The sequence below is a fragment of the Tepidamorphus gemmatus genome (assembly GCF_004346195.1).
In the GTDB taxonomy this organism is placed as follows: domain Bacteria; phylum Pseudomonadota; class Alphaproteobacteria; order Rhizobiales; family Tepidamorphaceae; genus Tepidamorphus; species Tepidamorphus gemmatus.
The window spans coordinates 169,460-284,802 of the sequence record NZ_SMAK01000002.1; the positions used below are offsets into that span (position 1 = coordinate 169,460).

Consider the following 115,343-nt stretch of genomic DNA (forward strand, 5'->3'; position numbering starts at 1 on the left):
CGTCGAGCGTTTCCCGCTGCAGGAGATCGCGCGCCGATCGTTCAAGCAGAGCCCTATTGGCTTCGAGCAGCGCGAGCGTGCGCTTGAACACGCCATCCACGACCTCGCGCACCTTCTGATCCATCCGCTCGGCGGTTGCCTCGCTGTAGCGCCGGTTGAGCCAGGAGGACGGATCGCCGGTGCCGAGAAAGCCGGGCCGCTCGCTGTCATAGCTGACATTGCCGAGATCGGGGTCCATGCCGTAGCGCGCGACCATTGCCCGCGCGATGTCGGTCGCCTTGACCAGATCGTCCGCGGCTCCGGTCGAAAGGTGGTCGTAGATGATCTTCTCGGCCGCCCGACCACCCAGCAGGACCGCGATCTTGTTCTCGAGTTCCTCGCGTGTCATCAGGAAGCGGTCTTCCGTCGGCCGCTGGATCGTGTAGCCGAGCGCGCCGATGCCGCGCGGGATGATCGAGACCTTGTGCACCGGGTCCGTACCGGGCAGCGCCATCGCCACCAGCGCGTGACCCATTTCGTGATGCGCCACGATCTCGCGCTCGCGCGGGTTCAGCACGCGGTTCTTCTTCTCGAGCCCCGCGACGATGCGCTCGACGGCATTGCTGAAGTCTTCCATCGTCACGGCATCTGCCTTGCGGCGGGTGGCGAGCAGCGCCGCCTCGTTGACCAGATTGGCGAGATCGGCGCCGGAGAAGCCCGGCGTGAGCGCGGCGACCTTCTCGGCATCCACGTCCGGGGCGAGCTTCACCTTCTTCATGTGGACGCCGAGGATCTGGATGCGGCCCTTCTTGTCTGGCCGGTCCACCAGCACCTGCCGGTCGAAGCGGCCGGCGCGCAGGAGCGCCGGATCGAGAATCTCGGGGCGGTTGGTGGCAGCCAGAAGCACGATGCCGACCGACGGATCGAACCCGTCGAGCTCGGTCAGAAGCTGGTTCAGCGTCTGCTCGCGCTCGTCATGCCCGCCGGCGATCTGTCCGGACGACCGCGCCCGCCCGAGAGCATCGAGCTCGTCGATGAAGATGATCGCGGGTGCGGCCTTGCGCGCCTGCTCGAACAGGTCGCGCACCCGGGCCGCGCCGACACCCACGAACATCTCGACGAATTCCGACCCGGAGATCGAGAAGAACGTGACCCCGGCCTCGCCGGCAACGGCACGCGCCAGCAGCGTCTTGCCGGTGCCCGGCGGGCCGACGAGCAGGATCCCCTTGGGAATGCGGGCGCCCAACCTGCCGTACTCGGCCGGATTGCGAAGGAATTCGACGACTTCCTCGAGTTCGGCCTTGGCCTCGTCGACACCGGCGACATCGGCGAAGCTGACGCCGGTTTCCCGTTCCATGTAGACCCTGGCCTTGCTGCGGCCGACCTGCATGAAGCCGCCGAAGCCCTGCTTCTCGGCAAACTTGCGGAACACAAGCATCCACAGCCCGAAGAACACCAGCGCCGGCGCCACCCAGGAGATCAGCGTGCCGATAAACGTGTTCCGGGGGATACCGGTGATCTCGACGCCGGAGCGACCGATCCGCTCGAGGATCGCGGGATCGACGAGAGTCGTTACGAACTGGCTCTTGCCGTCGATCGGCTCGGAGAAGGTGCCGGAGATCGTATCCGACCCGACCGCGACAGAGGAAATTTTCCCGTCATCGAGATACTTCTCGAACTGGCTGTAGCTGATCGGGGCGACGGTCTGCCACCCGGCGATGAGGTCCTGGATGAAGATGACGGCCAGAAACGCCAGAACCCAGTACCAGATATTGTATTCGGTCTTCTTCTGCATATCGTTCCCGACGTCGTCCACCTTTCGTCTCGGCCGGACCTTGCGAGGCGTGCTCGGGCGATCCGGAGAGTCGGCGACTGTCCCGGCCCGCCGAACCGTCAGCCGGACAGTCGGACGCGGATCCGTTCCAGAAGCATCAGCAGGACCTGCCGCTCCTGACTCGACAGATCCTGAAGGATGAGTTCCTCCAGTGCCCTCTGCCGCCCATCGAGTTCCTGCAAGGCTGACCGCGCCTTGTCCGTGGGCGTGACGATCTGTGCCCGCCGGTTGCCGGGGGCCGTGGAGCGTTCGACCCAGCCGTCCCTCACCATCCGGTCGACCAGCTGACCGGCGCTGGCGTTGCCGACTTTGAGCCGCCGCGCGAGTTCGCTGATCGTCAGTCCCGGCGCGTCATCGACATGTGCGGCGGCGATCCAGGTCACACGCGTCAGACCGGTATCGCGGATCTCGTCATCTATTCGCCGCTGGATCAGCTGGGCGACGCGATGGATCGTCGTTCCAATCAGCGCATGGTCGGATCTGATCATCCCTGTCTTCCTGCCTCCCAGACATTCCCGCGCGGAACCGCTCGGTGCCGCACCGCGTGGCCGGGCATCATCCCGGCCTACCGAGGGCGGCCTGCCGGCCCCTTGAATGCCATTATGGCTACATATATTATGGATGCATAGCATTTTCCAATCGGCAACCTGTCGGCGTCCGGGAAGAGGCCTGTGATGCGTCGGGGCCCCGTCCGCGACGCGGCAGGCTCGAGCCCACGGAGGATGGCAATGCTCGGTCCGACCTGTCCGCACGGCGGCGACGCGCCCCTGCCGATGCACGCGGCCATGCGGGCAGCCGACCGCCACGGTGGGCCAGCCCTCGCGTGCGCAGCCCTTGCGGCCGGCGATATCCGGCAGGGCCCGGAAGCCTTCGCTGTCGCTGCGGCACTGCCCGGCGTCCGCCCGGACGACATCGAGGTCACGTGCGACAGCCGCTTGCCGAGGATCGGCGGCAGGGGGCAGCGGATGCGGCCCGACGGCTCGACCCTTCTGATGCCGAGCCTGGCGAGGGCGATCCCGGGCGCACCTTCAGGCTTGCCAGAGACGTCGAACCTGACGGGATCGACGTCGAGATGCGTAACGGTGTCCTTGCCGTGACCCTTTCCCGTCGTCGCGAGGCGCGGACGAAGGGCTGGCGGTCAGGGGCGACTGACAGGCGAAGGAGACGACACCATGCAGATCAAGGACCTCATTCCCTGGGCGCGCAGGGACAGCGCGCCGGCCACCGAACGGGACTCCGACAATCCGATCGCGACGCTGCAGCGCGAGATGAACAACGTCTTCGAGCGGTTCTGGAACCGCGTCGGCCATCTCGACTGGCCTTGGGGCAGCGGCGAGGCCAAGTCGGACATGGTCGAGACCGACAATGCGATCGAGGTTTCGATCGAGCTGCCCGGCATGGAGATAAAGGACATCGAGGTGACGGTCAACGATGACATGCTGACCGTGAAGGGCGAGAAACGCATCGAACGCCAGGAGGAGAAGAAGGGCTACTATCTCTCCGAGCGCAGCTATGGTGCGATCTATCGGACGATCCCGCTGCCGCCGGGCGTCGATGGCGCGAAAGCCGAGGCCACCTTCAGGAACGGGGTGCTGACGATCCGGTTGCCGCAGACCCCAGAAGCGAAGGCGAAGGTCAAGCGGATCGAGGTCAAGGGCGGCTGAGACCGCCTGCCGCCGGCGCCCAACCCGGCCGTCCGGGCGGCCACCGGAGCGCCGGCCCAGTTTCCGTTGCCAATCGACATCGAGCCCCGGAGACTGAGCGTCTCCGGGGACGATTCGTTTGGAAGCGGGATGGACTCATGACGAGACATGGCCTGACCCGTGAACAATGGTCGGCGATGACGCTCTACGAGAAGTTCGAGCAGATCGTCGTCTTCGCGCTGAGCCTCATCATCGCGGTAATCGTCGTCGCCTCGCTCTGGGCGCTGCTGCGCGAGGTGGTGACCCGGCTCGTGCTTGGCGCCTTCGACCGACTTGATTACTCGACCTTCCAGGTGGTCTTCGGCATGATCTTCACCGTGGTGATCGCGCTTGAGTTCAAGCGATCGCTGCTGGTGGCCACCGAGCGAAGCTTCGGCATCCTGCAGGTGCGCACGATCGTGCTGATCGCGCTGCTGGCGATTGCGCGCAAGTTCATCATCCTCGATCTGGGCGAGGCGGAGCCCGCAAAGGTCGCGGCACTGGCCGGTGCGGCGTTGGCGCTTGGCATCGTCCATTGGCTTGTGCGCGATCAGGATCGGCGCGAGCGGCCGGAACGCCGGATGTCATGACATCAGTCTCAACCCGCCATCGCTTGCTCAATCTGGCGCAATCGGTGCTGCTGCTCGGGGCGATGGCGGCGATCGCCTGGATTTCGGTGACGGCGATCGTCGGACCCGAGATCGGCCTCATCATGGCGCTCGGAATGGTCGCCGGTCTCCTGCTGACGCCGGCATTGCCGGGCCGGCTGCTGCTCTCCGCTTACCAAGCACAACGTCTCACCGGACGCGACGGTTACGGTCTTGTCGCGGCCGTCGCCGAACTCGCCCGTCGCGCCGGTCTGCCGCGCGTGCCGGCGCTCTATCGTGTACCGAGCCGGCTCCCGAATGCCTTTGCCACAGGTAACCCGGAAGACAGTGCCATCTGCATCACGGACGGCTTGCTCGACCTGCTCGATGGCCGCGAGCTCGCCGGAGTACTGGCCCATGAGGTTGGCCACATCGCCAATCATGATCTCTGGATCATGGGTCTGGCCGACGTGATGACGCGGCTCGTGTCGCTGGCGAGCTGGATCGGGCAGCTGCTGCTCATCATGAACCTGCCCCTCGTTCTCGCAGGCATGGTCCATGTCCCGTGGCATGTCGTGATTCTGCTGATCTTCGCGCCGACCCTCATGGCGCTGGTGCAGCTCGGTCTGTCGCGCACGCGCGAATATGACGCCGACCGCGTGGCGGCCGAACTGACCGGCGACCCGGAGGGCTTGATCCGGGCACTCAGCAAGCTCGAACGCAAGGTTGGCCGCTTCTGGGAGGAGATCCTTCTGCCGGGCCGCCGCATTCCGGACCCCTCGTTGCTAAGGACGCACCCCCCGACCGAGAGCCGGATCCGCCGTCTCAGGGAACTGACCCTGAACCGCCCTTCCCTCGTTCCCGCGATTGCCCGACACCCGGTCGGAATGCTGCCGCCAACGACCTTGCCGCCAAGATTCCGGCGCTTCGGGGTCTACTGGTAGGGCGGCAGGGGCGCAGTAGCGTGCCTTTCGGCGATCAGGCGGCGGCAACCAGCTGCCGCTCAGACAAAGGCTGGATCAGCGGCAAGGCCCATCGGTTCGGGACGGAACAGGCGGGCATCCATCAGGCGCAGCGGCTGTGGAATCTCGGGCCTGAAATCCATGTGAGCGAGAATGTCGCGTCCGAGGTCGATGCCTGGCGCGATCTCGACCAGCACCAGCTTGCCATCCTGCAACCGGAACACGGCCCGCTCGGTGACGAACAGCGCCCCCCTGCCCTCGGCGGCGGCGAAGGCTCCGCTGTAGGAAATCTGCTCGATTCGATTGCGGAACTTGCGGTGCCGACCTTCCTGGACGATGCGCAGCCGCCCGTCCTCGCAGGCGATGTCGAGGCCTCCCGCCGTGAAGGTTCCGCTGAAGACCGTCTCGCGCGCATTCTGCGAGATGTTCACGAAGCCGCCAATGCCGACGATGGTGCCATTGAACCGGCTGATGTTGACATCCCCCGAGGCGTTGACCTCCACGAAGGACAGGAAGGCCCGATCGATACCTCCGCCATCGTAGAAGTCGAACTGATAGGGTTGATCGACCATTGCCGACCAGTTCTGCGCGGCACCCGAATCCGGCCCGGTCAGCGGTGCACCGCCGATGAAACCCTGCTCATTGGTCAGGATGATCCTGTCGAGGATCCGCTCCTCGGCTGCGACCGACGATATGCCGGTCGAGATCCCGGCGCCGATGTTGCATATCACCCCGGGACGCAGCTCCATTGCCGCACGACGAGCGATGATCTTGCGCGGACCGAAGGGCAACGGTGGAATGGCTCCCAGCGGCACGCGCAATTCTCCCGAATAGCTGGCGTCGTAGAATGTGGCGTAGGTCTGGCTCTGGTCGGGCACGATGACGACGTGATCGACGAGGATGCCCGGAATCCTGACCTCCCGGTAGCGCAGCGTGCCCGACTTGGCGAGGCGCTTCACCTGGACGACGACCTTGCCGCCCATCCGACGGACTGCCTGCGCCGTCGACAGCATCTCGCCGGGGATCGCCTCGTGCTCCATCGTGATATTTCCGTCCTCGTCGGCCGTCGTGCCGCGCAGGAAGGCAATGTCGATCCTGAAGGGCAGGAACCGCAGCCATTCCTGGCCGTCGAGTTCTATCAGTTCGACGCGGGGTTCCGTCATCCTGCCACCCTGAAGGCCGCCGCGCTGCCGCGGATCGACAAACGTATGCAGACCGGTCCGGGTGATCAGACCCGGCCGTCCGGCTGCCATCTCGCGCATCAGCTGCGACAGCACGCCCTGCGGGAGCGTGTAGGCCTCGATCTCGTCGTTCAGTGCCATCGGGATGAAGGCCGGCGAGTCGACCAGCGCGCTGGTGATGAGCCGCCGCACCATCCCGGGCCTGGCTAGGTGTGCGGCGCCGCGTGTCCGCCGGTCACCGATCCCCACGACATGCGAGAAGGTCAGCCCTGCGGGCCTGCCGGTTTCCGCGAAGCGTTTCCCCAACGCGGCCAGCAGCGCTTCGGGAACGCAGTGCCCTCCGCCAGATCCGCTTGCGATCAGCGACATGCCGTCCTCGACGAGGTTCGCGGCATCTTCAACAGTCAGGATCTCCACCTCGGCTCCCCATTCCTGCAAGGTTGACGGCCGACAATCTCGATTGTAACCGTTTACAGGACTGGTAGCAGCACGCGCTCCGAGGCGCAAGACCCGGGTCCGAGCGCGCAAAACCGGAGGTAGGCGCCGTGAGCAGATCTGGTTTGGATTTCGTTAAGGTCGGTGAGGTTTTCAGGTTCGCAAAGACAGTCGGTGAGGTTGACGTAACGCTTTTTGCCGGTCTCACCGGCGACTTCAGCGACACGCATATCAATGAGCAGTACATGCAGGAGCGGTCCAACCTCGGCCGCCGGATCGCCCATGGAGCGCTGATCGTCGGTTACATGTCTACTGTCTCGACGATCAGCATCCAGCACATCATCCACAAGCCCGACCTGATCGATTTTCCGGTTTCGGCCGGATACGACAGGATCCGGTTCCTGCGCCCGACCTTCTTCGGCGACACCGTCACCGTGAGCTACGAGATCACGGAAGTCGATCACGAAGCCGGCAAGAGCTTCGCGAAGATGGAGGCAGTCAACCAGAAGGGCGAACTGCTGGCTGTCGGCGTGCACATCATGCGATGGGCACGCAAGCTCAAGGAGGCATGATGCCCGGCGTGCCGCTGCTCGGGTCCGGCCTGCTGGCGATCTGGAACGGTATCGAACCGGGCTTCGACGCCGATTTTCTCCGCTGGCATGTCGGCGAGCACATCCCCGAGCGACTGGCCGTGCCAGGCTTCCAGCGGGCGCGGCGGTATCGTGCCGTCGAGGCGACGCCGGCCTACTTCAACTTCTATGAGGTCACCCATCCGGACGTGTTCGACTCGCCCGCCTATCTGGAACGGCTCAACAACCCGTCCGACCGGACACGCCTCGTTGTCCCGCACTTCACCGACACCATCCGCATCCCCTGCCGTGTGGTGTCCAGTCGGGGTGCCGGCATCGGCGGCTTCGTGGCGACGATCCGCAGCGATGGTGAGCCCGATGCATTGCCGGTCCTGATGGAGGCGCTGGCTTCATCGCCGGATGTGACCGGTGTGCATCTGCTCGCACGCCATTCAAGGCCGTCGGTCGCAACGGCCGAATCCGCCATGCGGGCGGGTCCGGACGGTACCGCGCGGGCCGTATTGCTTGTCGAGGGGGTGTCGCCCGAGCTGCTGATGGCGGCCGTCCTTGCGCACGCCTCGGACGCTGCGTTCCACCGCGCGTGCGGTGCGGTTGCGACGGCGCGTGGGCTGTATCAGCTCGATTTCGTGATGACCCGCCCGGGCGTGGACGGACCGGAGGAGACGACATGAAGCTGGTCAGATACGGACAGCCGGGCGCCGAAAGACCCGGGATCATCGACACCGACGGGACGCTGCGTGACCTGAGCGGTCACGTCGCGGACATCACTGGCGCGGCCTTTGAGGCCGGCCTTCTCGATACCCTTAGGGGCATCGGGTCTGCGAGTCTGCCGGCAGTTGCGGGCGCCCCACGGCTCGGCCCCTGTGTCGGCGACGTCAGGACATTCTGGGCGATCGGCCTTAACTACACCGATCATGCCGAGGAAACCGGTGCGCCGATCCCGAAGGAGCCAATCCTGTTCAATAAGGCCCGCAGCTGCATCGTCGGTCCGAACGACACGGTCGTCCTGCCCCCTGGATCGCGCGAGACAGACTGGGAGGTCGAACTGGCCTTGCTGATCGGCAGGAGCTGCTACCGGATCGACCGTACCGAGGCTGCCGCGGTCATCGCCGGCTACTTCATCTGCAACGACATTTCCGAGCGCGATTTCCAGCTTAAGCGCGAAGGACTGTGGACGAAGGGCAAGTGTTGCCCAACCTTTGGCCCGATCGGGCCGTGGCTGGTGACGCCGGACGAATTCGGCGATCCGCAGGACAAGCACCTGTGGCTCGACCTCAACGGCGAGCGGATGCAGACGGGGCACACCGCGCGCATGATCTTCCCGGTCACCGAAATCGTCTCCTATCTCAGCCATTTCGTGAGGCTCGAGGCAGGCGACATCATCACCACAGGTACCCCACCGGGCGTTGGCCTGGGCATGAAGCCGAACCGGTTCCTGCGTCCGGGCGACGAGATGCGGCTCGGCATCGACGGTCTCGGCGAGCAGCGGCAGTCGGTCGTCGCCTATCACGGCTGAGCTCGGATCGTCCTGTCCGGTTGACATCGTGGCGCATGGCGGCGTCGACTTGGCCGGTGCCGTCAGCCGGAGGTGGGTCGATGAAGGAGCGGGCGAAGCGCGAAAGGAGCCGCGTCGGACTGAGAGAGGTCGCCGCGATCGCCGGTGTTTCCACGGCGACAGTCTCGCGCGTCATCAACCGCCCGGAAAGCGTTTCCGACGATCTGCGCAGACGCGTGACAATGGTCATCGACCAACTCGGCTGGGTGCCGAATGCGGCGGCACGCGCCTTGTCCTCGCAGCGAACCGGGGCGATCGGTGCAATCTTCCCCGCTCTCGCGCTCGGCGACTTTGCCCGCGCGATCGACGCCATGCAGGATGCCTTGGCCGAGCGCAATTTCCTTCTGCTGCTCGCACGCTCCCGGTATGACGCCGATCTCGAATACCGGCTCGTACGCAAGCTGGCCGAGCGCGGCGTCGATGGGCTGATCCTTGTCGGCAGCACCCGTTCCCACGATTACGAGGATTTCCTGAGCAAGCTGGAAATTCCCTATGTCAATTCCTTCGTCTATCACGAGGGCAGCGAGGTGCCGTGCGTCGGTCCCGACAACCGGGCCGCAATGGCCGAGATGGCCGATTACCTCGTGTCGCTCGGCCACCGTCGATTCGGGATGATTGCTCAGACCACGCGCAACAACGACCGGGCCGCCGCACGCCGCGACGGCGTTCAGGAAGCTCTCGCGCGCTATGGCATCGCCATCCCGCCATCGGCCATGCGGGAGGGAGAGTGGAGCATCGGCGAGGGCCGGCGTCTGTTCCGGCAGATCCTCGACTCTCCGTTGCGTCCCACGGCTGTGATCTGCGGCAACTCGCTGCTTGCCATTGGCGCGGTGCTCGAGGCCACCGCGCTCGGCATCCGGATTCCCGACGAGATGTCCATCGTCGGATATGACGACATTGAACCGATGTCCGAGCTGCCGGTTCCGATCACGACCGTGCGGGTCGCTTCCGACGAGGTCGGCCGGGTTGCCGCCAACACCATCGTTGACATGGTGGAAGGCGTCCCCGGAGTGGTCAGCCGCCGCATCCCGAGCGAGATCGTCGTGCGCGCCTCGTCGGGGCCAGCACCGTCCGAACAGCCCCTGTCATCCGCCGCCAGAACGGGTGCGCTGACTTGACTTGCACGCCTGCGCACGGCAGTATGTAAGCGTTTACATATTGCCATGCTTCAGGCAACGGGAGGAAAATACCGTGGTGCGGATAGGATCTTTCATCAGAGCGGTCTCGCTTTGCGCCGTCACAATCGGCTTTGGCAGCCAAGCGGTTACAGCAGAGGAGGCATGGCCATCGAAGCCGATCCAGATCGTTGTTCCCTGGGCCGCCGGTGGTGCGACTGACTCCGTCATGAGGATCCTTGCCGGAGAGGTTTCGGACGCCCTGGGGGTTCCGGTGTCCGTGGTCAACCAGACCGGTGCCCGGGGCACCGTCGGCACCAATGCGGTCATCAATGCCCCCCCATGACGGCTATACCTGGGCTTCGGGGGGCGTTCAGGATCTTGGCACCTACCAGGTCCAGGGCCTGCTCGACACGAAGCTGGACGATTGGCACCTGTTCCTCATCGTTCGCAACGCACCGGTGCTGTCGGTGAATCTCGACACGCCATTCAGGTCACCCCAGGACGTGGCCGCCTTCATGAACGAGAAGCCCGGCGAACTGACCGTCGGGACGTCCGGTATTCCTTCGACGGCCTATTCTGCGATGCAGGCGTTTCAGGCCCATGTCGGCGGCGATTTCCGCGCCGTGGCTTATGACGGCGATGCTCCGACGATGGTTGCCGTCGTCTCGGGCGAGGTGATGGCGACGACTCAGTCCGGCCCGGGACAGGCTGCGATGATCGCCGGCGGTCGGGTCCGTCCTCTGGCCGTGCTCGGGGATTCGCCATTGACGATCGAGGGTGCCGAGACGATCCCTGCCGTCACCGACTTCTATCCTGAATTCAAAGCGCCGGGTGTCACGATCCTCGTCGGCGTATTCCTGCCGAGCGATGTGCCGCAGGCGGTCGTGGACCGGCTCGGCGAGATCTGGGAGAATGAGATCGCCAACTCCGCCGCGCTGAAGGCCTATGCGGCGAAAAACGGCTCGATCTTCAGCCCGATCTGGGGAGAGGAGGCAATGGCGCTGGGGCGTGCCGCCGTCGCGGAGACGGCATGGCGGATGTTCGATTCCGGTGCCGCTGCGGTCTCGCCGGACACGGTCGGCATTCCGCGCCCCTAGCTCCTCGCGGTATTTCCCGGCGCCGCGAACGAACGCAGCCGCAACACGTCGGGCCCGACCGGTCCGACGCAGCTTCACCCGCAACGAGAGACGTCCCATTCGCGAAAAGACCTCGATCCGCGGCGATCTGCTGATGGGCCTGTTCTGGATCGCCTTCGGAGCCATCATCGTCGTTCATTCGACGCGGATGCCGATCCCTCACCACCTCGGCGCAACCGCCTTGACCGGACCCGGGCTGGTGCCCACGCTCCTTGGCGGTGCGCTCATCGTCCTGGGTGCCGTCCTGACCCTGCGTGCTGCGAGAGGCCATACGGTCCTCTCGCCGGAAGAGGCGGTGGAAGACCCGAACCAGCTGTCTGCACGTGGTCCGCTGCTGGCACTGGCACTGATGGTCGTCTATGCCGCGGCCCTGATGCTCCGGCAGCCCTTCGTGCCCTGGACGATCGGCTTCATCGCCCTGTTCGTCGTCACGTTCAACTGGTCAGCGGCCGCAACCGCGCCACAGAAGGGGCGACTGATCGCAGGCGCCTTGCTGCTGGGCCTCTGCACGGCGCTGGCGGTGCGCTTCGTCTTCGAGGACCTCTTCTACATCCGTCTGCCATAGAGGACGGGAGCCGTGCTGGACTTCCTGCCACACCTCACCGCGGCGTTCGCCAAGCTGCTCGATCTGCAATCGCTGTCATTGGCTGCTGCCGCCTGCTTCGGTGGTCTCATCATCGGTGCGCTGCCGGGCCTGACCGCGACGATGGGGCTGGCGCTCCTGACAACGCTGACCCTGCACATGGACTCCAGCGATGCAATCCTCGTATTGGTCTGCACCTATGTCCTGGCGATCTACGGCGGCAGCCGCAGCGCCATACTCCTGAACATCCCCGGCACACCCTCGTCGGCGGCGACCGCCCTCGACGGCTTTCCCCTCGCCCGCGCCGGACGTGCGGGCGAGGCGATGGGCATGGCGACGGTCGGCTCTGCACTGGGCACGTTGCTCGGCATCGTCCTGCTGGCTGCGATAACGCCGCCTCTCGGCGAGTTTGCGCTCTCCTTCGGAGCCTATGAGTTCTTCTGGCTCGCCTTGGCCGGAGTCATGCTTTCGGGCGGCCTGTCGGGCAATGATCCGATCAAGGGCTGGATCGCAGGCGTGCTGGGGCTGCTGGTCGCGATGATCGGCCAGGACCCGTCCTATGGCTATGCGCGCTTCACCTTCGGTCAGCCGGAAATGACGGGCGGGATCGCCCTGCTGCCGGCGATGGTCGGTGTCTTCGGATTCGCCGAGGTGCTTTACGTCATGCGTCGCCGTGCCAATGCATCGATCTCGGATGCCTCCGATCGGGTGCTGCCGCGTCTGACCGAGATCATACGGATGCGGTGGATCATCGTGCGTTCCGGCATTCTCGGAACCATCACCGGCCTGTTGCCGGGCGTCGGAGAGGACGTCGGCGCCTGGACCTCCTATGCCCTGGCGAAGCGGACCAGCAAGACGCCGGAACAGTTCGGCAAGGGATCCGTCGAGGGGTTGACGGCGGCCGAGACCGGTAACAATGCCGCAGTTCCGGGCGCGCTCATTCCGGTCCTGACTCTCGGCATTCCCGGTTCGGGCGTGGCGGCGGTGCTGATGGCGGCGTTGATCATCCATGGCGCCCAGCCCGGTCCGCTGCTGATGACGACCAATCCGCAGCTGGTCTACGACATCGTCGCGATGCTGATCGTGGCGACGGCCGGCGTGCTGATCCTCGGCCTCGGCCTGACCCGGGTCATGATCCTCGTTCTGAAGGTGCGTGATACCTGGCTGATGCCGGTCATCGCCGTGCTCTGCCTCGTCGGGCCCTTCGCCATCCAGTCGCGGTTCTTCGACATCGGGGTCGTGGTCTTCTTCGGGATCGCCGGCTTTGTCCTGCGCATGTTCAACTACCCGATGGCGCCCCTGGTTCTCGGGATCGTGCTCGGGCCTATCCTCGACCACAACCTGCGGCGCGCCTTCACGCTTGCCAACGGCGATTACTCGAACTTCTTCACGCGCCCGATCTCGGCGGTTCTGTTCACGCTGGTGATGGTCATGGTCCTTGCCCAGATTCCGCCGGTTCGGCGCGCGGCCGGCCGCCTTCTCAGGGGCCGCTTCACGCAGCAGGATCAACGGTCGTGATCTCGGGGACGACCGCGTTCGTGGCGATGCTCGGCCATCCCGTACACCAGGTGCGCACCCCCGCCGCCTTCAACGCCTGGGCGCAGCAACGGAACGTCGATGCGGTCATGATCGCCATCGACGTCGCGCCGGCATCGCTGGCGACGACGCTCACCGCGCTGCGCGGCTGGCAGAATTGTCTGGGTGCGGTCGTCACCTATCCCCACAAGCAGGCGGTCGTTGCGGAGCTGGACAGCCTGACCGATGCGGTGCGCATCGTCGGTGCGGCCAATGTGATCCGGCGTATGGCCGACGGCCATCTGCATGGGGGGATGACCGATGGGCTCGGGATGGTGACAGCCCTCCGCAACAACGGCTTCGATCCGACGGGCCGGGCGGTTCGGCTGATCGGCGCGGGAGGCGCAGGCTCCGCGATCGCGCTGGCGCTTCTCGATGCAGGTGTCGCGCGGCTCGTCGTCGACGACATTGATGCCGACCGCCGGTCGCAACTCCTCGCACGGCTGCATGCGGCCCGTCCCGAGGCCGTCGTCGCGGGGGCGGCCGACAAGGATTTCGCCCCGGCGCTCGTCGTCAATGCGACCCCGGTCGGCATGAACGGAGACCCGGCCTACCCCATTCCGCTCGACGCTCTGCCGCCCTCCTGCCTCGTTGCCGACATCGTGCCAACCCCGGCGGTCACCGACTGGCTCGCAGCGGCCCGCCAGCGCGGCCACCCCATTCAGACCGGTCCCGAGATGATTGCAGGCCAATTGCCGGCGCTGATCACCCATCTGCTGCCGGATGCGGCCGACGACGTCGCCTGCCGAGGGTGATCCCGTTCGGATCAGCTTGCGTTGTGGCCGTAACCGATCGACGGATGGACGTGCCGGACATGGCGCAGCCTGACGCTCGCGCTTGCTTGACTCGGCATCCGGCGCCTTCTTATATCCGGCGCGGCCGGCAGAGGCTCGGGAGGCGAGGCCCGATCCGGGCGCGAACGTGAGGTGGTTGCGGGCGCGATCGCTCGCACTGCCTGAGGAAGCGAGGTCGCAAGCCGCCACGTCGTTGGCGCGGCGGCCGGCAATGACATCCGGAGACCCAAGCCAGACCATGCCTCGGCTTCCGAACCCAGATTTCTGGCGGGATCGGCGTGTGCTGTTGACCGGCCATACCGGCTTCAAGGGCAGCTGGGCGGCGCTGTGGCTGGAGCAGCTCGGGGCCGAGGTGACCGGCCTCGCCCTCGAGCCGGACTCCGACCCAAGCCTGTACACGCTTGCCCGCGTGGAAGGCGGTCTCCGCTCGCTGATCGTCGACATGCGCGACCGTCATGGCGTGGAGGCGGCGGTGCGCGCGGCGCGGCCGCAGATCGTACTGCATCTGGCGGCGCAAGCCCTTGTGCGCCGCAGCATCCGCGAGCCGGTCGAGACGATCGCCACCAACGTGATGGGAACGACCCATCTGCTCGACGCATTGCGCCGGCAGACGGGCCTCGAGGCCGTGCTGGTCGTCACCTCCGACAAGGTCTACGCCAATGCGGAGCGCGGTCTTCCGTTCGCTGAAACCGATGCGCTCGGCGGCAAGGACCCCTACTCCGCTTCGAAGGCGGCGGTCGAACTGGTGACCGCGGCCTTCGCGACCAGCTATTTCGATGCGCTCGACATCCCGCTGGCGACTGGCCGTGCCGGAAATGTCGTCGGCGGCGGCGATTTCTCCGAGAACCGCATCGTGCCCGACCTGGTCAGGGCGGCGCTCACAGGCGAGACGCTGGTGCTGCGGCATCCGGAGGCGGTGCGTCCCTGGCAGCATGTGCTCGATTGCGTGGCCGGCTATTTCATCTATGCCGAGGCACTCGCCAACCGCGAAGGCGTGCCGCAGACGCTCAATTTCGGGCCCGAGCCGTCTGAACCGGTGACTGTGGCCGAATTCGCCGACGCGTTGCAGGCCGCCCTCGGCGTGGCGGGCGGCTGGCGCCACGAGCCTGTCGAGGGATCTGTCGAGGCCAGACACCTGACGCTCGCGTCCGACACGGCACGCCGTCTGCTCGACTGGCGCGACCGGCTGCCGGGCCGCGCCTGCGTCAACGCGGTCGCCGACTGGTACCGGTCGTGGATGCAGGGCAAGGACATGCGCGAGGCCACCCTTGCGCAGCTCGCCGCCTACCAGTCGGGCCGCTGACGCGGGCATACCGGCGATTGCCGCCCTCACCTGCGGACAGTCCTCCGGGACAGGTCTGTCCCGGGAACGTGCCTGACACACCCGCCTCGAACAGGTTCCGACGCCGCTGGCGCCAGCGCCAGGAAGGTGGCGGCGATGGTGAAGTGGATCAGCACGCCGGTGCCATCTGCGATCGAGGCGATCAGCGGCGCGCTCGCTGCGGCCGGATCGAGCTTCGGCCGCGACAGCAGGAACGGCAATCTGGAGGCCCTCCGACACGTCGCGCCATTCGGGGCGCCCCGTACACGGCGCGATGAGGACCGCGTCCGGCCATCAGCCCTGCGGAGGGCCGATGCGCCATCCGAATTCGATGGCCGCCTCGCTGACCCAGTCCCACAGCGAACCGGCGAAGCTCGACGCCACGTAGACGTCGAACGTCGACGGATCGAGTCGGAGCACCGTGACGCCCATGTGGTGGATGCCACTCTGGGCGACCGACATCGGCACGAAGGCCGATGGGGCGATGTCGAAGGACAGCCCCTTCTGGAGGAGTGGTTCGGCAGATGGTCCTGCCAGGCGAAGGCCGACCCGGGCATGCGTGATGTCGGTCACCGCGCCTTCGTCGGCCGGGATTGCCGTCCGGAGCCGCTCCGCCAGTCCGTTGTCCTGCGCGATGGCGAGCCAGCGGCCAGGCGCGAGCGACCCGAACAGCCGCCCCGGCGCAGCCGCCAACCGCCCTGACGGCGGCAGCTCCGCCAGTCCGGCTGCCGCCGCGAGCGTCGGAATCGACCGATGCCAGGTAGCGATCTCCACGATGGCGCCGGGACGCCGTTCGCTCAGCGTCACCCCAATCGCGCCGGCGGCGGGCGAGTCCCGGCCGGGCCGCATCAGTGCCGCAAGGGGAAACCATTCCTCAGCCATGCATCCGGCTCCCGTCCGGGTCATAGAAGTGCGGGTCGCGGATCTCGACGGTGCCGTGCGTGCCGCGCACGGGATCGGCCGCATATGCGGTCTGGCCATGCAGGGCGGGCCCGTTCTCGACGAGTGCCAGCGCGATGTTGCGGCCGAGCGCGGGGCTGTAGGTCGTCGAGGTGACATGACCGATGCTGGGCCCCGGGCGCCGGGGATCGGCACTTCTCACGATGTGCGCCCCGATACGGATGGGTCTGCCGTCGCGCGAGACGAGCCCGACCAGCCTGAGGCGGTTCGGGTCGACGAGGGCCGGCCGGCCGGCCATCGCGCTGCCGATGAACGGCTTCTTCCTCGACAGCAGTCCGGCCAGGCCGAGGTCGGCCGCCGTCGTGCGCCCGTCCAGTTCGGCCCCGGCGACATGGCCCTTCTCGATGCGCAGCGTGCCGAGTGCCTCGAGCCCGTAGGGGGCGATCCCGAATTCCTGACCTGCCCCGATCAGGGCCTCCCAGACAGAGGTGCCGAAGCGCCAGGGAACGTAAACCTCGTAGGCGCGCTCGCCGGAGAAGGACAGACGGGCGACGATCGCCGGAACTCCGGCGACGGTGCCGGTCCGCACGCCGAGATGCGGCAGGCCCTCGTCGGAGACGTCAAAACCGTCGGACAGCTTCGCCAGGGTGGCGCGGGACTGCGGGCCGGCGACAGCGATTCCGGCCCAGGCATCGGTGACCGACGATACGGCGACGCGCAGCTCCAGCCAATCCGTTGCCAGCAGGAACTCGAGCCGCTGCAGCACCGCAGCCGCATTGGCTGTGGTCGTCGTCATCAGGAAATGCGTTTCAGAGAGCCGCCAGCTCGTGCCGTCGTCGAACAGGATGCCATCGTCGCGCAGCATCAGCCCGTAACGAGCCTTGCCGACGGGAAGCGTCGAGAACAGATTGGTGTAGACCCGATCCAGGAATTCGGCGGCATCCGGACCCTGGACGTCGATCTTGCCGAGCGTGGAGACATCGCAGATGCCGACGCGCTCGCGCACGGTGCGTGCCTCGCGAATGTAGGCGTCGCGCAGATTCTCGCCCGCCCGGTAGTAGACCCGGGGGCGCAACCACGCCCCGGCCGGCATCATCTCCGCTCCGTTCGCCAGATGCCAGGCGTGCATCGGCGTATGACGGACGGGTCGGACGTGGCGACCGGTCTCGGCACCGGCGATGGCGCCGAGCGTCACCGGCGCATAGGGGGCGCGGAAGGTGGTCGTTCCCACCTCGGCGACGGTCTGGCCGCGGAGTTCGGCCATCAGCGACAGCCCGGCGACGTTGGAGGTCTTGCCCTGGTCGATCGCCATGCCGAGCGTGGTATAGCGCTTCAGGTGCTCGACCGAGCGGAAGCCCTCACGATGGGCGAGCACGACGTCCGCAACGGTGACGTCGTGCTGCTGGTCGACGAAGATCTTCGCCTTCTCGCCGCGCGGGCTCGGTGTCGAAATGAGCCGCAGGGGGGGCGAAGGCTCCGCCTGCGTCGCGGCCCGAGGTGCTTCTGTCCGCGACGCGGCGAAGCCGGCCGCGACGGCTGCTGCGCGGCCGGCGGCATCGCCACCTTGAAGCGCGGCCGCAATACCGAAATCCCCCGCACAGGCCCCTGCGGCCCGCCAGCGTTCGCGCGGCGTGCCGGGCAGGAAGATGCCCCTACCCGCGTCGTAGACCGGGCGGGAGCCCGCCTGACTCGCCAGATGCACGGCGGGCATCCAGCCCGATGACGTGGCACAGACATCCGCCTCGATGCGTTCGACACGACCGTCCGCGCCCGCAACATCAACCGACCGCACGGACTTGCCACCATGCACGCGCACCACGGACGCGCCCGGCCGAACGGCGATTCCGGTGTCGCGGCAGGCATCGGCGAGGGCTGAGGGCGGTTCGGGCCGGGGATCGACGATCGCCGCGACGTTGACGCCCGATGCGGCGGCAGCCAGCGCCGTCTGCCAGACACCGTCATGTCCGCCGAAGAACACGACGTGACGGCCGGCGGCGACGCCGTAAGCCAGGGCATAGCGCGCCACGGCGCCGGCGAGCATGACACCCGGAAGGTCGTTGCCATCGACGAGCACGGGCTGCTCGATGGCGCCGGTCGCAAGCACGACCTCCGTGGCGTGGATGGACCAATGACGGTGGCGGGGCAGATGCGCGGGCTTCTCGGCGAGGTGATCCGTCACCCGTTCCAGGGCCGCGAGCTGGTTGTGGTCGTAATAGCCCCAGACCGTCGTCCGCGGCATGACCCGGACATTCGGGAACGCCGAAAGCGCTCGAACCGTCGCCCGAGCCCAGTCGGCCGGTGCATTGCCGTTGACCGGCGTCGTCTCGGCCAACAGCCAGCCGCCGGGTTCGGCGCCCTCGTCGGCAAGGACGACGCGCGCGCCGGTGCGCGCGGCAGCGAGCGCGGCAGCGAGGCCTGCCGCCCCTCCACCGACCACCAGCACGTCGCAGAACAGGTTGGCGCGCTCGTAGCGATCGGGATCGGCAAGCCCGCTCGCCCGGCCCATGCCGGCGGCACGGCGGATGAAGCGCTCGTAGACGTGCCAAGCGCCGCGGGTCGGCCCCATGAAGGTCTTGTAGTAGAATCCGGCTCCGATCAGCGGCGCTATGAGGCCATTCACCGCCATCAGATCGAAGTCGAGGCTGGGCCAGCGGTTCTGACTGGTGGCGACGAGGCCGTCATGCAGTTCGGCAACGGTTGCCCGCACGTTCGGGTCCGCCCGAGCGCCGGTGCCAATGGTCACCAGTGCATTGGGTTCCTCGGCGCCGGCCGTGACGATGCCGCGCGGACGGTGGTACTTGAAGCTGCGGGCGACGATGCGGATCCCTGAAGCGAGAAGCGCCGATGCGAGCGTATCGCCCGCAAAGCCGCGCAGCGCCCGGCCGTCAAAGCTGAAGCGGATCGGACGATTGCGGTCGATGGCGGTGCCGCCGGTTGCGAGACGGTAACCGCTCATGCTGGCTCCCTGCCAGCGAACCGGCCGACGAGCGCGACCGGACCGATCCTGTGGGTCGCGGTATCGCGTTCGACCTTCAGCCACGATCGACAGCCAAGGACATGCTGCCAGAACTCCGAGTGCGCGCCACGCGGATTGGCACGGTCGTATACGGCGCTGGTCCAGGCCTCGACGGGAGCGTCGAGCGCCGGGCGCACCACCGTTGCGTCGCCGCCATAGGCGAACTCCGCGACGCTACGTTCTCCGCAGACGGGACAGACGATGCGCATGGGAGGCTCTCAGTGATGCCAGGGCACGGGACCGGCACCGCGCTCGTCGATGACTGCACCCGCGTGGAACCGGTCGAGTGTGAAGGCTGCGTTGAGCGGGTGCGGCTCGTCCTTTGCGATCGTCCAGGCGAAGCACCAGCCGGAGCCGGGCGTCGCCTTGAAGCCGCCGTAGCACCAGCCGGCATTGAGATAGAGACCGGGCAGCGGGCCCTTGGTAATGATCGGACTGCCGTCCATGGACATGTCCATGATGCCTCCCCAGCTTCTCAGCAGCCGCAGGCGGCCGTACGAGGGAAACATGGTCAGCAACAGACTGGCGACATCCTCGACCACCGGCAGGTTGCCGCGCTGGGCCCACGAGTTATAGCCGTCAATGTCGCCGCCGAATACGAGCCCGCCCTTGTCGGACTGGGAAACGTAGAGATGGCCAGCGCCGAAGGTCACGACGGTATCGAGTATCGGCTTCAGCGGTTCGGAAACGAAGGCCTGCAGCACGTGGCTTTCGATCGGCAGCCGGTCGATTCCGGCACGGCGGATAACCTCGCTGGTCGAACCTGCGACAGCGATGCCGACCTTGGCCGCACGAACTGTGCCGCGGGTCGTCTCGACGCCGACGATCCGGCCGCCGGAATCGCGCAGGAAGCCCGTGACCTCGCAGTTCTCGACGATGTCGACACCCCGTCGGTCGGCTGCGCGCGCGAAGCCCCAGGCGACCGCGTCGTGACGCGCCGTGCCGCCGCGCCGTTGCAACAGCCCGCCGAGCACCGGAAAGCGCGCATCGGGTGACACGTCGAGACCGGGCACGAAGGCCGCCACATCGTTCCTGTCGAGCAGTTCACAATCGATCCCCTCAAGGCGCATCGCATTGCCGCGCCGGGCGTAGGCGTCGAGCTGCGCGGGCGAATGGGCGAGGTTGAGGACACCGCGCTGCGAGAACATGACATTGTAGTTGAGCTCGGCCGACAGGCCTTCCCAGAGCTTGAGCGACCATTCGTAGAAGCGGGAGTTCGCCGGCAGAAGGTAGTTCGAGCGAACGATCGTCGTGTTGCGGCCGACATTGCCCCCACCGATCCAGCCCTTCTCGAGCACGGCGACATCGCGGATGCCGTGCTCCTTGGCCAGATAGTAGGCGGTGGCGAGGCCGTGACCTCCGCCGCCAACGATGATGACATCATAGGACGGCTTCGGCTCGGCGGCGCGCCATGCCGGCCTCCAGGCGCGGTTGCCGGTGAAGGCATTGCGCACCAGCGAGAAGAGGGAATACTCGGCCAATGTCGCCCCGATGCTGCGCGCCAAGCGCGGTGTGCGTTGAGACTGCGGCAAAGTCTGGCAGACCGGCAGCGGACTGTCCTGCGGATTTCCGACAGGCAGCAACTGCCGGCGCGACGTCGATCCGCTTGATCGCCGCTGCGGGACGAACTATCCGAATGAGACGTCGGGAACACGGGCGTCGGTCATCGTGGCGAACGAGCCTCCGCGCATATTCGCATTCGGGATGGTCGAGCGCTGCTCCCTGATGAGTCAGGTCGCCGCGATCGACACCTTGCGCATCGCCAATCGGCTGCTTGGCCGGGAAGCCTACCGCTGGCGCATTCTGGCGCTGAACGGCGGGCCGGTCACCGCCAGCAACGGCATCACCATCGAGACCGAAGGCGGCTTCGACCTGGCATGCGAGGCGGGGATCTTCTTCATCTGCGCCGGCCTCGTCCCACTGCCCTCGCCGCTCGGCGCCTATCACGCGGCGCTGCAACGTGTCGCAAGGGCTGGCGTCGCCCTCGGCGGGCTGTCGACCGGCACCTTCCTGCTGGCGAGCGCGGGCCTGCTGGACGGCTACCGCTGCACAGTTCACTGGGAAAACCGTCCCGCCTTCATGGAGATGTTTCCGGGGATAGATTGCACGGCGAAGGTGTACGAGATCGACCGTGACCGCTACACCACGTCGGGTGGTGCGGCCTCGGTCGACCTGATGCTGCAGATCGTAGGCGCCGATCACGGCTTCGAACTTGCCGCCGCGATCGCCAATCAGCTTCAGCATGACCGCATCCGCCCCGCCGGCGAGGAACAGCGGTTCGGCGCGCAAACCTTTCTCAATCCACTGCCCGGCAATCTCAGGCGGGCGATCGAGGTTATGTCGGCGCATGTCGAGGCGCCGATCGCCACCGCCACCATCGCCTACCGGATTGGCGTATCGGCGCGCCAGCTTGAACGGCTGTTCCAGCGGTATCTGAAGGTCAGTCCGGCACGCTACTACATGCGGCTGCGGCTCGAGCGGGCGCGTGACCTGCTGCTCCACACCAACGTTCCCGTGCTCGACGTGGCGGTGGCGACCGGCTTCACGTCGAGCTCCTACTTCTCGCAGTGCTATCGCCAGGCCTTCGACCAGACGCCCTCGGAGACGCGTCGCATCGCGGTGATGGCCGGCGAGCGCGCCCAGGTCCGGCGCATCGTCACCCGGACAAGAGCGTCCTGAGCGCGGCCGCGACGACATTCGTTGCGGCCGCGAGGTCCGACAGCCGCAGGTGCTCGTCGGCTGCGTGAGCATTGGCTTCGATGATCGAACGCGGGCCGGCGCCATACAGCACCGTCGGGATGCCGGCATCGGCATAGTGGCGCGCGTCGGTATAGAGCGGCACGCCGGTCGGATTGATCTCGATCCCCAGAATCCGCGCCGCCGGTCCGCGGATCGCCTCGACGAGGCGTGCCGAGCCCGGCAGCGGCCGCAGCGGCTCGGCCAGCATGATCCGCCGGCATTCCGCCGAAGCGCCGGGATGACGCGCGGCGGTGGCTTCGATCAATCCGACGAGATCGCGCTCCACTGCCTCGCCATCCTCTTCCGGGATGAGGCGGCGGTCGATCCTGAGCCGCACCCGGTCCGGCACAACGTTGGTGTTGATGCCGCCCGAGATCAGACCGACCGTCAGTTTGGGCGAGCCGATCCCGGCAATCCCGCTCGTTCGCGCGGCGAGGCGGCGACGCTCCTCGTAAAGCGCGGCAAGCACACCGGTCGCCGCCTCGAGTGCATCGACGCCGGTCTCCGGCATTGCCGCATGCGCCTGCCGTCCGCGGATCGTCGCTTCCAGATGAAGACAGCCGTTGTGGGCCGTGACGACCGCATAGGAGAAGCCGGCGGAAATCGCCAGATCCGGATGCGTCAGGCCCTCGTCGAGCAGCCATTTCGGTCCGAGGAAGCCGCCGGCTTCCTCATCGTAGGTGAGATGCAGTTCGACCGTGCCGTTCAGGCCGGCCGGGTCGGCCTCCAGCGCCTTGAGCGCGAAGACATAGGTGGCGAAGTCGGATTTGGAGACGGCGACGCCGCGGCCGAACATCGCCCCGTTGCGGATCTCGCCGCCATAGGGATCGCACGTCCACCCCTCCCCCGGTGGCACCACGTCGCCGTGAGCGTTGAGGGCGACGACGGGGCCGGCCCTGCCGAAACTGCGCCGCACGACGAGATTGGTGACACTGACCATCCCGTGGCGGGCCACCAGATCGGCCGGGACGCGGTGACGCTCGACGGAAAATCCCAATGCCTCGATGAGGTCGGCCGCCCGTTCGGCATGCGGCCCACAATCTCCCGGCGGATTGTCGCTCGGCATGCGGACAAGTTCGCGCAGGAAACCAATCTCGGCATCCAGGTCAGCGGCGGTCGGGTCGTTCATTCCGTGTTTCCTCGGCTGGTGCCGGTTGCCGGCCTCGCTCATTCCCCGACCCGATCCTCGAGCCGGAACCGCATGATGCGGCAGACCTGCTCGATGGCGGTGGCGAATTCGGCATCGGGGTCGTTGTCGATGCGCCTCTCGAACGCGGCGAGGATGTCATGCTTCGTCGCGCCGCGCACGGCGAGGATGAAGGGAAAGCCGAAGCGCTCGCGATAGCGGGCATTCAGATCGGTGAACCGGTCGAATTCTGCGGCCGTCAGCGAATCGAGGCCCGCTCCGGCCTGTTCGCTGCGCGAGTCCGCGCCGATGTCGCCAGCGATCGCAGCGCGGCCGGCAAGGTCGGGATGCGCGTTGAGGAGGTCGAGCTGCGTTTCGCGGTCGGCGACGCGTACTGCCTGCTCGAAGGCGGCGACCATGTCGTCGCGGTCTGCGTACGGGCGGCGGCGCTCGGCGATTGTGGCGACCCAGTCCGAGTGTTCGGCAATGCCGCCGAACGCAGCCACGAAGGCTTCTCCCGGCATCGTGTTCACCTCGCTGATGGGGAGCCTGCGCATGGCGCTCACCTGTTGGCCGCAATCCAGGCACCGAGGGCCGCCCGTTCCTCGGCGGTCATGCCCGTCTCGTTGCCGAGCGGCATCGCCTCGGCACGTACCGCCTGCGCCACGACGCGATCGGCATAACGGCGCAACTCGGCCAGGGTCTCGAGCCTGATGTCGGCCGGCGGCGCCTCGAAACCCTCGTGGGTCGGGCGAGCGGCATGGCACATCACGCAATGCGCATCGAGGATCGCCAGCACGCGGTCGTCGGCAGGAACCGGTCGGGCATCCGCATGGCGCTCCTGCGGGCGGGTCAGGTAGATCGCGCCGACCAGCGCCACCGCGGCCACCAGCAGTGTCCAGGAATAGGTGGCGAAGGCATCGCCCGCATCGGCCCGGTTGATGAAGTGGCGGACCATCGCGCCCATGACCAGGATCAGACCGACGACGAGCCACGTCTGCGGATGCGAATGCAGCATCGGGTAATGGCCGCTGACCATCATCAGCAGCACCGGCAGCGTCAGGTAGTTGTTGTGGGTCGAGCGCTGCTTGCCGATGAAGCCGAGCCGCGGGTCCGGCCGTTCGCCGGCAATCAGTGCCGCCGTCATCTTGCGCTGGTTGGGAATGATGACCATGAACACGTTGGCGGCCATCATCGTGCCGACAAAGGCGCCGACATGGATAAGCGCGCCGCGTCCGGAGAAGACGTGGCTGAACAGCCAGGCGGCGGCCAGGATCAACGCGAATACCGCGACCGCCAGCAATGCCGGCCGCCGCCCGACCGGCGAGCGACACAGCCCGTCATAGGCGAGCCATCCGGCGGCGAGACTGGCCAAAGAAATGCCGACGGCCTGCCAAGGCGTCAGCGACAGGACGGACGGATCGATCAGGTATGAGGAGGCGTTGACATAGTACTGGATGACGAGCAGCGCAAAGCCGGTCAGCCAGGTCAGATAGGCTTCCCAGACGAACCAGTGGAGGTCCTCGGGAAGGCGGTCGGGCGCGACCGTGTACTTCTCGACATGATAGAAGCCACCGCCGTGCACGAGCCAGGATGTGCCGTAGACACCCGGGTTCATCCGCTCGCGCTGTCTCAGGCTGAGATCGAGCCAGATGAAATAGAACGAGGCGCCGATCCAGCCGACGCCGAGGACGAAGTGGCTCCATCTGAGCAGCAGATTGAGCCAGTCGAGCAGGAACGCCTGCATGGGACGGTCCGGAGGGAAGGTCGCCGGGACACGAGGCCCCGGCGGAGCGGGCGGCCGGAACTTACTGCGGCAGCGTGTCGGTGATGCCCTTCACGTACCAATTCATGCCGAGCAGAACCTCGTCGGAGAGCACTTCGCCTTCCTTGGCCGCTTGCTCGCCGTTCTGCTTGAAGATCGGGCCGGTGAACGGGTGGAACCGGCCGGAGCGGATCGCTTCCTCGGTTTCACGGGCCATCTGGGCCACGTCCTCGGGCATGTTGGTATAGGGCGCCATCACCACCATGTTGTCGGCCAGACCGCCCCAGACGTCGCCGCTCGTCCAAGTGCCGTCGAGCACCTGCCGGGTGCGCTTGATGTAGTAGGCCGACCAGTCGTCGATGATCGAGGTCAGCTGGGCATTCGGGCCGAACTGGATCATGTCCGAGGCCTGGCCGAAAGCCTTCACGCCGCGCTGCTCGGCGACCTGCATCGCGGCCGGCGAGTCGGTGTGCTGGGTGATGATGTCGGCGCCCTGGTCGATCAGCGCCTTGGCGGCGTCGGCCTCCTTGCCCGGATCGAACCAGGAGTTCACCCAGACGATCTTGAGCTGGGCATCGGGGCGCACCGACTGCATGCCGAGCATGAAGGCGTTGATGCCCTGGACAACCTCCGGGATCGGGAAGGAGGCGATGTAGCCGACGATCCCGCTCATCGACATGCGGCCGGCGATCTGGCCGATGATGTAGCGGCCCTCGTAGAAGCGCGAGGAATAGGTCGCCAGATTGTCGAGCCGCTTGTAGCCGGTGGCATGTTCGAACTTCACGTCGGGAAAGCGCTCCGCCACCTTTACCGTCGGGTTCATGAAGCCGAACGAGGTGGTGAAGATGAGCTTGTTGCCGTCGGCGGCGAGCTGGCGGATGACGCGCTCGGCGTCCGGGCCTTCCGAAACATTCTCGACATAGGTCGTCTCGACCTTGTCGCCGAATTCCTTCTCGATGGCGAGCCGGCCCTGGTCATGCTGGTAGGTCCAGCCGAAATCGCCGACCGGCCCGACATAGACGAAGCCGATCTTCAGCTTGTCCTCGGCCTGGGCGAGGCCCGTGAGCATAGCCATCGCTGCTGCTGCGGCCAGTAATGTCCTCATCATCCTGCTTCCCCTGCTTTCACCTGACAGTCCAGTCGTTATCGTTCGGGCACGAATGGCGTTCCGAGGCACAGCGGCGTGTTCGCCCGCGCCCGTGTCCGTTCCCGCGAGATTATCACCAGCACGACGATCGTCGCCACGTAGGGCAGCGCCGTCATGAATTGCGACGGAATGCCGAGACCCGCCCCCTGCGCATGGAACTGCAGGATCGTGATCGCGCCGAACAGATAGGCACCGATCAGCGCCCGCCCTGGCATCCAGGAGGCGAAGACGACCAGCGCCAGCGCGATCCAGCCCCGCCCTGCCGTCATCTCCTTCATCCACATCGGCGTGTAGGACAGCGACAGGTAGGCACCTGCCATTCCTGCACACAGGCCGCCGAACAGCACCGCCAGATAGCGCACCCGGACGACCGGCAGCCCCAGAGAATGGGCCGAATGGTGGTTGTCGCCAACCGCCCGCAACGTCAGCCCGGCCCGCGTCCTGTTGAGGAACCACGTCACGCCGACCACGAGCGCGAACGACAGGTAGACGAGCCCATCCTGACCGAATACCACCTGTCCGACCAGCGGCAGATCGCTCAGCACGGGCACGTGGAGCTGCGGCAGCGGATTGCGGGCGACGCCGACATAGTTTTCCCCGATCATGCCGCTCACGCCGATGCCGAACAGTGTCAGCGCCAGTCCGGTCGCCACCTGGTTGGTGGCGAGCGACACTGCGAGCACTGCGAAGACGAACGCCATCACAAGGCCGGCAGTCGCGCCGGCGACGACACCGACGAGCCCGTTGCCGGTGATGACGGCGGCGGTGAAGGCGCAGACGGCCCCCATGATCATCATTCCCTCGACGCCGAGGTTGAGGACACCGGACCGCTCGGCCACCAGTTCGCCGATGGCGGCCAGCAGCAACGGGGTGGAGGCGGTGATGACGGTCAGCAGGACGGCCTCGAGAATGGTCATCTTCGGCCTCCGGAGGCGGCAGGCGCGCGGACGCGAAGCCGATAGAGGATGAAGGTGTCGCAGGCCAGCAGGAAGAACAGCAGTATTCCCTGGAAGACCATGGCGACATCGGTGGGAAGGTCGAGGCGGATCTGGGCTGTCTCGCCGCCGATGTAGGACACCGACATGACGATCGCGGCCAGAACGATGCCGATCGGATTGAGGCGTCCGAGGAAGGCGACGATGATGGCGGTGAACCCATAGCCCGGCGAGATCGTCGGCAGCAGCTGGCCGATGGTGCCGGACACTTCCGCGATACCGGCGAGGCCGGCCATGGCGCCGCTCGTCAGGAACACGAACAGCACCAGGGAGCGCGTTCCGAATCCGGCGAAGCGGGCAGCCTTGGGAGCCTGGCCGAAGGTACGGATCTCGAACCCCTTGAGCGTTGTTGGCAGCAGCAGCGCCATGGCCCCCGCCAGCAGGAAGGCGAACACCACGCCGAGGTGCAGCCGGCCGTCCGAGGTCAATCCGGGCAGGCTCGCGGCGCGGGAGAACAGCGCCGTTTCGGGGAAATTGAAGCCGGCCGGATCGCGCCACGGGCCGCGGACCAGATAGTCGAGCAGCAGCAGGGCGACATAGGTCAGCATCCGGCTGGTCAGGATCTCGTTGGCACGGAAGACCGTCTTCAGCAGCGCGGGGATCGCTGCCCACAGCAAGCCGCCGAGGATGCCGGCCGCCAGCATCGTCACGAGCAGCAGCGGCGAGTCCCAGCCGCCGAGACGCAACGCCACCCACGTTCCGAAGATCGCGCCGAGCGTGTACTGCCCCTCCGCCCCGATGTTCCAGACATTCGCCTGGAAGCACAGCGACAGGCCAAGCGCGATCATGATCAGCGGCGAGGCCTTGACCAGCAGTTCCTGCGCCGAATAGGCGGATGTGAAGGGAGAAAGGAAGTATATGTAAAGGCCTTGCACGGGATCCTTGCCGGCAAGAGTGAACAGGATCGCACCGGCAAGCACCGTCAACGCGATCGCGATGACCGGCGACAGCAGCGCCATCTGGCGCGACGGCGCAGGGCGGCGTTCCAGCTCAAGCCGCATCGCTGGCCTGCCCTGCCGCGTCGTCGCCGTGGACCCCGGCCATCAGGAGCCCGATACGTTCCATCGTCATCTCGGCGGCCGGATGGACGGCGGACAGACGGCCGCGCGAGATCGCCGCGATGCGGTCGGCGATCTGAAACAGTTCATCGAGATCCTGGGTGATGACGACGACCGTACTGCCAGCGGCGGCAAGGTCCAGGATCGCCTGGCGGATCGCCGCGGTCGCGCCGGCATCGACGCCCCAGGTCGGCTGGCTGAGAACCAGCACACCGGGCTTGCGGAGCATCTCCCGCCCGACCACGAACTTCTGGAGGTTGCCCCCGGACAGGCTGCCGGCGAGTGGATCCGGCGCACCGACGCGCACATCGAACCGGCGGATCACCTCCCCTGAGATGGCCCGTGCCCGGCCGCGATCCACAAGCCCGTGCCGCACCACGGGCTGGGTCGCGTGACCTGACAGGACGACATTGTCTGACAGCGCGAAGCGGGCGACGGCTGCCTCGCCGATGCGCTCCTCGGGCGAGAAGGCCGCCCCGAGACGCCGACGCGCGCTGATTCCGCGATGTCCGACCGGCGTTCCGTCGATGGTGACGCTATCCGGCCGGTCCACCGTCACGATCCCGGCGAGCGCCCGGAACAGCTCCTCCTGTCCGTTACCGGCGACTCCGGCGATCCCGAGAACCTCGCCGCCGCGCACCGAGAAGGAGATTCCGTGCAGGGTGGTGCCGAGCGGGTCTTCGGGCTCGACCGTGAGATCTCGAACCTCGAGACGGACGGGACCGAGCGGATGCTCCCGAGCCGGCTTCACCTCCCTGACGTCGCTGCCGACCATCATGCGGGCGAGGCTCGCCGCGGTCTCACGACGCGGATCGCAGGTGGCGACGACGGAGCCGCGTCTGAGGATGGTCGCCGTCGAGCAGATCCGCTTCACCTCCTCGAGCCGGTGGCTGATGTAGAGGATCGCTCGGCCCTCGCCGGCCAGTCGCTCGAGCGTCTCGAACAGCCGGTCCGCCTCCTGGGGCGTCAGCACGGCCGTCGGCTCGTCCATGATCAGCAGACGGGGATCCTGCATCAGGCATCGAACGATCTCGATGCGTTGCCGTTCACCCACCGAAAGGGAATGAACGTAGCGGTTCGGATCGAGCGGCAGACCATAATCCTGCGAGATCGAGCGGACCTGGCGGGCAACGGCCCGCACCGATGAGCCGCTCGGCAGGGCCAGCGCGATGTTCTCCGCGACGGTGAGCGCCTCGAACAGCGAGAAGTGCTGGAACACCATGCCGATGCCGAGGGCCTGGGCATCGGCCGGAGCCCTCAGGGCAACCTCGCGGCCGCGCCATAGGATCGTGCCGGCGTTCGGTTCGAGAAGTCCGTAGAGAATTTTCACCAGCGTCGACTTGCCGGCGCCGTTCTCCCCGAGCAGGGCATGGATCTCGCCCTCGACGACGGTCAGGTCGACATTGCTGTTGGCAGTGACCACGCCGAACGACTTCGACAGCCCGCGCACCTCGAGCAGCGCCGGGCGGCCGGCCAGCGTGGCGATGGTGTCAGCCTTGGTCACGCCGCACTGTCCCCCCCAGTCGCGGTCCGGCGCCTGAACCGCCATGGTTACGTCAAGGCTCCGCGCCTTGCCAGACCCACCAATGCAATCACGATGCCACCATCCGCCTGCCAGAGTGCATGAATTGAATTCATAACATCCAATATCTATATGATATTGAAGGGATTTTCTGGATTTTATCACAAGGTAAAATTATCCACCGCTTCCTGCGCGCCGGTCGTTCCGGCGCGGTGTCGAGTTCGCATGATGAGCAATTCGGCGGCGACTGCCGCGGCAATGATCGGCGGCTCCTTGCCAGAAATGCCGGGCACGCCGATCGGGCAGCGCAGCCTGTCGATGGCAGACTGGCCAAGCCCGGCGGCGGCAAGCTGTGAGGCGAAGCGTGCCCGCTTGGTGGCGCTGCCGATCACGCCGACATAGGGAAACGTGTTCCTGGCGAGCGCTGCGGCGCAGATGTCGAGGTCGAGCGCATGGCTGTGCGTCATGATCACCACCAGCGCCTCGGCGGGCGCATCGGCGACAAGGCCGGCCGGCCTCGATTCGAGAACGGCGGTCACGTTCTCGGGCATGAGCTCGGGAAAGGCGTCCGCCCGCGAATCGGCCCACGTCACGGCGAAAGGCAGCGGCGCAAGCGCCAGTATCAGCGCCCGCCCGACATGGCCCGCGCCGAACAGCAGCACCGGATGGCGCCGGTCGCCGAACGTCTCCACCAGATCGCAATCCTCCGGCGGGCTCGTCAGGCGTCCTGTTGCGATCCGCCGCTCGGTGGGCCGCGTGGAATCCCCGAACCGGGTCGCGGCCGCAAAGCCACCCGAGGCTTCGAGCAAGGCATATTGCCCGACCCGGTCGAGGTCGGCTGCACCGAACCGTTCGATGGCGATCTCCGCCCGTCCGCCGCAGCACTGGCCGAGGTCAGGACCGAGCGCGAAGCTGCGCCGGAGTGTTGCCGCCGAGCCCCCATCGGCGAGAATCGTGCGCGCGATGTCGATTGCCCGCCATTCCAACGTACCGCCGCCGATCGAACCGGCGATCGCACCGCCGGGTGCGACGACCATGCGGGCGCCGGCCTCGCGTGGTGCGGAACCGCGCGTCGATACGACCGTCACCAGTGCCGCCGCCCCCTGCTGGCGGATCAGCCGCTCGATGATGGTCCAGACCGTAGCCATCGCGTTGCCTGCCGCAGGGTCAGGTCCAGCCGTCGCCGGTTACCGCGGCGATCGCCCGCAGGATCGCCTCGGGTGTTGCCGGTGCCTGTAGCGGCACCATCACATCGTGCGGTGCCAGGCTCGCAATGGCGTCGAAGATGGCTGAGTGGACGGACGTCGCCAGCATCAGGGGCGGCTCGCCGACCGCCTTCGAGGCGTAGATCGCGGCCTCGCGGTTGGCGCCGTCGAACAGATGTACATTGAATGTGGCCGGAATGTCGGAGGCTGTCGGGATCTTGTAGGTCGAGGGCGCATGGGTCCGGAGCCGACCCTCGCGGTCGAAGACGAGTTCCTCCATCGTCAGCCAGCCCATGCCCTGCACGAATCCGCCTTCGATCTGGCCGATATCGATCGCCGGATTGATGGAACGGCCGACGTCATGGACGATGTCCACCCGATCGAGACGGAACTCGCCGGTGACCGTATCCACGGTGACCTCCGAGCAGGCGGCGCCGTAGGCAAAATAGAAGAACGGCCGCCCCTCTGCCGTCGCCCGGTTCCAGCCGATCCTTGGGGTCCGGTAATAGCCGGTCGCCGACAGCGATATGCGCGCCAGGAAGGCCTGTCGGGCAAGGTCGCCGAAGCCGACCGAATGGTTGCCGACGATGACCCGGTTATCGCGGAAGCGGACGTTCGAGGACTGACCGCCATAGGTCGCAGCCGCGAATTCGGCCAGCCGCTCGCGGATCTGCGCCGCCGCGATCCTCGCCGCCATGGCGTTCAAGTCGGTGCCCGACGAGGCGGCGGTCGGCGCGGTGTTCGGGACCTTCGCAGTTGACGTGGCGGTGATCTTCACACGGTCGAGGTCGATTCCGAATTCGTCGGCAACGACCTGCGCGACCTTGACGAACAGGCCCTGCCCCATCTCGGTGCCACCGTGGTTCAGGTGCACGCTGCCGTCGGTATAGACATGCACCAGGGCGCCGGCCTGGTTGAGGAATGTGGTTGTGAAGGAGATGCCGAACTTCACCGGCGTGATCGCGATGCCCTTCCGCAGGAAGCTGTTCGCGGCGTTGAAGTCGTCGACAGCCGCCCGGCGGGCGCGATAGTCCGACAGCGTCTCGACGGCTTCGACGACATCCGGCGCGATATTGTCGAAGACCGTCATGCCGTAGGGCGTCACGTCGCGGCCAGGCCCGTAGAGATTGCGCTTGCGCACGTCGAGCGGATCGATTCCGAGGCGATGGGCGACCTGATCAATGGCATGTTCGATCGCCAGCATGCCTTGCGGGCCGCCGAACCCTCGGAACGCCGTGTTGGAGACGGTGTTGGTACGCCATCGCTTCGACCGGATGGCGATGTCGGGAACGAAATAGGCGTTGTCGGCATGGAAGACGGTCCGGTCGACGACGGCGTTCGACAGGTCCCGGGAATGGCCGCAGCGAGCATGGAAGTCGAAGGAGGCCGCGAGGATCGTGCCGTCATCCGCAAACCCCAGTTCCCAGTCCACGAGGAAATCGTGGCGCTTGCCGGTCATCACCATGTCATCGTCGCGATCGAGGCGCAGCTTGCAGGGACGGCCGGTCAGGCGTGCGGCGAGGGCGGCGAGCGCTGCCCACTGTGCCGCCTGGGATTCCTTTCCGCCGAAGGCGCCGCCCATGCGCCGCACCTCGCAAACCACCGCATTGATCGGCAGACCGAGGACGTCCGCGACCGCCTTCTGGACCTCGCTCGGATGCTGAGTGGAGGACAGGACGTAGATGTCGCCGTCCTCCTGGGGGGCGGCAAAGGCGACCTGGCCCTCCAGGTAGAAATGCTCCTGCCCGCCGATTGCGAGAGTCGCGGCGAGGCGATGCGGTGCTGCGGCCAGCGCGCTGGCCGCGTCACCGCGCAGGATGTCGAAATCCGGATCGAGCCGCATGCCCGCGGCCCGCGCCGCCTCCACCGTGACGACTGGCGGCTCGGCGGCGATCTCAACGCGGGCGAGACGCACGGCGCGGCGGGCCTGGTCCCGCGTCGCTGCCACCGCGATGAAGAGCGGCTGGCCATGGAAGGCGACTCGGCCTTCGGCCAGCAGGGGGTCGTCACCTGCACCGACCGGGCTGATCTCGTTGTGGCCGGGAATGTCCGCAGCGGTCGCGACGCAGACCACCCCGGGTGCCGTACGTACCGGCTCGAGATCCAAGCGGACGATGCGGCCGCAGGCGACGGGAGAGCCTCCTACCGCGACATGCAGCGTACCGGCCGGCTGCGGCACGTCGTCCACATAGAGCGCGGTTCCGCGCACATGCTTGCCGGCGCTGTCGTGGGACAGCGGTTGCCGGACCGCACGCAGTTCCCCGGACGGATTGGCGTGCGGGTCAAGCATCTTGCGTCTCCCGCACGCCGACGAGGCGGGTCGCCGTCGTCGGTGTTCCGGCGATCTCGGTCAACGCCTTGCGCAGCAGACCCTGCGCGACCCTGAGCCGGTAGCTGGCGCTGGCGCGATGGTCGCTGAGCGGCGTGAAGTCGTCGGCGAGCGCGGCAACGGCATCCTTCCAGCTGTCGGGCCGATCGAGGCTTGCGCCGGAGAGCGCGGTCTCGGCGATTCCGGCGCGCCGGGGCGTGCCGGCCATGCCGCCAAAGGCGAGTCGGGCGGACGCGATCCGGCGGCCATCGAGCTCAAGCGCAAATGCCGCCAGCACGGCCGAGATGTCCTGGTCGAACCGCTTGGAGATCTTGAAGGCGCGGAACGCCGTATCCTTGCCGGGTTTCGGCAGGCGTATCGCAACCAGGAATTCGCCGGGGCGGCGATCCTGGCGGCCATATTCGAGGAAGAACCTCTCGAGTGGCAGGAGCCGCGTCTCGTTCTCCCGGCGCAGCGTGATCTCCGCGCCGAGCGCGATCAGCAACGGCGGCATGTCGCCGATCGGCGAGCCATTGGCGATGTTGCCGCCGATGGTCCCGACCGCGCGGACCTGGGGCGATCCCAGCCGGCGCAGCACCTCGCCGATGTCCGGGTCGAGTGCGGCGAGCGCGGCAGCGGCCTCGTTATAGGTCGTGGCGGCACCGATCCTCAAGGCATCGCCCTCGTCCGCAATCCCGGCGAGACCGGCGACCCTGCCCAGGTGGATCACCTTGTCGATCGGCCTGAACTGCTTGGTGATCCAAAGCCCGACGTCGGTGGCTCCTGCAACGAGTGTGGCGTCAGGATGGCGTGCATGGAGCTCGGCGAGCGCGTCGAGGTTCGTCGGCGCGGCAAAGAATGCGGTGTCGTCACCTGCAAACAACGGGGCGCCATCGGTCAGCCCGACCAGCGCGGCACCGGTCCGCTTCCCGCCGAAGCCGTCCGCGCCGTCATCGGCACAGGCGTCGAGCGCTGCGTCGATGATCGGCCGGTAGCCGGTGCAGCGGCACAGATTGCCTGCGATGGCGTCGGTGACGTTGCGGCGTGAGACCGGCTGCCCGGCCAGGCCCTTCCGGAAGGCGAACAGCGCCATCACGAAACCCGGTGTACAATATCCGCACTGGCTGGCGTGGCGGTCCATGAACGCCTGCTGGATCGGATGCAGGCCGTCGGCGCCGATGTCCTCGACAGTGACGATCTCGGCGCCGTCGGCCATGCCGAGCAGGTGGATGCAGGCATTCACCGGGCGGTACACCGTGCCGCCGTCGGGACCGGGCCGACCGATCGCGACCGTGCACGCGCCGCAATCGCCCTCGGCGCAGCCCTCCTTGGTACCGGTTGCCCGCTCGCGCAGCCGCAGATGGTCGAGCAGCGTCTCGATCGGGGCAAATCCCGATATCTCGACGACCCGACCGCGTCGCAGGATGCGGACCGCGTCGCGCGCCGGCGCCATCTCAGCTTCCCCGGTAGGTCGAGTAGCCATAGGGCGAAACGAGCAGCGGCACGTGATAGTGCGCCTCGGGCTCGGCAATGCCGAAGCGGATCGGGATAACGTCGAGAAATGGCGGATCCGGTAGCTCGACGCCCGTGGCGCGAAGGTAGTCGCCGACATGGAAAGACAGCTCGTAAACGCCAGGTCGCAGCGCCGCCCCCTCGAGCAGCGGCCGGTCGACCCGACCGTCCTGATTGGTGTCCATGTCGGCGAGGACGTCCCCGTCGCGCCGCAGCACGATCCTCATTCCCGCGGCAGGCCGGCCCGCGGCTGTATCGAGAACATGCGTCGTAAGTCGTCCCATACGGATCTGCTGCACAGCGGCTGGGCGTGACCGATTCACGCGCACAACCCAAGCATAATGAGGCCCGGATCGCTCGCGGGCAATGCGGGACAGGGCTGCGAACGCTACGCCACCGGCCTCCTACTGCATGTAGGGGTCGGGCGGCGCCAGACAGGCGTAGAACCTGGCCTCGTCGAGAGCCGAATCGCCGCAGCGAAGGAAACGCTCCAGTTCCCCGACATGCTCGTAGTTGACGTAGGGATTGACGAGGAATCGTCCGTCCTGCGAGCGGAACCCGCCTAGCCGGTCGATCTCGCCGTCAAGCTCCGGATGCTTGGCGATGATCGCCTCGCGCAATTCCTCGCCCGCGATGAAGTTGTCCGGGAGCTGGTCGAAGGGGCCGTCGAGATAGTTGTTGGCACGGACATTCGCGGCGTAGACGCCGACGAGGATGCGTCGCGGGGCGAATCGGTCCGCATAGAAGGCGAAGCCGGTCCGGGTGCCGATCGTGAGGGCCGGATGGTCCTGATGGAACGGCACCAGCATGTCGTTCAGCGGCTCGCGCTCGTCGAGTACGAACAGGAAGTCCTTCCGCTCCTCATTGAACAGGACGTAGAACGGAATTCCGGACTCATCAAACGTGGCGCCGATGTAGCGGTCGCCCGCGGCGATGACGCCGTCCGGTGGAACTACGCCGCCGCGGTCGTTCAAGTGGAACACGACGGTCTTGTCGGCGAAGGTCACCGCGTAGGTGAGTGGTGCCCGCCGCTCCACCGTCACGCCCTCGGCCTTGGTGAGCGGGCGGTACTCCATCACCAGTTCGACGTTCCAGGGCTCGCTCTTGGAGAAATAGGCGAAGTGCAGGACGCCGTCGTCGCGATCCCCGACATCGAGCCGGAGGTTGCCGCCGAACTCGATCCCACTCCAGTAGAACGAGAAATAGTAGTAATTCTCGGTCGGGTAGACCTTAACCTCGGCCGGCAGTGCGGCGAAGACATGCGCGAACACCGCCATCGGGTCGCCGATGTCGAGAGTCGGCGCCCCGGCGATGCGGTCGATCAGTTGCTCGTTGAACACGACGCCATAGCCCGGCTCGCCGGGGCGCGGCTCGGCGGCGGCGAGCGATGGTGGGGCCGACGAGGCAAACACCAGGGACAACGCCCCGGCCGCCGCCGTCAGAACCGCCTGCCGAAATGTCGTCGCCACGATCAGTTCCGCTCGTTCTGCTGGCCCCGCTGCTGCTGTTGTTGCTGCATCTGCAACAGCCGCTGGGCCTGCGAGATCTGCGGATTGTGCGCCTGGGCCGGCGGTCGTTGCTGCTGCTGAGGCGGCTGGGCAGGCGTCCGCGGCGCCTGAACGGCCGGCGGTCGCTGCTGCGCGGCCGACACGTTGGGAGTGTGGGCGGGTTGCTGCGGCGGTCGCGGCTGGATGGCAGCCCTCGACAGGTTTGGGCTGTGGGCGGGTTGCTGAGGCATCGTGGCCGCCCGCGAGGCCGCCTGGTTGTGCGCAGGCTGCGGTGGCGTCTGCGGCGGTCGCGGCTGGGTTGCGGCGCGCGAAGAACTCTGGCTGTGCGCGGGCTGCGGCGGGGTCGTGGCCGCCCGCGAGGCCGCCTGGCTGTGAGCAGGCTGTGGTGGCGTCTGCGGCGGTCGCGGCTGGGTTGTGGCGCGCGAAGCACTCTGGCTGTGTGCGGGCCGCGGCGGGGTCGTGATGGCGCGCGAGGCCGCCTGGCTGTGCACGGGTTGTTGTGGTGTTCCCGGTGTAGCCGCGCCGCGCGAAACCGTTTCATTGTGCGCCGGCGGCTGCGGGGTCGTCGCCCGCGACTGCTGGGCGCTGTGCGAGGGCACCGTCGTGGCGCGCGAAGCAGTCGGGTTGTGAGCGGGAAGTCCCGGCGACGGTTGCCCGGGCGATGGCTGACCTGGCGAGGGCACCGTCGTGGCGCGTGAGGCCGCGGGCTTGTGCGATGGTTGCGTCGCGCCCGCCGAGATGCCGGCATCATGCGCCGGTGTTCCGGGTCTCGGGATGCCGGGCGCCTGGCCACCGCCGGCCGACACTACCTGGTTGTGCGCCGGTGTGCCGGGCTGGCCCGGCGATACTGGTGGCCGCGGCTGGGTGATGATCCCCTGCGAGGTCTGGGCGTTGTGCTGCCCCGAGCGGGACTGGCGGTGGAAATTCGACACCGCCGGCTGGTGCACGGGTGGCCGTGCCTGCGAGTTGGCCGGATCGTGCAGCGACGATTCGCCGTTGCGATGGAAGTTCGAGATCGACAGCTGATGCGACGGCGGCTGGGCGTCCGATGTGCCGCGATTGTGCATCCCGGACTGATTGCGGCCGTGGAAGTTCGACACCTGTGGCGCATGCACGGGGCTGGCGCGCGATGTGTTGGGGTCGTGCAGTCCGGACGCGCCGGTGCGGTGGAATGACGTCACACCCGGATCGTGCACGGGACGCGCCGTCGAGGTGCCCGGGTTGTGCATGGCCGACTGTCCGGTCCGGTGGAACGAGGAGATCTGCACCGTATGGATGCCGATCGGGTTCGAGCGCCGCGCATCGTGAGCTCCCGACGCATAGGTGCGGTGGAAGTCGGACAGCGACGGCTCATGGATCGGCCGCATACGGGTGGTCAGCGGATCGTGCTGGCCGGACGTGAACGAGCGGTGGAAATAGGAGATGTTGTCGCGGTGTATCGGCTGGCTGCGAGTCGTCGTCAGGTCGTGGATCGACGAGGGCGAGCGGTCATGGAATCGCGACAGGGCCGGACTGTGGATCGGACGATGGCGGGTCGTCAACCGGTCGTGCACGTCTGACGTGTAGCGGCTGTGAAAGCTCGATACTGCCGGCGTGTGCACCGGACGCATCCGCGTCACCGCGCCGTCATGCGAGGATGAATTGAACCGGCGATGGAAGGCCGACAGCTGCACCCAGTGGGCCGGAGCGAGCCGGGTGACATAGCCATCGTGGCGCGACGAACTCCACGTCCTGTGGAATCTCGAAAAGTCGTAGCGGTGCGACGGCAGCAGCGACGACGTCCGGTAGTCGTGCAGGACCGACCGGTAGCTGGAATGGAATCCCGACAGCCCCGGCGAGTGGACCGGCAGCAGCTGGGTGTAGACGCTGTCGTGGTAGGCCGAGCCCCAGGTCAGATGGAACTGCGAGAGCGCGACGCGGTGCAGCGGCACCGGCTGACTGAGCACGCTGTCGTGCAGCGAGGACTGCCAGGTACGGTGGAAATAGGAGATTTCCGGATCGTGGTAGACGATCGGGCCGCTGGTCCGCGGGTCGTGACTGACGGAGTCGAACTTTCGGTGATAGGTCGAGATCTGCACCAGATGGGCGGGCGGCGGCGGCACGTCGACCGGCACCAGCGCGCAGTCCTGGTCGTTGGCCGCGCTCGCGTCACCGTCCTGGTTGGCGTTCTGACCGAACAGCGTCTCGACCAGCCCGGGGCCGATATTGCCGGTGGTCGGGAGGCCCAACGCACTTTCGGCGGCGCGGATCGCCGCGGCGGTATTCGGACCCATCAGGCCGTCGACAGTACCGGGGTTGAAGCCGCGCTTCTTCAGTTCCGCCTGCACGGCACGGATGCGGTCGCGGCCCTGGCGTCCGAGCCATGTCACCGCCGCGCAGTTGTTGAGCCGCGGTTCGCGGTGGTTCGGCCCCGGCCTCAGTGCGATCGAGAAGGTGAGCTGCTGGCCCGGCTGCAGCGTCGTCGTCGGGTGTTGGCAGTAGACGTTGCCATCCGCCGGATAGCAGATCCACGGCTCCGGTCCCGCGCTGGTGAACGAGACGCCCGGCGCACCGATCGTGTCGGTCAGCAGGATAGGACCCAAGAAATCGACCGGACCCCGGTTCGTCACCGAAATCTCGTAAATGCAGTCCCCGCCGGGACGGCAGGTGCCGAACCCGGTCTTGGCAACGGCGAGATCCGGGAGCGGCGCAGGGAGGTTCTGCCTAGCCTCGGGCGGCAGATCCACCGCCGAGCCCTCGTCGCTCGGCAGCTCGACGGTCTGGATCGGTGGCTCGCCACGGTAGATCGCCAGACTGCCCATTGCGCCGACCAGTGGGCCGCTGCCCGCGGCCGGAACGATGTAGGAGGACAGCGGTCCCTCCGGCGGGGTAACGGGGCCGCCGGCGGCCGGATAGGGCTGGATCGTTACCGGCGCGACAAGATCGACCATCGCTGCGGCGGGCGTTCCCTGGAGGCCGCCGATCGGTCCCTCGATGCTCGCCCGACCCGTCGCGCGGTCGATGCAGGGGGCGGTGACGTCGCACAGCGGGTCGCCGGACATCCAGACGGTTCCGTCCGGCGCGTCCGGGTCGATGGCGCCTTCCTCGGTGAAGCCGTGGCCATAGGCGACGCCGCCTGAAGCGTTGGCGCGGATGAAAGGTGGCGCATCGGCGCCACGCTCGGGAAATCCGACGTCGTAGCGACCATCCGGTTCCCAGACGCCGTCCTCGCCGCGCACGAAATGCAGGACACGGGCGCCGCCCGGACGGACGAGCCGTGCCTCGCTGGCAGTGAATACCGGAGCCGGACGGGCCCGCTCGGCGATTACCATTCCGCCATCCGAAGAGAAGGCAATCTGGGTGATCGCAGGCGATTCGACCTGAGCCGCAGCCTCGCCGATATCCTCGATCGGCGGCACGATGAATTCGCGGCGGACATCGGTCAGATCGAAACCGCCATTGCCGTCCAGCCGGATCGACCAGACGCTGGTGCGCGCATCGTCGCCGGCTGTATCCCATTCCGGATTGCCGAACCCGGCACCGCCCCACACTGCATAGTAGAGGCGCACGGTATCGGTGATCGGGTCGCGCTGGATGCCGAGGCCCCAGACCCGTCGGCGGAAGTCCGCATAGTTCCAGCAGTCGGGCGTTCGCGAGAACGCGGCGGCGTTGCCGTCGGCATCGACACAGTTGTCGAAGCGCGGCGCAGCCTCGATGTCCTGCGGCACCACGTCGAGGACCAGATACTGGCCGGACGGCACGTCGAGGAAATAGGATCGCCCGTCGAGCCCGTGATCGAAGACCTGCACGGTCTCACCGGAGGCCAGGTCGACGCGGTGGATCAGGCCGCTCTCGAGGTCTGAGACGAACAGCTGGCGGTTCCAGGGATCGAAGGTGACGCCGCCCAGCGCCGCTCCGCCGTTGCCGTTCGCATCGCCGATCTCGGCGAAGGGCACCGGCCGGTAGCCATTCGCCGCATCGAGCTTCCAAAGCGTGCCCGGGCCTCCACCTTCGCCCCACATGCCCGGCGCCCAGTCCCGACCGGCAGGATCCAGATAGAGGCCGAATGCAGACGTTGCGGCGAGATAGGCATTGGCCGGTTCCGCATCGTCGAAGGCAACCCCGAATACCTGACCGATCGTGCCGGCGGTCAGCGCGAAGGTTTGCGGTGCATTGTCCCAGACGCTGCCGTTTGCGGCGAAGCCGGGTGCGGTCAGGCCGAAGGCCCGCACCGTCACACCGTCGGGATCGGGCAGCGGCGTGTTGCCAGCCTCCCTGCGCAGACCCGAAAACTGCGTGACGACGCCGTCCCCCGGCGCAAGGATGCCGGACTGGGCGGACGCATTCCCATCGGGCGTTGCCGCCGACAGGCCGAACAGCATCACCCCTGCTGCGAGCGACCGGATGCTGGAAAGCATGCAATGGCGTGGGGGCATCGTCACCTCGGAATGCCGGGAACAGGGAGTTCCGGCCGAATCATTGGCGTGTTGTCCGAGCCCCCGGACACGCTCGACTCTATCAGGGATCGGGGCCGTTTCAAGGCAAACGCCGCGGCGGCCGGCAGATCAGGGCAGCAGGACCGTCGCGCCGGTGGTCCTGCGGCCTTCGAGATCGCGGTGGGCAGCCGCTGCGTCCTTGAGGGGGTAGGTCTGATGAATCTCGATCTTCACCGCACCGCTGGCAACCACGTCGAACAGCTCATTGGCGGTTGCAACGAGGTCTTCCCGCCGTGCGACGTAGACGAACAGCGTCGGCCGGGTCACGTACAGGCATCCCTTCTGCGCGAGAATGCCGAGATCCATCGGCGGTACCGGCCCGGACGACTGGCCGAACAGCGCCCACAGGCCGAGCGGCCGCAGGCAGTCCATCGAGCCGGGATAGGCGTCCTTGCCGACGGAATCATAGACGACATCGACCCCTTTGCCGCCGGTCAGCTCCCGGACCCGCTCGACGAAGTTCTCGGTGCGGTAGTTGATGGTGTGGTCGCAGCCGTGGGCCCTGGCGAGTTCGGCCTTCTCGTCGGAGCCGACGGTACCGATGACGGTTGCGCCGAGATGCTTTGCCCACTGGCAGGCGATCAGCCCGACGCCGCCGGCGGCGGCATGAAACAGGATCGTGGTGCCGGGCTCCACCTTGTAGGTTCTGCGCAGCAGATACTGGGCGGTCATGCCCTTCAGCATCATCGCCGCGCCGGTTTCGTAGGAGATCGCGTCCGGCAGCTTCACCACCTTGTCGGCGGCGATCACCCGCTCCTCGGCATAGGAGCCGATGGTGGCGGCATAGGCGATCCGGTCGCCGACCTTCAGGTCGGTGACGCCGTCACCGACGGCCACCACGTCGCCGGCCCCCTCGTTGCCCGGCGTGAAGGGCATGGTCGGTGCCTTGTAGAGGCCGGTGCGGAAATAGACGTCTATGTAGTTGAGCCCGACCGCCCTGTGGCGAACGACGATCTCGCCCGGCCCGGGTTGCGGCGTATCGACCGCCTCCCATTTCATCACGTCGGGACCGCCCGTCTCGTACACCCGGATCGCGTGGACCATGAGCCCTCTCCTGCCGATTCCTCGCTTCTTGGCGTCGGACCGTATCAGCGCCGCCGGCCTCGCGGAAGTGTCGCCAGTCCCGCCTCCACGATTGCCGTCTGGTCGATCCGGTGGTGATGATAGAGGTCGGGGATCGTACCGGTCTGGCCGAAATGCTCGACACCGAGCGCCTCGACGCGATGCCCGGCGACGGAACCGATCCAGGCAAGCGTCGCCGGGTGGCCGTCGATGACCGTGACGATACGGGCATCGCGGGCGAGTGGCGCCAGCAATCGCTCGACGTGGGAGAGTGCCGCGCCGCGGCCGATCTGGCGGGCCCGCTGTGCCGCCTGCCAGCCAGCGTTCAGCCGGTCGGCCGATGTCACCGCCAGCAATCCTGCGCCCGGCTCGATCTGAAGCAGTTCGCCGAGCGCGGAGGCGGCCTCCGGTGCGACCGCCCCTGAATAGGCGACGACGAGGCTCGCGCCCTCGGCCGGTGGTCGCTGCCAGTAGGCGCCCTTGAGGATTCCCTCGCGCATGTCCTCGTCGATGTCCCGGAGCGGCTGGTCGAGCGGACGCGTCGACAGCCGCAGATAGACTGAACCGCCCTCCTTCTCGTGCAGCCACTCGCCGGCCGCGGCCTTGCCGCCACGCTGGATGTAGTCGAACGCCCATTCCAGGATGACCGCGAGTTCATCGACATAGGCAGGCTCGAAATAGGCGAGCCCATCCTGCGCCATGCCGATCAGCGGCGTGCCGATCGACTGGTGCGCTCCGCCCTCCGGCGCCAGCGTCACGCCGGAGGGTGTCGCGACCAAGATGAAGCGGGCATCCTGATAGCAGGCATAGTTCAGCGCATCGAGGCCACGGGCGATGAACGGATCGTACAGCGTGCCGATCGGCAGCAGCCGCTCGCCGAACAGCGAATGCGCCAGGCCGAGCGCCCCGAGCGCCAGGAAGAGGTTGTTCTCGGCGATCCCGAGTTCGATGTGCTGCCCCTTCGGTCCCATGTCCCAGCGCTGCGCCGACATCAGCTTGCGCTCCTGGAACACGTCCGGTCGCACCTCGCGGGCGAAGATGCCGCGCCGGTTCACCCAGGGGCCGAGATTGGTCGACACGGTGACATCCGGCGAGGTCGTGACGATGCGGTCGGCGAGCGGTCCGCCTGCCCTGGCGATGCCGTCGAGAATCTTGCCGAAGCCCTCCTGCGTCGACATCGCGCCGCGCAGCGGCGGCAGCGGCAAGCTCGGCACGGGAACGCGACCGGCTTCGAGCCGCCGCCTGCCCCGGGCGTTGAACGGGGCCCTCGCAAGGATCGAAGCAAGCTCCGCCGGCGAGATGCCGAGCCCTGCGGTCGGGTCCCATTCCTCGCCTTCGCCGATGCCGTTTGCCGCCCGGAAGCCGGCCATCTGCTCCCTCGTCATCAGGCCGGCATGGTTGTCCTTGTGGCCCTGGAAGGGCAGTCCGTGGCCCTTGATCGTGTAGGCGATGAAGCAGACAGGCCGATCCTCGGGTGCCGACTCGAAGGCCTCGACGACGCTTTCCATGCAATGGCCGCCGAGATCCGTCATCAGCCGGGCAAGGGCGTCGTCGTCGAGGCCGTCGATGAGACGCAGCACGTCCGGCTCATGGGCGAGGTCGGCGCGCAGCTGGTTGCGCCAGGCGGCGCCGCCCTGGAATACCAGCGCCGAATAGAGCGCATTGGGGCATTCGTCGATCCAGCGCCGCAGTGCATCGCCGCCGGGCCTGGCGAAGGCGGCCTCGAGGCGCTTGCCGTACTTGATCGTGACCACCGCCCAGCCCAACGCCCTGAACACGTCCGCATGCTTCTGGAACAGGGCGTCGGAGACGACGGAATCGAGGCTCTGGCGATTGTAGTCGATCACCCACCAGCAGTTCCTCAGACCGTGCTTCCAGCCCTCCAGCAGACATTCGAAGATGTTGCCCTCGTCGAGCTCGGCGTCGCCGAGCAGCGCCACCATGCGGCCCTCCGGCCAGTCCTTCATGCCGCCATGGGCGAGGACATAGTCCTGTGCGAGACTGGCGAACGCGGTGATCGCGACGCCGAGACCGACAGAGCCGGTCGAGAAGTCAACGTCGTCGACATCCTTGGTGCGCGAGGGATAGGACTGGGCGCCGCCATAGCCCCGGAAATTCTCGAGCTTCTTGCGAGTCTGGTTGCCGAACAGGTACTGGATGGCATGGAAGGCGGGACTGGCATGCGGCTTCACCGCGACCCGGTCCTGCGGCCGCAGGATGCGGAAGTACAGGGCGGTCATCACCGTTGAAAGAGATGCCGACGAAGCCTGGTGCCCGCCGACCTTGAGCCCATCGACGTTCGGACGCACATGGTTGGCGTTGTGAATGATCCACGAGGACAGCCACAGCACCTTCTTCTCGAGCATCTCCAGGGTGGCGATGTCCGGCGCGTTCGATGCATCGTCGACGGCGTGCAGCCGGGTCGTGCGGGCCATTGCGGGGCTCCCTGCTTGCTTCGGCGCGGAGTCTAGCACGCCCGCGCAGATTGGCAGCTTGGCCGATCCGCACGGGTCGGGTATTGCGAAGTGAGCCACTGCAGGCGCACCCGGTGACAGGAAATTGCGCTCACGGACAGGACGGCGCAAGAAGATGATCGACGCGATCGACCGGCGGATCATCCGCGAATTGCAGGCGGACGGCCGCATCACCAACCAGGCGCTGGCCGAAAGGGTCGGCCTGTCGCCCTCGCCCTGTCTCAGGCGGCTGCGGCGGCTGGAGGAGGCAGGCGTAATCCGCGGCTATACAGCGCTCATCGACCAGGAGGCGTACGGCCTGCCGATCAACGTGTTCGCCTCGGTCAAGCTGACCCGCCAGACCGAGGACGCGCTCGCCGAGTTCGACGCGGCGGTCAAGCGCTGGGACGAGGTGCTCGACTGCTTCCTGATGACCGGCACGCGCGACTATCTGCTGCGCATCGCGGTCGACAGCCTTGAAGCCTACGAGCGGTTCCTCAGGACAAGGCTGACACGGCTCGCCTGCGTCGGCTCGATCGAGTCGAGCTTCGCGCTCGGCATCGTCAAGACGACGCCGGTGCTGCCGCTGGTGGCGGACTAGCGAGTCCGTTTCGCTCCATCCGTAGCGTCATCCCGGACGCGGAAGCCGACCCGGGACCGGGAGGGCGGACCCGAACGGCGCCGCATCACGAGGCCGATCGCCTCAGGGCGGCAGGTCCGGTCGGGGGGCGGCCCCGGTCCCGGCCGTGCGGCTGCGCCGTCGGCCAGGACGACTGATCTTTCAGCTTCCCTGTTCAGTACCGCTGTTCGCGTGCGAGTTGCCGGCGCCGGGCCATGACGTTGACGAACTCGACCGCCGCCGAGAAGGCCATCGCGAAGTAGATGTAGCCGCGCGGGATGTGGAATCCGGCCCCGTCGGCAATCAGCGCCACGCCGATCAGCAGCAGGAAGGCGAGCGCCAGCATCTTGGTGGTCGGATGGTGCTTGATGAACTCGCTGACCGGCCCGGAGGCCAGATACATGACTGCGACAGCGATGACGACGGCGGTGATCATGATCTCGATGTGCTGGGCCATGCCGATCGCGGTGATGATCGAATCGACCGAGAAGATCAGGTCGATGACGATGATCTGCGCGACGATGACCGCGAAGGCCGCGTTCACCGCCGTCGCGGCGCCGTGATCGTCGCCCTCGATGCCGCGATGGATCTCCATCGTGCCTTTCACCAGCAGGAACAGGCCGCCGCCGAGCAGGATCAGGTCGCGCCACGTGACCGGCTCGCCCAGCACGTCGAACAGGGTTGCCGTCAGGCCCATCAGCCAGGTCAGCCCGAACAGAAAGGCGATCCGGAATGCAAGCGCCAAGCCGAGGCCGATCTGGCGGGCGATCCTCGCCCGGCTGGCCGGCAGGCGGCTGACCAGGATCGAGATGAAGACGACGTTGTCGATGCCGAGGACGATCTCCATGACCGTGAGCGTGGCAAGGGCCGCCCAGGCATTGGGATCGGTCAACAGGTCGAACATGGCGGACTCCGCAATTGGCGAGAAACCGGCGAGATATCGGGAGCCAGACCGCGATCGGCAAGCCGCTGGCGGCCCCGATCACTCCCGCTCGCCGATCAGTGTCCGCCAAAGGCTCACGCCGAGCAGGTAGGCCAGCGCAGCCGCCAGCCCCGCCTTAACCCAGCCGTCGGGATTCAGTTCCTCAAGGATCGCGACGAGCGCCAGCACGAAGGCCGACATGGTGACCGCCAGCGACAGATTGCGGAAGCGGACCACGCGCACCGGATGGATGAAGTGCATGGGGAAGAAGGTCAGCAGCCCGAAGGCGATTGTGGAGGCGAGCACGACTTCGGGTCCCGTATCGAAGATCATCCAGTAGAATAGGACGAGATTCCAGACGGCCGGAAAGCCGATGAAGAAATTGTCCTTGCTCTTCTGGTTGCGCTTGGCGAAGAAGGCCGCCGACGACAGGCATATGATCGCCGCGCCGACCACGCCGAAGTTCGGCGGGAACAGACCGGCGGCGACAGCCGCATAGGCGGGAATGAACACGTAGGTCAGGTAGTCGACGACGAGATCCAGCGTCTCGCCGTTCCAGTCGGGCAGGACGCGGGTGATGCCGACCTTGCGCGCCAGCGGACCGTCGATCCCATCGACGAACAGCGCGACCCCCAGCCAGGCGAACATCACCGGCCAGTCGCCGCGCACGGCCGCAACCAGTGCCAGGAACGCCCAGACGACGCCGGACGCGGTCAGCGCATGAACCGCCGCCGCCGCAAGCCTGCGCTCCTGGGTTGCCACGCCGCTGCTCATGGGCCGCGCCATTCGATGCGGCACAATTCGGCGCTGCGCCCGGCGAAGTCCCAATTCCTGCCGAAACCGCGCATTCGGCTGCGATCCGCCTGGCAGACCGTGATGTCGGGCGCGATCCAGTACTGGCTGTTCGTTATCACGACGTCGCCGCCGCCATTGCTCCCGGAGACGGGGGTGATCGCCCCGTCGATGATTTTCGGTACCTTCACGATACGTGTTTTCCCGTCGACCGTATAGCTCACCGGTGTCTGCTGCACGCCAAGGAATCGCCCGACAAGGATCGACAGCAATCCGGTGGAGCCGCCGGCGCGCCCGGTGAAGATGCGGGTCAATGCCCGAACGGCCTGAATGTCGGCGCGGTCATCGACAAACAGGCCAGCCGTCCAGTTGCCACGCGACATCAGACCCGGAATCTCCATGACCAGCGCCACGTTGATGCCGCCGAGATCGACATCGCCGAAACGGCCCTGGTCGATACGGATGCCGGCCCAGGTCTGGCAGTAGCCCTCGGTCGGCGGATGCTTGCCGAGCGACAGCACGCAGGGGCAGAAGACCGTGCAGTTGCAGCTCAGCGCGAGCTCGCCGTTGATCGCCCACTTCTCCGACACCTGAGCCTACTCCCTGACTGTTCCCACCGACCGGTCAGGCGGTGGCCAGCGCAAGCGCTGCCGCCGCCGCCCAGCCGAGCAGCACCACGCCAACGAGACCGCTGAACCAGCGGGTCGCGACGACCTTCTCGGCCGTCATCACCACGGCCAGCCCGGCGATCCAGACGATGTTCATCATCCCGACGGCGAACATTACCAGCATCAGCGCCCAGCAGCAGCCCAGACAATGGATGCCCTGGCGGATGCCCAGCCGGAAGACGCCTGCGGGGTCCTCGGTCCAGTTCGCGAACAGCACCGGAAAGGGGCGCGCGCAGCGGACGAGACAGGCCGTCTTGATGGCGGTGAACTGGTAGGCGCCGGCACCCGCCATCACCGCCACGGCCAGCCAGCCGGGAAGCGCCGCCATCGGCGCCTCCACCAGCCCGGCAAGTCCGATTGCCCATTCGAGACCGGTCGCCGCGACGGCAAAAGCTGACCAGATGGTCAGGTAGCCGGCGGCCAGGACCAGCGGCGACACCACCCGCCTGCCCTGTCCGGCCGCCGTGTCGGCGATCTCGGCATAGGTCCGGATCATCGGCGCAGCGGTCGGCAGCATCATCGCCACGCCCATCGCCAGCCACATCGAGGCGTGCAGGACGAGGTCGGCGATCGACCAGTCGGCTGGCGAGACCGCGCAGACCGCGATCAGTGCCGAGAGCCAGGCGTTGCCGGAAATCGCGGCGAACAGCCGATCCTGGTGGGCGAAGTCTCCGATCAGGCGGTCGAAGGTCGCCATCCCCGGCCCGAGCGCCCCGAACGTGCCGCCGAGCCCGACAGCCGTGGCCGCGAGCGCCAGATAGGCCCAGGCGAGCAGGACGAGGGCGCCCAGCGCAGCCCATGTCGCAAGGTGTGGTCGTCCGAGCGCGCCTGCAAGGCGCGCCTCGAACGCTCCCAGATGGGGGAACCCGCCTCCGGGGGTAATGGTCATCGCCCTTCCCTGGTGTGATGCGGCCCGGCCGTCTCGCCCATGAGGATGGTCAATCATGCTGGCGCGGCAAATGCAATGGCCCGGGCATCGGGCGATGTGGCAGCCGAGGCGGATGTGACACGCGGTCAAGGTGACGACGCTCCGGTGCCGCGCTATGTCCTGCACGTTCACGGCACAAGGACAGTCAGCGATGGTCGCAGCGGAGAACCGTTTCGATGTCGTGGTCGCCGGCGGGGGGCCGGCCGGACTGTCCGCGGCGCTGGCGATCGCCGCAGCCGGATTGACGGTGGCCGTCGTCGATCCGCTGGCGGATCCGGCCCGTGATCGGCGCACCTCCGCTCTGATGGTCGCCTCCGTCCGGATGTTGCGGCGGCTCGGGGTGTGGAGCGATTGTGCCGCGGAGGCCGCGCCGCTCGAAAGACTGCGGATCATAGACGATACCGGCCGATTGGTGCGCGCACCGAGCGTCGAGTTCGCCGCCAGCGAGATCGGCGAAGCGGCATTCGGCTGGAACATCCACAACCGGGTTCTGGTCGCGACGCTGCGCCGCCGGATCGGCGAGATGCCGTCGGCGCATCTGATCGTCGCGACGGTGACGGGGATCGAGCTCGACGCCGACGGGGCAGTCGTCCGTCTTGCCGACGGCAGCCGTCTCGCGGCCGCGCTGGTGGTCGCCGCGGATGGGCGTCGCTCGCTGTGCCGACGGGCAGCGGGCATCGCGGTCGATGAATGGAGCTATGACCAGGCGGCCCTCGTCACCGACCTCGAGCATGAACGCCCGCATTGCGGCGTGTCGACGGAATTCCACGGCTGCAACGGCCCGTTCACCCTCGTGCCACTGCCCGGCGACCGGTCCAGCCTCGTCTGGGTCGATCGGCCGCGCGCCGTCGAGACGTTCGCCGCGCTTTCGCCGGAAGGGCTTGCCGGAGAGATCGAACGGCGGTCGCATCGCCTGCTCGGCCGGGTGCGCGCAGCCGCGCGCTGCGCAACCTACCGTCTGTCCGGACTGAACGCCCGCCGCTATGCCGCCAGACGCGTCGCGCTGGTCGGCGAGGCCGCCCACGTCATTCCGCCGATCGGTGCCCAGGGGCTCAATCTCGGTCTGAGGGACGCCGCGATGATCGCCGAAATCGTCGCGGACGCCTTCGAGGCCGGTCGCGACATCGGCGGCGAGGAGGTCTGTACGGCCTATGACGCGGCTCGACGTATCGACATCGTGTCGCGGGCGGGCGCGGTGGACCTCCTCAATCGCACCCTGCTGTCGGATTTCGTCCCGCTTCAGGCTTTGCGCGCCGCAGGTCTCCGCGTGCTGTCGGGGATCGGGCCGATCCGGCGGCTGATCGTGCGTGAAGGTATCGCTCCGACCCACGGGCTGCCGCGAATCATGCGTCCGGCCGACGGTGACGGCATGACGGCCGGCTCATTGCCTTACGCTGCCGTCGAGTAGATCATTGTCGGCGCCGAGCGTCGGAGCGCGCCCGGGCGTTGCGGCGGGGCCGCGGAACTGCGGCGCCACGGGTACGACAAGCGCAGGAATGCGCTGGCCGGCCTGGTTCTCCAGCACGTGATCGAACAGCCCGCGTTCGAGGAAGTGCGGATCCTTCGCCGCTTCGGCTAGCGTGCGCACCACGTTCGTCGCACAGTCCCTGCCCTCGAACACCGCTGCCCAGTCTTCGGACGAGCGGTTGCCGAAGATCGCGCGCATCGCCGCGATGGTGGCGGCCGGATCGACGCTGTCGTCGCGCAGGCGCCGTTCCAGCCCGATGAGGTCGCACAGCTCGTCCCAGAACTTCTGTTCCAGCGCGGCCACCGCCACGAAGCGGCCGTCCCGTGTCGGGTAGATCTGGTAGCGGGGCGATCCGCCCGACAGCAGCGAGTCGCCGTTGCCCGGCCAGTCGCCGAAGGCGTGGCCCATTCCGTAGGCCCACCAGGCGTAGGTGAACATCGCATCGCTCATCGCGATGTCGATATAGGCACCCTCCCCGGTGCGCTGGCGCCCTATCAGCGCGAGCAGGATGTTGAGCACGGTGGGCATGGTGCCGCCGCCGATGTCGGCGACGAGCGCTGGCGGGATCACCTGGTGCGCGGCGCTGCCGTGCGACAGCGCCAGCAGTCCGGTTTCGGCGATGTAGTTGAGATCGTGGCCGGCGACCTGGGATTTCGGCCCGGACTGTCCGTAGCCGGTGATCGAGCAATAGACGATATCCGGCCGGATTGCCCTGACGCGCTCGTAGTCGAGGCCGAGCCGACTCATGACGCCCGGTCGGAACTGCTCGATGAGCACGTCGCAGTCGCGGATCAGCGGCTCGAGGCGTGCCGCCGCACCCGGATCCTTGAGATCGACGGTGACGCTGCGCTTGCCCCGATTGAGAAGCGCGAAATGAATCGAATCATCGCCCCAGCGTGGCACGAACCGGCGGATCTCTTCCCCCTCCGGCCGCTCCACCTTGATGACCTCGGCGCCAGCCTCGGCGAGGATCAGCCCCGCAAGGGGCCCGGGCAGCAACGTCGAGAAATCGAGAACCCTGATGCCGGATAGCGGTCGATTGACCAAGTGTCCCTCCTCCGGATCGCGCCGTGTTTCCACGCCTGTCACGGGAACAGGTCGGACGGCACCAGCGCGTTGGATATCAGATACAGCACGCTTGTCAGAGTGAAGATCGAAACCACGGTTCCGATCAGGATGCTGCTCGACGCCCGCTCGACATAGGTCTGATACTGCTGCGCCAGGACGAACACGTTCAGCGCCGGCGGCAGTGCCGACATCAGGATGGCCGTGTAGACCCATACGGGATCGAACGCGCCGACGAAGCTGAGCAGGACCAGTACCAGCGCCGGATGCAGGATCAGCTTGATCAGGATCAGCGCCGGCAGCTCCGCTGGAACCCGTTTGATCGGTCGCAGGGCGACGGTGACGCCCATGGCGAACAGCGCGCAGGGCGCAGCCGCCGAACGCAGGTAGGTCAGGAGCCGGTCGACCGCCTCGGGGGGGCGGAACTCGAAGTATGCGGCCAGGACCCCGGCGATCGTCGCCAGGATGAAGGGATGCAGGAGGACCCGCTTCACGATGCCCAGGGCCATCTGCACGCCGTTGACCTGATCGTTGCGCCCCAGCGCCATCAGGAGCGGCACGAGGGTGAACAGCATTGCGTTGTCGAAGCAGAAGATGAGCGCCGTGGGGACGGTCGCGGCGGGGCCGAGGGCGGCAAGGGTGAGACCAGGGCCCATGTAGCCGATGTTCGAATAGCTGCCGATCAGTGCCTGTACCGTCGACTCGCGGATGTTGCCTCGCGTCACCACGAAACCGATGAGGAAGGCCAGGGTGAACATGCAGTAGGTCGCGAAGGTCGTGGTCAGCACGAACGACCATTGCGCGAGCTGCTCGAAGGGGGTTTCCGACAGGAGCTGGAAGAACAGCGCGGGCAGCGCGAAGTAGACGATGAAGGTGTTGAGCCAGGCGAGCCCGTCCTGCGGATGGCGGACCAGCTTGCCGCCCACATAGCCCAGGAAGATCAGCCCGAAGAAGGGCATCGACAGTGTTAGGACCTGCTGCACTGACGGGATCCGGAGCTGGCGGTGTGGCCCCCTCGCCTAACCCCTTTCGCGAGCATCGGTCAACGCCGCCCGTCCTGCTGCGCTGCAAAAAGGCCTTGAACCGGCAGCGCCGCGCGGACATGGTGTCGCCGGTCACCACGCGGACGGACAAGATGAAGCTGCCGAGGAATTTCTATCGACCGCTGGCCGTGGGAGCGCCGGCGCCCTACACTGAGCTGCCGATCCGGGCGGAGCGGATGATCCACTTCGTGCCGCCGCACATCGAGAAGGTTCGCGCCAAGGTGCCGGAGCTCATCCGTCAGGTCGATGTGGTGCTCGGCAATCTCGAGGATGCGATTCCCGCCGACGCCAAGCAGGCGGCGCGGGCAGGCTTCATCGAGATCGGGCTTGGCAACGACTTCGGGGACACCGGCCTGTGGGTCCGGATCAATGCGCTGAACAGTCCCTGGGCACTGGATGACGTGACCGAGATCGTCGCGGCCCTGGGCGACCGGCTCGACGTGATCATGCTGCCGAAGGTCGAGGGCCCCTGGGACATCCACTATCTCGACCAGCTGCTGGCGCAGCTCGAGGCCCGACACGGTCTCACCAAGCCCGTGCTGATCCACGCCATCCTGGAGACGGCGGAAGGCGTCAACAATGTCGCCGAGATCGCTGCGGCGAGTCCGCGAATGCACGGGATGAGCCTGGGACCCGCCGATCTCGCCGCCTCGCGGGCGATGAAGACGACGCGGGTGGGCGGCGGACACCCGGGCTACCTCGTCCTCGAGGACGCTGACGGCGACAGGCCGCGCCAACGCTTCCAGCAGGATCTGTGGCATTACACCATCGCACGCATGGTAGACGCCTGCGCGGCGAACGGCATCAAGGCATTCTACGGCCCGTTCGGCGACTTCTCGGATCCGGCGGCCTGCGAAGCGCAGTTCCGCAATGCCTTCCTGATGGGGTGCACCGGCGCTTGGACGCTGCATCCCAGTCAGATCGACATCGCCAAGCGGGTATTCAGTCCCGATCCTGAGGAGGTGCGTCTCGCCCGTCGCATCATCGCGGCGATGCCGGACGGCACCGGTGCCGTGATGATCGACGGCAAGATGCAGGACGACGCGACCTGGAAGCAGGCGAAGGTGATCGTTGATCTGGCCGAGCTGGTCGCCCGCAAGGACCCGGACCTTGCTGCGGGCTACGGCGTGATCTGATTCCGGCGCCGCCTGGGCGCAGACATTCTTGACAAGCGCCTCACATTGCGACGAGTAGCTGCCGGATGTGACAGGGGCCGGCAGCCGCCGCGGGTGGCAGCGGTGCCGGCGCAACCGGGAATGCAATGAAGGCGAGAAGCGCGAAGTTCAAGATCGGTCAGGTCGTGCGGCACCGCATCTATCCGTTCCGCGGCGTGATCTTCGACGTCGACCCCGTCTTCGCCAACACCGAGGAATGGTGGCTGTCGATTCCGGAGGACGTGCGGCCGCGCAAGGACCAGCCATTCTACCATCTGCTGGCCGAGAACAGCGAGACCGAGTACATCGCCTATGTGTCGGAACAGAACCTTCTGCCCGACGAGACCGGCGAACCGGTACGCCATCCGCAGGTCGCGGAGATGTTCGACGTGCTGGAGGCCGGCGTCTATCAGAGTCGCGTCCACCGCACTCACTGAGGCGCACTCACTGAGGCCCGGGCGCCGCCGACCGCGGTCCGTGCTCCGGACCGGCCGGTGCGAAGGCCGGCCGCCAATGGCACCGTCGGTTTGCCGGCGCCGCCTGCGAGAGGATCATCGTTTCGCGGACCGGATGATCCTTTCCAACGCTGCGTTGGTCGCAATTCCCGACGCGGAAGGGGTATCCTCGCCGGGAATTTCCTTTCGACAGTCGCTACCGTCCGGAGTCGCTACCCTGCGGGGCTACGGCGGCTATTGGGCAGCCGGCTGCTGGCCCGCCGGCTTGCCCGCCTGCTGCTGCTCCAGCAGCTTCTTGCGCGCTTCCTCGGCCCGCTTCTGAAGCTCCTCCTGCAGCTTCTGGCGCTGTTGGGCGAGCTGCTCGACCGGCACCGGCGGACCGTCCCAGGCCTTGGTGAATCCGGTCAGAGTCAGGCCGATTCCGACCGGCTTGCCCTGGTTGTTGATCACCAGGACGACCAGGTTGTTGCCCTTCTTCAGGTTGTTGATGAAAGCGTCCTCGATCTCCAGTTCGGCGTAGCAGGCGTTCGGCAAGCAGATGACATACTTTCCGGGAACCTGGGTGCCCTCGTCGACCTGGACGCGAATGCCGGGCTGGATCAGCGTGCCGAGCGGGACGGCGGCGCGGATCAGGCGCTTGCCGTCAGGGGTCTTGGTCTCCTGGACGGAAATCGAGGCGAGGAATTCGCCGGAGTCGGTGCGCACCTCCTGGGTCACCAGGCAGATTTCCTTGGTCGCGTCGCCCTCGGTGGTGTCGGGCGCGCAGAGCTTGATCCAGCTTCCCAGCCCGCCTTCGGCCGGCGCGGCCTGCGGCTGCTGCGTCTGCTGCGTCTGGGCCGATGCGGGGGCGACCATCGCGAACGCCGCGAGGGCGCCCGCCAGAACCGCGCCCTTCAGCAGTCGGCGGTGAGTCGTACCTTCCACTACGGGCAACATGGATGCTCCTTGCAAGCGTTGATCGCGTCGGGTGCGTCGCTCGCCCCGCTCGCGGCCGGCGCGACCGCGATACGCGTGACAGGTTGCGGCGGCGCCGTTGACAGCGCTTGGTCGCGGGCAATTGCGGCGACACGGTGTCCCGTTCGCGCGCCAACCTGTCCGTCTCCGGTGCCGGCCCTCGAATAACGCGGATTGGCCACGATTTCCAGCGACGATCTGCAGCCGGCCGGGCATGAAGCCTATGGTACAGTTGAGCGCCGATTCGCATCTCACGGCCCGCCGCCGGTTCGAAGGGAGTCGACAATTCCGCGAAGTTCGTTCCGCATGTGCCTTGTCTCGGCGCTGCTGGCATCCGGTCTGGCCGCGGTGTCCGACCGGAGTGCAGCCGAGCCGTCGCATGCCATCGCCATGCACGGCGAACCGGCGTTGCCTGCCGATTTCTCCCATTTCGGCTATGTCAATCCCGACGCTCCCAAGGGCGGCCGCCTCGCCCTCGGCGTCGTCGGTACCTTCGACAGCCTCAACCCGTTCATCGTGCAGGGCGTCGCGGCGCGCGGACTGCGCGAATACGTCTTCGAATCGCTGATGGCGCGCGGGCTGGACGAGCCCTTCACCCTCTACGGCCTGCTGGCCGACAGCATCGACGTTCCGGACGACCGGTCGTCGGCACTGTTTCGTCTCAGACCGGAAGCCCGCTTCTCCGATGGCACGCCCGTCACGCCGGAGGATGTGATCTTCTCCTGGGAAACGCTGAAGCGATTCGGCCGACCCAACCACCGCACCTACTATTCGCTGGTCACCGACGTGGAGAAGGTCGGCGATGACGGTGTGCGGTTCATCTTTGGCGACTCCGGCGACAGGGAGATCCCGCTGATCATCGGGTTGATGCCGATCCTGCCGAAGCATCACTACGAGAGCGTCGACTTCGAGAGGAGCGGCAACCTGCCGCCGGTCGGCTCAGGCCCCTATGTCGTGGGGCGGGTCGACCGTGGGTCGCTCATCGAATACCGACGCAACCCTGACTACTGGGGCCGGGACCTGCCGGTAACGCGCGGACGCTTCAACTTCGACGAGATCAGGATCGAGTTCTTCCGCAACGAGACCGCGCTGCACGAGGCTTTCAAGAAGGGGCTCGTGGATGTGCTGCCGGAACTCGATCCGGCCCGGTGGGCGACCGAATACAGCTTTCCTGCCGTCAATGACGGGCGTGTCGTTCTCGACGAGCTCTCGTCCGGCGTGCCGCGCGGCATGTCTGGCCTGGTCTTCAACACGCGACGGCCGCAGTTCGCCGACCGGCGGGTTCGGCAGGCGCTGGCGATGCTGTTCGACGGCGAATGGATCAACCGTACGCTCTATCATGGGCTGTTCGAGCGCACGGTGAGCTATTTCGAGGGCTCGGAACTGTCGGCGCGCGGCGTGCCAGCGAGCGCACGCGAGCGCGAATTGCTGGCGCCCTGGAGCGACCGCGTTCTGCCGCAGATCATGGACGGCAGCTACGAGCCGCCACGGACGGACGGCTCCGGACGTGACCGCACGATGCTGAGGTCCGCCCTCGCGCTGCTCGGCGAGGCCGGCTACGAGACATCCGGGGGCGTGATGCGCCACCGCGAGACGGGCCAGCCGCTGGCCTTCGAGATCCTGGTCGCCACACCCGAGCAGGAGCGCCTGGCGCTGACCTATGCGACGCAGCTCAAGCGCGCGGGAATCCAGGCTTCGGTGCGCCAGGTCGACAGCGCCCAGTTCGAGCGGCGGCGCCAGACCTACGATTTCGACATGATCCAGTTCTTCTGGTTCGCGTCGCTGTCGCCGGGCAACGAGCAGAAGTTCTACTGGGGCGGCGCGGCGGCGGGACAGGAGGGTACCCGGAACTACATGGGCGTCGCCGATCCGGCCGTCGATGCGATGATCGAGGCCTTGCTGGCGGCCCGCGAGCGCGATGACTTCGTCGATGCGGTGCGGGCGCTCGACCGGGTCCTGATGTCGGGAAGCTACGTCATCCCGCTGTTCCATACCCGGGACAGCTGGGTGGCGCGCTGGTCGCATATCGGGCGGCCGGAACGGATGCCGCTTTACGGATACGAGCTCGACACATGGTGGCGGGTGCAGCCGGAGGCCGTCGACGGCCGAGGCTGACAGTGCGGGGGGACTGCAGATGATCCTGGTGGACCGCGAGGCGGCCGACCGGTACCTGAAGGCGGAGGTGTGGGGCAAGGCGACGCTCGACGGATTGTTGGCGCGGCTCGCCGCAACCCGACCCGACGATGTCGCCGTGACCGATCCCGGTGATCGGATCGGCTGGCAACGCAGTTTCGGCCCGGCGGTGACCTGGGCGGAGATCGACCGGATGGTCTCGGCGGTCGCTGCGGTGCTGCTCGACGCGGGACTGAAGCAGGACGATGTGGTTGGCATCCAGCTCGCCAACTGCGTCGAGGCGCTGGTCACCCATTTGGCCGCGCTCAGGGCCGGTCTGATCCCGGCTGCGCTGCCGATCACCTGGCGCGAGATGGAGCTCGCCGAAGCCTGCGACCGGGTCGCGCCGGTCGCTCTGGTGACGGCGAGCCGTATCGGCCCCAATGATCATGCCGACCTGATGATGCGGGTGGCGGTCCAGTCAATGTCGGTGCGCCACATCTTCGCCTACGGGGCGAATGTCGCCGATGGCGTGAGCCCGCTTAATCCGGCGTTGTCGCCGTCTGCCTCGACCGAGGGGGCGAACGGGGCGCCGCGCAGCGGCAATCCCGCCGATCACGTTGCGATGCTCACCTTCGTGTCCTGGGATGGCACGCTGGAGCCACTGGCGCGCAGCCATAACCAGTGGCTTTCGGCGGCGGCCGAACTGGCGCTCGACGCGCGGATCGGTCCCGATGCCGTGCTCGCCACCAGCCTCCTCCCAACCAGCCTGACAGGCCTCACCGCCGCGCTCGGCGTCTGGCTGTTGTCAGGCTGCCGGCTGAACCTGGTGATGCCGACGACATCGGCCGCCTTCTGCCGCGAGGTCGCGCGGATGGAGGCGACGCATCTGGTGCTGCCCGGTCATCTGACGCATCTCGTCGAGCAGCTCGATCCGCGCCGCCGGCTGCGACTGGTGCGCTACTGGGCCTCGCCCGATGCGCTGTCGACGGCCGCGCGCGATACGGCGGGCGACGGTACGACGGACGTGATCTCGCTGGATGAGATGGCAATCACCACCGGCAGCGGTGGCAAGGCGCTGGTCCTGCCGCTGGCGGGCACCGGCGAGGAGGCAGCGACCGATCCGAAGCGACCGCTGCTGGCGGCACGGATGATGGGCAATCTGCACAAGGCCGGGTCGAACATCGTTCCCGGCGCGCTGCTCAGCGGTGCGCTGATGGTGGGCGGGCCGCAGGTGCCGACGGCTGCCTTTCCGGGCCGGCCCTCGGAAGCCGAGGTGCCGTTCCGCTTCCGCCCCCATCCGGATGGTTTCCGCGAGACCGGCCTGCGCTGCCGGCTGGTCGAGAGCGACGGCCCGTCCCTCGTCGTTCTCGGCCATCGCAAGGAGACGATCGTCGTCGGCGGATTCGTCGTGGCGGCAGAGAGCCTGGACACCCTCTATGGCGGCTTTGACGGGTTCCTCGATGCTGCCGCCGCCAGCATCCCCGATCCGATGTTCGGCGAACGCATCGTCGCCGCCGTCGTGCCGCAGCCGGGCCGCGACTGTTCGCTCGCCGCATTCCGGGCGCATCTGCGCGAGCTCGGTGTCGCCGCGCATCTGATGCCCGACCGCATCCTGACGGTGCGCGAGATCCCGCGCTCGGCCGACGGAACGATCCTGCGCTCGACACTGGCGACCAGTCTGGCAGCATGACCGGTGCCATTACGGCAGAGGGCTGGGGAGGCGAGCCGGTTCCGCCGCGCTTCAACCTGGCGGCGCACGCCCTCATGGCCGCGCGGGTGACGCCGGAGAAGACAGCGTTCATCGTCGCGCACGACGCCGCCGACCCGGCTGCGGACGAGATCTGGAGCTATTCCGATCTCGACCTGGCGGTCCGCCGCACAGCATCGGCGCTCACCGGGTTAGGTCTCGGCCGCGGTGACCGCGTGATGCTGCGGCTCGGCAACTCCTCGCATTGCGCCGTCGGTTTTCTCGCGGCGGCGGCGATCGGCGCCGTCCCAATTCCCGTGTCGAGCCAGCTCACGGCAGCCGAGATCGACTTCATGGCCGGCGATGCCGACGTCCGGCTCGTGATCTGCGACCCCGGGCTCGAGGTCGGACCGGCGACACGGTCGCGGCCGATGATCCTGGCGTCGGAGCTTGCGGAGCGCGCCAGGCTAGCCGTGCCGGCGCCGTTCGCCGACACGGCCGCCGACGATCCGGGCTATCTGGTCTACACCTCGGGGACGACGCGGTCCCCGAAGGGTGTCCTGCATGCGCACCGCGCACTCTGGGGACGGCGGCCGGCCTATGCGGACTGGCTGGGGCTCGGCGCCACCGACATCGTGCTGCATGCCGGCTCGCTCAACTGGACCTACACGCTCGGCGTCGGCCTGCTCGATCCGCTGGCCTGCGGAGCAACGGGCGCGATCCATGCCGGACACCATGACCCTGCGGTGTGGCCGAAGCTCATCGACCGACTCGGCGCCACGATATTTGCTGCGGTACCCAGCGTTTATCGACAGATCCTGAAGTATTGCGAGATGTCTTCCGACAGCCTGCCGAGCCTGCGGCACGGGGTGGCTGCGGGCGAGACGCTGCGCGCGGACCTTGTCGAGGCCTGGTACACGGCGACCGGACGGTGGATCTACGAGGCCTTCGGCATGAGCGAGATATCGACCTACATCTCGATGCCGCCGGCGGGACGGCCGCGCCCGGGGACGCCGGGACGGCCGCAACGCGGTCGCGCGGTGGCGCTCTTGCCGCCCGAGGATGGCGTCAGGCCCGTCGCGTTCGGCGAAGCCGGCGTGCTGGCGGTCCACCGGTCGGATCCCTCCCTGATGATCGGCTACTGGAACCGTCCGGACGAGAACTCGTTCCGGGGCGACTGGTTCGTCACCGGCGATCTGGCCGTCATGGACAGTGACGGCTACATCCACCCGTGCGGCCGCCTCGACGACGTGGTCAAGGTGATGGGCTACCGGGTATCGCCGGTGGAGATCGAGGCGGCGCTCGAGGCGCATCCGGCCGTGGCCGAGGCGGCTGTCGTTGCGGTCGAGGCCCGTCCGGGCGTGTCGATCCTGAGGGCGTTCGTCGTGCCGGCCGCCGGCGCGATGCTCGACGCGGACAGCCTGTCAGCCTTCGCGCGGACACGCCTGGCCGCCTACAAGACACCGAAGGACTATATGCTCGTGGACGCGCTTCCGCGTACGGCGAACGGCAAGCTGCAGCGTGCCCGGCTGCGCCAGCTCTCGCCCTGAGAGCCTGCTTCCGCCATACTGGATCGGGGGTGAGCCTGCCGCCGGAGTCGAAGCCCATGGCCACGATAACGCTCGACATCATTTCCGACACGATTTGCCCCTGGTGCTACATTGGCAAGCGGCGGCTGGAGAGGGCGTTGGCCATGCGTCCGGACGCCAAGTTGGACATCCGCTGGCGTCCCTATCAGCTCGATCCGACGATTCCGCCGGGCGGCGTGGCGCGTGCGGAGTATCTCGCGGCCAAGTTCGGCGGGGCGCAGCGGGTGGCGGAGATCCACGACCGTCTTCGCGCAGCGGCTGCGCAGGACGGTATCGACTTTGCGTTCGACCGCATCACCCGCACACCCAACACCATCAATTCGCACCGGCTGATCCGCTGGGCAGGCACCGCCGGGTGCCAGGAGGCCGTGGTGGAGCGCCTGTTCCGAAGCTACTTCGTCGAGGGCGGCGACATCGAGACCCCGACATCGCTGGCGGGCATTGCCCGGGACTGCGGCATGGATGGCGACCTGGTGGCGGAGCTTCTCGCAGGAGACGCGGACATCGAGCTGGTCGAGCGGGAGGTCGTCACGGCGCGCAAGATCGGCGTCACCGGCGTGCCGTGCTTCATCTTTGCCGATCGCTTCGGCGTCATGGGTGCGCACCCCCCGGAGGTTCTGGTCGAGTCGATCGACCGCGCCCTCCGCGAACAGGCGCGGGTCGCCTGACCTCTTGAGGAGTTCGCGTCGCCATCGTCCCGGCCGAGCGATGCGGGCGCCAGGATCGTGCCGCGCCTCCGGTCTGCGGCCCTGCCCTCCCGATCCCGGATCGGCCTTGCGGCCGTCCGGGATGACGCGGGGGCGGTCCGGGTTTGCGTATCGCCGGCGACCTCGCCTCGAACTCACTCGCCTCGAAGTCACGCCGCGTTGCGCGCTTCCGCGGCGATCGCGGCGATGCGGCGAAGCAGGTGCGTGGTGCCACGCAGGCGATCCTCGGGCGTCGCCCAATCGCGCAGCAGCACGATGGTGTGGTCGGGACGGATCTTCGCCCGGTGCCCTTCATCGGCGATGAAGCTGACCAGCCCTTGCGGATTGGCGAAGCGGTTGCCCCTGAGCCCGAACACCAGCCCCTTGGGTCCGGCGTCGAGCTTGTCGATTCCCGCTTCGCGGCACAGGAGCTTGACGCGCACCACGTCGAGAAGCTGCTCCGCCTCGACCGGCAGCCGCCCGAAACGGTCGGCCAGTTCGGCCGCGAACGCCTCGATCTCCAGTTCGTTCTCGATCTGCGACAGCCGCCGGTAGAGGCCGAGGCGGACGTCGAGATCGGGCACGTAGTGCTCGGGGATAAGCACGGCGGTGCCGAGCGTGATCTGGGGGGACCACTGGCCCTCGGCCGGCTCGCCGCCCTCCTTCAGGCTGGCGACCGCCTCCTCGAGCATCGCCTGATAGAGTTCGTAACCGACCTCCTTGATGTGGCCGGACTGCTCCTCACCGAGCAGATTGCCCGCCCCGCGGATGTCGAGGTCGTGGCTGGCGAGCATGAATCCGGCGCCGAGCGTGTCGAGCGACTGGAGAACCTTGAGCCGCTTCTCGGCGCCGGCGGTCAGCTTCCTGCGGGCGGGAACCGCGAAATAGGCATAGGCGCGCGCCTTGGAGCGACCGACCCTGCCCCGCAACTGGTAAAGCTGGGCGAGGCCGAACATGTCGGCGCGATGGACGATCAGCGTGTTCGCGGTCGGCACGTCGAGGCCGGATTCGACGATTGCCGTCGACAGCAGCACATCGTAACGGCCATCGTAGAAGGCGCCCATCAGGTCGTCGAGCTGGGTCGGCGGCATCTGTCCGTGCGCGATGGCGAATTTCACCTCCGGTACCTGATCCCTGAGAAATGATGCCATGTCCTCCAGATCGGCGATGCGCGGGCAGACGAAGAAGGTCCGGCCGCCGCGATAGTGCTCGCGGAGGATCGCCTCGCGCAGCACGACTCCGTCGAATGGAGTGACGAACGTTCGAACGGCAAGCCTGTCGATGGGGGGCGTCGCGATGATTGAAAGCTCCCTGATGCCGGTCAGGGCGAGCTGCAAGGTGCGCGGGATCGGCGTGGCGGTCAGTGTCAGCACATGCACCTCGGCCCGCAGCTCCTTCAGGCGTTCCTTGTGGGCGACACCGAAATGCTGCTCCTCGTCGACGATCAGCAGGGCCAGATCGCGGAACCTGATCGTCTTGCCGAGCAGGGCATGGGTGCCGATCACGATGTCGAGATCGCCGGAGGCCAGCCCCTTCTTCACCTCGGCAAGTTCCCTTGCGCTTACGAGACGTGATGCCTGGCCGATCTTGACCGGGAAGCCGCGGAACCGTTCGACGAAGGTCTTGTAGTGCTGGCGGGCGAGCAACGTCGTCGGCACCACCACTGCAACCTGCCGGCCGGACATCGCGGCGACGAAGGCTGCACGCAGCGCCACCTCGGTCTTGCCGAACCCGACATCGCCGCACACCAGTCGGTCCATTGGGCGGCCGGCGGCGAGATCGTCCAGCACCGCGCGGATCGCCGCTTCCTGGTCCTCCGTCTCCTCGTAGGGAAACCGTGCGCAGAATTCCTCGAAGGCGCCGTGAGGCGGCGTCAGGACCGGCGCGTCGCGCATGGTCCGGGCGGCGGCGATGCGGATCAGCGCATTCGCCATCTCGCGCAGGCGCTCCTTCAGTTTCGCCTTGCGGGCCTGCCAGCCATGTCCGCCGAGCTTGTCGAGCTGCGCCGGGGCGTCCTCGGAGCCGTAGCGCGACAACAGCTCGATGTTCTCGACCGGCAGGAACAGCTTGTCGCCGCCGGCATAGTGGATCTCGACGCACTCATGCGGCGCGCCAGCGGCCGTGATCGTCTTCAGCCCGACGAAGCGGCCGATGCCGTGGTCGACATGCACCACGTAGTCGCCAGGAGACAGGCTGGTCAGCTCGGTCAGGAAGTCGGCGGTGCGTCTGCCCTTGCGCTTGGGTCTCACGAAGCGGTCGCCGAGCACGTCCTGCTCGCCCATCACGACGAAGGACGGCGCCTCGAACCCGCGCTCGATGCCAAGCACGGTCAACGCGACGCTGTCCCCTGGCAGAGACTGTGCCTGGGGCCAGTCGGCGACGGTCCGGATCCCCGTCAGTCCGTGGTCGGCGAGCATGTCGCCCATGCGGTCGCGGGAGCCTTCGCTCCAGCAGGCGACGACGAGGCGGCGGCCCGACCTGACGATCTGCTGCGCGTGGGCAGCCGCCGCATCGAACAGGCTCGCGGCTGCATCGGTCCGCTCCGGCGCGAAGTTGCGGCCCTCGCGTGCGCCCAGATCGAAGACCGGACCGCTTGCCTCGGTCGCCGGAACGTCGAATGGCGTCAGCGCGGCGACCGCACGCGCCGCGAGCGCCTCCGACCAGTCCGTCTCGGACAGATAGAGCGCGTCCGGGTCGAGCGGCTTGTAGGGCGCGGCGTCGCCCGAGCTCATCTCGAGGGCCTCAACCCGGGCGGCGTGATAGTCGGCGACCTGGGTCATGCGTTCGACGCGCGCCTCGCCGGCCAGCGCATCGAGCAGCACCGGTGCGGCGCCGGCATGATCGAACAGGGTTTCGAGCCGGTCGTGAAACAGCGGCAGCCAGTGCTCCATGCCCTGATGGCGCCTGCCCTCGCTGACTGCCGCATAGAGCGGATCGTCGCCCGAGGGCACGCCGAAGCGGGCGACATAGGCTGTCCGGAATCGCCGGATCGCCGCATCGTCGAGGCTGAGCTCGCTCATCGGGATGAGCGACAGGTCGTGCTCCTGATGGACGGTGCGTTGGGTCTCGGGGTCGAAGCTGCGCACAGATTCGAGCGTGTCGCCGAAGAAATCGAGCCGGATCGGCAGCTCCCGGCCCGGTGGAAACAGATCGAGAATGCCGCCACGTACCGCGAATTCGCCGGTCTCGCGCACCGTTCCCGTCCGCTCGAACCCGTCGCGTACGAGCCAGGCGACGATCGCCTCCATGTCGGCGCGAGCGCCCGGCCGCAGCGACCAGCCCGACGCGGCGATCCAGGCGCGGCTCGGCACCCGCTGGGTCGCAGCGTTGACCGTGGTGGCGAGGATCGTCGGGCGGGGTTCGCCAGGATGCGCGATGCGGGTCAGCGCGGCGAGGCGGCGGGCGACAATCTCGGGATTGGGTGAGACACGGTCATAAGGCAGGCAATCCCAAGCCGGGAATTCGAGCACTTCGACGTCGGGCGCGAAGAAGCGGGCGGCGCGAAGGAAATCGGCCAGCCGCTGGGCATCGCGAAGGATGCAGACGAGCGCGATGCCCGACGTCGCGCGGGCGCGCGCGATGTCGGTTGCGACGACGGCGTCGAAGCCTTCAGGCACATGGGTGAGCGTGATCCTGCCCGACCGTTCGAGGACGGCAGGCGAGAACAGGCGCGTGCGGGCCAGGGCGGAGTTGGTCACGGTGATCAAATCGCGCCGGAGACCGGGTGCCGGCGATGGAAATCCCTGATGGCGGCCAGCATCGGTGTGTCATAGTTGGCGGGGACGGGCCTGGTGCCGGCGATCCAGCCGAACAGTTCCGGATCCGGAGCCTCGACCAGACGTTCGAGCTCGGCGACCTCCGCGTCGCTCATTGCGGCGAGATTCGCATCGGCGAACCGGCCCAGCAGGAGATCCATCTCGCGCGTGCCGCGATGCCAGCAGCGGAAGCCGAGCTTGCGGCGGCGCGACTCGTCAGCCGGCGTGCTGTCGCGGTCCGCAGGTGTGGTCACGTTGCAGTCCCTCATGTTCATGGCGCCGCAGGGTATAGCGCGCGGAAACGGCGCCGGCCAGCGCCGCGGCCCACCCGTTGCCTAATCGGATGGGCTGGGACACTTTCGCGCCATGCGGCCCGCCCTGCTCAACCCTCTGTTCGCGCCGGTGTCCAGCCTGAACGGCATAGGTCCGCGCCTGTCGGGGCTGTTCGGTCGGCTGCTCGGGGGAGATGAAGATGGCGGCGAGCCGCTTGTCGTCGATCTTCTATGGCATCTGCCCGGTGGCCTCGTCGACCGCCGCCAGCGGCCAACCGTCGACCGGCTCGAGCCGGGAACCATCGCGACGCTCGAAGTCGTCGTTGCCCGCCATCGTCCGCCACCGCACGGGCGCGAGCGCGCGCCCTACCGGGTCGTCTGCCAGGACGCAACCGGTGAACTGACCCTGGTGTTCTTCAATGCCAACCGCAAATGGATCGAGCGGATGCTGCCGCCGGGCGAGACACGCTGGGTGAGCGGGCGCGTCGAGGAGTTCAACGGTTTTCCGCAGATGGTCCATCCGGACCACATCCTGAGCGCGGCGGAGTTTGCGAAGCTGCCGCTGGTGGAGCCGGTCTACCCGGCGACCGCCGGCCTCGGCAACCGAGTGATTTCCAGGGCGGCCTGGCAGGCGGTCGAGCGGGTGCCGGCGCTGGAGGAATGGCAGGATCGGACCTGGCTCGCCCGTCAGCGCTGGCCAGGGTTTCGCGAGGCGCTGGAACGGCTGCATCGGCCGGCCCGCCCGGAGGATGTCGCGGAAGACGGGGCGGCCTGGAGCCGGCTTGCCTATGACGAGTTGCTGGCTGGCCAGCTCGCGCTGGCGATCGTGCGCGCCCGCCAGCGGCGCGTCCGCGGCAAGGCGCGTCGCGGGGACGGCAGGTGCGTCGCCCGCCTCACTGCCGCGCTTCCCTACAGCCTGACCGCCTCGCAGCGGCTGGCGATCGAGGAGATCGCGGCCGACCTGGCGGCGCCGGAGCGGATGCTCCGGCTGCTGCAGGGCGATGTCGGCAGCGGCAAGACGGTCGTCGGTCTCATTGCCATGGCCAGTGTCGCCGAGACGGGGGCCCAGGCCGCGCTGATGGCCCCGACGGAGCTGCTCGCACGCCAGCACTTCCGCTCGATCGCGCCACTGGCGGAGGCAGCGGGACTGCGGGTCGCGATCCTCACCGGCCGCGAGCAGGGCAAGGAACGTGCACCAATTCTCGCAGCGCTTGCCGCCGGCGAGATCGACATCCTGGTCGGCACGCACGCGCTGTTCCAGGCCGGTGTCGCGTTCGCCGATCTGGGGCTCGCCGTCGTCGACGAGCAGCACCGCTTCGGCGTCCACCAGCGCCTTGCGTTGGCAGCCAAGGGCGACGGCGTTGACATGCTGGTGATGACGGCGACGCCGATCCCGCGCACCCTGCTGCTGACCCACTACGGCGACATGGACGTCACGCGGCTGACCGAGAAACCCGCCGGCCGCAATCGGATCGAGACGCGCGTCGTGCCGCTCTCCCGTCTCGAAGACGTGATCGGCGCCGTCCGCCGCGCCGTCGAGGCGGGGACCCAGGTCTATTGGGTCTGCCCGCTGGTCGAGGAGTCGGACGATCTGGATGTGACGTCGGCGGAGGCGCGGCACCAGTCGCTGCTGGCGCTGTTCGGCGAGCGGGTCGCGTTGGTTCACGGCCGCATGAGCGGGGCGGAGAAGGATGCCGCGATGCGCCGGTTCGTCAGTGGCGAGGCGCGGGTCCTGGTCGCCACGACGGTGATCGAGGTTGGCGTCGATGTGCCGGACGCCAGCATCATGATCGTCGAACATGCCGAACGGTTCGGCCTGGCCCAGCTTCACCAGCTGCGCGGCCGGGTGGGGCGTGGGCAGGCGGCGTCCAGCTGTCTGCTGCTCTATGGCCAGCCGCTCGGCGAGACGGCCCGCGCCCGACTCGCCATCCTGCGCGACACCGACGACGGTTTTGTCATCGCCGAGGAGGATCTGCGGCTGCGCGGCGGCGGCGAGGTGCTGGGCACCCGCCAGAGCGGCATGCCGGAGTTTCGCGTCGTGCGCACCGGCGTGCATCTCGGCCTGCTCGAGGCGGCCCGCGACGATGCGCGGCTGGCGCTGGAGCGGGATCCCCGGCTGGAGGGTCCGCGCGGCCGGGCGCTGCGCACCCTGCTCTACCTGTTCCGCAAGGACACGGCCATGCGCTACATCGAGGGAGGATAGCGAGGGAGGATAGCAGGGCCTGCTGCCTATTCCGCCGCACTGCGGCGTCCGTTTTCACCCTGCGGCGACTTCGACAGTTCCGGGCGATCGGTGCGCCGCCGATCCTTCGTCGCGGCCGGGACGGGATGCGGCGGCGCGACCAGCCCGCCCGAAATGACCAGCTTGGCGCCGTCCTCCACCGACATGTCGAGAATCTGCACGTCCTTGCGAGGGACGAACAACAGAAAGCCGGAAGTTGGGTTGGGCGTCGTCGGCAGGAAGACGCTGAGCAGGTCCGTCTCCTCGCCGCCGGCCTTGTGGACCAGTTCGCCCTTGGTCTCGGTTGCCACGAACACGATCGCCCACAAGCCGGCGCGGGGATATTCGATGAGGCCGACCTTCTGGAAGGAATTTCCGGTCTGCGAGAGAACCGTCTCGAAGATCTGCTTCAGACCGCGATAGATGCTGCGGACGAGCGGCATGCGATCGAGCATCATCTCGCCATAGGCGACAATGGTGCGACCGAACAGGTTGGCCGTTGCCGCGCCCAGGAAGATCAACGCGAGGACGGCCACGATCAGGCCGAATCCCGGGACGGTGAACGGCAGATAGTGGTCTGGATTGTAGCGCTCGGGAATCCAGGGCTTCACCCAGGCGTCCACCCAGCCGATGAACGACCAGGTGATATAGATCGTGATCGACAGCGGCGCGGCGATTACCAGACCGGTGAGAAAATAGTTGCGCAGGCGCATGCCGATGCCCAGGCGACGCGGCGGCGGCGCGTCGGGCGTGAGGACGCCGGGCCCACCTTCCTCGTTCGATTTCATGCGAGTCGAATCCCTGACGGAGCGGCTGACGCCGCCGCTCGCCGCATAATATAGGTGACAGTCAGCCTCGGTTAGACCGATCTCGCGACAGGACGCGTCGGACGCGCGATATCGCTACTCGACGGTTACCGACTTGGCGAGATTGCGCGGCTGATCCACGTCCGTGCCCATGAATACCGCCGTGTGATAGGCGATGAGCTGCACCGGGATCGCGTAGAGCAGCGGCTGCACGAACTGATACATCTCGGGCAACACCAAGGTGGCGAACGGCTGGTCACCGGCAGCTTCGGCTCCGGCCGCATCGGTCAACAGGATGATACGTCCGCCGCGTGCCGCGACCTCCTGCATGTTCGAGACGGTCTTGTCGAACAGCCGGTCGGATGGGGCCACCACGATCACGGGGACGTTCTCGTCGACGAGCGCGATCGGCCCGTGCTTGAGTTCCCCGGCCGCATAGCCTTCCGCGTGGATGTAGGAGATTTCCTTGAGCTTCAGCGCGCCCTCGAGCGCGATCGGATAGTTCAGGCCGCGACCGAGATAGAGCACGTCGCGGGCACGCGACAGGTCGCGGGCGAGATCCTCGATCTGTGGCTCGAGCTTCAGCGCCTGGCCGACCAGCCGGGGAACCTCGATCAGGGAACGGACCAGCTTGCGTTCGTCATCCTCCCCGAGCACGCCACGCTGCCGTCCGGCGGCGATGGCGAGGCAGGCGAGCACCGCGAGCTGGCAGGTGAACGCCTTGGTTGATGCCACGCCGATCTCGGGCCCGCCGAGGGTCGGAAAGACGACATCCGATTCCCTGGCGATCGAGGATTCCTGCACGTTGACGATGGAGAGGATGCGCTGCCCGTTCTGGGCGCAATAGCGCAGCGAGGCAAGCGTATCGGCGGTTTCCCCGGACTGCGAGATGAAGAGCGCGAGCCCTCCCGGATCGAGTGGCACTTCGCGATACCGGAATTCCGAGGCGACATCTATGTCGACGGGCAGCCGGGCGTACTTCTCCATCCAGTACTTGCCGACGAGCCCAGCCAGATAGGCGGTCCCACAGGCGGAGACGGTGACACGCTTGAGGGCGGCAAGATCGGCCGGAACGGCCTCGGGAAGCCTGATCGTGCCGCTCGCCATGTCGATGTAGTGCGCCAGCGTGTGACTGAGGACCTCGGGCTGCTCGTAGATCTCCTTGGCCATGAAATGGCGGTGGTTGCCCTTGTCGACCAGCAGCGAGGAGGCGAGCGAGCGGGATATCGGCCGGGTAACCCGGTTGCCGGCAGCATCGAATATCTGCACCCCGCCCCGCGACAATACCACCCAGTCGCCGTCCTCCAGATAGGTGACGCGGTCGGTGAACGGCGCCAGTGCGATGGCATCGGAGCCCAGATACATCTCGCCGTCGCCATGGCCGACCGCCAGCGGGCTGCCGCGTCGGGCGCCGATCATGAGGTCGTCCTCGCCCTCGAACAGGATGGCGAGCGCGAAGGCGCCCTGAAGTCGGCCGAGGGTCGCCCTGACGGCATCGGCCGGGGTCCTGCCGGACTTGAGTTCCCTGGTCAGCAGATGCGCGACGATTTCGGTATCGGTCTGCGTGGCGAAGGCGACCCCGTCGGCGGCAAGCTCCTGCTTCAGCTCGCGAAAGTTCTCGATGATGCCATTGTGGACGATGGCGACGCGGTCGGTCGCATGGGGATGGGCGTTGTCCTCCGTCGGCGCGCCGTGGGTCGCCCAGCGGGTGTGGCCGATTCCGCTGTGTCCGGCGAGTGGACTTGCGCGAAGGCGTGCCTCCAGGTTGCGCAGCTTGCCCTCCGCGCGCCGGCGCTCGAGATGTCCTGCCTCGAGCGTTGCGACGCCCGCAGAGTCGTACCCTCGGTACTCGAGCCGTCGCAACGCCTCGACGATATCGAATGCCACCGGCTGCTTGCCGAGAATGCCCACGATGCCGCACATGCGTCTCAGACCTCCGTGGCGGTTCCCCGAGCCAGCTAGATAACCTGTCCCCGGGTAGCCGGCAGTTCACAGTTCATTGCCGACTGTGACCCTTCAGGTGTCACGGTCGTGACGGCTCAGCTGCCGCTTCCGCCCGGCTTGTCCCCTGCGCCGGACCTGCGCTTGCGGAAGGCGGCGGCCCAGCCCGGCTTCTCGGACTGGCGCCCGCGGGCAATCGCGAGAGCATCCGGGGCAACGTTCTCGGTCACGACGCTTCCCGATGCGACATAGGCGCGGTCGCCGATGGTGACCGGGGCCACCAGCGCGCTGTTCGAGCCGATGAAGGCGCCCTCGCCGATCGTCGTGCGGTACTTGCCGTAACCGTCGTAGTTGCAGGTGATGGTGCCCGCCCCGATGTTCGCGCGCGCGCCGACCGACGCATCGCCGATATAGGTCAGATGATTGACCTTCGCACCGGGGCCGATATCAGACGCCTTGATCTCGACGAAGTTGCCGATATGGGCTCCCTCGGCGATCGAGGCGCCGGGACGCAGCCGGGCGAACGGGCCGACGATCGCGCCAGATCCGACGCTCGCCCCCTCAAGATGCGAGAAGGCCCGGATCGTCGCCCCGTCCGCCACCCTGACGCGTGGACCGAACACCACGTGCGGCTCGATGACCACATCCCGCCCGATCTCGGTATCAACGCAGAGGAACACCGTCTGCGGGGCGATCAGCGTGGCCCCACCGGCCATCGCCGCGGCGCGCAGCCGGTCCTGCATGACGGCCTCGACGGCCGCGAGCTGGGCGCGCGTGTTGACTCCCTGAACCTCGTCCTCGGCGGCGCGGGCTGCCACCGTCGTCAGGCCGCGCGCGACGGCGAGCTCGACAGCGTCGGTGAGATAGTGCTCGCCCTGCGCATTCGCGGTTCCGATCGCATCGAGCAACCCCGGCAGCAGGCCCGCACGGAACGCCATTATCCCGGAATTGCAGAAAGTTATCCGCTTTTCCTCATCCGAAGCATCACGGTGTTCGCGGATCGCGACAAGCCTGTCGCTGTCGAGGATCAGCCGGCCGTACCCGGTCGGGTCGGCGGCGTCGAACCCGAGCACCGCAAGGTCAGCCCCGTCTGCGACGAGCCGGCGGAGGCGATCGAGGCTGTCCGGCAGGATCAGCGGCGCGTCCCCGTAGAGGACGATGACGTCGCGATCGGTCGGGATGCTCGTGCGCGCTGCCAGGACGGCGTGCGCGGTTCCCCGGCGTTCGGTCTGCAGGTGGAGCGTCGCCTGCGGGCACCTCTCGCGGACGAGCGCCTCGACGGTGGACATCTGCGGCCCGACGACAACCGCGAGGCTTGCCGCGGGGTCGTAGCGTCGCACGGCGTCAACGACATGGCCGAGCATCGGCAGGCCGGCCACCGCATGCATGACCTTTGGCAGAGACGACTTCATCCGGGTGCCCTCGCCGGCGGCGAGCACGACGAAATGGCAGGGTCGGGACCTCATCTGACGGCTCCGTGGCGCTGGCCTATGGTTAGCGGATCGTTAACGAGTTGGCGACGGACAACGAGGAGAATCGCGTATCTCTAGTTAACGATTCGAGGGGCTCATGGGACAGGCTCAACCCAAACCGGACAAGCCGCAGCGACGGCCCGGCCGGGGCCGCAGCTTCCGCATCACCGCGATCTGGGGGGCAATGGCAGCCGCCTCCGTCGCGGCGCTCATCCATTCCGCAACGAGCGAGACCGGGCGCGCGCGCGTCGCCATGCTGTTCGAGCCGCGCGTGGCGGTGAGCGCGCGCGACCTCGAGGCCGAAATCACCCGAATGACGACCGAGATCACCCGTCTGCGCTCGGAGACGCGGCTGCTGGCTCTCGAGAAGGAAGCGCTGCAGATCAAGATTGCGGCGCTGGAATCCGAGATCGGTCCGTTGACCGGCTCGCTTCCCGACGCAGCGCGGGAGTCAGCGGGCGCGTCCGCGGGATCGGTGCCAGCTCCCGCTGCGCCTGCCGCCGATCCTGCCGCGCGCGGGCCGTCGGCGCCGGAGGAACCCGGTGCACGCACGCCCGCAGCAGATGTCCGGGTAGGCTTCCAGTCGCTGCCGCTCGACACGAGATCGGATGATCCGGCCGCCGCCCCGTCGCAGAGCGATATCCACGAGGAGCTGGTCAGTCTGGCGCATCCGGACGCGCGCAGCGTGCCGACGGAAATCTCGCGCACCCGCTTCGCCGTCGAGATCGGTTCGGGCGTGACGATGAGCGAGATTCGCGAGCTGTGGCGGCGCCTTTCGCGGGAGAACCGTCCGCTGATCGGCGGGCTCGAGCCGGCGGTCGCCATTGCCGAGCAGGATGGCGGCCTCAGGCTTCGCCTGCTGGCTGGGCCGTTCCAGAACGCTGCCGATGCGGTGCAGCTCTGTGCGGTGCTGGTCGGGCGCGGCGTCGATTGCCGTGCCGTCCCGAGCCAGGGGCAGCAGCTCGTCATGCAATAGAAGCATGGCCATCATGAGCGGTTCGGGCTGACCCGTGCCGCGAGGGTGGCCCACACTGGCGGCCGAACCGTGCCAGCAAGCCATGCTCCAACCGGGATACCTTCGTGTCGGACCGCGCCCGTGCCTATCTCGTTCTCGTCCTTATGCCGATGTTCTTCTCAACCAACATCGTCATCGGGCGCGCGGCGGTTGCCACGGTCGAGCCGTGGACGCTGGCCTTCTGGCGCTGGGTACTGGCGAGCCTGATCCTGCTGCCCTTCGCCTGGCGGGGCATACGCCTGCACCGGGCGGCGCTGCTTGAGCAATGGCGGCTGATTGCCCTCCTCGGTTTCCTCGGCATGGTCGTCTGTGGCGGTGGAGTCTATCTGTCGCTGACGTCGACTACGGCGACCAACGGCACGTTGATCTATACCTCCTCGCCGGTGTTCGTGCTCCTGCTCGAGGCAATCTTTCGCGGCCAGAAGATCGTGCTGCGTCAGGTCGTCGGCATCGTGCTCGCGGTGCTGGGCGTTGTGATGATCGTGCTGCGCGGCGAGCTTGCCCGCCTGCTGGCGCTCGAGCTCAACATAGGCGATCTCGGAATCGCGCTCGCCGCCTTTGCCTGGGCCGTCTATTCCGTGATTCTCAAGCGGCCGGTATTCCGGACGCTGCCGACGGTGCCGCTGTTCTTTGCGATCTCGTCGGCAGGGGCGCTGATGCTCCTGCCCTTCATGGCATACGAACTCGTCGGCACTGGCCGGCTGCCGACCTCCGCCGCTGCGTGGACGAGCATTCTCGGCCTCGCCGTACTGTCATCCGTCCTGCCGTTCCTGGCCTACCAGTACGGCGTCAAGATCGTCGGGCCGTCAATCACCTCGGTATTCCTCTACTTCCTCCCGGTCTATGGCGTTTCGTTCGCAGCGATCTTTCTCGGCGAGTCATTCCACGCCTATCACGCGGCCGGCTTCATCCTGGTGATGGCCGGTGTGGTGCTCGCCACCGCCCCTCTCGACGCGATCAGGGCGCGCCGGACATCCACCGCGGGCTAACCGGCCGCAGCGGCGCGGCGGATGGCCTCGATATTGGCCCGGTAGCTGGCGATTCCCTGCCCGCGCAGGACAGCCGACCCCGCAACGAGCACGTCGGCGCCGGCTGCCACGACCGCTCCGGCGGTCTCCGGCGACACACCGCCATCGACCTCGAGGCGGATGTCGCGATCGCCGATCATCTCGCGGATCCGCCGGATCTTGGGCAGCATCGCGGGCAGGAACGACTGGCCGCCGAAGCCGGGATTGACGGTCATCACCAGTACCAGGTCGACCGAGTCGATCACATAGTCGAGCGCGCTTTCGTGGGTGGCGGGATTGAGCGACACTCCTGCCCGGCAGCCGAGATCGCGGATTGCACGCAGCGAGCGCTCGAGGTGCGGACCGGCCTCGGCGTGGATCGTGATGATGTCGGCACCGGCGTCGGCGAAGGCGGCCAGATAGGGATCGACCGGGGCGATCATCAGATGAACGTCCAGCGTGCGGTCGGTGACTGGCCGCAGCGCCTTGACCGCGAGTGGACCGAAGGTGATGTTCGGTACGAAGTGCCCGTCCATCACGTCGACGTGGATCCAGTCGGCGCCGGCCGCGACGAGGTCGCGGACCTCCTCGCCCAGCCGGGCGAAATCGGCGGTCAGGATCGAGGGGGCGATGAGCGGCGCTGGCATGGGAACTCCTTGGCGGGTGGTCCCGGTTAGACCCTCTGCCCGGTCGGGAATCAAGCGCCATCGGCAATTTGCGCTCGGCCGATTCCAGCGGTTATCCACCGGTTCTGCACAGGTCTGGCAAACAGGCGTTGCGTAAGCCGGCAACCAATGTCCAAATTTGCGGCGCGGTGAGCTTGGATGGAACCCTTCAGATGTCGCGCGACGCGGCCGGCCCCGTCGGCATACCCTGGTATCGGCGACGCGATTACGAACGCATCCTGGCGATCATGACGGATGCCGGGCATATGCCGCGGTCCTACGACAGATGGCGCTACAAGGCCGAGACCCTGGAACAGAGGCTCCGGGAGAACGGTCTCCAGGCCGTCCGCGCGGTCATCGATCCCAGGGACTTCGCGCGCTGGTGCGCAGCCAATCGTTTCAAGGCCAATGCTCAGGCGCGCCTGCTCTATGTCGATCAGGGACGCCGGGACGGATCCGGACAGGGTGCATCAGTCTGAGCCCGTGTTGGGCGTAGCCGAGGCTTCGACCAGTCCCAGACGCTCAAGGAAGGCGCGATGGCTGGCGGCCACCGCGGCAGCATCGGCTGAACGGGTTGCCCACGCGTCGAACACCGACAGCGAGAGCCGACGCAACCGTTCGCGCGAGGCTTTCGACATCTCCAGGAGGACGGCGCCGCGACGAGCAACCTCGCTGCGGGCGGCAACCTCCGCAGCCCGGAACCCCTGCCGCTGGCGGACGGCGAACTCGGCCGCCTTGCGCTCGAACAGATCGCGCGCGGCAGGCGACAGGCGCTCCCAGGTCGAGGCCGAGACGGTCAGGTCGAGGAGCGGCATGGAATGCCCCGCCCGCACCGCGAACCGACCCTCGCGATACAGGCCGGCAGCAAGATTGGCGGCGAGCGTCGACCAGTCGGCGCCGTCGATGCGCCCGGCCTCGAGCGCCTGCACGGTGTCGCGGCCGCCGAGCTGGACGAGTGTGACGCCGGCGCGATCGAGCAGATCGCCGACAGGACCGCGCGAAGCCCTGATCCGGCGGCCGGCGAGATCGGCCAGAATGCTGGCCGGACGGATCATCACCAGCCACTCCTCCGGCCAGTGGACGAAGGTCACCAGGCGGGCGCCGTGCCGGGCATAGATCTCGCGCCCGAGCTCCAGGCCGCCGCCCTCGCTGATCCAGCGGTCGCGCGTGTCGGCATCGGGATAGAGCGCCAGCGTGTCGCCGAGGAGAGCGAATGCCGGGTCTCTCGCTGCGAAATAGGCCGGCGAGGCATAATGTCCGTCGAGAAGGCCGGATGCCATCGCATCGAATGTCTGGTCGGGCGCCGCCAGGCGCGCCGGGGCGACGATCTCGATGTCGATTTCGCTGCCAGATGCCGCGCGAAGATCGTCGGCGAATGCCTTGAGGCCAGTCATGGCGACCGAGTCGGGCCCGTCGAAGACCTGGATACGCAGAGGCTCGCAGTGCAGGCTGGTGGCCGCGGCTGTACAGCCCGCCAGAACCAGACCCATGATGCGCAGGCGACGCGAGACCATCGGCGGCTCCAGATGTACGGGAGAACCGTCCTTGCCCGCCACGGCGGTCCGGGTCAACCGGCCGCGCGGCGGCGCAGACCGTCGCGCAGGCCGGCGGCTACGAGCGAGATCAGGAACAGGGCGAACGCCGCGGTCACGATGGAGGGACCGGCCGGCGTGTCGGCGATCCACGAGGCATTCAGCCCCGCAACGACCGCCAGAACCCCGATCGCCGCGGCGCCGACCGCCATGCGCTCCGGCGTCGCGGCGAACGCCCGGCTGGCAGCGGCCGGAATGATCAGCAGCGATGTGACCAGCAGGATCCCGACGATCTTCATGGCAATCGCGACGACCACGGCGAGCAGCACGACATAGACAATCTCGACGAAGCCGACATTGACGCCCTCCGCACGTGCGAGATCCCGATCGACTGTGGCCGCCACCAGCGGCCGCCAGACGGCCGTCAGCACCGCAAGCACGGCCACGGCTCCGATGCCGATCGTGTAAACATCGGCGGGTCCGACCGCCAGGACGTCTCCGAACAGGTAGCCCATGAGGTCGATCCTGACCCAGGTCATAAAACCGATAACGACGAGGCCGATCGATAGTGCCGCATGCGAGAGGATGCCGAGCAGCGTATCGGCCGCGACCCTGACAGCACGCAACAGTCCAACGAGCAGGAGTGCGACGAGGAGCGTCACCGCAAAGACGCCGGCCGTCGGACCAGCGCCGAGCGCAATGCCGAGCGCGACGCCGAGCAGCGCAGCATGAGCAGTGGTGTCGCCGAAATAGGCCATGCGTCGCCAGACGATGAAGCACCCGAGCGGACAGGCGACCAGCGCGACGCCGATGCCGGCGAGCATCGCGCGCAGGAAGAAGTCATCCAGCATCAAGCCGCTCCCTTGCCGGTCGGTCAGGTGCCGCCGCGCGATCGCCGGCCGAAGTCGGACCGTCGTCGGCGTGGCGGCCGTCATGGTCGTGGTGGTGATGGCGGTGCCGATCAGCCTCGATCACGGCGCCGGACGGATCGTGGCGATGATCGTGGCTGTGCGGATAGACCGCCAGCGCGTCAGCAGCCCCCGGTCCGAACATCCGCAGATATTCGGGGTTGCGCGAGACGTCGCGCGGCACGCCGGTACAGCACACGTGACCGGCAAGACAGAGCACGCGGTCGGTCGCGCGCATGACGACGTGGAGATCGTGGCTGACCATCAGCACACCGCAGCCGAGGCTGTCGCGCAGCCCGGCGATCAGCTGGTAGAGATCGAGCTGACCGGAGAAGTCGACACTCTGCACCGGTTCGTCGAGGACGAGCAGGTCCGGAGAGCCGAGCAACGCCCGTGCGATCAGTACGCGCTGCATCTCCCCCCCCGACAGCACCTGTACCGGCCTTCCGGTCAGGTGGTCTACCCCGGTCCGGGCGAGCGCGGCCGAGACGGCTTCCGGGCTGGCGCGGCGGACCAGCGTCATCAGGCGCGACACGGTGAGCGGCATGGTCCGGTCGATGGCGAGACGTTGCGGCACATAACCGATCCGCAGGCCCGGCCGCCGCTCAACGCTACCGGCATTGATTCGCTCGATACCGATGAGAGCCTTGATGAGGGTCGTCTTGCCGCCGCCATTGGGACCGACGATCGAAACGATCTCGCCCGTGCCGACCTCCAGATCGACGCCACGGACGAGCCAACGGGAATCCCGCCTGACGCCGAGATTCCGGCAGGCGACGAGCGGGCCATGTGGCAGGGGGCTGTTCATGCGGAGTTGCGCGGACACCGGGCGGCCGGACTGGATCATGGGTTGTTATACAGTAACATATGCAATACTATAACATCATCCCGTGCTGGCCGCATCCGGAGTTTCACATGCCCCGTCGACACGCCCGATTGATCCTTCCTGCCTTGCTGATCGCCGCCTTGGCGCCGGCAGCAAATGCCGATGGGCCTGAGGTCGTTGCCTCGATCAAGCCGGTGCACTCGCTCGTCGCCGCGGTGATGGGCGACCTCGGCAAACCCTCCCTGCTCGTCGCCGGGGCCGATTCGCCCCACACCTACGCCATGAAACCGTCGGAGGCAGCCGCCCTGTCGCGCGCCTCGATCGTGTTCTGGATCGGAGAGGAACTGGAAACGTTTCTGGCCCAGCCGATCGCCAATCTCGGGGCCAACGCGCGAAGTGTCGCGCTGATCGAGAGCCCTGGCCTGACCGTTATGACGTATGACGACGCCGACGGCGACGAGGCGGGGCACCACGACCACGGCGGGCACGGCCACAGCCACGGGCATGACCATGACGACGACCATGCGCACGAGCATGACGAGGGACACGCCCACGGCGATGCGGTGCATTCGGACCATCGTCACGAGGGGGCGGATCCGCATGTGTGGCTCGACCCGCGCAATGCGATCGCGATGGTCCGGCGCATTGCCGCGACGCTCGCCGAGGCGGATCCGGAACATGCAGACAGCTACCATGCCAACGCGGAGGCGCTGATCGAGCGCCTGCACGAGCTCGAACACGACATTGCGGCGCGGCTGTCGCCCTATCGGGACGTCCCCTATCTGACGATGCATGAGGCCTTCCGGTACTTCGACGCCCGGTTCGGCCTGAATGGCCAGGGTGCGATCACCGTGAACCCGGAGCAACAGCCGAGCGCGCGGCGTCTCGGCGAGCTGCGCGCGACGATCGGCCGGTTCGAGCGGCTCTGCATCTTCGCCGAACCGCAGTTCCCGCCGAGGCTCGTCGATGTCATCGTGGAAGGAACGGCGGCTCGGACCGGCACGCTCGATCCCCTGGGGGCCGAGCTCGAACCGGGACCTGACCTCTATTTCGAGCTGCTTCGACTGAACAGCAACAGTTTCGCCGAGTGCTTTGCCGCGACGATGTAGCGGCAGAACTTCCGACAGGCGAAAACATGATTGCGAACCCATGCTGACGCAATTAAAGAGCGAGGCATGGGTGCATCCTCCCGTGACCTCGCCAGCCGGATCTCGCTTCGCCAGCTCCGCGTGATCGCTGCCATCGCCGATCACGGGTCGATACGGCTCGCAGCCCAGAGTCTCAATGTCACGCAACCGACCGCGACAAAGGCACTGAAGGAGGCCGAACAGGTTCTCGGGGCGGCCTTGTTCACGCGCACCAACCGGGGCGTCGTGCCGACGGCCATCGGCGAGGCGGTGTGCCGGCGCGCCCGTCTGGTGCTGGCAGAGCTGCGCCACGCCGCCGAGGAAGTCAGCGATCTCAAGGAAGGACGCGGCGGGCGCGTTTGTGTCGGCTCGCTGCTGGCCGCATCGGCCCGGCTCCTGCCCGAGGCAATCGCGCGGTTGCGGCGGACCCGGCCAGGAGTTTCGGTGCAGGTGGTCGAGGGCACCAACGACGTGCTGATGCCTGCATTGCGGATCGGCCAGCTCGATCTGGTCGTCGGACGACTGTCGGAATTCCGGGAGCGCACGGCGCTGCGTCAGGAGATTCTCTATGACGAGATCACCTGCCTCACGGTCCGGCCCGGGCATCCGATCCTCGGCCGACCGGACCTGACGCTGAAGGATACGCTCGCGTGGGACTTCATCCTGCCACGGCCGGAAACGACCCTGCGCCGGCAGCTCGAGAAGGCCTTTCACGACGAGGGTCTGGAGCCCCCGGCAGCCCGTATCGAATCCGTCTCCGTGCTGACCAACCGCCACCTCGCCATGGAGACCGACGCGATCTCCGTCTGGCCGCATCAGGTCGTTCGCCGCGACCTGCTCGACGGGCGGCTGGTGCGGCTCCCGCTGCAGCTGTGGCAGGCGTCCGGGCCAGTTGGCGTCAGCCTGCGCGCGACCGGGCCGACCAGTCCCGCCGCGGCCGCGATGCTGGATGAGCTGCGGGCGGTCGCCGCCGCGATCCGGGAGGAACGGCGTGGTGACGTGATATTCATGGAATGAATATCCAGATCGAGTAAATTCACTGTTCCGGCATATCGGTCGGTGTCATCCTTTCGCTCGGTCGGCCCTGTCGGACGAGTGCCGGCGGCCGCCCAGCGCAGATATCGGCAACGGTCATGAGCGAGGCATCCGCCGGACGTCTGATACCTGGCAAACCCCGGCCCCGCGGCCGCTATCCGCATGTCAAGCGGGCCGGTGATTTCCTGTTCGTCTCGGGAACCACCGCCCGGCGGCCCGACAATTCCATTGCGGGCGCCGAGGAGGACGAGATGGGCACCCGCCGGCTCGACATCCGCGTACAGACACGTGCGGTGATCGAGAACATCCGCGACATCCTCGCCGCCGAGGGGGCCGGGCTCGAGGACATCGTCGAGATCACCGCCTATTTGGTCAGCATGAACGACTTCGGCGGCTTCAACGAAGCCTACGCCGAGTATTTCGACTATTCGGGCCCGTCGCGGGCGACGGTTGCCGTCCACCAGCTCGCCCATCCCAACCTGCTGGTCGAGCTCAAGGCTACAGCCTACAAGCCGCGCCCGCATCCCGCCCCACCTGCCACGAGGGACGAGCCATGAACGTGCATCCCGCGCTGAAACCCTTCAATTTCCAAGCCTGGATCCGGGAGAACGAGCATCTGCTGAAGCCGCCGGTCGGCAACAAGCACCTGTTCGACAACAAGACCAACATGATCGTGATGATCGTCGGCGGGCCGAACCGCCGGACCGACTTCCACGATGACCCGGTCGAGGAGTTCTTCTACCAGCTCAAGGGGGACATGATCCTGAAGGTCGCCGAGGGCGGGCGGATCTATGACGTGCCGATCCGCGAGGGCGAGGTGTTCATGCTGCCCGCGCATTTCCGCCATTCGCCGCAGCGTCCGCAGACCGGGTCGATCGGCCTCGTGGTGGAAAGCCCCCGCACTCCCGACATGAAGGACGGCTTCGAGTGGTACTGCTTCGCGTGCGGCGCGCTCGTCCACCGCGTCGAGGTCGAGGTCAAGGACATCGTCAAGGACCTGCCGCCGCTCTACGAGGCCTTCTACGCCGACGAGGCGGCACGCACCTGCCCGAACTGCGGCGCGATCCATCCCGGCAAGACGCCGCCCGAGGGCTGGGCGGAGATCTGACGTGGTGGTCGCCGCTTCGCCACTCCCTCATCGCGGAGGGCACTGTCGCGCCCCGGGCTCGGGAGGGAGCGAGCGACAAAGCCGCCACGATCCCGGCCCGTCGTTGTGAGATGGCCGGGATGACGCAGTCGCAGGTCCGCTACCGGTGCAGTCACGACAGGCCACCCCATGACCGTCATTGACATGCACAGCCACTTCTTGCCGCGGGAGTGGCCCGATCTGGCCGAGCGGTTCGGCACGCCGGACTGGCCGTGGATAAAACATCTGGGCGACGGCCGCGCGATGGTGATGGTCGGCGACCGCGAGTTCCGCCCGGTGTATTCGGCCTGCTGGGACGCCGACAAGCGGATCGAAGAGATGGATCGCGATGGCATCGACCTGCAGATCTTCTGCGCCACGCCGGTGCTGTTCGGCTACATGCGCAAGCCGCAGGAGGCCGCCGACTGCGCGCGGATGTTCAACGATGCCGCGCTCGAACTCGTCGCCTGCGCGCCGCGGCGGCTGGCCGCCCTGGCGCAGGTGCCGCTGCAGGATACCGACCTCGCCTGCCGCGAGGTCGAGCGGGCGATCGACGACGGGCATCTCGGCGTCCAGATCGGCAACCATGTCGGCGACCGCGATCTCGACGACGAGGGCCTGATCACCTTCCTCAGCCATTGCGCGGCGATCGGTGCGCCGGTGCTGGTGCATCCCTGGGACATGTTCGGCGGCCAGCGGATGTCGCGCTGGATGCTGCAATGGCTGGTAGCGATGCCGGCCGAGACACAGCTGTCGATTCTGTCGCTGATCCTGTCGGGGGCCTTCGAGCGGCTGCCGCGCTCACTCAAACTGTGCTTCGTGCATGGCGGCGGAAGCTTCGCCTATCTGCTGGGGCGCGCCGACAACGCCTGGCATCATCGCGATCTGGTGCGCAAGGACTGTCCAAGGCCACCGTCGGCCTATCTCGACCGCTTCTTCGTGGATTCGGCCGTCTTCGACCCGCGCTCGCTCAAGCTGCTGGTCGACGTGATGGGCGCGGACCGGATAATGTTCGGCACCGACTATCCCTTCCCGCTCGGCGAGCAGTCCATGGGCAGGCTGGTGCGGACCGCGGAGGGACTGACCACGGAGGATCGGCGCAAGATACTCGGCTTGAATGCGGCAGCGTTCTTCGGAATCGAGGCCACCGCAACAATTGACAGCGGTGCCCGAACCGCGACAGTTTAAGCCTAAAATAAAATCGGCGTCGGCGCGCAGCCGTCGCCAGGGGTACAGCATAAGACCAATGGGAGCATGCAAGATGGCAGTACGACTCTCGCTCGCCGCGATCGGCTTCGGAGTGGCCGTCGCCACCGCGCCGGCAATGGCCGATCCGGTCAAGATCGGCATGATCACCACCCTGTCCGGCCCTGCGGGCTATCTCGGCGAGGACGTTCGCGATGGCTTCCTGCTGGCGATGGACGAGGAGGGCGGCAAGCTCGGCGGTGCGGACGTCTCGCTGATCGTCGAGGACGATGGCCTGAAGCCGGAGACCGCCCAGCAGATCGCCGACCGCATGATCAAGCGCGATGGTGTCGAGCTGATAACCGGCGTCATCTTCTCCAATATCGCGCCGGTTGTCGCGCCGATGGCGCTCGGGGCGGGCCTGTTCTACGTGTCGCCGAACGCGGCGCCGTCAACCTTTGCCGGCGAGAAGTGCCACGAGGACTATTTCGTCATCTCCTGGCAGAACGACAACCTGCACGAGGCCGCCGGCATCGCTGCGGAAAAGGCGGGCAAGAAGTCGGCCGTCGTGCTCGCTCCCAACTATCAGGCTGGCAAGGATGCCATCGCCGGCTTCAAGCGCTACTTCAAGGGCCAGATCGTCGACGAGATCTATACCCAGCTTGGCCAGACCGATTATGCTGCCGAGATCGCCAAGATCCGTGCCGCCAACCCGGAGATGGTGTTCTACTTCCTGCCCGGCGGCATGGGGATCAACTTCATGAAGCAGTATGACCAGGCAGGCCTCAAGGACTCCATCCCGCTGATCGTCTCGGCGCCGAGCCTCGAGCAACGCATCATGGAGGCGGTCGGCGACGGCTCGATCGGGGTCGCGACCTCGAGCCACTGGAACATCGACCTCGACAACGCCGTGAACAAGCGCTTCGTCGAGGGCTTCCGGGCAAAGTATGGCCGCGAACCCACGCCGTATGCCGCGCAGGGCTACGACACCGCCAAGGCGATCGCCGCGGGCCTCAAGGCCTCGGGCGGCAAGATCAAGGCCGACAAGGACGCTTTCCGGGCGGGCATCAAGGCCGGCGACTTCGAGTCGACCCGCGGCGACTTCAAGTTCGGCAAGAACAACCATCCGATCAACACCTGGTACTCGATCAAGGTCGAGAAGGGCGATGACGGCAAGCTCCACCTGGTGACCACCGGCGTGATCGCCGAGGATCTGGTCGATGCCTATGCCGATCAGTGCGCGATGAACTGACCGACGCTCCGAGGCGCGCGGGCGGCCCGTGGCGGCCGTCCGCGTCCGGTCGAGACGGGGACGTTCCGGGGGGAGACGCCGACCCATGCTGCTGTTCATCGAGCAGACCCTCAACGGGTTGCAACTCGGCATCTTCCTGTTCCTCGTCGCGGCGGGGTTGACCCTCATCTTCGGCATCATGGGCGTCATCAATCTCGCCCACGGATCGCTGTTCATGATTGGCGCCTATGTCGCGGCGACGGTCACGCGGATGACGGGGTCATTCGCCCTCGGCCTCCTGGCCGCGCTGCCCGCAACCGCTCTGGCGGGCATCCTGATCGAGGTGATCGTCATCCGCCGGCTCTATCCGCGCGATCATCTCGACCAGGTGCTGGCGACATTCGGGCTGATCCTGTTCATCAACGAGGCGGTCACGATGGTCTGGGGGCGCACTCCCCTGTTCCTGAATGTTCCGCCGGCTCTGAGCGGTTCGATCGAGATCATTCCCGGCGTCCCCTACCCGGTCTACCGGATCGCGATCATCGTCGCCGGCGTTCTGGTGGCGCTCCTGATGTGGCTGATCATCGCGCGGACCCGGATCGGAATGCTGATCCGCGCAGGATCGACGAACCGGGAGATGGTCGGCGCGCTCGGCGTCGACATCGCCCTGCTCTACACCGCCCTGTTCGCGGCCGGTGCCGTCTTCGCGGGGTTCGCGGGCGCGATGGCCGGTCCGCTCGTATCCGTTCAGGTCGGCATGGGCGAACAGATCCTCATCCTCGCCTTCGTGGTGATCGTCATCGGCGGCATCGGGTCGATCCGCGGCGCGCTGGTCGGCGCGGTGCTGGTCGGCGTTGTCGATACCCTGGGCCGCGCCTTCGTGCCCGACATGCTGAAGCTGTTCATGCCCCCGGCCGAAGCGGACGGGGTGGGTGCAGGGCTTGCCTCGATGATGGTCTACCTGCTGATGGCCGTCGTGCTGGTGATGCGGCCGAGCGGGCTGTTTCCCGTGGCGGTGCGCTGACATGCCGGCGTCCTGGGAACGGCCGTTGCTGATCGGGGGCCTCATCCTGCTGATCGCCTTCCCGTTCCTCGCCGAGGCGACGGGCAACGCCTACATGACCTCGACGCTGACCCGAATCCTGATCCTGGCGATCGCCGCCGTCAGCCTGGATCTGATCCTCGGCTATTGCGGTCTGGTCAGTTTCGGCCATGCCGCATATCTCGGCGTCGGCGCCTATGTGGTCGCGATCCTGTCCTTTCACGCCTATGACGGATCGGACCTGTTGGGCCTGCCGGGCACCACCTACGCGCCGTTGGTCTGGCCGCTCGCGATCCTCGTCTCGGCCTTGGCCGCTCTCGCCATCGGCGCCCTGTCGCTGCGAACGTCAGGCGTCTACTTCATCATGATCACGCTGGCCTTTGCGCAGATGCTGTTCTTCCTGTTCGTGTCCCTGCAGCGATATGGCGGCGACGATGGGCTGTTCATGTTCGCGGGCCGCAGCGAATTGCCCGGGATCGGTATCGACGACGATCGCACCTTCTATTTCGTGGCGCTGGCCGCGCTGACGGGATTCGTGCTGCTGTGCCGGGCAATCGTCGCCTCGCGTTTCGGGCGGGTGCTGCAGGGTATCCGACAGAACGAGCGGCGGATGGTGATGCTCGGCTTTCCGGTTTACCGCTACAAGCTCGTCGCCTTCGTCATTGCCGGGGCCGGCGCGGGCCTGGCCGGCGCGCTGCTCGCCAATCACACCCGCTTCGTATCGCCGGACATGCTCCACTGGACCAAATCCGGCGACATCCTGATCATGGTGATCCTCGGCGGCATCGGCACGCTGACCGGCCCGATCCTCGGTGCCGGCGCGTTTCTTGCCATCGAGGAGTTCCTGCCGGTCGTGTTCGGCGACATGGGCTTCGAACTGCTCAAGGATCATTGGCGCGTGGTGTTTGGGCCGATGCTGATCGTGTTCGTCCTGTTCGCCCGGCGCGGCATCTACGGCATGCTGTTTCCCCGGAGGAACGGCGATGGCCATTGAGGCGCCGCTGCTGAAGGTGGAGGCCCTTTGCAAGTCGTTCGGCGCGTTGCGGGCGACCGACGGGCTCGACCTCGAGGTCACGGAGGGCGAGATCCACGCCCTGATCGGGCCCAATGGCGCCGGGAAGACGACGCTCATCAATCAGCTGTCGGGGGAAATGACTCCCGACTCCGGGCGCATCCTGTTCGACGGCATGGACATAACCGCCGTGCCAGGCTACCGGCGGCCGCATCTGGGGCTGGTTCGATCGTTCCAGATCACTTCGATCTTCCCGGATTTCTCGGTTCTGGCCAATGTCGCGCTGGCCGCACAGTCGCGTACCGGCCACAGCTTCCATTTCTTCCGGCCGGTGGCGCGCGATGCCTCGCTCAATGTCGAGGCGCTGGCGGCACTCGAGACCGTCCGGCTCGCGGATCAGGCCGACCGGCCGGCGCGGGCCCTGTCACACGGCCAGCAGCGGCGTCTCGAGCTCGCCATGGCGATGGCCCTGAAGCCCCGCCTGGTGCTGCTCGACGAGCCGATGGCGGGAATGGGGCCCGACGAGAGCGCCTTCGTGATCGAGGTACTGTCCGGCCTGCGCGGCAAGGTCACGATGCTGCTGATCGAGCACGACATGGACGCCGTGTTCGCGCTCGCGGACCGCGTGACGGTACTGGTCTACGGCCGGGCGATCGCCAGCGGCCGCCCCGCAGAGATCCGGGCCGATCCTGCAGTGCGCGAGGCCTATCTCGGCGAGGAGGCTGCGTGATGCTGCGCCTGTCCGGCGTCGAGACCTTCTACGGCCACAGCCAGGTGCTGTTCGGCGTCGATCTCGAACTCGGCGTCGGCGAGGTGGTGACGCTGATGGGGCGCAACGGGATGGGCAAGACCACCACGGTACGCTCGATCCTCGGGCTGACGCCGCCGCGTCGTGGCCGCGTCGTCTTCGAGGGGACCGATGTTGCCGGCTGGAAGTCCTACCGCATCGGTCGGCTCGGCATCGGCCTGGTGCCGGAGGGACGGCAGATCTTTCCCACCCTCAGCGTGCGCGAGAACCTGGTCGCGACCGCCGCGAATCGGTCCCGGCGGCCGGACCCGTGGACGCTCGACCGCGTCTTCGGTCTGTTCCCGCGGCTTGGTGAGCGGCAGTCGCAGCGCGGTTCGTCGCTGTCGGGTGGCGAGCAGCAGATGCTGGCGATCGGGCGTGCGCTGATGACCAATCCGAGGCTCTTGATCCTTGACGAGGCGACGGAGGGTCTGGCGCCGCTGATCCGCGAGGAGATCTGGAGCGTGATCGAGCGCCTGAAGCGCGATGGCCAGTCGATCCTGCTCATCGACAAGAACCTGTCGGCGCTGAAACGCATCGCCGACCGGCATTTCATCATGGAGAAGGGCCGCGTGGTCTGGTCCGGGACGACGGCCGACCTCGACGCCGATCCTCACGTCGCCCACCGCTATCTGGGAGTCTGACAGCTGTGACGGCGATCTATCGAGGCATGGACCGCGCCACCCTCGACCGCGAGTACGCCCCGCGCAACACGGTGGCCTCGCTCGATCCCTATCTGGAGCGCTATGCGGCGCAGTCGGCCGAGATGCGCGCGACGCTGCCCTGCCATCTCGATGTCGCATACGGTCCGAGCGAGCCCGAGGTAATGGACATCTTCCCCGCCGGTGTCGGCGCGCCGGTCTTCGTCTACATCCATGGCGGCTACTGGCGGGTTCTCACAAAGGACGAATCCTCCTTCATGGCGCGATGCTTCACCGAGTCGGGCGTCGCGCTGGCCGCCCTCTCCTACGCGCTCGCGCCGGGCGCCAGCCTCGACGAGATCGTGCGAGAATGCCGCGCCGCAATTGCCTGGCTCCACCGCAACGGCGACGAGTTCGGGATCGACCCGGACCGCATCTTCGTGGGCGGCCACTCTGCCGGCGCCCACCTGACGGGAATGCTGGTGTCTGGCGGCTGGCACGAGGCATTCGGCGTGCCCGAGAATGTCATCAAGGGCGGCATCGCGGTCAGCGGCCTCTACGACCTCGAACCGGTGCGTCTCGGCGAACCCAACGTCTGGTTGCGGCTCGATGTCGAGGCCGCGGCGCGCAACAGCCCCATGCTGCATCTGCCGGAGAATGGCTGTCCGCTCATCGTCGCCTGGGGCGACGCCGAGACCTCCGAGTTTAAGCGCCAGAGCCGCGACTACGCTGCGGCCTGGGCGGCACGCGGCTTTCCCGTGAACGCCTTCGAGGTCCCCGGCCGCAACCACTACGACGTCATCCTCGATCTCGCAGATCCTTCGCGCCGCCTTGCCGCCGACTCCCTTGCGATGATCTCCGGCGGCTGATGGCGGCAGCGCCGTTGGCGCAATTTGAGGCCGTCGAGGTCGCGTCCGCACCGGCCGACACGCCCCGAGGTGGTGCACAGTCCGCGCCGGAACGGATCAGGGTCGTGAGGGGGAGCCCATGAAGACCGATATCGAGATCGCCCGCGCGGCACGGATGGAGCCGATCGTCGACATCGCCGCGCGGATCGGCATACCGGGCGCCGCAGTGCTGCAGTACGGGCCCTGGAAGGCAAAGATTACGCCGGACTACATCCGAAGCCTGGCCGACCGGCCCGACGGCCACCTGATCCTGGTCACGGCGATGACACCGACCCCCGCGGGCGAGGGCAAGACGACGACGACGGTCGGTCTCGGTGATGGCCTCAACCGCATTGGCCGCAAGGCGATGATCTGCCTGCGTGAGCCTTCGCTCGGCCCCTGCTTCGGCATGAAGGGTGGCGCGGCTGGCGGCGGCTATGCCCAGGTGGTGCCGATGGAGGACATCAACCTGCACTTCACCGGCGACTTCCATGCGATAACGGCCGCCCACAACCTGCTGTCGGCGATGGTCGACAATCACGTCTACTGGGGCAACGAGCTCGGCCTCGATGTCCGACGGATCACCTGGCGGCGGGTGATGGACATGAATGACCGCGCACTGCGCGAGATCGTCTGTTCGCTGGGCGGCGTTGCCAACGGCTTTCCGCGCGAGGCCGGATTCGACATCACCGTGGCCTCCGAGGTGATGGCGATCCTGTGCTTGGCCGTGGACCTGGACGATCTGGAGCGTCGCCTCGGCAACATCGTCGTCGGCTACACGCGGGACAGGAAGGCCGTCACCGCCGCCGATATCGGCGCGGCAGGCGCCATGGCCGTGCTGCTCAAGGACGCGCTGATGCCGAACCTGGTGCAGACGCTCGAGAACAACCCGGCCTTCGTGCATGGCGGGCCCTTTGCCAACATCGCGCACGGCTGCAATACCGTGCTGGCGACGCGTACCGCTCTCAAGCTGGCCGACTACGTGGTGACGGAGGCGGGCTTCGGGGCTGATCTCGGCGCGGAGAAGTTCTTCGACATAAAGTGCCGCAAGGCCGGGCTGAAGCCGGCTGCCGCGGTCATCGTCGCGACCATCCGCGCCCTGAAGATGCACGGCGGGATCAGGAAGGAGGATCTCGCCAGGGAGAATGTCGAGGCGGTCAGGAGCGGGCTCGCCAATCTCGGCCGGCATGTCCGGAACGTCGGCCGTTTCGGTGTCCCGGCCGTCGTCGCCGTCAACACCTTCTCCTCCGACACGCCGGCCGAGTTCGCGGCGGTGCAGGAATTCTGTGCCGAGCTCGGCGTGGAGGCGATCCGCTGCACCCATTGGGCCGACGGCAGCAAGGGCACGGAGGAACTGGCACGCAAGGTCGTGTCGCTGGCGGAATCGGGGATGTCGCAGTTCCGCCCACTCTACGACGACGAGCTGCCGCTTTGGGAGAAGGTGCGGACCATTGCGCGCTCGATCTACGGCGCCGAGGACATCGTCGCGGATGCCGCCATTCGCGACCAGTTCCGTGCCCTCGACGCGCAGGGCTATGGACACTTCCCCGTCTGCATGGCCAAGACACAGTACTCCTTTTCGACGGATCCCAATCTGAAGGGCGCGCCGAGCGGACATGTCGTCGGCATCCGAGAAGTCAGACTGTCGGCTGGCGCTGAATTCGTCGTGGTGATCACTGGCGAGATCATGACCATGCCGGGCCTGCCACGAATCCCCGCGGCGACCTCGATACGGCTGGACGAGCACGGACAGGTGGTCGGCCTGTTCTGATGCTTCCCTGCCCCGTCGGGGGGCGTCGCGCCGGTCCCGTCGGACCGCTAGCCGGCGGTGGTGGCTGGTGCCATCGCCGCAGACGCACCCGCCGGTTCTCCACAATGGCGTGATGGATTGCGACGAAACGGAGAGAGAGGGCGCGCCACCGATGGCATGATACGATGATCCGCTCTAATCGGTCACAAACGAGTCGATCAGCTGCGCCCAGCGCTCGCAGGCCTGGGCGCGCCCGAAGTCGCGCTCGGCGAGTGCGGTAATCCGCTCTGACGCCGTCGCGTCGCCGCCGAACCGGTCGCGAACCTGACGGATCGCGGCAGCAATGGCGGCCGCGTCGCCCATCACCGCGATGCCTGCACCGCTGCCTTCGAGATAGCGCGCGAGGGCACTCTCCGGCTCGACGACCGCGAGCACCGGCAGGCCTGCGGCGAGATAGGTCATCAGCTTGCTCGGATAGGACACCCGGTACATGCCAGGTACCAGCGAGACGATCCCGAGGTTGGCCGAACGGATGTGCCGGAACGCCTCGTCCGACGGCAGCCAGTCTGTGAACGTCACGGTTGTGAGACCGCGCTCCACCGCCAGTCTGCGCAGCCCAGCGGCCGCGACCCCGGTGCCGATGAACTCCAGCGAGATGCCCTCCTGCGCCGGAATGAGCGCCATCGCCTCGACGAGCGTATCAAGCCCCTGGAACCGGCCGAGATTGCCGGAGAAGACCATCCGGAAGCCGGTCCGGGGTGCGGGCCGGGCCGGCGGCGGCGTGGCCGTGCCGAGTTCCGACTGGACGAAGTTGTTGAGGACATGGAACGCCACCGCCCCGTTGCCGCCGCGGTCGGCAATCGTCTGCATCATGTCGTCGGACAGGACGACCACGGCGGACGACAGGCGGCAGGTCAGCGAATCGATGGCGGCCAGGAAGCGGAGGATGCCGCGCCGCACCGCGCCCGGCGGGCGTCGGGAGGAGATCGCCAGCACCTCGGGGTAGACGTCCTGTACGTGGTAGAGGAACCGGGCCCCGGCCGCCTTTGCGGCAATGTAGCCGGTCAGGCCGTTGACCACGGGCGGCAGCGTGTTGGTCCACACCAGGTCAAAGCGGTGGCGCGCCGCGTAGGACAGCCACGACATGAGGAACAGGGCGGCATTGATGTGGCGGACCGGGCCGCCGCGCCGTTCCCGCAACAGCGGCGCGCGGATGATGCGCACGCCGCCCTTGAACTCGCGCTTCGGCAGCGTCGGCATGGTACGGCCATGGTAGGAGGGCTGGGCGGTGTAGACAAAGACGCGGTGGCCACGCGCGGCGAGGTGTTCGGCGAGCGTGCGCAGCATCGAGCCGAGCGGTGTGGTGTCCGGCCAGTAATGCCGATAGATGATCAGGATCTTCAACGGCAGCCCCCTTCCCGCCCGCGTCAGCCGTCACGCGGGTCGATGCCCACCCAGCGATGCACCAGACCGGCCGTTCCGAGAATGAGGCTGACCACCCGGGCGGACGTGTCCTCGATCTGGTAGTCATCGGGGCAGCGCGACCGATGGCCGGATCTGAAGCGCGCCGCCTGCCAGGCCACTGCATCGCCGACGGCACCGGCCTCGATCCCGGCCAGCACAACGGCACCGGCCTCGACGCCCTCGGGGCGTTCGCTGGCGTTGCGGATCGACACGGCCGGGAAGCCGAGAATGGCCGCCTCTTCGGCGAGCGTGCCGGAATCCGATACCGTGCAGAAGGCATGCCGCTGAAGATGAACGTAGTCGAACAGACCGAACGGCGGGTGAAACCGGACGGACTCGCCAGTGTCGAGCGCCTCCGCCGCCTCGATGCGGCGGCGCGTGCGCGGATGGGTGGAGACCAGCACCGGAAGACCGAACCGCTCGCTCAGCGCCCTGAGCGTGCGGACGATGGCGGCGAGATTCGCCGGGTGATCGACGGTCTCCTCCCGGTGGACGCTGGCGACAATATAGCGCCCCGGGTCGAGCCCGAGACGGGCAAGAATGCCCGCGCCAGCGATCCGCTCGGCATAATGGGACAGGACTTCCCGCATCGGCGATCCGGTCAGCGCAATCCGGCGCGCCGGAAAACCTTCGGCCAGAAGGTTGCGGCGCGCATGCTCAGTGTAGACGAGGTTGAAGTCGGCGATGTGGTCGATCATCCGCCGGTTGGTCTCTTCCGGCACATTCCAGTCGAAGCAACGGTTGCCGGCCTCCATGTGGTAGATCGGCACCCTGAGCCGCTTCGCCATGATCGCCGCCAGTGCGCTGTTGGTATCGCCGAGCACGAGCAGCGCGTCGGGCTTCTCCGCGCTCAGCACGCGCTCGGCACCGGCCAGGATGTTGCCCAGCTGTACGCCCAGCGTCGCGGCGGCGACCGCGAGGTAATGATCGGGTGGGCGCAGGCCGAGTTCCTCGAAGAACACGTCAGACAGGTCCGGGTCGTGGCTCTGGCCGGTGTGGACCAGCACATGGTCGCAGGCTGCATCGAGCGCCGGAATCACCCGCGACAGGCGGATGATCTCGGGCCGGGTGCCGAGGATGGTCATCACCTTCATTGTGAAGCCGCCATGGCTGCCGCCGCGCCGTCCGGCAGGTCAACGGCCTCTGGATAGGTGTCGGGCGCGGCCGGATCGTAAAGATCGTTCGTCCAGAACATCGCGACCAGTTCGCCACTGCCGACATTGGCAAGGTTGTGGACATGCATGGTGGGCATGTCGATGAAGGCGGGTTCGTCGCCGGACAGCCGGAATCGGTGGATCTCCCGGCTGCAGACAGGCCGTACCGCGACCTCTGCCTCGCCGGCCAGGACGACGAACCGCTCGACCTTGCGGAAGTGATAGTGCTGACCGCGCACGAAGCCGGGATGGGTGGTCGAGTAGTGGATCTGACCGCCGCTGGTCTCGCGGATCGCCTCGATCAGCGTTCCGCGCTGATCGGTATGGCGGCGGAACGCCACCGGATAGTGCCGCGGAAACAGATAGCTGCGATAGGTATTGAACAGATCGAGGTCGAAGGGATCGCGCAGATCCGGGATCAGTCGATCGTGCCGGTAGGACCGGTCGAACTGTTCGAGGCGCTCCAGCAGGGACGAGACGGTGAGCCGCCGTCCCTCGGGCCGCCAGATGCCGGTATCGCCAGCGATGACAATGTCCGCGATGCCCCGGGCCACCCGGTGGGCGTGCAGGAAGCAGATCTCAGCGTCGACGTCGATGCGTCGCGGCGTGCCGTCCGCAAGCTGGCGGCAGAAGGTCGCGACCACCGAGTTGTGAAAGGGCCGCCCGCCCTCGCCGAACACGTTGGGCAGGATCATGTCGGTGAACGCCGCGCCCGATGCGGACGCCCAGCCAGCCAGGATCGCGGCAGCCTGCCGCTTCGATCGCCCGTAGGCGGTATCCCGATCGACCTGTGTCGAGGAGGCGTGCAGCAGGTGGGGCGTCGACCCGGCCAGCCTCAGCGCATCGGTCAGCACCGCGGCGAGACGCAGGTTGGTTTCCTCCACCTCCGCCTCGGCGCCGCGGTTCATTGCGGCGAGATGCACGATCGCGTCCGCTCCCGCGAGCGCCGCAGCCAGTCTTTCGGGGGTCTGCCACGCGTCGCGCCCGACCGGGATCACCTGCAGGCCAGGCTGCACCCGCAGCCAGGCGTGGACGTGCCAGCCGATCAACCCGCCAGCACCGGTTATCGCGATCCTCATCATGTGGCGAAAGGACGGTGCGGCCGGCGCGGAGTCAAGTCGCAGGTCGCAGCATTTGCGCCCCGTACGCGGCTGTGGCACATCAGCGGTCGTTTCAAGGCGGGGTCCATGCAGGGCAAGACAATCCTGATCACTGGCGGCACCGGCTCCTTCGGCGGCGTCATGGTCCGCCACGCGCTCGACCGGGGCGCGGCCGAAATCCGCATCCTGTCGCGCGACGAGGAAAAGCAGGACGCGATGCGCAACCGGCTGCAGGAACCTCGGCTGGTGTTCCACATCGGTGACGTGCGCGATCCCGGCAGTGTCGACATGGCCATGGCGGGTGTCGACATGGTGTTCCATGCCGCGGCATTGAAGCAGGTACCGTCCTGCGAATTCTTCCCGCTCGAGGCGGTACGGACGAACGTGCTCGGCAGCCAGAACGTCATCGATTCGGCCATCCGCCATGGGGTGGCCAATGTCGTGTGCCTGTCCACCGACAAGGCCGTACTGCCGATCAACGCGATGGGGATGACGAAGGCGCTGATGGAGAAGCTGGTGCAGGCGGCCTCGCGCCGCCGCAACGGCGGTGGCACGGTCGTTGCCTGCGTGCGCTACGGCAACGTGATGTATTCGCGCGGGTCGGTGATCCCGCTTTTTCTCCGGCAGATCCGGGCTGGTGGCCCGATAACGGTGACGAACCCAGACATGACGCGGTTCCTGCTGCCGTTGTCGGAGTCGGTGGCGCTTGTGGAATATGCCCTCAACAATGCCGGACCGGGCGATGTGTTCATCAAGAAGGCTCCGGCCACGACGATCGGCACGTTGGCCGAGGCGATGCGGCGGCTGTTCGGCTCGAACGCCGAGATCCGTACCATCGGCGTCCGTCACGGCGAGAAGCTGTTCGAGACGCTCGCCACCGCCGACGAACTTGCCGGCGCCGAAGAGACGGACGATTACTGGCGGCTGAGGATGGACAGCCGCGAGCTGAACTATGCTTCGTACTTTTCCGAGGGACGTCCGGACGTAACGCGTTTCGAGGACTACACCTCCCACAATACGCGGCGACTTGATGTCGAAGGCGTCATCGCCCTGCTGAAGTCGCTTCCGGAGATCCAGGCCGAACTTGGCTGAGCGGAGCTGCGGCAGGCTCCGACCGAGCCGTGACCGTCCGGTCCGATCGCGCCGATCCCAGGTTACGGCGCACCATTCCGGCCGAGCAAGACGCCGCCGGAATCGGGTCGCATTGACACGCGATCCTGGCGGCGCAAGCCGTCACGCCAGCGTCACCGGGCGGGCCTTGGCGAGGCGGTCAAACGCCAGCAGCATCTCGATAAGCTCGGGCAGATCCCTGATGGCGACCATATTCGGCCCGTCCGAGGGGGCGGAATCCGGGTCCGGATGGGTCTCGATGAAGACGCCCGCGACGCCGACCGCGACCGCCGCGCGGGCCAGGACAGGGACGAATTCGCGCTGACCACCGGAGGCCGAACCCAGACCACCGGGCTGTTGCACCGAGTGCGTCGCATCGAAGATCACCGGCGCGCCGAACCTGGCGAGGAGCGGCAGCGACCGCATGTCGGTAACCAGCGTGTTGTAGCCGAAGCTCGCGCCACGCTCCGTCACGAGGATGTTGGCGCCGCCGAAGCCCGCCAGCTTGTCAACGACGTGTCGCATGTCCCACGGGGCCAGGAACTGACCCTTCTTGACATTGACGGCCCGCCCTGTTGCCGCTGCGGCCGCCAGCAGATCGGTCTGACGACAGAGGAAGGCGGGAATCTGCAGGATGTCGACCACTTCTGCCACCGGCGCACACTGCCAGGTTTCGTGGACATCGGTGAGGACGGGCAGCCCGATGGTCTCGCGAATCTCGGCGAACACCGGCAGCGCCCGATCGAGGCCAATGCCGCGCGCACCGCTGGCGCTGGTCCGGTTGGCCTTGTCGAAAGACGACTTGTACACGAGGCCGATGCCCAGATGGGCAGCGATCGTCTTCAAGGCCTCGGCGGTCTCGAGTGCGTGATCGCGGCTTTCCATCTGGCACGGCCCGGCGATGAAGGCGAGCGGCCGGTCGTTGCCGAACTCGATGCCACCGATGGTGACGGTCGGATTGACGTGGAACACGGTCGATGCTCCTTCTGGCGGCTTTGCGGTTGTCCCCGCAGTTCCCGCTCTGCCGTTCACAGGTTCTGCACCGGCTGGAACGCGATCGCCGCGCCCATGGCCTCGGCAGCCGCAACCACCAACCGGCTGGCGCGCTTGTCGTGCCGGACGCCGGCCCGGTCAAGGCAGTCCTGCGCTGCCGCCAGGTCGCGCACACCAACCACGAAGCCCGCGAAGCGCGGCGTACGGTAGTCGGCGCGTGGAATTGCATCGCCCCAGGTCGCATGCACGGCATCCGGTGTGTCGATGCGGATCATGCCACGGGAGGTTTCCACTTTCAGGCCCATGCTGGTCGCGCGGACATCGCGTGTGCCGGCGAAGGCTTCGAAGAAGGCATGATGGTCGGACGGTGCGGCGGATACCATCACCACCTCGGCGATTTCGACCGCGGTATTGGCGTGGCGCTGATACTCGGTCTTCCAGAAATGCTGCGGGGCGAGCTGCTGGCAGGTGAAGAATGCGGCTTCCGGAATGAACGGGTCGGACGCGAAGGCAAGGCGGAACCCGACGCGCGCCACCGAGCCATCCGGCTGCCGGGCATCGCGGCCGAACTCGAAGGGCACATAGGACTGTATGCCGGCCTCCGCGAATCCGCGCGCGTCGGCATCGGCGTCGGCGCTGTCGAGCGCCAGCATGCTGATCCCCTCATGCCGCTCGAGGAAGCGGTGATTGAAGCGCGGGAAGGAGAAGCCGCCGGGCGGAGGCACCGGAAACGCGTCCGGCTCGACCACGGACAGCAGTTCGAGGAACGAGCCGTGCAGCTGTACAAGGCTGTTCTGCGTCCCGAACGGATGCAGGGCGACCGGCGTCAGCGTCAATCCGAGCCGCCCGTAGACCTGACGCGCCCGCTCGAAGCCATGGACGGCGATGACGAGATGATCGATGCCGCGGGCCATGGCGGGCCTATCGGCGGAGGGGCGTCACGGATCGCCCGGCGGGTCGCGGCGATGGACGCTGCCGCCTCAACGTCGGGCAATGCCGGAGCGCCGATCCGGAGGCGCATCGCCGTGGACACGCACCTGAGCGTCCCGATTCCGCCGCGTCGGCCGGCATGGCGCCCGTGGGCAGGACAGCGGATCGCGTGCCAGATCGCGCACGCATCTTCAGACCAGCCGACTCTGTTCCACCGCCGCCTCGATGAAGGAACGGAACAGGGGATGCGGATCGAACGGGCGCGATTTGAGTTCGGGGTGATACTGCACGCCGACGAACCACGGGTGGTCGGCGAGTTCCACGGTCTCGGGCAATATGCCGTCGGGCGACATGCCGGAAAAGCGCAGGCCGTGCCGCTCCAACCGGTCGCGATAGGCGACGTTCACCTCATAGCGATGCCGGTGACGCTCGGAGATCGCGTGCGCACCGTAGATCTCGGCGATCCGGCTGCCGGGAGCCAGCACGGCGTCATAGGCCCCGAGCCGCATGGTGCCGCCGAGATCGCCCTGGGCGGCCCGCCTTTCCAGCATGTTTCCCTTCAGCCATTCGGTCATCAGGCCGACGACCGGTTCCGGGGTCGGACCGAATTCGGTCGAGCTGGCCGCCTCGATCCCGCAAAGGTTGCGCGCCGCCTCGATGACCGCCATCTGCATGCCGAAGCAGATCCCGAAATATGGAACCTTGCGCTGGCGGGCAAAGCCGGCAGCGGCGATCTTGCCTTCCGAGCCGCGTTCTCCGAAACCGCCGGGGACGAGGATGCCGTTCACCTGTTCGAGGAAGGGAGCGGGATCCTCGCGCTCGAAGATCTCGGATTCGATCCAGTCGATGTTGACCTTGACCCGATTGGCGATGCCGCCGTGCACCAGGGCCTCGATCAGTGACTTGTAAGCGTCCTTGAGGCCCGTGTACTTGCCGACGATGGCGATCGTCACCTCGCCTTCGGGATTGCGGATCCGCTCGACAATGTCGCGCCAGCGCGACAATTCGGGTGCGGGTCCGGGCTGCAGACCGAAGGCGGCCAGCACCTCGGCATCGAGCCCCGCTTCGTGATAGGCGAGCGGCACGGCATAGATCGTGTCGACGTCCCGCGCCTCGATGACGGCGGTTTCCCTGACATTGCAGAACAGCGCCAGCTTGCGCCGCTCATCCGGCGGAATCGGCCGATCGCAGCGGCACAGCAGGATGTCGGGCTGTATGCCGATCGAGCGCAGCTCCTTGACGGAGTGCTGGGTCGGCTTGGTCTTCATCTCTCCGGCGCTGGGAATGTAGGGCAGAAGCGTCAGGTGGATGAACACGGCGTGGCCGCGCGGCAGCTCTTGGCCGAGCTGTCGGATCGCCTCGAAGAACGGCAGTCCCTCTATATCGCCCACCGTGCCGCCGATCTCCACCAGCACGAAATCGGCGTCGTCGTTGCCGCGCTTGACAAAATCCTTGATGGCATCGGTAACATGCGGGATCACCTGGATCGTGGCGCCGAGATAATCGCCCCTCCGCTCCTTGGTGATGATGTCCTGGTAGATGCGGCCGGTGGTGATGTTGTTGTCCTGGCTGCACGGAACCCCGGTGAACCGCTCGTAGTGGCCGAGATCGAGGTCGGTCTCGGCGCCGTCGTCGGTGACGAAAACCTCACCATGCTGGTACGGGCTCATCGTGCCCGGATCGACGTTAAGATAGGGATCGAGCTTCTTCAGCCGCACGCGGTAGCCACGCGCCTGAAGGACCGCGCCGAGCGCGGCGGAGGCAAGGCCCTTGCCGAGGGAGGAGACCACGCCGCCGGTGATGAAAACGTACCGCGCCATGGGCCTTGAAGATACCTCCGCCCCTTTCGATTCGGGGAGTCCGAATTGCTCCCCACGGAATTTAAGAACGCTTGCCGATGGAATCGGCTATTCCGACTGCGGCACCTGCGGTCCGGACGGTTGTTGCTGCCGTTCGAGATCGCGGATCTGGTCGAGAATGGTGCCTCCGGCTGGCTGCGACGGCGTTGTCTGGGTCTGGGTCGGCGCGCCGCTGCTGGCGGGAGCGTTGTCGAATATCGAAGGCGTCGGACCGCTCTGGCGGGCCAGCAGCGTCAGCGTGATCGACGTTGCGAAGAACGCGATCGCCAGGATCGTCGTGGTGCGCGTCAGTACGTTGGCCGTCCCGCGACCGGTCATGAAGCCGCCTCCACCACCGCCGATACCGAGCGCACCGCCCTCGGATTTCTGCAACAGGATGACCGCGACCAGCGCGATGACCACCATGAGATGGATGACGATGACGACCGTTTCCATGCGTCCGATGTCCGGATTTCGGGGAATTCGGCGGGACTAATACACCGCCTGCACGCCCATTGCCACCCCGCGCGACAATCCGTCCGCGTCGTCGTGGACGACCTACGCGCCAGCCGAAGCCGCACTGTCCTCTGCCGGCAAGCAGGCCGCACGCAGCAGATCGTTACCGCGCACGATATGGTTGGACGCAGCTCGCCCGGCAAGGCCCCTGACGGCCGCGACGACCGGGCGCGGGGTCAGGGCTCCAGTGTCCTCAAGGCTTCGGCGATCGCCAGGAAATCCGCTGCCTTGAGGCTGGCGCCGCCGACGAGCGCCCCATCGACGTGGCGAACGGCCAGCAGGTCCGCCGCGTTCGCGGGCTTCACCGATCCGCCGTAGAGGATGCGCATCCGGCAGCCTTCTCCCGGAAAGCGCGTCGACAGGCGCTCCCGGATGAAGGCGTGCACCTCGGCGACATCGGCCGGTGTCGGCGTCAGCCCGGTGCCGATCGCCCAGACGGGCTCATAGGCGATGACGAGGCCTGCGGCGAGGGAACCGTCGGGGACCGATCCGTCGAGCTGGTCTCCAATCCGGTCGAGTGTCTTGTCGGCCCTGCGCTCGGCCTCCGTCTCGCCGACACAGATGACGGCGACGAGGCCCGCCCGACGCGCCGCCTCCGCCTTGGCGCGGACAGCCTCGTCGGTCTCCCCGTGATCCTGGCGTCGCTCGGAATGCCCGACGATGACCGCGGTGGCGCCGGTGTCGGCGATCATCTCGGCGGAGATATCGCCGGTATGCGCCCCGGACGGGCGGGCGTGGCAGTCCTGAGCACCGATGGCGATGCGCGAGCCGAGGGCGACGACCGCGAAGGTCGAGAGCAGCGTCGCCGGCGGGCAGACCATGAGCTCGACGCGGCCACGCAGTTCCGGATCGTAGCCATCGATCATCTGTCCGAGTTCGCGCACCGAGGCCTTCAGCCCGTTCATCTTCCAGTTGCCCGCGATCAGCGGTCGAATACCCGGTGTCATGCCCTGGTCCCTGCCCTCTTCAGCAATCGGATCGGCTCCAGATAGCAGATGTGGAGGGTGGGGCGAACTGCCTCAGCGGCGTCTCGCGACAGCGAACAGGCCGGAGCGCGACATCTTCGGCTGCATCACCGAGCTGTCGCGAAGCACGACCGGCAACGGGACATTGCCGAACACGGCGAACAGGGCGGCCTGCTCGGCGAGCTCCCACCGCTCGCGCGTGCCGTTCTCCAGCCGGTAGTCATAGCCGGGACCCATGCGGAACGTGACGCCGAGCCCTTCTGCGGCGATCGCGCGGTTCAGGTCGGCGGCGAGCCTGCGGGTGGCCCGCTCGACGGCGAGCCAGCCGGCCGCCTCGAGGAACAGCGCATCGACCGGCTGGTCGGCCGCGATCCGCTCGGCCACGGCCTGATCGAGCCGCGGGCCGAGGGTCAGGACGAAGACGATCGCCTCGCCGCAGCCGGCCAGCAGCCGCGGAAACGCCGCGCAGGTGAAGCGCACCTTGCCGACCTCAGGCTCTAGTCGCCCTTCGAGATCGAGCATGCCGGCCTCGTTGCGGCAGATTCGCATCCGCCGGTAGCAGGCCTCGGGCCGCGTCAGGATGGCGATGTCGGCGGCCGCCCGCTCGGCAATCCGCCGGATCACGGGACGGACGCGATCGGGCTCCCGGTAGCGGTGGATGCGCAGGATCCGCTCGGCGTCGACCTCGATCGGGTCGATTGCCCAGGTTTCAACAGTGATGGCAGCGCCTCCCACGAGCCGATCGCGCAATGGGCTTTCAGGTTCCGAACGAGGCGATCACATCCGTCCGGATCGTCTCGAAGCGCGCTTCCAGTTCGGCCGCCACTGCTTCGGCCACCTCTCGCGCCGATCCCGGCCGGTCGGCAGGACGGCCCCGGCGCCACGCCTCCAGATAGGCGTCGGTACCTGCCAGACCGCGGCGCATCGCCGCCATGTCGATCAGTTCCTGGAACCGAGCGCTGAGCTCGACCTTGTGGCGCTCCTCGCCGTCGCGGGCCTCCACAACAGAAGGGATATCCGCCCAGCTCAGAATACTCACCTTGGCCATGTGCCAGATCTCTCCATTCCGGACACCACCCGACGGCCTGCAGCAGGCTGACGGCCGAAACACTATCCAAGTGTCGTCGGCGGCTGTAAGTGTTTCCGCGAAGCGCATTTGCGCGGATGCGACCTCGACGGGCGCTTGCCCGGGACGGGGGCGATTCCTAAGATGCGCGCCCCCGGCCGGGAAGAGCCCCGGACGACGCGAAGGACACTACGGAAGCCTGTCGACATGTTGGAAACACTCCGCAAGCGGGCCAGCGGCTGGGTCGCCAAGATTCTCATCGGCCTGCTGGTGATCAGCTTCGCCGTCTGGGGCGTCGCCGACATCTTCACCGGCTATCGCGGCGACGACGTGGCGCGCGTCGGTGAGACCGAGATCACCGTCGAGCAGTATCGTTCTGCCCTGCAGCGGGAGATCCAGCAGGTCTCCCGGCAGTTCGGATCCTATCTGACCATGGACCAGGCGCGCGCCCTTGGGCTCGACGGCCGAGTGCTCGGCCGGTTGATGGCCGAAGCCGCCCTGGACGACGAGGCGCGCAGTCGAGGGCTCGGTCTGACAGATCAGGTCGTGGCGGAGTCGATTCAGGCGGATCCCTCCTTCCGGACCCCCGGCGGGCAGTTCGACCGGAGCTATTTCGAGCAGGTCCTGCGCTCGGCGGGCTATACGGAGGGGCTCTACGTCGCCGAGCAGCGCCGCCGCCTGCTGCGCCAGCTGATCGCCGATGCGGTTGGCGGCGCCGTCAAGGCCCCGGCCGTTCTGGAGCGGGCCGTCGACCGGTACCGCAACGAACGGCGTTCGGCCGAGTATCTGATCGTCACGCCGGCCATGGCCGATCCGGTTTCCGAACCGACAGAGGAGGAAGTGCGGACATACTTCGAAGAGAACAAGCCCGACTTCCGGGCGCCGGAGTATCGCCGTATCGCCGTCCTGCACCTGGCACCCGAGGATCTGACGGCCGGAATCGAGGTCAGCGACGAGGAGATCCGGGCGAGTTACGACCGCGATCCCGACCGGTTCGGAACGCCGGAGGTGCGCACGATCGAGCGTATCGTCTTCCCCAGCCGGTCTGCCGCCGAGGCGGCGCTGCGTGAGATCGAGGCGGGCCGCAGTTTCGAGGAGGTGGCGGCAGAAGCCGGTGTAAGCGAACGGGACCGCGTGCTGGGCACCCTTACCCGCCGCGAGGTGCTCGACCGTGGCATCGCCGATGCCGCCTTCTCGCTCGACGTGGACAAGGTTGTCGTCGTCGACGGCACGTTCGGCCCGGCTCTGGTCCGCGTGACGGCCATCGAGAAGGGCGACCAGCCGACCTTCGAGGAACTGCGCGAGGCGATACGGCAGGAGATCGCGCTCGACCGAGCGGCCAGCAGGCTGCTCGACATCTACGACGCGATCGAGGACGACAGGGCGGCGGGCATGACGCTGAGCGAGATCGCCCAGAAGCATGGCTTGACCTATCGCGAATTTGCCGCCGTGGATCGGCAGGGCATGACGCCGGATGGTGTACTGGTCGAGCTCGATGATGCCCAGACGGTGCTCGCCGAGGTGTTCCGCACCGACGTCGGCCTCGAAGCCGATCCCGTCAAGGGGGCGCTCGACGACTGGACATGGTTCGATGTGCTCGAGATAACGCCCGGCCGCGACCGGACGTTCGAGGAAGCGCGCGCACAGGTCGCTGAAGCCTGGCGGCGGGAACGCACCGAAGCGGCGGTCGCGGCGAAGGCCCGCGAGATCGCCGAGCGGATTCGCGGCGGGGCCAGCCTGTTCGATGTCGCCGGCGAAATCGGCGCGACGCCTGGGCTGATCGGCCCGATCACGCGTGCGCAGATCGACGAAGCATTCGGTCCGGCCGCCGTGCAGCTCCTGTTCACGACGCCACAGGGCGGGGTCGCCGAGACCGTCTCCGCTCGCAGCCCGTCGCGGGTCGTATTCCGCGTCACCGCAATCGACGTTCCTGCCTCGGCCGCGCGGGACGAGGCCCTTTCCGCCAATATCGCCAACGGCATCTCCAACGATATCATCGATCAGTACCTGCAGCAGCTCGAGACGGCGCTCGGCCGCTCGATCAACCAGCAGGCGCTGCGCCTGGCGTTGGGCGAGACCGACGACTTCTGAGCGGGGCATAACGTGTCGACGGTCGAGCCGGGTTACGACGCCTTCGAAGAGCGATACCGTCTGGGGGCTGCCCAGGTGGTCTGGACACGGCTGGTCGCCGACCTCGAGACGCCGGTCTCCGCGATGCTGAAGATCGCCGGAGAACGGCCGAACAGCATCCTGCTTGAATCGGTCGAGGGTGGCGCCGTGCGTGGCCGCTATTCCATCATCGGGCTGGCGCCCGATCTGGTCTTTCGTGCGCGCGGCAACCACGCCGAGATCAATCGTTGTCCGGAGCTCGATCCGGATGCGTTCGAGCCTTGCGCCGAGCCGACGCTGGCCGCGCTGCGGCGTCTGATCAACGAGGCACGCGTCGACTTGCCGGAAGGGCTGCCGCCGATGTCGGCGGGCGTGTTCGGCTACATGGGCTACGATACCGTACGGCTCATGGAACATCTGCCCGCCGAGAAGCCCGACCCGCTCGGTCTGCCGGACGCGATCTTCGTCCGCCCGACGCTGATGGTGGTGTTCGACTCGGTAAAGGACGAGGTGACCGTCGTCACCCCGGTGCGCCCCAGTGCCGCGGTCTCGGCAAAGGCGGCCTACGAGAACGCACGCGCGCGCATCGAGGAGGTGACCGCCGGCCTCGACCGGCCGATCAGCAAGGCACCGATGGCCGAGGCCGACGACATCATCAGCCGTGCCCCGGTCTCCAACACCTCGCCCAACGAGTACAAGGACATGGTGTTGCGGGCGAAGGACTACATCGCCGCCGGCGACATCTTCCAGGTGGTGCTCAGCCAGCGCTTCGAAGCACCGTTCACCCTGCCACCGTTCGCACTCTACCGCGCGCTGAGGCGCACAAATCCTGCTCCCTTCCTGTTCTTCCTGAATTTCCGCGATTTTGCGGTCGTCGGATCAAGTCCGGAGATCCTCGTAAGGCTGCGCGAGAGGACGGTCACGATCCGTCCGATCGCCGGGACCCGGCCGCGCGGGGCGACGCCGAGCGAGGACAAGGCGATGGCCGAGGAACTGCTCGCCGACCCCAAGGAGCGAGCCGAGCACCTCATGCTGCTTGATCTTGGCCGCAACGACGTTGGCCGCGTCTCGCGGATCGGCACGGTCCGGGTGACCGACCAGTTCTTTCTCGAATTCTACAGCCAGGTCATGCACATCGTCTCGAACGTGGAGGGCGAGATCGATCCCGCGCGCGACGCGATCGACGCGTTGATCGCAGGCTTTCCGGCCGGCACGGTGTCGGGTGCGCCGAAGGTCAGGGCGATGCAGATCATCGACGAACTGGAGAAGGACAAGCGCGGGATCTATGCCGGCTGTGTCGGATATTTCTCGGCCGACGGCGATATGGACACCTGTATCGTGCTGCGCACGGCGGTGGTCAAGGACGGGCGGATGTATGTGCAGGCCGGTGCGGGAATCGTCGCCGACTCCGATCCCGACAGCGAGCAGCGTGAGTGCATCAACAAGGCTCGCGCACTGTTCCGGGCCGCCGACGAGGCGGTCCGCTTCGCATCGGCGGCCGCCAGGGGACAATAAGGCGCAGACAGGGAGGCTTTCGATGATCGTCCTGATCGACAACTACGACAGCTTCACCTGGAATCTCGTCCATTACTTAGGCGAGCTCGGCGCCCGTGTCCGCGTCCACCGCAACGACAAGGTCGCACCCCATGAGGTGCTCGCGGCAGAGCCCCTGGCGATCGTGCTGTCACCCGGCCCGTGCACCCCGAACGAGGCCGGTATCTGCCTCGATCTGATCACCGAAGCGGCGGGTCGTGTCCCCATCCTCGGCGTCTGCCTCGGCCACCAGGCGATCGGCCAGGCCTATGGCGGCAGGGTGGTGCGCGCCCCTGCCCTCGTCCACGGCAAGACCAGCGAGATCCGGCATCGGTCGGAGGGCATCTTCCGCGGCATCAACGGTCCGTTCCGAGCGACGCGCTATCATTCGCTGGTCGTCGATCGCGACGGTTTTCCGCCCGAGCTCGAGATCAGCGCGGAGAGCGAGGACGGCACGATCATGGGGCTACAGCATGTCAGCCATCCGGTCTGGGGCGTCCAGTTCCATCCCGAAAGCATTGCGTCCGAGCACGGTCACCTGATCCTGCGCAATTTCCTCGATGCCGCGGCTGCGTGGCGCCGCGCGGCGGCCTGAGGTCGCACAGGTGCGGGAGATGGCGGCGCGAGGCGGTTGTCAGGACTGGCGTAGGGCGGCCTGACGAAGCCGCCATTCGCCTATCGCTTGCAACCGAAGCCGCTTTGCGGCACGACAGGTCGGGACGGGAATGCCGAATGAAACCGACAAACCTCAAGGACTTCATCGCAATCGTCGCCGACGGCCGGCCACTCAGCCGCGACGAGGCGCGCCAGGCCTTCGACATCATCATGTCCGGCGAAGCGACGCCCTCGCAGATCGGCGGCCTCCTGATGGCGTTGCGTGTGCGTGGCGAGACGGTTGACGAAATCGCCGGCGCAGTCGCGACGATGCGCGCCAAGATGTTGCCGGTTCGAGCTCCGGGGGCGATCGACATCGTCGGCACCGGCGGCGACGGCGTCGGAACCTACAACGTCTCGACCTGCGCCGCGATCGTCGTCGCGGCGTGCGGCGTGCCGGTCGCCAAGCACGGCAATCGCGCGCTCTCATCGCGATCGGGCGCGGCCGACGTCCTGGCGGCGCTCGGCGTCAACATCGAGCTGACGCCCGAGCAGATCGCCGACTGCATCGCGCAGGCCGGCGTCGGCTTCATGTTCGCGCCGGCACATCATTCGGCAATGAAGCACGTCGGACCGAGCCGCGTCGAACTGGGCACGCGCACGATCTTCAACCTGCTCGGGCCGCTGTCCAATCCGGCCGGCACGCGCCGCCAGCTGATCGGAACCTTCGCCAGGCGCTGGGTCGTACCGATGGCCGAGGTGCTGGGCACACTCGGATCGGAGCGCGTCTGGGTCGTGCACGGAAGCGACGGCCTCGATGAGATTACCACGACCGGACCGACCTTCGTCGCGGAGCTCAAGGACGGCGAGGTCAGAACCTTCGAGATCGTGCCGGAGGATATCGGCGTCCGCCAGGCTAGCCTCGACGAACTCAAGGGTGGCGATGCCGAGACGAACGCGGCGGCGCTGAAAGCAGTTCTGGGGGGCGAGCGCGGTCCATTCCGCGACATCGTCCTGTTCAATGCTGCGGCAGCCCTGGTGGTCGCCGACCGTGCGAAGGATCTGGCCGAAGGCGCGAGGCTTGCGGCCAATGCGATCGATTCCGGCGCCGCCCGGGAACGCCTGGCCAAGCTGGTGGCCGTTTCGAGGGTCGAGCAATGACCGACGTGCTGAAGCGGATCGAAGCCTACAAGCGGCAGGAGATCGCCGCGGCCAAGGCCGCGCGGCCGCGCGGCGAGATCCGCGCCGCCCTTGCCGACGCCCCGCCCGTGCGCGGGTTTCGCGCGGCAATCGACCGGGCCATCTCCGACCACCGGCCTGCCCTGATCGCCGAAATCAAGAAGGCGAGTCCGTCCAAGGGCCTGATCCGGGCCGACTTCGACCCGCCGACGCTCGCCCGTGCCTATGAGGCAGGCGGCGCTACCTGCATCTCGGTGCTGACGGATACGCCGTCGTTCCAGGGGAAACCGGACTATCTCGTGGCCGCGCGCGCCGCCGTGACGCTGCCGGTCCTCCGCAAGGATTTTCTCTATGATCCCTATCAGGTCGACGAGAGCCGCGCGCTCGGCGCCGACTGCATCCTGATCATCATGGCTGCCGTGACGGATGATGAGGCCCGCGCGCTGGAGGATGCAGCCGAGGACGTCGGTCTGGACGTCCTGGTCGAGATCCATGATGCCGTCGAGCTCGAGCGGGCGCTCAAGTTGCGCTCGAAGTTCATTGGCATAAACAATCGCAATCTCAGAACCTTCGAGACAAGACTTGAAACATCGCTTGAACTCGCAGCGCAACTTCCCGCAGGCTGCACCGTTGTCGGCGAGAGCGGCATCCATACGGCAGCCGACATCGTCCGCCTGGAGGCCGCCGGCATACACGCCTTTCTGGTCGGAGAGAGCCTGATGCGGCAGGCCGACGTTACGGCGGCCACGCGCGCGCTGCTCGCCAGAGCAACCGTGGACGCTGCGGAGTGATGCGCAACCGCGCAACGGTCGCCGCTCCCTCGATCCGGGCCAGATGCGCCGGCGGGAGGGACCCGTGTGGAAGCGCGACCGATGCGTGCCGCCGTCATGCCGTGCCGGTCCCCGAGCGGCCCGCGGCTGTCCGGGATGCAACGAGGCTTCAACGGGATCTGATCTGATGGCCGGCGCATCCCTCACTCATCTCGACGAGTCCGGCACCGCGCGCATGGTGGATGTTTCGGACAAGGAGGCGACCGAGCGGACGGCCACGGCGGAAGGTTATGTCCGGATGCGGCCGGAGACACTGACCCTGATCGTCAAGGGCGATGCCAGCAAGGGCGACGTGCTGGGGGTTGCCCGCATCGCGGGGATCATGGCCGCCAAGCGGACGCACGAGCTGATCCCGCTTTGCCACCCGCTCGCTCTGTCGAAGGTGTCGGTGGATCTCGAACCGCTGGCGGACCAGAACGCGGTGCGGGTCGAGGCGACGGCAAAGGTGACCGGACGAACCGGTGTCGAGATGGAGGCGCTGACGGCCGTTTCGGTGGCCTGCCTGACCGTCTACGACATGGTCAAGGCGGTCGACCGGGGCATCGAGATCACCGGTATCCGTCTCACCGCCAAGGCGGGCGGCCGTTCGGGTGACTGGAGGTCCGGCGACTGATGGCACTGATCGCGGTTGCCGATGCCGTCGCGCGCATCGTCGCGGGTGTTGTTCCCCTGCCCTGCGAAGCCGTACCGCTCGGCGAGGCTCTGGATCGCGCCCTGGGCCGCGATCTCGCCGCCCGCCGGACCCAGCCGCCATGGAATGCCTCGGCAATGGACGGCTATGCGGTGCGCGCCGCCGACATCGAAACGGTGCCCGTGACTCTCAAGGTGATCGGCGCGGCACCGGCAGGGCATCCGTTCTCCGGCCGGGTAAAGGCCGGCGAGGCGGTTCGGATCTTTACCGGCGCACCTGTACCCCAGGGGGCCGACACGGTTGTCATCCAGGAGGATACCGAGCGCCAGGGGGACCAGGTCCTCATCCGGCAGTCTGTTGCGGCAGGGCGAAACGTTCGTCAGCGCGGCATAGATTTCCACGACGGCGAGGTTCTGATCCAAGCTGGCCGCAGGCTGCGGCCGCGCGATATCGCACTCGCCGCGGCGATGAACCACGCCGACCTGCCGGTCTGTCGGCGGCCACGCATCGCGGTGCTGGCAACCGGAGACGAACTGGCGCCGCCGGGGACGGATCCGGGCCCAGACCGGATCATCTCGTCGAACAGCTATGGTGTTGCCGCCATGATCCGGCAATTCGGCGGAGAACCTGTCGATCTCGGCATCGCACGCGATACGCATGAGGCCCTTGCTGACGGTATCCGCCGGGCGCAGGGGATGCGGGCCGACGTCCTGGTGACCCTCGGCGGGGCCTCCGTCGGCGATCACGACCTCGTTCAGGAGGCACTCAAGGCGGAGGGGCTCGCGCTCGATTTCTGGAAGATCGCCATGCGGCCAGGAAAGCCTCTGATGTTCGGCCGCCTGGGTGACATGCGCGTGCTGGGGCTGCCCGGCAATCCGGTGTCCGCCATGGTCTGTGCGCGGCTGTTCCTGATACCGCTGGTCGAGGCGTTGCTGGGCCTCGCCGATCCGGCACCCGGCGACAGCCCGGCCATCCTTGGCGCCGACCTGCCGGAGAACGACCACCGGCAGGATTATCTCCGTGCGACGGTGGTGCGCGATGCGACCGGGCGGCTCGTGGCGACACCGTTCGCGCGTCAGGACTCGTCCATGCTGTCGACCCTTTGCCAATCCGATGCGTTCATCGTCCGGGCGCCCCATGCCCCTCCGGCACGGGCCGGCGACCCCTGCACGGTCATGCTGCTCGACTTCTGAGAACCTGCCCGAAACCCTACAGCGGGCGATCGAGATAGATCTGGTAGCGTTGCGGTTTCGGCTTGTTCCGATCCTCTTCGCGCACGTAACGGATCGAGCTCTGTCCGCTCAGCGACGCCGGCAGGATCATGACCCGGACGAATGCGGTCGGCTCGGTCGGCGAAGCTGCAGCGAACACCGGCTCCGGGCCACTCTCGTACCAGGCCTCGAGCGGGCCGTAGTCGTGGCTCGTTCCCGCCGTTTCGATACGGATCGACCCCGAGAGCAGCACACGGATGCCCGGCCCGCGATGCGTATGCAGGTAGGCAACGCCACCAGGAGGAAAGGCGACCCGATCGCATCGCAGCAGAAGCCCCGTCCGGGGATCAAGGTCTAGCGTTGCAGAGAGCAGCGGCCGCGCCGCGACAGCCTCCCGCGCCCGGTCCGGCGACGGCTCGTGTCGTTCGCTGAGGTCCCATCGGACCGCCGTTGCGCCGTCGCGGGAGGTGAGGCGGGTTGCTCCGTCAGCAAGGACGGCGGAGTTCTCAGCAAGCGCGGCAGACATCGCGGTCCCGTCGGCGCGCAGGCTTCCGTCGATGACATAGAGGGCCGTTGCGAAGGACGTCCCCGGCTCGAGCCGGCCGCCCGGCGCGAAGGCCTCGATCGAGGCGCTCAGGTGCAGTGCGGTCATGATCGCGCCCTCACCATGATCGCGCCCTCAGTGGAAATAGGCCCCGCCGTCCACAACCAGCGTCTGGCCGGTGATGAACGCGGCATCCGGCCCGACGAGAAAGGCCACGGCGCCGACGACATCCTCGGGATGCTGGTCGCGCGGGATGACACGGGCCTTCAGCGAGACCTCCTGCAGCTTCTCCATCTGGACCGGATTGGCCTTGACACCGTCCGACAGGGTGAAGCCCGGCGCAACGGCGTTGACGAGAATGCCGGCGCCGCCGAGTTCCCTGGCCAGCGCCCGGGTGAAGCCGATGATGGCGCCCTTGCTGGTGACGTAGTGCAGCAGGAACGGCACCCCCTTGAACGGCGTACCGGAATTGATGTTGACGATGCGTCCGCCTCCCCGCCGCCGCATCATCGGAACGATCGCACGGCAGCACAGGAACGCGCCGAGCACGTTCACGTCCATCACCCGCCGCCATTCGCCGATGTCGATCGCCTCGAATGGCTGCGGGATCAGCGAGGAATAGATGCCGGCATTGTTGACGAGGATGTCGGCGCCACCGAAACCCGCCTCGACGCGGCTGGCCATGGCAGCGACGTCGGCCTCACTCGAAACGTCGCAGGCAATGCCGACCGCGCCACGTCCGATCGCCTCGGCCGCCTCGCCTGCTTCCCTCATGTCGACGATTGCCACGCGGGCACCTTCCTCCGCCAGACGGGCGGCGATGGCCCGGCCGATGCCCTGCCCGGCTCCGGTGACGACCGCGACCTTGCCCTCGAGCCGCATGGCTGGCGCCTCCCGGTTCTATCTGATCGGCGAGAACGCGGTCGGCACGAGGATCCGGTTCTCCTGAGACTCGATAAACACCGCAATCCTCGGCAGGTAGGCCTGCCAGGCGGGATCGGCCATCAGCTCGGCCCGCTTCTGTTCGCGTTCCGCCAGGCTGTCGTATCCCCACAGATGCACGACGCTCGACAGCTGGCCGATCTCCGTCGTGAAGTAGCCGATCATGCGCGGCAGGATCCGCGTCTGGATGGGCATCCCCTCGGCCACATAGAGGTCGAGATAATCCTTCATCCTCCCGAACTTGATCCTGTAGATGCGTTCCTCGACGATCACGACGAGCCCTCCGGCCTCTGCCCCTGCATCGGGCTCACTATCCCACCGGATCTCGCCACGTCCTTGCCCGTCGGTCTGATTTTGGACGGTTGGCCAGCCGTGCCGTAGCGTCAAAGGGGCAAAGGTGCTTCTCCTCGCACCGAAATTGCAGCAACAATGTATACGTGATAGCGTTTCCTCGCGGTTTCTCGCTCGATGAGCGGTTCAACAGAATGCCCCGACAATCGGCCGCGAGGCGGGAATGCCCTACCGGACACGGCAGGTCCGGAAGTGGATAAGCCGGCCTGTGGCAAGGCGACGAAACCGCGCTCGGTCGCGTGCTGGATCGCTCCGGCCGCTCCGGTTGTCGTTCATCGAACCAAGACGGGGAGGAACATGCTCAGGCATTTCGTGTTAGGCGGGCTTGCCCTTGGGCTCTGCGGCGCGGCCGCCGAGGCTCAGGTAAAGGTGAAGCTCGAACCGTATGTCACCGGCGTCAACGCGCCGCTGGCAATGGTGCAACCTGCCGGCGACGACCGGAAGTTCGTCATCGAGCAGTTCGGACGCGTCCGCGTGATCGACGCGGACGGCAATCTGCTGGCGGAGCCGTTCATCGACATCCGCGCCAAGCTGCCGAAGCTGTGGTCCGACTTCGACGAGAAGGGTCTGCTCGGCATCGCGTTCCATCCCGATTTTGCGAACAACGGAAAATTCTATCTCGCCCACAGCGCGCCGATAGATTTCCAGGCGGATCTCGCCAAGCAGTTCTGGTGGAGCCATACCAACGTCGTCGAGGAATATACCGTCTCCAAGGACGATCCCAACGTCGCCGATCCCTCGACCGTCCGCCGGATCACCGCGATCGACTGGCCGCAGTTCAACCACAATGGCCACTGGATCGGCTTCGGTCCGGACGGCTATCTGTACATCTCGACCGGTGACGGCGGTTACGCCAACGACTGGGGCATCGGCCACAACGTCACCGAGGGCAACGGGCAGGACAACACCCAGTTGCAGGGCAAGATCCTGCGCATCGACGTCGACAATCCGTCAAACGGCAAGCAGTACGGCATTCCGGCTGACAATCCGTTCGCCAACGACATGAACGCGGCGCCGGAAATCTACGCGACCGGCCTGCGCAATCCGTGGCGGTGCTCGTTCGACATGGAGGATGGCCGGTTGTTCTGCGCCGACGTGCAGCAGAACTCCTTCGAGGAGGTCAACATCATCGAGCGCGGCGGCAACTACGGCTGGCGCAAGATGGAAGCGACGCACTGCTTCGATTACACCAAGCCCAATGATCACCCGGCCAGCTGCGACAAGACGGGCCTCATCGAGCCGATCCTCGAGTACAACAACTGCACCGCCAAGCCGGACGGCTGCAAGGGCATCTCTGTGACCGGCGGTTATGTCTACCGTGGCGCGCACGAGCCGTGGAAGGGCAAGTACATCTTCGGCGACTGGAGCAAGTCCTTCTCCGAGATGGACGGCCAGATCTTCGTCGCCACCGAGGGCTCCGACGGCAAGTGGACCATGGAAGTGGCCGAGATCGAAGGGCTCGAGGGCGACAAGGCGCCCTATATCCTGGCCTTCGCTCAGGATGCGGACGGTGAGGTCTATGCGCTGACCTCGATCACCACCGGTCCGGTCGGTAGCCTCGACACGATCTACAAGATCGTTCCGGCCGAGTGATCGGCAGGATTGCTTCGAGCCCGTACGGGCAGGACTCCCGGCGCCATCGGCGCCGGGACGTACCCGGAACAGGCGAAGGGCCCGCACGAGCGCCGTCGCCGCGAACATCAAGATGGGAGACGTACCGAATGGAGATCCGCATTCTTGCGGGGCTGACGGCAATCGTCCTCGTCCTTGCCGTCTGGACCGGCCCGGCCCGGTCGGACGACGAGATCGAGGTCGAGGATGTGACGTTCACCGAGGAAATCCTCAACGACCCCGAGGCGATCAAGGTCGGAGCCGAGATCTGGCACGACCAGTGCACCCATTGCCACGGCGCCAAGGCGTACCCGGGCAAGGCACCGAAGCTGCGGCCGCGCCAGTATCAGCCGGGGTTCGTGTTCCACCGTATTACCGCCGGCTTCAAGGGCATGCCGCCGTGGAAGGATGTCTACACTCTGGAGGAGCGCATGGCGCTCGTCTCCTACATCATGAGCAAGAGCTTCTCTCCCTAGCGCTCACGAGTGCGGCCCGTTGCAGCGCGGTGGCTCGACCACACCAACCGGTCAGGAGGCGTGCGCCAGCATCCTCAACACATCGATATGCTCGCGCATGTAGATGACGAACCAGGGCGCATAGCGGCCCGGCCGGTCGCGGATATCGGCGGCAATGTCCGACAGGCTCATCCAGGCAGCGTCCTGAACCTCGTCGGGATCGGGCATGAGGTCGGGACCGCTGCCGGTGACGATGCCGTGGAAGCGGTGGACGACCTCATGCTCGTAGAGGTGCCCGACCTGAGCCTGGTATTCCACGATCCCGAACGGTGTCAGCGGCAGCGAGAACCCCATTTCCTCCCTGAGGCGTCGGGCGGCGCAGGCCTCGACATCCTCGCCCCAGCGGGGATGCGAGCAACAGGTGTTGGCCCAGAGATTGGGCGAATGATACTTCGTCGCCGAGCGCTGTTGCAGCAACAGTTCCCCGCGCCGGAACACGAACACCGAGATTGCTCGGTGGCGGATGCTCCGCTCGTGCGCCTCGAGCTTGCCGATCGGCCTCGGGGATCCAGTCGCATCCAGAGCCTCGATCAGTTCGTCCGCATCGCGCGGGCGCGCACCGCCGGTAGACGCCGGGGACTGGGAAATCCGGTTCATTGCCGCCTCCCCACGCTGAAGCCGCCATTGCCTATCCGCGGAATGGTCATTCGATGATCAGCCTGTCCATGCCGCGGCGTTCGCCTGGCGACTCGATGACCGGTTCGCGGCCGCCGCGCAGCACCGAATTGCCCTCGTAAAGCGTCCGCTGGTCTATCGCCGGCGGATCGAGCCAGTCGGCCTCGTTCATCTGCCCGCTCTGGCCGTAGGCCGCGAGAGCATTGGCATAGCAGGCAAGCCGGACATGCTCCTCCGGGATGCCGCGGTCGAGCGCCAGCCTGGCCGTCTTGGCCACCGCGAGAGGATCGGAAATTCCCCAGTCACAGGCCGAATCCACGATGATGCGTTCGCCGCCGTAACGCTTGAGGATCTCGACCATGCGGGCGTTGCCCATCTTGGTCGAGGGGTAGATCGAGAACGCTGCCCAGAAGCCGCGGTCCAATACCTCCTCGACCGTTTCCTCGTTGTTGTGATCGACAACGACCATTGACGGGGGCACACCATGCTCGATGCAGACATCCATCGACCGCGTCGTGCCGCGCTTCTTGTCACGATGCGGCGTGTGGATCATCACCGGCAGGCCGAGCTCCTTGGCAAGCTCGAGCTGGGCCCGGAAATACCTGTCCTCGAGCGCGGTCTGCTCGTCGTATCCGATCTCGCCGATCGCCACGACTCCCTCCTTCACCGCGAAGCGCGGGAGGATCTCCATCACGCCCTCGGCCAGAGCCTCGTTGTTCGCCTCCTTGGAGTTGAGCCCGATCGTGCAGTAGTGGCGGATTCCGAACTGGCCGGCGCGGAACCGCTCGAAGCCGACGATATGGGACAGATAGTCGAAATAGCTGCCAACATTGGTGCGCGGCTGGCCGATCCAGAAGGCGGGTTCGATCAGCGCGACGACGCCTGAGGCAGCCATAGCCTCGTAGTCGTCGGTGGTGCGCGAGATCATGTGCGCGTGGGCGTCGATGAACATCATGAGCGGCTGATCTCCCGATGGCGGTCGTCCCGCACGTCCAGTCTGTCAGGCAACATCGGCCCAGGCGAGCTTGCCGGCAGCGATCCGGTCCGCTTCGTCGCGCAGCCGGTCAAGCACCGCCCGGGCGCCCGGCGCCGGGCTGGCCGCCAGCGCCAGCGCGGCAGCGGCCCGGTCGCGCGGATGGCTACTGGCGGCGGCGCGTTCGAGGTCTGCGAGCATGGGTCCATCGGCGAAGGGGCCGACGCAGCGCCACAGCTCCGGCGAAACCGGCCGCCCGGCTGCCCAGCGCTCATGGGCATAGTCGCACAGGATGCGGGCGAGTTCCGGATTGGCGCGCTCGTCAAGACCCTGGATCGGCGCCAGGCTCGAGCCGACGAACAGCGCCTTCAGCACCATGTGATTCCAGCGATGCTCATCGAACTGCTCGCGCGGGAAGGGATTGCGATGGGCGATTGCCTCGAAGACCGCGCGGATGTTGCCGCGCAGTCCCTCGCCGGCCTGCGCCTCCAGCCGAGGCTGGCCGGGATAGAGCGGCAGGCCGGAATAGAGCGCGATGGCCTCGCCAGCATCGGCATCCCGGCAAAGACCGGCAAAGCGGCTGGCGAACGCCTCATCGTCATCCGGCAGGGTGAGCAGGGCAAGGACCCGCGCGGCCGTATCGACGCTCCAGCGGCTCGGATCCCAGCCCGGGCGACACGCGGCAGCGGCCGCCAGCTCGGCGGCGCTCAGGTCAAGATCGGCCTTGCCCAGGCGCCGCGGGATCAGGCCCAGCGTCACGACAAGATCGCGCTCCGATCCGTCCCGTGCGAGCCGACGCAGCTGGCCCTCCAGCCAGGCGGCGGCTTCCGGTGCGACGCGGGGTGCGAGCCACTCCGCAAGGAGCTGCCTGGGTGCCGTCATGTCCTCCCGACCCACTGGTCCCAACGGTTGCGGGATCACGCTCCGCCCGTTTGAGGGGAAGTATAGGCATGAAAACGCACCTTGCCGCAACAATGCATACATCGCTAGGCTGCGGCCCATGAAACCCGTTCTCGTCCTGCTCGTGGTGGGCCTCAGTCCCTCGCTCGTCGGCCCGCATACGCCGAAGCTCGCGGCCTTCGCAAGGCGCAGCGCGCTGCGTCCGCTGACCACCGTACTGCCCTCCGTCACCTGTACCGCGCAGTCGACGCTGCTGACAGGCCTGATGCCGTCGGGGCACGGCGCAGTGGCGAACGGCTGGTACTTCCGCGACCTCTCCGAGATCTGGCTGTGGCGCCAGTCGAACCGCCTCATCGCAGGCGAGAAGGTCTGGGAGGCGGGGCGACGACGCGATCCCCGCTTCACCTGTGCCAAGATGTTCTGGTGGTACAACATGTATTCCTCGGCCGACTGGAGCGCGACGCCCCGGCCGATGTATCTCGCCGACGGGCGCAAGATCCCCGATCACTACACGCATCCGCCGGCGCTGCACGACGAGCTCGACGCGAAACTGGGCCAGTTTCCGCTGTTCAGGTTCTGGGGCCCGGCGACCGACATCTCCTCTTCGCAATGGATCGCCGGTGCGACGAAACACGTCATGGCGACGCGCGACCCGACCCTGACGCTGTGCTATCTTCCCCACCTCGACTATGACCTGCAGCGGTTCGGGCCCGATCTCGCCCATCCCGACGTCAAGAAGTCGCTCGCCGATATCGACCGTGTCGCCGGCGAGCTGATCGACGCCGCCGAGGCAGCCGGCCGGACGGTCATCGTCGTGTCAGAGTATGGCATCACGCCCGTCACCGACGCGGTTCACGTCAACCGGGCCCTGCGCGAGGCGGGCCTGCTCGCGGTGCGCGTCGAGCGCGGGCGGGAGCTGCTTGATGCCGGCGCCTCGCGGGCCTTTGCGCTCGCCGATCACCAGGTCGCGCATGTCTATGTGCAGGACCCGGCCGATGTTGCCGCCGTCCGGACCCTGCTCGAAGGCCTCGACGGTGTCGAGACCGTGCTCGACGCGGAGGGCAAGCGCGCCAGCGGCCTCGATCATCCACGGTCGGGCGAGCTCGTTGCAGTGTCACGTGCCGACCGCTGGTTCAGCTACTACTACTGGCTGGACGA

General features: G+C 67.2%; 103 protein-coding genes (2 of these 103 running past the window's edge). 48 read left to right on the top strand and 55 right to left on the bottom strand.

Annotated elements, in window-relative coordinates:
- Positions 1-1,774, bottom strand: the 5' portion of a protein-coding gene (ftsH, locus tag EDC22_RS03705) for an ATP-dependent zinc metalloprotease FtsH (RefSeq protein WP_132805589.1). It extends 59 nt beyond the left edge of the window; 1,774 of the gene's 1,833 nt are visible here — the first part of the coding sequence; the start codon lies at positions 1,772-1,774; its stop codon lies off the left edge, out of view.
- Between the two features lie 98 nt (positions 1,775-1,872).
- Entirely contained in the window at positions 1,873-2,301 is a 429-nt protein-coding gene (locus EDC22_RS03710) for a MarR family winged helix-turn-helix transcriptional regulator (RefSeq protein WP_132805265.1), read from the bottom strand.
- A 684-nt stretch (positions 2,302-2,985) separates the two neighbouring features.
- Here EDC22_RS03710 and EDC22_RS03715 point away from each other — a divergent pair.
- The 3 genes from EDC22_RS03715 to EDC22_RS03725 all read left to right on the top strand — a co-directional run bounded on the left by EDC22_RS03715 (position 2,986) and on the right by EDC22_RS03725 (position 5,026).
- Positions 2,986-3,477 (top strand): Hsp20/alpha crystallin family protein, encoded by a 492-nt coding sequence (locus tag EDC22_RS03715; RefSeq protein WP_132805266.1) that lies wholly within the window; start codon positions 2,986-2,988, stop codon positions 3,475-3,477.
- A 176-nt stretch (positions 3,478-3,653) separates the two neighbouring features.
- Positions 3,654-4,085: a phosphate-starvation-inducible PsiE family protein gene (locus EDC22_RS03720; protein ID WP_132805590.1), complete on the top strand. Its 432-nt coding sequence runs from the start codon at positions 3,654-3,656 to the stop codon at positions 4,083-4,085.
- Positions 4,082-5,026, top strand: coding sequence for a zinc metalloprotease HtpX (locus tag EDC22_RS03725; protein WP_132805267.1), 945 nt, complete (start codon positions 4,082-4,084; stop codon positions 5,024-5,026). The genes EDC22_RS03720 and EDC22_RS03725 overlap by 4 nt, the downstream gene beginning before the upstream one ends.
- 59 nt (positions 5,027-5,085) lie before the next feature.
- Here the strand turns inward: EDC22_RS03725 and EDC22_RS03730 are convergent, their stop codons facing one another.
- Entirely contained in the window at positions 5,086-6,642 is a 1,557-nt protein-coding gene (locus EDC22_RS03730; protein ID WP_132805268.1) for an acyl CoA:acetate/3-ketoacid CoA transferase, read from the bottom strand.
- Positions 6,643-6,770: 128 nt separating this feature from the next.
- On the opposite strand from EDC22_RS03730, the gene EDC22_RS03735 reads away from it, so the two are divergent.
- The 9 genes from EDC22_RS03735 to rfbG all read left to right on the top strand — a co-directional run bounded on the left by EDC22_RS03735 (position 6,771) and on the right by rfbG (position 15,314).
- On the top strand, positions 6,771-7,232 hold the full coding sequence (locus tag EDC22_RS03735; protein WP_132805269.1) for a MaoC family dehydratase: 462 nt from the start codon (positions 6,771-6,773) through the stop codon (positions 7,230-7,232).
- Positions 7,232-7,921: a DUF4286 family protein gene (locus EDC22_RS03740; RefSeq protein ID WP_132805270.1), complete on the top strand. Its 690-nt coding sequence runs from the start codon at positions 7,232-7,234 to the stop codon at positions 7,919-7,921. Before EDC22_RS03735 ends, EDC22_RS03740 begins: the two co-directional genes overlap by 1 nt.
- A complete protein-coding gene (locus EDC22_RS03745; RefSeq protein WP_132805271.1) occupies positions 7,918-8,766 on the top strand; it encodes a fumarylacetoacetate hydrolase family protein in 849 nt (282 codons plus the stop codon). Before EDC22_RS03740 ends, EDC22_RS03745 begins: the two co-directional genes overlap by 4 nt.
- An 80-nt stretch (positions 8,767-8,846) precedes the next feature.
- A complete protein-coding gene (locus EDC22_RS03750; RefSeq protein WP_132805272.1) occupies positions 8,847-9,923 on the top strand; it encodes a LacI family DNA-binding transcriptional regulator in 1,077 nt (358 codons plus the stop codon).
- 329 nt (positions 9,924-10,252) lie between these two features.
- A complete protein-coding gene (locus tag EDC22_RS03755) occupies positions 10,253-11,020 on the top strand; it encodes a tripartite tricarboxylate transporter substrate-binding protein (RefSeq protein ID WP_165926777.1) in 768 nt (255 codons plus the stop codon).
- 133 nt (positions 11,021-11,153) lie between these two features.
- Positions 11,154-11,624: a tripartite tricarboxylate transporter TctB family protein gene (locus tag EDC22_RS17885; RefSeq protein WP_165926778.1), complete on the top strand. Its 471-nt coding sequence runs from the start codon at positions 11,154-11,156 to the stop codon at positions 11,622-11,624.
- Between the two features lie 12 nt (positions 11,625-11,636).
- Entirely contained in the window at positions 11,637-13,160 is a 1,524-nt protein-coding gene (locus tag EDC22_RS03765) for a tripartite tricarboxylate transporter permease (protein WP_245499619.1), read from the top strand.
- Positions 13,157-13,972 (top strand): shikimate dehydrogenase family protein, encoded by an 816-nt coding sequence (locus EDC22_RS03770; protein WP_132805275.1) that lies wholly within the window; start codon positions 13,157-13,159, stop codon positions 13,970-13,972. Before EDC22_RS03765 ends, EDC22_RS03770 begins: the two co-directional genes overlap by 4 nt.
- 277 nt (positions 13,973-14,249) lie before the next feature.
- Positions 14,250-15,314: a CDP-glucose 4,6-dehydratase gene (gene rfbG, locus EDC22_RS03775; protein ID WP_132805276.1), complete on the top strand. Its 1,065-nt coding sequence runs from the start codon at positions 14,250-14,252 to the stop codon at positions 15,312-15,314.
- 26 nt (positions 15,315-15,340) lie between these two features.
- On the opposite strand, the gene EDC22_RS03780 is transcribed toward rfbG, so the two are convergent.
- The 5 genes from EDC22_RS03780 to EDC22_RS03800 form a co-directional block, all read right to left on the bottom strand.
- Positions 15,341-15,553 (bottom strand): magnesium transporter, encoded by a 213-nt coding sequence (locus EDC22_RS03780; protein WP_132805277.1) that lies wholly within the window; start codon positions 15,551-15,553, stop codon positions 15,341-15,343.
- 73 nt (positions 15,554-15,626) lie between these two features.
- Positions 15,627-16,214, bottom strand: a complete 588-nt coding sequence (locus EDC22_RS03785) for a sarcosine oxidase subunit gamma (RefSeq protein WP_165926779.1) — start codon at positions 16,212-16,214, stop codon at positions 15,627-15,629.
- Complete coding sequence (locus EDC22_RS03790) at positions 16,207-19,188, bottom strand: sarcosine oxidase subunit alpha family protein (RefSeq protein ID WP_132805279.1); 2,982 nt, start codon at positions 19,186-19,188, stop codon at positions 16,207-16,209. Before EDC22_RS03790 ends, EDC22_RS03785 begins: the two co-directional genes overlap by 8 nt.
- Positions 19,185-19,457, bottom strand: coding sequence for a sarcosine oxidase subunit delta (locus EDC22_RS03795; RefSeq protein WP_132805280.1), 273 nt, complete (start codon positions 19,455-19,457; stop codon positions 19,185-19,187). The genes EDC22_RS03790 and EDC22_RS03795 overlap by 4 nt, the downstream gene beginning before the upstream one ends.
- Before the next feature lie 9 nt (positions 19,458-19,466).
- Positions 19,467-20,729, bottom strand: coding sequence for a sarcosine oxidase subunit beta family protein (locus EDC22_RS03800; protein WP_132805592.1), 1,263 nt, complete (start codon positions 20,727-20,729; stop codon positions 19,467-19,469).
- A 244-nt stretch (positions 20,730-20,973) separates the two neighbouring features.
- On the opposite strand from EDC22_RS03800, the gene EDC22_RS03805 reads away from it, so the two are divergent.
- Positions 20,974-21,927: a GlxA family transcriptional regulator gene (locus EDC22_RS03805; protein ID WP_245499620.1), complete on the top strand. Its 954-nt coding sequence runs from the start codon at positions 20,974-20,976 to the stop codon at positions 21,925-21,927.
- Here the strand turns inward: EDC22_RS03805 and EDC22_RS03810 are convergent.
- The 15 genes from EDC22_RS03810 to EDC22_RS03880 form a co-directional block, all read right to left on the bottom strand.
- Complete coding sequence (locus EDC22_RS03810; RefSeq protein WP_132805281.1) at positions 21,905-23,116, bottom strand: M20/M25/M40 family metallo-hydrolase; 1,212 nt, start codon at positions 23,114-23,116, stop codon at positions 21,905-21,907. The two genes, EDC22_RS03805 and EDC22_RS03810, sit on opposite strands and share 23 nt — an antisense overlap.
- Before the next feature lie 38 nt (positions 23,117-23,154).
- Positions 23,155-23,670: a 2-oxo-4-hydroxy-4-carboxy-5-ureidoimidazoline decarboxylase gene (gene uraD, locus EDC22_RS03815; protein WP_132805282.1), complete on the bottom strand. Its 516-nt coding sequence runs from the start codon at positions 23,668-23,670 to the stop codon at positions 23,155-23,157.
- Positions 23,671-23,675: 5 nt separating this feature from the next.
- On the bottom strand, positions 23,676-24,860 hold the full coding sequence (locus tag EDC22_RS03820; protein ID WP_132805283.1) for a urate hydroxylase PuuD: 1,185 nt from the start codon (positions 24,858-24,860) through the stop codon (positions 23,676-23,678).
- Between the two features lie 61 nt (positions 24,861-24,921).
- On the bottom strand, positions 24,922-25,986 hold the full coding sequence (locus tag EDC22_RS03825) for a BMP family ABC transporter substrate-binding protein (protein ID WP_207903689.1): 1,065 nt from the start codon (positions 25,984-25,986) through the stop codon (positions 24,922-24,924).
- Between the two features lie 35 nt (positions 25,987-26,021).
- Positions 26,022-26,942: an ABC transporter permease gene (locus EDC22_RS03830; protein WP_132805285.1), complete on the bottom strand. Its 921-nt coding sequence runs from the start codon at positions 26,940-26,942 to the stop codon at positions 26,022-26,024.
- Positions 26,939-28,021 (bottom strand): ABC transporter permease, encoded by a 1,083-nt coding sequence (locus tag EDC22_RS03835; protein ID WP_132805286.1) that lies wholly within the window; start codon positions 28,019-28,021, stop codon positions 26,939-26,941. Before EDC22_RS03835 ends, EDC22_RS03830 begins: the two co-directional genes overlap by 4 nt.
- A complete protein-coding gene (locus EDC22_RS03840) occupies positions 28,011-29,582 on the bottom strand; it encodes an ABC transporter ATP-binding protein (RefSeq protein ID WP_245499621.1) in 1,572 nt (523 codons plus the stop codon). Before EDC22_RS03840 ends, EDC22_RS03835 begins: the two co-directional genes overlap by 11 nt.
- 179 nt (positions 29,583-29,761) lie before the next feature.
- Complete coding sequence (gene xdhC / locus EDC22_RS03845; protein ID WP_132805288.1) at positions 29,762-30,748, bottom strand: xanthine dehydrogenase accessory protein XdhC; 987 nt, start codon at positions 30,746-30,748, stop codon at positions 29,762-29,764.
- A 19-nt stretch (positions 30,749-30,767) separates the two neighbouring features.
- A complete protein-coding gene (xdhB, locus tag EDC22_RS03850) occupies positions 30,768-33,095 on the bottom strand; it encodes a xanthine dehydrogenase molybdopterin binding subunit (protein WP_132805289.1) in 2,328 nt (775 codons plus the stop codon).
- Positions 33,088-34,566 carry a xanthine dehydrogenase small subunit gene (gene xdhA, locus EDC22_RS03855; protein WP_132805290.1) on the bottom strand — a complete coding sequence of 493 codons (1,479 nt, stop codon included), beginning with the start codon at positions 34,564-34,566 and terminating at the stop codon, positions 33,088-33,090. Before xdhA ends, xdhB begins: the two co-directional genes overlap by 8 nt.
- A gap of 1 nt (position 34,567) precedes the next feature.
- Positions 34,568-34,909 carry a hydroxyisourate hydrolase gene (gene uraH, locus EDC22_RS03860; RefSeq protein WP_132805291.1) on the bottom strand — a complete coding sequence of 114 codons (342 nt, stop codon included), beginning with the start codon at positions 34,907-34,909 and terminating at the stop codon, positions 34,568-34,570.
- Between the two features lie 120 nt (positions 34,910-35,029).
- Entirely contained in the window at positions 35,030-36,094 is a 1,065-nt protein-coding gene (locus EDC22_RS03865) for a hypothetical protein (protein ID WP_132805292.1), read from the bottom strand.
- A 2-nt stretch (positions 36,095-36,096) separates the two neighbouring features.
- Positions 36,097-40,530, bottom strand: coding sequence for a peptidoglycan-binding domain-containing protein (locus tag EDC22_RS03870; RefSeq protein WP_165926780.1), 4,434 nt, complete (start codon positions 40,528-40,530; stop codon positions 36,097-36,099).
- A 147-nt stretch (positions 40,531-40,677) separates the two neighbouring features.
- Positions 40,678-41,652, bottom strand: a complete 975-nt coding sequence (locus EDC22_RS03875; RefSeq protein ID WP_132805294.1) for a quinone oxidoreductase family protein — start codon at positions 41,650-41,652, stop codon at positions 40,678-40,680.
- A gap of 44 nt (positions 41,653-41,696) precedes the next feature.
- Positions 41,697-44,105 (bottom strand): transketolase, encoded by a 2,409-nt coding sequence (locus EDC22_RS03880; RefSeq protein ID WP_132805295.1) that lies wholly within the window; start codon positions 44,103-44,105, stop codon positions 41,697-41,699.
- Positions 44,106-44,259: 154 nt separating this feature from the next.
- Between EDC22_RS03880 and EDC22_RS03885 the strand changes: the two genes are divergently transcribed.
- Positions 44,260-44,724 carry an Lrp/AsnC family transcriptional regulator gene (locus EDC22_RS03885; protein ID WP_132805296.1) on the top strand — a complete coding sequence of 155 codons (465 nt, stop codon included), beginning with the start codon at positions 44,260-44,262 and terminating at the stop codon, positions 44,722-44,724.
- Positions 44,725-44,917: 193 nt separating this feature from the next.
- Here EDC22_RS03885 and EDC22_RS03890 read toward each other — a convergent pair whose 3' ends face one another.
- From EDC22_RS03890 to EDC22_RS03905, 4 genes are all read right to left on the bottom strand, one after another.
- Complete coding sequence (locus tag EDC22_RS03890; RefSeq protein WP_132805297.1) at positions 44,918-45,646, bottom strand: TerC family protein; 729 nt, start codon at positions 45,644-45,646, stop codon at positions 44,918-44,920.
- A 78-nt stretch (positions 45,647-45,724) separates the two neighbouring features.
- Positions 45,725-46,438: a CDP-alcohol phosphatidyltransferase family protein gene (locus tag EDC22_RS03895; protein ID WP_132805298.1), complete on the bottom strand. Its 714-nt coding sequence runs from the start codon at positions 46,436-46,438 to the stop codon at positions 45,725-45,727.
- Entirely contained in the window at positions 46,435-47,046 is a 612-nt protein-coding gene (locus EDC22_RS03900; protein ID WP_132805299.1) for a DUF1326 domain-containing protein, read from the bottom strand. The genes EDC22_RS03895 and EDC22_RS03900 overlap by 4 nt, the downstream gene beginning before the upstream one ends.
- Before the next feature lie 34 nt (positions 47,047-47,080).
- Entirely contained in the window at positions 47,081-48,013 is a 933-nt protein-coding gene (locus EDC22_RS03905; RefSeq protein WP_165926781.1) for a DUF2182 domain-containing protein, read from the bottom strand.
- Between the two features lie 190 nt (positions 48,014-48,203).
- Between EDC22_RS03905 and EDC22_RS03910 the strand changes: the two genes are divergently transcribed.
- Positions 48,204-49,460, top strand: coding sequence for a UbiH/UbiF family hydroxylase (locus EDC22_RS03910; protein ID WP_132805301.1), 1,257 nt, complete (start codon positions 48,204-48,206; stop codon positions 49,458-49,460).
- Here the strand turns inward: EDC22_RS03910 and EDC22_RS03915 are convergent.
- Both EDC22_RS03915 and EDC22_RS03920 read right to left on the bottom strand, forming a co-directional pair.
- Entirely contained in the window at positions 49,434-50,567 is a 1,134-nt protein-coding gene (locus EDC22_RS03915; RefSeq protein ID WP_132805302.1) for a CaiB/BaiF CoA transferase family protein, read from the bottom strand. The two genes, EDC22_RS03910 and EDC22_RS03915, sit on opposite strands and share 27 nt — an antisense overlap.
- Positions 50,568-50,605: 38 nt before the next feature.
- Positions 50,606-51,568 (bottom strand): AEC family transporter, encoded by a 963-nt coding sequence (locus EDC22_RS03920; RefSeq protein ID WP_132805303.1) that lies wholly within the window; start codon positions 51,566-51,568, stop codon positions 50,606-50,608.
- A gap of 152 nt (positions 51,569-51,720) precedes the next feature.
- Here EDC22_RS03920 and EDC22_RS03925 point away from each other — a divergent pair, with 152 nt between their 5' ends.
- Positions 51,721-52,764 carry an HpcH/HpaI aldolase/citrate lyase family protein gene (locus tag EDC22_RS03925; RefSeq protein ID WP_132805304.1) on the top strand — a complete coding sequence of 348 codons (1,044 nt, stop codon included), beginning with the start codon at positions 51,721-51,723 and terminating at the stop codon, positions 52,762-52,764.
- A gap of 125 nt (positions 52,765-52,889) precedes the next feature.
- Complete coding sequence (hspQ, locus tag EDC22_RS03930; RefSeq protein WP_132805305.1) at positions 52,890-53,219, top strand: heat shock protein HspQ; 330 nt, start codon at positions 52,890-52,892, stop codon at positions 53,217-53,219.
- Between the two features lie 252 nt (positions 53,220-53,471).
- Here the strand turns inward: hspQ and EDC22_RS03935 are convergent, their stop codons facing one another.
- On the bottom strand, positions 53,472-54,173 hold the full coding sequence (locus tag EDC22_RS03935) for an invasion associated locus B family protein (RefSeq protein ID WP_132805306.1): 702 nt from the start codon (positions 54,171-54,173) through the stop codon (positions 53,472-53,474).
- 324 nt (positions 54,174-54,497) lie between these two features.
- Here EDC22_RS03935 and EDC22_RS03940 point away from each other — a divergent pair, with 324 nt between their 5' ends.
- From EDC22_RS03940 to EDC22_RS03955, 4 genes are read left to right on the top strand one after another with little or no spacing between them, the layout of a single operon-like run.
- Positions 54,498-56,306 carry an extracellular solute-binding protein gene (locus EDC22_RS03940; protein ID WP_132805307.1) on the top strand — a complete coding sequence of 603 codons (1,809 nt, stop codon included), beginning with the start codon at positions 54,498-54,500 and terminating at the stop codon, positions 56,304-56,306.
- Positions 56,307-56,325: 19 nt separating this feature from the next.
- The gene (locus EDC22_RS03945) at positions 56,326-57,996 is read left to right on the top strand and encodes an AMP-binding protein (RefSeq protein WP_132805308.1); all 1,671 of its coding nucleotides are present in this window, start codon (positions 56,326-56,328) and stop codon (positions 57,994-57,996) included.
- Positions 57,993-59,543 carry an acetate--CoA ligase gene (locus EDC22_RS03950; protein ID WP_132805309.1) on the top strand — a complete coding sequence of 517 codons (1,551 nt, stop codon included), beginning with the start codon at positions 57,993-57,995 and terminating at the stop codon, positions 59,541-59,543. The genes EDC22_RS03945 and EDC22_RS03950 overlap by 4 nt, the downstream gene beginning before the upstream one ends.
- Before the next feature lie 56 nt (positions 59,544-59,599).
- Positions 59,600-60,250 (top strand): DsbA family oxidoreductase, encoded by a 651-nt coding sequence (locus EDC22_RS03955; protein WP_132805310.1) that lies wholly within the window; start codon positions 59,600-59,602, stop codon positions 60,248-60,250.
- Between the two features lie 188 nt (positions 60,251-60,438).
- Here EDC22_RS03955 and mfd read toward each other — a convergent pair whose 3' ends face one another.
- Both mfd and EDC22_RS03965 read right to left on the bottom strand, forming a co-directional pair.
- A complete protein-coding gene (mfd, locus tag EDC22_RS03960) occupies positions 60,439-63,966 on the bottom strand; it encodes a transcription-repair coupling factor (protein ID WP_425385507.1) in 3,528 nt (1,175 codons plus the stop codon).
- Between the two features lie 5 nt (positions 63,967-63,971).
- On the bottom strand, positions 63,972-64,277 hold the full coding sequence (locus EDC22_RS03965; RefSeq protein WP_245499622.1) for an FAD assembly factor SdhE: 306 nt from the start codon (positions 64,275-64,277) through the stop codon (positions 63,972-63,974).
- A gap of 112 nt (positions 64,278-64,389) precedes the next feature.
- On the opposite strand from EDC22_RS03965, the gene recG reads away from it, so the two are divergent.
- On the top strand, positions 64,390-66,498 hold the full coding sequence (recG, locus tag EDC22_RS03970; protein ID WP_132805312.1) for an ATP-dependent DNA helicase RecG: 2,109 nt from the start codon (positions 64,390-64,392) through the stop codon (positions 66,496-66,498).
- Between the two features lie 26 nt (positions 66,499-66,524).
- Here recG and EDC22_RS03975 read toward each other — a convergent pair whose 3' ends face one another.
- The 3 genes from EDC22_RS03975 to glmU all read right to left on the bottom strand — a co-directional run bounded on the left by EDC22_RS03975 (position 66,525) and on the right by glmU (position 70,729).
- Positions 66,525-67,229 (bottom strand): DUF502 domain-containing protein, encoded by a 705-nt coding sequence (locus EDC22_RS03975; RefSeq protein WP_132805595.1) that lies wholly within the window; start codon positions 67,227-67,229, stop codon positions 66,525-66,527.
- A 189-nt stretch (positions 67,230-67,418) separates the two neighbouring features.
- Complete coding sequence (gene glmS / locus EDC22_RS03980) at positions 67,419-69,245, bottom strand: glutamine--fructose-6-phosphate transaminase (isomerizing) (RefSeq protein ID WP_132805313.1); 1,827 nt, start codon at positions 69,243-69,245, stop codon at positions 67,419-67,421.
- A 116-nt stretch (positions 69,246-69,361) separates the two neighbouring features.
- Positions 69,362-70,729 (bottom strand): bifunctional UDP-N-acetylglucosamine diphosphorylase/glucosamine-1-phosphate N-acetyltransferase GlmU, encoded by a 1,368-nt coding sequence (gene glmU / locus EDC22_RS03985; protein ID WP_132805314.1) that lies wholly within the window; start codon positions 70,727-70,729, stop codon positions 69,362-69,364.
- 103 nt (positions 70,730-70,832) lie between these two features.
- Between glmU and EDC22_RS03990 the strand changes: the two genes are divergently transcribed.
- Both EDC22_RS03990 and EDC22_RS03995 read left to right on the top strand, forming a co-directional pair.
- Entirely contained in the window at positions 70,833-71,711 is an 879-nt protein-coding gene (locus EDC22_RS03990) for an SPOR domain-containing protein (RefSeq protein WP_132805315.1), read from the top strand.
- 104 nt (positions 71,712-71,815) lie between these two features.
- Complete coding sequence (locus EDC22_RS03995) at positions 71,816-72,739, top strand: DMT family transporter (protein ID WP_132805316.1); 924 nt, start codon at positions 71,816-71,818, stop codon at positions 72,737-72,739.
- Here the strand turns inward: EDC22_RS03995 and rpe are convergent.
- A complete protein-coding gene (gene rpe / locus EDC22_RS04000) occupies positions 72,736-73,404 on the bottom strand; it encodes a ribulose-phosphate 3-epimerase (protein WP_132805317.1) in 669 nt (222 codons plus the stop codon). The two genes, EDC22_RS03995 and rpe, sit on opposite strands and share 4 nt — an antisense overlap.
- Before the next feature lie 191 nt (positions 73,405-73,595).
- On the opposite strand from rpe, the gene EDC22_RS04005 reads away from it, so the two are divergent.
- Positions 73,596-73,901, top strand: coding sequence for a hypothetical protein (locus EDC22_RS04005; RefSeq protein ID WP_132805318.1), 306 nt, complete (start codon positions 73,596-73,598; stop codon positions 73,899-73,901).
- Here EDC22_RS04005 and dctP read toward each other — a convergent pair.
- Genes dctP through EDC22_RS04020 form a run of 3 tightly spaced genes read right to left on the bottom strand, consistent with a single transcriptional unit; the run spans position 73,893 to position 76,670 of the window.
- A complete protein-coding gene (gene dctP / locus EDC22_RS04010) occupies positions 73,893-74,936 on the bottom strand; it encodes a TRAP transporter substrate-binding protein DctP (RefSeq protein WP_132805319.1) in 1,044 nt (347 codons plus the stop codon). The genes EDC22_RS04005 and dctP overlap by 9 nt on opposite strands.
- A gap of 53 nt (positions 74,937-74,989) precedes the next feature.
- Positions 74,990-75,805: a metal ABC transporter permease gene (locus EDC22_RS04015; RefSeq protein ID WP_132805320.1), complete on the bottom strand. Its 816-nt coding sequence runs from the start codon at positions 75,803-75,805 to the stop codon at positions 74,990-74,992.
- Positions 75,795-76,670, bottom strand: a complete 876-nt coding sequence (locus EDC22_RS04020; protein ID WP_132805321.1) for an ATP-binding cassette domain-containing protein — start codon at positions 76,668-76,670, stop codon at positions 75,795-75,797. The genes EDC22_RS04015 and EDC22_RS04020 overlap by 11 nt, the downstream gene beginning before the upstream one ends.
- Positions 76,671-76,777: 107 nt before the next feature.
- Here EDC22_RS04020 and EDC22_RS04025 point away from each other — a divergent pair, with 107 nt between their 5' ends.
- The 12 genes from EDC22_RS04025 to EDC22_RS04080 all read left to right on the top strand — a co-directional run bounded on the left by EDC22_RS04025 (position 76,778) and on the right by EDC22_RS04080 (position 88,532).
- Positions 76,778-77,797 carry a zinc ABC transporter substrate-binding protein gene (locus tag EDC22_RS04025; RefSeq protein ID WP_132805322.1) on the top strand — a complete coding sequence of 340 codons (1,020 nt, stop codon included), beginning with the start codon at positions 76,778-76,780 and terminating at the stop codon, positions 77,795-77,797.
- Between the two features lie 66 nt (positions 77,798-77,863).
- Complete coding sequence (locus EDC22_RS04030) at positions 77,864-78,832, top strand: LysR substrate-binding domain-containing protein (RefSeq protein ID WP_132805323.1); 969 nt, start codon at positions 77,864-77,866, stop codon at positions 78,830-78,832.
- Between the two features lie 116 nt (positions 78,833-78,948).
- On the top strand, positions 78,949-79,407 hold the full coding sequence (locus tag EDC22_RS04035; RefSeq protein WP_132805324.1) for a RidA family protein: 459 nt from the start codon (positions 78,949-78,951) through the stop codon (positions 79,405-79,407).
- Complete coding sequence (locus EDC22_RS04040; protein ID WP_132805325.1) at positions 79,404-79,958, top strand: 3-hydroxyanthranilate 3,4-dioxygenase; 555 nt, start codon at positions 79,404-79,406, stop codon at positions 79,956-79,958. Before EDC22_RS04035 ends, EDC22_RS04040 begins: the two co-directional genes overlap by 4 nt.
- Before the next feature lie 168 nt (positions 79,959-80,126).
- Positions 80,127-81,164 (top strand): amidohydrolase family protein, encoded by a 1,038-nt coding sequence (locus tag EDC22_RS04045; RefSeq protein ID WP_132805326.1) that lies wholly within the window; start codon positions 80,127-80,129, stop codon positions 81,162-81,164.
- 73 nt (positions 81,165-81,237) lie between these two features.
- Positions 81,238-82,413 carry an ABC transporter substrate-binding protein gene (locus tag EDC22_RS04050; protein WP_132805327.1) on the top strand — a complete coding sequence of 392 codons (1,176 nt, stop codon included), beginning with the start codon at positions 81,238-81,240 and terminating at the stop codon, positions 82,411-82,413.
- An 85-nt stretch (positions 82,414-82,498) separates the two neighbouring features.
- Complete coding sequence (locus EDC22_RS04055) at positions 82,499-83,416, top strand: branched-chain amino acid ABC transporter permease (RefSeq protein WP_132805328.1); 918 nt, start codon at positions 82,499-82,501, stop codon at positions 83,414-83,416.
- 1 nt (position 83,417) lies between these two features.
- Positions 83,418-84,428 (top strand): branched-chain amino acid ABC transporter permease, encoded by a 1,011-nt coding sequence (locus tag EDC22_RS04060; protein WP_132805329.1) that lies wholly within the window; start codon positions 83,418-83,420, stop codon positions 84,426-84,428.
- Complete coding sequence (locus EDC22_RS04065) at positions 84,424-85,176, top strand: ABC transporter ATP-binding protein (RefSeq protein ID WP_207903704.1); 753 nt, start codon at positions 84,424-84,426, stop codon at positions 85,174-85,176. Before EDC22_RS04060 ends, EDC22_RS04065 begins: the two co-directional genes overlap by 5 nt.
- Positions 85,176-85,877: an ABC transporter ATP-binding protein gene (locus tag EDC22_RS04070; RefSeq protein WP_132805331.1), complete on the top strand. Its 702-nt coding sequence runs from the start codon at positions 85,176-85,178 to the stop codon at positions 85,875-85,877. Before EDC22_RS04065 ends, EDC22_RS04070 begins: the two co-directional genes overlap by 1 nt.
- Positions 85,878-85,903: 26 nt before the next feature.
- Entirely contained in the window at positions 85,904-86,743 is an 840-nt protein-coding gene (locus EDC22_RS04075; protein ID WP_132805332.1) for an alpha/beta hydrolase, read from the top strand.
- 118 nt (positions 86,744-86,861) lie between these two features.
- Entirely contained in the window at positions 86,862-88,532 is a 1,671-nt protein-coding gene (locus EDC22_RS04080; RefSeq protein ID WP_132805333.1) for a formate--tetrahydrofolate ligase, read from the top strand.
- 174 nt (positions 88,533-88,706) lie between these two features.
- Here the strand turns inward: EDC22_RS04080 and EDC22_RS04085 are convergent, their stop codons facing one another.
- From EDC22_RS04085 to EDC22_RS04095, 3 genes are read right to left on the bottom strand one after another with little or no spacing between them, the layout of a single operon-like run.
- Positions 88,707-89,915, bottom strand: a complete 1,209-nt coding sequence (locus tag EDC22_RS04085) for a glycosyltransferase family 4 protein (RefSeq protein WP_132805334.1) — start codon at positions 89,913-89,915, stop codon at positions 88,707-88,709.
- A 23-nt stretch (positions 89,916-89,938) separates the two neighbouring features.
- Complete coding sequence (gene wecB, locus EDC22_RS04090; protein WP_132805335.1) at positions 89,939-91,069, bottom strand: non-hydrolyzing UDP-N-acetylglucosamine 2-epimerase; 1,131 nt, start codon at positions 91,067-91,069, stop codon at positions 89,939-89,941.
- Positions 91,066-92,208: a polysaccharide biosynthesis C-terminal domain-containing protein gene (locus EDC22_RS04095; protein ID WP_132805336.1), complete on the bottom strand. Its 1,143-nt coding sequence runs from the start codon at positions 92,206-92,208 to the stop codon at positions 91,066-91,068. Before EDC22_RS04095 ends, wecB begins: the two co-directional genes overlap by 4 nt.
- Positions 92,209-92,316: 108 nt before the next feature.
- Between EDC22_RS04095 and EDC22_RS04100 the strand changes: the two genes are divergently transcribed.
- Complete coding sequence (locus EDC22_RS04100) at positions 92,317-93,321, top strand: polysaccharide biosynthesis protein (RefSeq protein WP_132805337.1); 1,005 nt, start codon at positions 92,317-92,319, stop codon at positions 93,319-93,321.
- A gap of 141 nt (positions 93,322-93,462) precedes the next feature.
- On the opposite strand, the gene kdsA is transcribed toward EDC22_RS04100, so the two are convergent.
- The 7 genes from kdsA to EDC22_RS04135 all read right to left on the bottom strand — a co-directional run bounded on the left by kdsA (position 93,463) and on the right by EDC22_RS04135 (position 99,629).
- Entirely contained in the window at positions 93,463-94,311 is an 849-nt protein-coding gene (kdsA, locus tag EDC22_RS04105; protein ID WP_132805338.1) for a 3-deoxy-8-phosphooctulonate synthase, read from the bottom strand.
- Positions 94,312-94,367: 56 nt separating this feature from the next.
- Positions 94,368-95,246 carry a VOC family protein gene (locus tag EDC22_RS04110; RefSeq protein WP_132805339.1) on the bottom strand — a complete coding sequence of 293 codons (879 nt, stop codon included), beginning with the start codon at positions 95,244-95,246 and terminating at the stop codon, positions 94,368-94,370.
- 207 nt (positions 95,247-95,453) lie between these two features.
- Positions 95,454-97,082, bottom strand: a complete 1,629-nt coding sequence (locus EDC22_RS04115) for a CTP synthase (protein ID WP_132805340.1) — start codon at positions 97,080-97,082, stop codon at positions 95,454-95,456.
- An 87-nt stretch (positions 97,083-97,169) separates the two neighbouring features.
- Positions 97,170-97,556, bottom strand: a complete 387-nt coding sequence (secG, locus tag EDC22_RS04120) for a preprotein translocase subunit SecG (protein WP_132805341.1) — start codon at positions 97,554-97,556, stop codon at positions 97,170-97,172.
- 236 nt (positions 97,557-97,792) lie between these two features.
- A complete protein-coding gene (gene tpiA / locus EDC22_RS04125; protein WP_132805342.1) occupies positions 97,793-98,563 on the bottom strand; it encodes a triose-phosphate isomerase in 771 nt (256 codons plus the stop codon).
- Positions 98,564-98,635: 72 nt separating this feature from the next.
- A complete protein-coding gene (locus tag EDC22_RS04130; protein WP_132805343.1) occupies positions 98,636-99,316 on the bottom strand; it encodes a hypothetical protein in 681 nt (226 codons plus the stop codon).
- A 22-nt stretch (positions 99,317-99,338) separates the two neighbouring features.
- Positions 99,339-99,629 (bottom strand): virulence factor, encoded by a 291-nt coding sequence (locus EDC22_RS04135; RefSeq protein ID WP_132805344.1) that lies wholly within the window; start codon positions 99,627-99,629, stop codon positions 99,339-99,341.
- 225 nt (positions 99,630-99,854) lie between these two features.
- Here EDC22_RS04135 and EDC22_RS04140 point away from each other — a divergent pair, with 225 nt between their 5' ends.
- The 7 genes from EDC22_RS04140 to EDC22_RS04170 all read left to right on the top strand — a co-directional run bounded on the left by EDC22_RS04140 (position 99,855) and on the right by EDC22_RS04170 (position 107,716).
- Entirely contained in the window at positions 99,855-101,738 is a 1,884-nt protein-coding gene (locus EDC22_RS04140; RefSeq protein WP_165926783.1) for a peptidylprolyl isomerase, read from the top strand.
- Positions 101,739-101,750: 12 nt separating this feature from the next.
- The gene (gene trpE / locus EDC22_RS04145; protein ID WP_132805346.1) at positions 101,751-103,271 is read left to right on the top strand and encodes an anthranilate synthase component I; all 1,521 of its coding nucleotides are present in this window, start codon (positions 101,751-101,753) and stop codon (positions 103,269-103,271) included.
- 22 nt (positions 103,272-103,293) lie between these two features.
- A complete protein-coding gene (locus tag EDC22_RS04150; RefSeq protein WP_132805347.1) occupies positions 103,294-103,884 on the top strand; it encodes an anthranilate synthase component II in 591 nt (196 codons plus the stop codon).
- A 137-nt stretch (positions 103,885-104,021) separates the two neighbouring features.
- Positions 104,022-105,044, top strand: coding sequence for an anthranilate phosphoribosyltransferase (gene trpD / locus EDC22_RS04155; protein WP_132805348.1), 1,023 nt, complete (start codon positions 104,022-104,024; stop codon positions 105,042-105,044).
- Entirely contained in the window at positions 105,041-105,853 is an 813-nt protein-coding gene (trpC, locus tag EDC22_RS04160) for an indole-3-glycerol phosphate synthase TrpC (protein ID WP_132805349.1), read from the top strand. Before trpD ends, trpC begins: the two co-directional genes overlap by 4 nt.
- A 166-nt stretch (positions 105,854-106,019) precedes the next feature.
- Entirely contained in the window at positions 106,020-106,505 is a 486-nt protein-coding gene (gene moaC, locus EDC22_RS04165; RefSeq protein ID WP_132805350.1) for a cyclic pyranopterin monophosphate synthase MoaC, read from the top strand.
- The gene (locus EDC22_RS04170) at positions 106,505-107,716 is read left to right on the top strand and encodes a molybdopterin molybdotransferase MoeA (RefSeq protein ID WP_132805351.1); all 1,212 of its coding nucleotides are present in this window, start codon (positions 106,505-106,507) and stop codon (positions 107,714-107,716) included. Before moaC ends, EDC22_RS04170 begins: the two co-directional genes overlap by 1 nt.
- Positions 107,717-107,732: 16 nt before the next feature.
- Here EDC22_RS04170 and EDC22_RS04175 read toward each other — a convergent pair whose 3' ends face one another.
- Genes EDC22_RS04175 through EDC22_RS04185 form a run of 3 tightly spaced genes read right to left on the bottom strand, consistent with a single transcriptional unit; the run spans position 107,733 to position 109,493 of the window.
- Entirely contained in the window at positions 107,733-108,386 is a 654-nt protein-coding gene (locus tag EDC22_RS04175) for a cupin domain-containing protein (RefSeq protein ID WP_132805352.1), read from the bottom strand.
- A gap of 27 nt (positions 108,387-108,413) precedes the next feature.
- Complete coding sequence (locus tag EDC22_RS04180; protein ID WP_132805353.1) at positions 108,414-109,160, bottom strand: SDR family NAD(P)-dependent oxidoreductase; 747 nt, start codon at positions 109,158-109,160, stop codon at positions 108,414-108,416.
- A gap of 18 nt (positions 109,161-109,178) precedes the next feature.
- Positions 109,179-109,493 (bottom strand): NIPSNAP family protein, encoded by a 315-nt coding sequence (locus tag EDC22_RS04185; RefSeq protein ID WP_132805354.1) that lies wholly within the window; start codon positions 109,491-109,493, stop codon positions 109,179-109,181.
- A 375-nt stretch (positions 109,494-109,868) separates the two neighbouring features.
- Between EDC22_RS04185 and EDC22_RS04190 the strand changes: the two genes are divergently transcribed.
- Entirely contained in the window at positions 109,869-111,164 is a 1,296-nt protein-coding gene (locus EDC22_RS04190; RefSeq protein ID WP_132805355.1) for a PQQ-dependent sugar dehydrogenase, read from the top strand.
- A gap of 128 nt (positions 111,165-111,292) precedes the next feature.
- Positions 111,293-111,658, top strand: a complete 366-nt coding sequence (locus EDC22_RS04195; RefSeq protein ID WP_132805356.1) for a c-type cytochrome — start codon at positions 111,293-111,295, stop codon at positions 111,656-111,658.
- Positions 111,659-111,709: 51 nt separating this feature from the next.
- Here the strand turns inward: EDC22_RS04195 and EDC22_RS04200 are convergent, their stop codons facing one another.
- Genes EDC22_RS04200 through EDC22_RS04210 form a run of 3 tightly spaced genes read right to left on the bottom strand, consistent with a single transcriptional unit; the run spans position 111,710 to position 114,167 of the window.
- Positions 111,710-112,294: an isopentenyl-diphosphate Delta-isomerase gene (locus EDC22_RS04200; protein WP_132805357.1), complete on the bottom strand. Its 585-nt coding sequence runs from the start codon at positions 112,292-112,294 to the stop codon at positions 111,710-111,712.
- A 46-nt stretch (positions 112,295-112,340) separates the two neighbouring features.
- Positions 112,341-113,267 carry a TatD family hydrolase gene (locus tag EDC22_RS04205; RefSeq protein ID WP_245499623.1) on the bottom strand — a complete coding sequence of 309 codons (927 nt, stop codon included), beginning with the start codon at positions 113,265-113,267 and terminating at the stop codon, positions 112,341-112,343.
- A gap of 45 nt (positions 113,268-113,312) precedes the next feature.
- Complete coding sequence (locus EDC22_RS04210; RefSeq protein WP_132805358.1) at positions 113,313-114,167, bottom strand: EboA domain-containing protein; 855 nt, start codon at positions 114,165-114,167, stop codon at positions 113,313-113,315.
- A 118-nt stretch (positions 114,168-114,285) separates the two neighbouring features.
- Here EDC22_RS04210 and EDC22_RS04215 point away from each other — a divergent pair, with 118 nt between their 5' ends.
- On the top strand, positions 114,286-115,343 hold the 5' portion of the coding sequence (locus EDC22_RS04215; protein WP_207903690.1) for an alkaline phosphatase family protein. It continues 325 nt past the right edge of the window; 1,058 of the gene's 1,383 nt are visible here — the first part of the coding sequence; the start codon lies at positions 114,286-114,288; its stop codon lies beyond the right edge, outside the window.

Coding starts and splice junctions, on each gene's coding strand:
- EDC22_RS03710 (WP_132805265.1), bottom strand. CDS start 2,301: ATGATCAGATCCGACCATGCGCTGATTGGAACGACGATCCATCGCGTC.
- EDC22_RS03715 (WP_132805266.1), top strand. CDS start 2,986: ATGCAGATCAAGGACCTCATTCCCTGGGCGCGCAGGGACAGCGCGCCG.
- EDC22_RS03720 (WP_132805590.1), top strand. CDS start 3,654: ATGACGCTCTACGAGAAGTTCGAGCAGATCGTCGTCTTCGCGCTGAGC.
- EDC22_RS03725 (WP_132805267.1), top strand. CDS start 4,082: ATGACATCAGTCTCAACCCGCCATCGCTTGCTCAATCTGGCGCAATCG.
- EDC22_RS03740 (WP_132805270.1), top strand. CDS start 7,232: ATGCCCGGCGTGCCGCTGCTCGGGTCCGGCCTGCTGGCGATCTGGAAC.
- EDC22_RS03745 (WP_132805271.1), top strand. CDS start 7,918: ATGAAGCTGGTCAGATACGGACAGCCGGGCGCCGAAAGACCCGGGATC.
- EDC22_RS03750 (WP_132805272.1), top strand. CDS start 8,847: ATGAAGGAGCGGGCGAAGCGCGAAAGGAGCCGCGTCGGACTGAGAGAG.
- EDC22_RS03755 (WP_165926777.1), top strand. CDS start 10,253: ATGCCCCCCCATGACGGCTATACCTGGGCTTCGGGGGGCGTTCAGGAT.
- EDC22_RS17885 (WP_165926778.1), top strand. CDS start 11,154: ATGGGCCTGTTCTGGATCGCCTTCGGAGCCATCATCGTCGTTCATTCG.
- rfbG (WP_132805276.1), top strand. CDS start 14,250: ATGCCTCGGCTTCCGAACCCAGATTTCTGGCGGGATCGGCGTGTGCTG.
- EDC22_RS03785 (WP_165926779.1), bottom strand. CDS start 16,214: ATGGCTGAGGAATGGTTTCCCCTTGCGGCACTGATGCGGCCCGGCCGG.
- EDC22_RS03790 (WP_132805279.1), bottom strand. CDS start 19,188: ATGAGCGGTTACCGTCTCGCAACCGGCGGCACCGCCATCGACCGCAAT.
- EDC22_RS03795 (WP_132805280.1), bottom strand. CDS start 19,457: ATGCGCATCGTCTGTCCCGTCTGCGGAGAACGTAGCGTCGCGGAGTTC.
- EDC22_RS03805 (WP_245499620.1), top strand. CDS start 20,974: ATGAGTCAGGTCGCCGCGATCGACACCTTGCGCATCGCCAATCGGCTG.
- EDC22_RS03810 (WP_132805281.1), bottom strand. CDS start 23,116: ATGAACGACCCGACCGCCGCTGACCTGGATGCCGAGATTGGTTTCCTG.
- uraD (WP_132805282.1), bottom strand. CDS start 23,670: ATGCGCAGGCTCCCCATCAGCGAGGTGAACACGATGCCGGGAGAAGCC.
- EDC22_RS03820 (WP_132805283.1), bottom strand. CDS start 24,860: ATGCAGGCGTTCCTGCTCGACTGGCTCAATCTGCTGCTCAGATGGAGC.
- EDC22_RS03825 (WP_207903689.1), bottom strand. CDS start 25,986: ATGATGAGGACATTACTGGCCGCAGCAGCAGCGATGGCTATGCTCACG.
- EDC22_RS03830 (WP_132805285.1), bottom strand. CDS start 26,942: ATGACCATTCTCGAGGCCGTCCTGCTGACCGTCATCACCGCCTCCACC.
- EDC22_RS03835 (WP_132805286.1), bottom strand. CDS start 28,021: ATGCGGCTTGAGCTGGAACGCCGCCCTGCGCCGTCGCGCCAGATGGCG.
- xdhC (WP_132805288.1), bottom strand. CDS start 30,748: ATGGCTACGGTCTGGACCATCATCGAGCGGCTGATCCGCCAGCAGGGG.
- xdhB (WP_132805289.1), bottom strand. CDS start 33,095: ATGCTTGACCCGCACGCCAATCCGTCCGGGGAACTGCGTGCGGTCCGG.
- xdhA (WP_132805290.1), bottom strand. CDS start 34,566: ATGGCGCCGGCGCGCGACGCGGTCCGCATCCTGCGACGCGGTCGGGTC.
- uraH (WP_132805291.1), bottom strand. CDS start 34,909: ATGGGACGACTTACGACGCATGTTCTCGATACAGCCGCGGGCCGGCCT.
- EDC22_RS03870 (WP_165926780.1), bottom strand. CDS start 40,530: ATGCTTTCCAGCATCCGGTCGCTCGCAGCAGGGGTGATGCTGTTCGGC.
- EDC22_RS03875 (WP_132805294.1), bottom strand. CDS start 41,652: ATGGTCCACGCGATCCGGGTGTACGAGACGGGCGGTCCCGACGTGATG.
- EDC22_RS03880 (WP_132805295.1), bottom strand. CDS start 44,105: ATGGCCCGCACGACCCGGCTGCACGCCGTCGACGATGCATCGAACGCG.
- EDC22_RS03885 (WP_132805296.1), top strand. CDS start 44,260: ATGATCGACGCGATCGACCGGCGGATCATCCGCGAATTGCAGGCGGAC.
- EDC22_RS03890 (WP_132805297.1), bottom strand. CDS start 45,646: ATGTTCGACCTGTTGACCGATCCCAATGCCTGGGCGGCCCTTGCCACG.
- EDC22_RS03895 (WP_132805298.1), bottom strand. CDS start 46,438: ATGAGCAGCGGCGTGGCAACCCAGGAGCGCAGGCTTGCGGCGGCGGCG.
- EDC22_RS03905 (WP_165926781.1), bottom strand. CDS start 48,013: ATGACCATTACCCCCGGAGGCGGGTTCCCCCATCTGGGAGCGTTCGAG.
- EDC22_RS03910 (WP_132805301.1), top strand. CDS start 48,204: ATGGTCGCAGCGGAGAACCGTTTCGATGTCGTGGTCGCCGGCGGGGGG.
- EDC22_RS03925 (WP_132805304.1), top strand. CDS start 51,721: ATGAAGCTGCCGAGGAATTTCTATCGACCGCTGGCCGTGGGAGCGCCG.
- hspQ (WP_132805305.1), top strand. CDS start 52,890: ATGAAGGCGAGAAGCGCGAAGTTCAAGATCGGTCAGGTCGTGCGGCAC.
- EDC22_RS03935 (WP_132805306.1), bottom strand. CDS start 54,173: ATGTTGCCCGTAGTGGAAGGTACGACTCACCGCCGACTGCTGAAGGGC.
- EDC22_RS03940 (WP_132805307.1), top strand. CDS start 54,498: ATGTGCCTTGTCTCGGCGCTGCTGGCATCCGGTCTGGCCGCGGTGTCC.
- EDC22_RS03945 (WP_132805308.1), top strand. CDS start 56,326: ATGATCCTGGTGGACCGCGAGGCGGCCGACCGGTACCTGAAGGCGGAG.
- EDC22_RS03950 (WP_132805309.1), top strand. CDS start 57,993: ATGACCGGTGCCATTACGGCAGAGGGCTGGGGAGGCGAGCCGGTTCCG.
- EDC22_RS03955 (WP_132805310.1), top strand. CDS start 59,600: ATGGCCACGATAACGCTCGACATCATTTCCGACACGATTTGCCCCTGG.
- recG (WP_132805312.1), top strand. CDS start 64,390: ATGCGGCCCGCCCTGCTCAACCCTCTGTTCGCGCCGGTGTCCAGCCTG.
- EDC22_RS03975 (WP_132805595.1), bottom strand. CDS start 67,229: ATGCGCCTGCGCAACTATTTTCTCACCGGTCTGGTAATCGCCGCGCCG.
- glmS (WP_132805313.1), bottom strand. CDS start 69,245: ATGTGCGGCATCGTGGGCATTCTCGGCAAGCAGCCGGTGGCATTCGAT.
- glmU (WP_132805314.1), bottom strand. CDS start 70,729: ATGAGGTCCCGACCCTGCCATTTCGTCGTGCTCGCCGCCGGCGAGGGC.
- EDC22_RS03990 (WP_132805315.1), top strand. CDS start 70,833: ATGGGACAGGCTCAACCCAAACCGGACAAGCCGCAGCGACGGCCCGGC.
- rpe (WP_132805317.1), bottom strand. CDS start 73,404: ATGCCAGCGCCGCTCATCGCCCCCTCGATCCTGACCGCCGATTTCGCC.
- EDC22_RS04005 (WP_132805318.1), top strand. CDS start 73,596: ATGTCGCGCGACGCGGCCGGCCCCGTCGGCATACCCTGGTATCGGCGA.
- dctP (WP_132805319.1), bottom strand. CDS start 74,936: ATGGTCTCGCGTCGCCTGCGCATCATGGGTCTGGTTCTGGCGGGCTGT.
- EDC22_RS04015 (WP_132805320.1), bottom strand. CDS start 75,805: ATGCTGGATGACTTCTTCCTGCGCGCGATGCTCGCCGGCATCGGCGTC.
- EDC22_RS04020 (WP_132805321.1), bottom strand. CDS start 76,670: ATGAACAGCCCCCTGCCACATGGCCCGCTCGTCGCCTGCCGGAATCTC.
- EDC22_RS04025 (WP_132805322.1), top strand. CDS start 76,778: ATGCCCCGTCGACACGCCCGATTGATCCTTCCTGCCTTGCTGATCGCC.
- EDC22_RS04030 (WP_132805323.1), top strand. CDS start 77,864: ATGGGTGCATCCTCCCGTGACCTCGCCAGCCGGATCTCGCTTCGCCAG.
- EDC22_RS04035 (WP_132805324.1), top strand. CDS start 78,949: ATGAGCGAGGCATCCGCCGGACGTCTGATACCTGGCAAACCCCGGCCC.
- EDC22_RS04040 (WP_132805325.1), top strand. CDS start 79,404: ATGAACGTGCATCCCGCGCTGAAACCCTTCAATTTCCAAGCCTGGATC.
- EDC22_RS04045 (WP_132805326.1), top strand. CDS start 80,127: ATGACCGTCATTGACATGCACAGCCACTTCTTGCCGCGGGAGTGGCCC.
- EDC22_RS04050 (WP_132805327.1), top strand. CDS start 81,238: ATGGCAGTACGACTCTCGCTCGCCGCGATCGGCTTCGGAGTGGCCGTC.
- EDC22_RS04055 (WP_132805328.1), top strand. CDS start 82,499: ATGCTGCTGTTCATCGAGCAGACCCTCAACGGGTTGCAACTCGGCATC.
- EDC22_RS04060 (WP_132805329.1), top strand. CDS start 83,418: ATGCCGGCGTCCTGGGAACGGCCGTTGCTGATCGGGGGCCTCATCCTG.
- EDC22_RS04070 (WP_132805331.1), top strand. CDS start 85,176: ATGCTGCGCCTGTCCGGCGTCGAGACCTTCTACGGCCACAGCCAGGTG.
- EDC22_RS04075 (WP_132805332.1), top strand. CDS start 85,904: ATGGACCGCGCCACCCTCGACCGCGAGTACGCCCCGCGCAACACGGTG.
- EDC22_RS04080 (WP_132805333.1), top strand. CDS start 86,862: ATGAAGACCGATATCGAGATCGCCCGCGCGGCACGGATGGAGCCGATC.
- wecB (WP_132805335.1), bottom strand. CDS start 91,069: ATGAAGGTGATGACCATCCTCGGCACCCGGCCCGAGATCATCCGCCTG.
- EDC22_RS04095 (WP_132805336.1), bottom strand. CDS start 92,208: ATGAGGATCGCGATAACCGGTGCTGGCGGGTTGATCGGCTGGCACGTC.
- EDC22_RS04100 (WP_132805337.1), top strand. CDS start 92,317: ATGCAGGGCAAGACAATCCTGATCACTGGCGGCACCGGCTCCTTCGGC.
- EDC22_RS04110 (WP_132805339.1), bottom strand. CDS start 95,246: ATGGCCCGCGGCATCGATCATCTCGTCATCGCCGTCCATGGCTTCGAG.
- EDC22_RS04115 (WP_132805340.1), bottom strand. CDS start 97,082: ATGGCGCGGTACGTTTTCATCACCGGCGGCGTGGTCTCCTCCCTCGGC.
- secG (WP_132805341.1), bottom strand. CDS start 97,556: ATGGAAACGGTCGTCATCGTCATCCATCTCATGGTGGTCATCGCGCTG.
- tpiA (WP_132805342.1), bottom strand. CDS start 98,563: ATGACACCGGGTATTCGACCGCTGATCGCGGGCAACTGGAAGATGAAC.
- EDC22_RS04135 (WP_132805344.1), bottom strand. CDS start 99,629: ATGGCCAAGGTGAGTATTCTGAGCTGGGCGGATATCCCTTCTGTTGTG.
- EDC22_RS04140 (WP_165926783.1), top strand. CDS start 99,855: ATGTTGGAAACACTCCGCAAGCGGGCCAGCGGCTGGGTCGCCAAGATT.
- EDC22_RS04150 (WP_132805347.1), top strand. CDS start 103,294: ATGATCGTCCTGATCGACAACTACGACAGCTTCACCTGGAATCTCGTC.
- trpD (WP_132805348.1), top strand. CDS start 104,022: ATGAAACCGACAAACCTCAAGGACTTCATCGCAATCGTCGCCGACGGC.
- trpC (WP_132805349.1), top strand. CDS start 105,041: ATGACCGACGTGCTGAAGCGGATCGAAGCCTACAAGCGGCAGGAGATC.
- moaC (WP_132805350.1), top strand. CDS start 106,020: ATGGCCGGCGCATCCCTCACTCATCTCGACGAGTCCGGCACCGCGCGC.
- EDC22_RS04170 (WP_132805351.1), top strand. CDS start 106,505: ATGGCACTGATCGCGGTTGCCGATGCCGTCGCGCGCATCGTCGCGGGT.
- EDC22_RS04175 (WP_132805352.1), bottom strand. CDS start 108,386: ATGACCGCACTGCACCTGAGCGCCTCGATCGAGGCCTTCGCGCCGGGC.
- EDC22_RS04180 (WP_132805353.1), bottom strand. CDS start 109,160: ATGCGGCTCGAGGGCAAGGTCGCGGTCGTCACCGGAGCCGGGCAGGGC.
- EDC22_RS04190 (WP_132805355.1), top strand. CDS start 109,869: ATGCTCAGGCATTTCGTGTTAGGCGGGCTTGCCCTTGGGCTCTGCGGC.
- EDC22_RS04195 (WP_132805356.1), top strand. CDS start 111,293: ATGGAGATCCGCATTCTTGCGGGGCTGACGGCAATCGTCCTCGTCCTT.
- EDC22_RS04200 (WP_132805357.1), bottom strand. CDS start 112,294: ATGAACCGGATTTCCCAGTCCCCGGCGTCTACCGGCGGTGCGCGCCCG.
- EDC22_RS04205 (WP_245499623.1), bottom strand. CDS start 113,267: ATGATGTTCATCGACGCCCACGCGCACATGATCTCGCGCACCACCGAC.
- EDC22_RS04210 (WP_132805358.1), bottom strand. CDS start 114,167: ATGACGGCACCCAGGCAGCTCCTTGCGGAGTGGCTCGCACCCCGCGTC.